Here is a 115,343-nt window from a genome sequence, read left to right as displayed (position 1 = left end):
GGGTGCGGTTCGGGGCCGGGCGGCACCGGGTGCGCGAGGGGCGTCGCGAGGGCGGCGGGCTCATCGACGGGTTTCTCATCGAGAGGCTGGCCGAGTCCGAGTACTCCGGGCCGCTGGCCGCCCTCGCCCAGGTCGTGTCGCCCGAGCCCGTGCTGGGCGAAGAGCTGCTGGGACTCGCGCGGGCCGTCGCCGACCGGTATGCGGGGAGTCTCGCCGACGTCCTCCAGCTGGCCGTGCCGCCGCGCAGTGCGCGGGCCGAGCAGCGGCCGTCACCCGCGCCGCTGGCCCCGCCTGCCGCGCCCGACGCCGGGACGTGGGCGCGGTACGAGCACGGGGCTGCCCTTCTGGAGTCACTGGCCGCCGGGGGAGCACCGAGGGCGGTGTGGAACGCGCTGCCGGGTCCGCTGTGGAGCGAGGAGCTGGCCCGGGCCGTCGCCGCGACGCTCGCCTCGGGACGCGGTGCGCTGGTCGTCGTACCGGACGGCCGGGCCGCCGCGCGGGTCGACGCCGCGCTGACGGCGCTGCTCGGCGAGGGCCGGCACGCGCTGCTCACCGCCGACGCCGGGCCCGAGAAGCGGTACGCGCAGTGGCTCGCGGTGCGGCGCGGGAGCGTGCGGGCCGTGGTCGGGACACGGGCGGCCATGTTCGCGCCCGTGCGGGATCTGGGGCTCGTCGCCATCTGGGACGACGGGGACGACAGCCACAGCGAGCCGCACGCTCCCCAGCCGCACGCGAGGGACGTACTGCTGCTGCGGGCGGCGCTGGACAAGTGCGCCTTCCTGCTCGGCGGTTGGAGCTGCACCGTCGAAGCCGCGCAGCTGGTGGAGAGCGGCTGGGCGCGGCCGCTGGTCGCCGGGCGGGAGCAGGTACGGCGGGCCGCGCCCCTGGTGCGGACCGTCGGGGACGACGACCTCGCGCGCGACGAGGCCGCCCGCGCAGCCCGGCTGCCCACCCTGGCCTGGCAGGCGGTCCGGGAGGGGCTGCGGCACGGACCGGTGCTGGTCCAGGTGCCCCGGCGGGGGTACGTGCCGCGCATGGCGTGTGCCCGGTGCCGGGCGCCCGCCCGTTGCCGGCACTGTTCCGGGCCGCTGGAGGCGCAGGACGCGGGGGCGCTGCGATGCGGCTGGTGCGGGCGCGAGGAGGCGGCCTGGCACTGCCCCGAGTGCGGCGGCTTCCGGCTGCGCGCCCAGGTGGTCGGGGCACGGCGGACCGCCGAGGAACTGGGGCGGGCCTTTCCCGCCGTACCGGTGCGTACGTCGGGGCGTGAGCATGTGCTGGACACCGTGCCGGGCACCCCCGCGCTGGTCGTGAGCACGCCGGGAGCCGAGCCGGTCGCCGAGGGCGGTTACGCGGCCGCCCTGCTGCTGGACGGCTGGGCCATGCTCGGGCGGCCCGACCTGCGGGCCGGCGAGGACGCGCTGCGCCGGTGGATCGCCGCCGGGGCGCTCGTACGGCCGCAGGGGGAGCGGGGGACCGTCGTCGTCGTGGCCGAGCCGACCCTGCGGCCCGTGCAGGCGCTGGTGCGGTGGGATCCCGTGGGGCATGCGGTGCGGGAGCTCGCGGAGCGGGCCGAACTGGGCTTCCCGCCGGTGTCCCGGATGGCGGCCGTGTCGGGCCCGGCCGAGGCTGTCGCCGAGTTCCTGCGTGCGGTCGAACTGCCTTCGGACGCCGAGGTGTTGGGACCGGTTCCGGTACCGCCCACGCTCCCCGGGCGCCAGCGCAGGCCGGGGGCGCCGCCGCCCGGTGAGCACTGGGAGCGGGCGCTGGTGCGGGTGCCGCCGGGGAGCGGGGCCGCGCTGGCCGCCGCCCTGAAGACGGCTCAGGCCGCGCGGATGGCGCGGGGCGGCGGGGAAGCGGTGCGGGTGCGGATCGATCCGCCGGACATCGGGTGACCGTGCCGACGGGGGCGCTGCGGCCCGGCATGCGGCTGCCCTCCCGGAGGTCGTCGCCCGGGAGGGCAGAGTGGCGGCGTTCGCCGTCGGGTCAGCCGTTGCGCGGGCCGGGGAAGGCCGTCGGCCTGGCGTCGTCGCGCAGCGTCGGGCTGCCCGCGGTCGGCTGGGTCGGCATGGAGCGGGCCGCGGGCACCGTCGGCACCGTGGGCAGGCCGGGCAGGCCGGCGCTCACGTTGAGCGTGCGGGTGCCGGACGGCTCTGTCGACCGCTCGGTCTCGGCCGCCGCCTGGGTCGCGGCGCGGCGGGCGCCGTAACGGCGGTGCACCGCCTGCTTGGTGACTCCGAGCGCGGAGCCCACCGCGTCCCAGGAGAAGCCGAGTGAGCGGTCGAAGTCCACGGCGGCCGTGACCAGGGTTTCGACGCTGTCCCGAAGTTCCTGGGCGAGTCGGACCGTCGGGGCGGGGGCACGTCCGTAGACGACGAAGCCCGTGGAGGGGCCGGAGCGGCGCGGGCGGTAGACGTTGCCCAACTGGGCGGTCAGCGTGCGCAGTGCGTCCACCTGCCGGCGGACCCGCTCGATGTCCCGCACCAGCAAGTGCAGGCTGGCCCGGGCCTGGGCGTCGTGGGTTGCATGGTCGGCCATGAACAAGCCTCTCGAACCGGCGTTGAAAGGAATTGGGCCGCCAAAGTGGCCCGATGTGGTCAACTCTTCCTTGACCAACGCGTTTGCGCTCCGCTGGTCACGGGGTGGGGGCGTACGGGCATATGCGTACGCCGGTCTCCCACTCACGCACCCCCTGTGTCCGGTGGGCGGAGTGGCCGGGCACCTGTGGGGCGCCGGGCGGCGGCGGGTTCCCTGTCCCGCGGCCGGCAGCTCCTGGTCGTGGACGACGTCATAGACTTGTGCGTTGCCCGTCCGACCCCGCCCGAGAGGCCCCAACCCACCCATGAAGCTCGTCTTCGCCGGTACCCCCGAGGTCGCAGTTCCCGCTCTGGACGCTCTCATCGCCTCCGGGCGGCACGAGGTGGCCGCCGTCGTCACGCGGCCCGACGCGCCGGCCGGGCGGGGGCGCAGGCTGGTCGCGTCGCCCGTGGCCGAACGGGCGGAAGAGGCCGGCATCGAGGTGCTGAAGCCGGTCAGGCCCAGGGACCCGGAGTTCCTGGAGCGCCTGAAGGCGATCGGCCCGGACTGCTGCCCCGTCGTCGCCTACGGCGCCCTGCTGCCCAAGGTGGCGCTGGACGTCCCGGCACAGGGCTGGGTCAACCTGCACTTCTCGCTGCTGCCCGCCTGGCGCGGGGCGGCCCCGGTGCAGCACTCCATCATGGCGGGCGACGAGATCACGGGCGCCTCCACCTTCCTCATCGAGGAGGGGCTCGACTCGGGTCCGGTGTACGGCACCGTCACCGAGGAGATCCGGGCCACCGACACCAGCGGGGACCTGCTCACCCGGCTCGCGTTCGCGGGCGCCGGGCTGCTCGCCGCGACCATGGACGGCATCGAGGACGGCACGCTGAAGGCCGTGCCGCAGCCGGGGGAGGGCATCACCCTCGCGCCGAAGATCACCGTCGAGGACGCGCACGTGGACTGGGCCACGCCCGCGCTGCGGGTCGACCGGGTGGTGCGCGGCTGCACGCCGGCGCCCGGCGCCTGGAGCACCTTCCGCGCCGAGCGGCTCAAGCTCATCCAGGTGACGCCGGTGCCCGAGCGCACCGACCTCGCCCCGGGGCAGCTCGCGGTCGGCAAGAACAGTGTGCACGTGGGCACCGGGTCGTACGCCGTCGAGCTGCTGTGGGTGCAGCCGCAGGGCAAGAAGCCGATGCGGGCCGCCGACTGGGCGCGCGGGGTGCGCATCGCCGAGGGCGAGCGGCTCGGGAGCTGAGGCCCGCGCACCTGAGCCGGGGCCCCGGAAGGCGGGGGTGGCGGTGTCCCGACGTACGCTGGAACCGCACCCCCTTCTTCACATCCGGAGCACCTTTTTCGTGAGCGAGCAGTCCCGGCGGCCGCACCGGCCCGCAAAGCCCTACCGTCGCCCCCAGAAGGACCCCGTCCGCATCCTCGCCTTCGAGGCGCTGCGCGCGGTGGACGAGCGGGACGCCTATGCCAACCTCGTGCTGCCGCCGCTGCTGCGCAAGGCACGGGACAAGGGCGACTTCGACGCACGGGACGCCGCCCTCGCCACCGAGCTGGTGTACGGGACACTGCGCCGGCAGGGGACGTACGACGCCGTCATCTCCGCGTGTGTGGACCGGCCGCTCAGGGAGGTCGACCCGCCGGTGCTCGACGTGCTGAGCCTCGGTGTCCACCAGCTGCTCGGTACGCGGATCCCCACGCACGCGGCCGTGTCCGCCTCCGTGGAGCTGGCGCGTGTGGTGCTCGGGGACGGGCGGGCCAAGTTCGTCAACGCCGTGCTGCGCAAGGTCGCGCAGCACGACCTCGACGGGTGGCTGGAGAAGGTCGCGCCGCCCTACGACAAGGATCCCGAGGACCACCTCGCCGTGGTGCACTCGCACCCCCGCTGGGTCGTCTCCGCGCTGTGGGACTCCCTCGGCGGCGGGCGGGCCGGGATCGAGGACCTGCTGGAGGCCGACAACGAGCGGCCCGAGGTGACCCTGGTGGCGCGGCCCGGCCGGGCCACCACCGAGGAGCTGCTGCGCGAGGACGCCGCCGTGCCGGGGCGCTGGTCGCCGTACGCCGTGCGGCTCGCCGAGGGCGGTGAGCCGGGTGCCGTCGGGGCCGTGCGCGACGGACGCGCCGGTGTGCAGGACGAGGGCAGCCAGCTGGTCGCCCTCGCGCTGGCCAACGCCCCCGTCGACGGTCCCGACGAGAAGTGGCTCGACGGCTGCGCCGGTCCCGGTGGCAAGGCCGCGCTGCTGGCCGCCCTCGCGGCCGAACGCGGGGCCACGCTGCTCGCCTCCGAGAAGCAGCCGCACCGGGCGGGTCTGGTGGCGAAGGCCCTGCACGGCAACCCGGGGCCGTACCAGGTCATCGCCGCCGACGGGACCCGGCCGCCGTGGCGGCCCGGCACCTTCGACCGTGTCCTGATGGACGTGCCGTGCACCGGGCTGGGCGCCCTGCGGCGGCGCCCCGAGGCCCGGTGGCGGCGCCGCCCCGAGGACCTGGACAACTTCGCGCCCCTCCAGCGCGCCCTGCTGCGCACCGCGCTGGACTCGGTGCGCGTCGGCGGGGTCGTCGGCTACGCCACCTGCTCGCCGCACCTCGCCGAGACCCGGGTGGTCGTCTCCGACGTGCTCAAGCAGTACCCGGAGGCCGAGCTGATCGACGCCCGGCCGCTGCTGCCCGGCGTTCCCGCGCTCGGCGAGGGGCCGGACGTGCAGCTGTGGCCGCACATGCACGGCACCGACGCGATGTACCTGGCGCTCATCCGGCGCACCGGCTGACGGCTCCGGCGGCCGCCGCCGGGAGGTGCGGTCGCCCGCCCCCGCCTACGCTCGGGATGTCCCGACACGGTGGGGTCGCCATGGTCCTCGATCTGCTGCTGATCGCCCTTGCCATCACGCTCGACCCGCTGCCGCTCACCGCGTTCGTCCTGGTGGTGGCTTCGGCGAAGGGCGTGTGGAAGGGACTCGTCTTCATCCTGAGCTGGCTGGCGTGCCTGGTCGCGGTGCTCGCCCTCGTCCTGGCCCTGACCGGTGGACACCCTCCGGCACCGAGATCGGCGCCGTCGACCGCCGCGCTCGCGGCGAAGCTGGCGATCGGGGTGGGGCTCGTCGTCTACGGCGAACACCGACGCCGTCGGATGGTCGCCGAACGCGGCCACCGGCATCCCCCGGAACCGCCGAGTCTGACGTCCGAGATCGACCGCACCACGGTGTGGACCTCGGCGGTCCTGGCCGTGCTGCTGCAACCGTGGGGAATGGTCGCCGCGGGAGCGACGACGGTCGTCTCCGCGGACCTGTCCCACTCGGTCACCTGGCTCGTCCTGTTCGGCTTCTGTCTGCTCGCCACGGCGAGTCTGCTGGCCATCGAGCTGTACGTGGTGTTCGTGCCGGAGAAGGCCAAGCCCCGGCTGCTCCGGCTGCGTGCCTGGATGAAGGGACACCAGCAGCAGGCGATCGTCGTCCTCTGTCTGGGCCTCGGGCTCTGGCTCACCGGGAAGAGCATCTACCAGCTCACCGCGTGAAACACGCTCGCCGCCGGTTGTCCACAGGCACCGGCACACGGTCCTGTAAGTGTGATGAACGGTCTCGCCTGTGGACCGGCGCGAACATCAGTGCCCCGGACATGGCAGGCTTGGGTCATGGCCGCGCAGATCAACCCCAGCATCCTGTCCGCCGACTTCGCCCGCCTCGCGGACGAGGCGAAGGCGGTCGAGGGAGCCGACTGGCTCCACGTCGACGTGATGGACAACCATTTCGTCCCCAACCTCACGCTCGGCGTGCCGGTCGTGGAGTCCCTGGCCCGTGCGACGGACACCCCGCTGGACTGCCACCTGATGATCGAGAACCCCGACCGCTGGGCGCCCCAGTACGTCGAGGCGGGTGCCTCGTCCGTGACCTTCCACGTGGAGGCGGCGGCCGCCCCCGTGCGGCTCGCCCGGGAGATCCGCGCCAAGGGTGCCCGCGCCTCCATGGCGCTGAAGCCCGCCACGCCGATCGAGCCGTACGAGGACCTCCTCCCGGAGCTCGACATGCTGCTGATCATGACGGTCGAGCCGGGCTTCGGCGGTCAGGCCTTCCTCGACATCATGCTGCCCAAGATCCGCCGCACCCGTGAGCTGATCGGCAAGCACGGCCTCCAGCTGTGGCTGCAGGTCGACGGCGGTGTGTCGGCCTCCACGATCGAGCGGTGCGCGGACGCGGGGGCCGACGTCTTCGTCGCCGGGTCGGCGGTCTACGGGGCCGCCGACCCGGCAGAGGCGGTGCGGGCGCTGCGCGCCCAGGCGGATTCCGCGACCGCCAAGGCCTCCTGGGCATGCGACCACTGAGCCACGGCTACGTGAACGGTTAAGTGCTCGGCGCCCTTCGGGGCATATCAGTTCCGCCGAATCTGCAAGGATGAACGGCGAATCCAGAGTGTGAACAGCAGTGAGGAGATCGCCGTGTCGGGTATGTCGGCGGGCCGGTCAGCCATGCGGATGGGACCCGCTGAGCTGGTGCAGGCGGCGGCCATGGCCCGCCGCTTCTACCTCGAGGGCAAGTCCAAGATCCAGATCGCGGAGGAGTTCGGCGTCAGCCGCTTCAAAGTGGCCCGGGTCCTGGAGACCGCCCTCGAACGGGATCTCGTACGCATCGAGATCCGCGTGCCGGCCGAACTGGACGCCGAGCGCTCCGACGCGCTCCGTGCCCGGTACGGCCTGAGGCACGCCGTCGTGGTCGAGTCCCCGGCCGAGGCCGAGGAGACCCCCGACCCCGAGAACCTCGGCGAGGTGGCTGCCGACCTGCTCGGCGAGCTCGTCAACGAAGGGGACGTGCTGGGGCTGGCCTGGGGCCGGTCCACCATCCACATGGCGGCGGCGCTCGACCGGCTGCCACCGTGCACGGTGGTGCAGCTGACGGGCGTGTACGACGCCGGGACGTCCGAGCGCGGCTCGGTCGAGGCGGTGCGGCGTGCGGCGCAGGTCTCGGGCGGTGACGCGCACCCCATCTACGCGCCGATGCTGCTGCCGGACGCGGCGACCGCGGCCGCGCTGCGCAACCAGACCGGGATCGCCCGGGCCTACGAGTACTTCGACAAGGTCACGGTCGCCTGCGTCTCCATCGGCTCCTGGGAGCCGGGCATCTCGACGGTGCACGACATGCTCAGCGACGAGGAGCGCGCGCACTACGCCTCGCTCGGTGTCGCCGCCGAGATGGCCGCGCACCTCTTCGACGCCGAGGGCCGCCGGGTCGGACGGGACCTGGGGGAGCGGTGCATCACGGTCAAGGCCGACCAGCTCCGCCGTATCCCCGAGGTCGTGGCGATCGCCGGCGGGCAGCGCAAGGCCTCCGCGATCGACGCGGTGCTGCGCTCCGGGCTGGTCACCAGCCTGGTGACGGACACCTCGGCCGCCGACTACCTGATGACGGCGGGACCGACGCCGAAGCCCGCGCTCAGCCGCGCGGACCCGGACGGGGTCTGACGGCGGGTCGTGGCGACGCCGTTACGGGACGGCCGTGGCAGCATCCTCGGCATGCTGCTGCGGTTCGTCCCCTCGCCGTACTCCCGGCGCGCTCCCCGCGCGCTCGCCGGGCTGCTGGTCTGTCTCTCCGTGCTGCTGCCCGTCCTGCTGACGGGCTGCTCGCCGGGCACGCGCAGCACGACGGCCTCGGGCGCCTCGGCTCCCGCGTGGGCCCGGGGCATGGGCACCGTCCAGGAGTCCCGGCTGCCGGCCGAGGCCCGGCAGACCCTCGCCCTCATCGACAAGGGCGGACCCTTCCCGTACGCCAGGGACGGTGTCGTCTTCGGGAACCTCGAGGGGCTGCTGCCCCGGCACCAGCGCGGCTACTACCACGAGTACACGGTGCGCACGCCCGGCTCGCACGACCGCGGGGCGCGGCGCATCGTCACCGGGCAGGGCGGGGAGATCTACTACACCGATGATCACTACAACTCGTTCCGGGCGGTGCTGAGATGAGCGAAGACCTGGCGGGCCGGCTCACGGTCACCCTCGACCTCGGGGGTGTCACGGACAAGGCTGGCCTGATGGACCGCACGGCCCGGGCCCTGGCCCTGCCCGACTGGTTCGGCCGCAACTGGGACGCCCTGGTGGACTCCCTCTCCGACCACACCGTCTGGCCCGAGGGCGCCGTCGAGCAGGGACTCCTGGTCGTCGTACGGGAGTGGCGGCCCTATGCCGAGGCGAACCCTGTCGAGTGGCGGACGGCGCAGGACGTGTTCGCCGAGGCGGTGGACCGCACCCCCGCGCTCGCCGTCGTCCTGGCTCTTGGAGGATCCTCCTAGCCCCCTCCCGACCAGCCTGGATGTTCTGTGGGGGCGTGACGGGCCCCCGTCATGGGACAATGAAGTACGTGCTCTTTTCCCCCTGGCGCACCCGTCGGGGGGTCACCTCTGATCGACTGGGATGTGCGGCACGTGCGTTTCCTCAATGACCTCAAGCCCGCGTACGACCTGACGTACGACGACGTGTTCATGGTGCCCAGCCGCTCCGCGGTGGGCTCGCGTCAGGGCGTGGACCTCGCCTCGCCCGACGGCACCGGCACCACCATCCCGCTCGTCGTCGCCAACATGACCGCGATCGCCGGCCGCCGCATGGCCGAGACGGTCGCCCGGCGCGGCGGCCTCGTGGTCATCCCGCAGGACATCCCGATCGACGTGGTCACCGACGTCATCACCTGGGTGAAGAGCCGCCACCTGGTGCTGGACACCCCGATCGTGCTGGCCCCGCACCAGACCGTCGCCGACGCCCTGGCCCTGCTGCCCAAGCGGGCGCACAACGCCGGTGTGGTCGTCGACGAGAACCACCGGCCCGTCGGTGTCGTCACCGACGCGGACCTGAGCGGCGTGGACCGCTTCACCCAGCTCGAAGTGGTCATGTCCAAGGACCTGCTGCTCCTCGACGCGGACATCGACCCGCACGAGGCCTTCAGCACCCTGGACGCGCACAACCGCCGCTACGCCCCGGCCGTCGACAAGGACGGCAAGCTCGCCGGCATCCTGACCCGCAAGGGCGCCCTGCGCGCCACGCTGTACTCGCCGGCCACCGACGCCGCGGGCAAGCTGCGCATCGCCGCCGCCGTCGGCATCAACGGCGACTTCGCGGCCAAGGCCAAGCAGCTGCTCGACGCGGGCGTGGACACGCTCGTCATCGACACCGCGCACGGCCACCAGGAGTCGATGATCAGCGCGATCAAGCAGGTGCGCGCCCTCGACCCGCAGGTGCCGATCGTCGCGGGCAACATCGTCTCCGCCGAGGGCGTCAGGGACCTGATCGACGCGGGCGCGGACATCATCAAGGTCGGTGTCGGCCCGGGCGCCATGTGCACCACCCGCATGATGACCGGCGTGGGCCGCCCGCAGTTCTCGGCCGTCCTGGAGTGTGCCGCCGAGGCGAAGAAGTACGGCAAGCACGTGTGGGCGGACGGCGGTGTCCGGCACCCGCGCGACGTGGCCATGGCCCTCGCGGCCGGCGCGTCCAACGTGATGGTCGGTTCCTGGTTCGCGGGCACCTACGAGTCCCCGGGCGACCTCCAGCAGGACGCGGGCGGCCGCCTGTACAAGGAGTCGTTCGGCATGGCCTCCGCGCGTGCGGTGAGCAACCGTACGTCCGAGGAGTCGTCCTACGACCGTGCCCGCAAGGCGCTGTTCGAGGAGGGCATCTCCACCTCCCGGATGTTCCTCGACCCGGGACGCCCGGGCGTCGAGGACCTGATCGACTCGATCATCGCGGGCGTCCGCTCCTCCTGCACCTACGCGGGTGCCGGCTCCCTGGAGGAGTTCGCCGAGAAGGCCATCGTCGGCATTCAGAGCGCCGCCGGCTACGCCGAGGGCAAGCCGCTGCACGCCAGCTGGAGCTGACCCCGATCCCTTCCCCGCGGCCCCCGTCGTTCCCCTCCAGGGAACGGCGGGGGCCGTCTGCGTGCCCGCGGTCAGGGGGCCGGAAGAGGGTGCGCCGTGGGGCCGGTGAGGTGCCTGTGCAACGGTCCGCAGCCCACGCGCAACGATTTGTCATACCGGCCCGATGAACGCAATGATCATGCGGGGATGCGCAAGGTTGCTGCATTACGCCCGTTAAGGCCCGCCTCATAGGGTGCTGCGCTGTACGTGGTGCGGCGGGGACCCCGCTCGGTGGGTTCCTGCCCTGCAGGCCCCTGCCGGTCCCCGCCCGTCCTGACCGGCATCGAACAAGGGAGCCAGCGCGTGCTCGACCAAGGCGCACCCCCGCAGAACCACACAACGGCCGCCCCCGCGTCCCTGGGCGTCGCCTCGCGCCTCATGCGTCGCAAGCCGGTGGAAAACCTGGTCGCGGAAGGCGGTCAGGGCGAGGGAGGGCAGCTGAGGCGCTCTCTCGGACTGTGGCAGCTGACCATGATCAGCATCGGCGCCACCCTCGGCACCGGCATCTTCGTCGTCCTCGGCGACGCCGTCCCGGAGGCCGGTCCCGCGGTCACCCTGGCCTTCGTGATCGCCGGTCTCACGGCTCTCTTCTCGGCCCTGTCGTACGCCGAACTGGCGGGCAGCATCCCGGTCGCCGGCTCCTCCTACTCGTATGCGTACGCAACGCTGGGCGAGCTGGTCGCCTGGGTCTGCGGCTGGTGCCTGGTGCTGGAGTACGGCGTGTCGGTGGCCGCCGTCGCCGTCGGCTGGGGCGAGTACCTCAACGAGCTGCTCGACGGCACCATCGGTGTCACCATCCCGGACGCCCTGTCCTCGGCCCCGGGCGAGGGCGGCATCATCAACCTGCCGGCCCTGATCGTCGTCCTCCTGGCGATGGTGTTCCTGCTCGGTGGCGCGCGTGAGTCCGCCCGCGCCAACACGATCATGGTCTGTGTGAAGATCGCCGCCCTGGTGCTGTTCTGCGCGGTCGGTTTCATGGGCTTCAAGTCCGGCAACTACCGCGACTTCATGCCGCTCGGCATGTCCGGCGTCAGCGCCGCCGGAGCCACGCTGTTCTTCTCCTACATCGGCTTCGACGCCGCCTCCACCGCCGGTGAGGAGGCGAAGAACCCCAAGCGGGACCTGCCGCGGGCGATCATGCTGTCGCTGATCATCGTGACCGCGCTGTACGTGCTCGTCGCGGGCGTCGCCGTGGGTGCCTGGAACTGGAAGAAGTTCGACGGCTCGGAGGCCACCCTCGCCGCGATCATGAACGATGTCACCGGCCAGACCTTCTGGGGCACCATGCTGGCGCTGGGTGCGGTCATCTCCATCGCGAGCGTGGTGCTCACCGTGCTCTACGGCCAGACCCGCATCCTCTTCGCGATGTCCCGGGACGGCCTGGTGCCGAAGGCGCTCGGCAAGGTCCACCCGAAGACCGGTGCTCCCCGCCTCAACACGGTGCTCGTGTCCCTCTTCTGCGGTGTGCTGGCCGCGCTCATCCCGCTGGGCAAGCTCGTCGACGCCACCAGCATCGGCACGCTGTTCGCCTTCGCCCTGGTCAACATCGCGGTCGTCGTCCTGCGCTACAAGCGGCCGGAGCTCGAGCGCACGTTCAGGGTGCCGTTCGGCCCGGTCCTGCCGGTGCTGGGCTTCCTGTTCTGTGCGTACAACATGTTCAGCCTCGACACCGTGACCTGGGTCGTCTTCGGGTGCTGGATGGCCGCCGGGCTCGTGTTCTACTTCCTGTACGGCTACCGCCGTTCCCGGCTCGCGACGCAGGAAGCTCCTGCGACACAAGAAGTGAAGTGAACCACCCCCTGTGCTGAACGATCTCGACGAACGCATCGTGCACGCCCTCGCCGAGGACGCCCGCCGTTCCTACGCGGACATCGGGCAGATGGTCGGCCTGTCCGCACCCGCCGTGAAGCGGCGCGTGGACCGGCTGCGGGCCACCGGAGCCATCACCGGATTCACCGTCCGGGTGGATCCGGCGGCGCTCGGCTGGGAGACCGAGGGCTACATCGAGATCTACTGCCGGCGCAACACCTCGCCGGAGACCATCCAGCGGGGCCTTGAGCGGTACCAGGAGGTCGTGGCCGCGTCGACCGTCACCGGCGACGCGGACGCGATCGCGCAGGTCTTCGCGTCCGACATGCGTCACTTCGAGCGGGTGCTGGAGCGGATCGCCGGCGAGCCGTTCGTCGAGCGGACCAAGTCGGTACTGGTGCTGTCGCCTTTGCTGCGCAGGTTCTCGTCGGGGGCGCCGGGGTAAGGGCGGGTTCCGGCTCGGGGCGCTTTGCCGTGCGCCGGGTGCGGGTCGGTTGTGGCTGGTCGCGCAGTTCCCCGCGGAACTGCGCGAGCAACCCCGTACGGCCTGTACTCGGCATCCGGCGAAGCGCCCCGAGCTCTATTCCGGGGTCTTCCGCGCCAGCGCGTTGTTGCCTATCGAGTTGCGCACGCTGAAGCTCACCGCGTCCGGCCGATACCGGTCGTCCGACCACTCCACCGGCCGCCCTTCGCGGGTCGTGGTGACCCGCCGCACCCGCAGCAGCGGACTCGTGCGGCGAACCCCCAGCAACTCGGAGTCCTGCGCGCCGGCGGCGACCGCGTCGATGACGTGCTCGCCGTAGGCGAAGACCAGGCCCGTGTCGTCGTAGAGCCGCTGGGTGACGGAGGGGCACTCGGGCTCGATCGGCTCGACCGCCGGTGCGATCCAGTCGGCGTACACCGTCCGCTCCAGCAACACCGGCTCGCCGTCCAGGCCGCGGACGCGCAGTACGTGCAACACCTGCGTCCCGGCGGACAGTTGGAGCCGTACCGCGTCCTCCTGCGTGGCCGGGCGGTACTCCTGCGCCACCACGTGTCCGGTGGCCTCGCGGCCCATCGCCCGCGCCCACTGGGCGAAGCTGCGCAGTTCCTCGAAGCTCTGGCTGCTGCGGCTGGCGAGGACCACGCGCCGGGCGCCCTGGCGGGAGCCGATCAGGCCCTCGGCGGTGAGGGCGGCGACGGCCTGCCGGACCGTGCCGCGCGAGACGCCGTAGTGCGTCGCGAGTTCCGCCTCCGAGGGCAGCCGGCTGCCGACCGTGTACTCCTCGCGGTCGATCGCGCGCCGCAGCTCGTCGGCGATCTCCTCGTGTCGCGCCGTCATGCTTCCCCTCTGCTCAGGTCGCTGTGCACAGCGTGACCAGCCTAATCGAGACCTGAGCGTGATCTCCAACGGTCTGGATTGTGCAGAGAACAAGGGTCCAAAGTTTCGTCACGGTTTACAGACAGGACACCTGTGGCGGGCGTACTGTGACGCAACTTGTTCATACAAGTTCTCCGCAGTTCCCAACGCACCGCCCACCCTCGTGCGCACCCCTGGAGAAACCGTGACCGTGTCCCTGCCGAGAAACGCCGTCCTCGGCGGCTCCCTCGCCGTCGTCGCCGCACTCGCGCTGAGCGCCTGCGGCGCCGCCCCCGACAACGCGTCCACCAAGACCAAGGACGGCAAGAACGCCGCCACCGCCACCTCCGCGGCCGACTTCGGAGGCCTCGACGCCCTCGTCAAGGCGGCCAAGAAGGAGGGCACGCTCCACATCATCGCGGTGCCCCGCGACTGGGCGAACTACGGCGCCATCATCGACGGCTTCCAGAAGAAGTACGGCGTCAAGATCGAGGACGAGAGCCCCGACGGCTCCAGCCAGGACGAGATCAACGCCGTGACCTCGCGCAAGGGCCAGGACCGCGCCCCCGACGTCCTCGACCTCGGCTCCTCCTTCGCTCTCAGCGCCGCCCAGCAGGGCCTGCTCGCGCCCTACAAGGTGGCCTCCTACGACCAGATCCCCGAGGGCCAGAAGGACCCGCAGGCCCGCTGGTTCAACGACTACGGCGGCTACATCTCCATCGGCTGCGACGCCAAGCGCGTGAAGGTCTGCCCGACCACGTTCAAGGACCTCCTCAAGCCGCAGTACAAGGGCCAGGTCGCGCTCAACGGCAACCCGACCAAGTCCGGCTCGGCCTTCGGCGGCGTCTACGCGGCGGCCCTCGCGAGCGGCGGCTCGTTCGACAGCATCCAGCCCGGCCTCGACTTCTTCGCCAAGCTGAAGAAGAACGGCAACTACACGCCGGTCGAGTCCACCCCGGCCACGGTCGAGAAGGGCGAGACGCCCATCAGCATCGACTGGGACTACCTGAACGCCGGCTACGCCGACGAGTTCAAGTCCAAGGGCGTCGACTGGAAGGTCGCCATCCCGGGCGACGGCCAGTACGCCCAGTACTACTCGCAGGCCATCAACAAGGACGCCCCGCACCCGGCGGCCGCCCGCCTGTGGCAGGAGTACCTGTACAGCGCCGAGGGCCAGAACCTGTGGCTCAAGGGCTACGCCCGCCCGGCGCTGATGACCGCCATGGAGAAGGCCGGCACGCTCGACAAGACCGCCGCCGCCAAGCTCCCGAAGGTCACCGGCACGCCCTCCTTCCCGACCGAGGACCAGCAGAGCAAGGCGAAGACGGTCATCGCGCAGGGCTGGGGTAAGGCCGTCTCCGGATGACCACCGCTCTCACCCGTACGGATGTGGCGCCCGTCGCTTCGGCGAAGCGGCGGCGCCGCGCCCCCGGATGGCTGGCCGTGGTGCCGCTGCTGGTGTTCACGGCGATCGCCTTCGGGCTGCCCGCCCTGGCCATCCTGGACGGCGCCTTCACGGTCAAGGACCAGACGACCGGCGCCGCCTCCTACACGGCCGAGAACCTCTCGGCCTCACTGCAGGGCCCGTACCTCACCGCCCTGGTGGGCAGCGTGAAGCTGTCGGCGGTCTCCGCCGGGCTCGGGGCGCTGCTCGGGCTGCCGCTGGCGCAGGCCGTGGTCAGCTCCCGCTCCCGCGCGCTGCGCGAGGCCGTGCTGACCGCCTCCGGTGTGCTCGCCAACTTCGGCGGCGTCCCGCTGGCCTTCGCCTTCGTCGCCACCCTCGGCAACGCCGGCGTCCTGACCGTGCACCTGGGTCTCACGGACAAGGGCTGGGACCTCTACAGCTTCTGGGGCCTGGTCCTCGTCTACCTGTACTTCCTGATCCCGCTGATGGTCCTCACCATCACCCCGGCCCTGGACGGTCTGCGCGTCCAGTGGCGGGAGGCCGCGCTGAACAACGGCGCCACGGGTGTGCAGTACTGGCGGCACGTGGCCCTGCCCGTGCTCGCGCCCTCCCTGCTCGGCGGTCTCGTGCTGCTGTTCGGCAGCGCCTTCGCCGCCTACGCCACCGCCGCCGCGATGGTGGGCAGCGCGGTCCCGCTCGTCACGCTGCAGATCGCCGACGCCCTCTCCGGCAACGTGCTGGTCGGCCAGGAGAACGTCGCCCTCGCCCTCAGCCTCGACATGGTGCTGGTGGCGGGCCTGGTCATGGCCGTGTACCTGCCCCTGCAACGACGGAGTGCCCGATGGCTCGACGCCTGACACCTTGGCGCTGGGCCGTCCTCGGCCTGGCCGCGCTGTACTTCCTGGTGCCGCTGGGCGCCTCCGTGGTCTTCACGATCGACGTGCCCGGCCACGGCGTCACCTTCGACGCCTACACGCAGATCCTGTCCAGCGACGGCTTCACCTCCAGCCTGCTGCTCTCGCTGGAGCTGGCGGTCGCGACCATCCTGGTCGTCCTGCTGCTGATGGTGCCCGCCGTGGTGGCGCTGCGGCTCGGCGCACCCCGGCTCAGGCCGGTGGTCGAAGTGGTGTGCTCGCTTCCGCTGGTGGTTCCGCCGATCGCGTTCGTCGCGGGGATCGTCACCGTGCTGAAGTGGGGCCCGGACCACCTGTCCCGGACCCCGCTGTTCGAGACGTTCGTGGCGATCCAGAACCCGACCTTCCCGGTCGTGCTGGTCCTCGCCTACGTGGTGATGGCGCTGCCGTTCGTCTACCGCGCCCTGGACGCGGGTCTGCGGGCCATCGACGTACGCACCCTCGTGGAGGCCGCCCGCAGCTGCGGCGCCTCCTGGCCGCAGGCCCTCGTACGGGCCGTGCTGCCGAACCTGCGCGGGGCGCTGCTGAACGCGGCCTTCCTCACGCTGGCGCTGGTCCTCGGCGAGTTCACCGTCGCCCGGCTGCTCGGCTACCAGCCGTTCGCCGTGTGGATCTACAACGTCGGCGGCTCGCAGGCCCAGATGTCCGTCGCCGTGTCCGTGCTCAGCCTGCTCCTCACCTGGGCCCTGCTCCTCGTGCTCGCCGGTGCCGGCGGACGCACCCGAACCGCTTCCTCCCGGGGTTGAACCATGACCGTCACCACGCTTGAGAAGGCGACCGCCGAGAAGGCCGCCACCGTCGAATTCCGGGGCCTGCGACGCGAGTTCGGGACCACCGTCGCCCTCGACGGGCTCGACCTGACCGTCCGCCCGGGCGAGTTCCTGGCCCTGCTCGGCCCCTCCGGCTGCGGCAAGACCACCGCGCTGCGCATGCTCGCCGGGTTCGAACACCCGGACTCCGGCGCCGTGCTGGTGGACGGCCAGGACGTCACCCACGTCCCGGCCCACCGCCGGGACGCCGGGATGGTCTTCCAGTCGTACAGCCTCTTCCCGCATCTGAACGCCGTCGACAACGTCGCCTTCGGGCTGCGCATGCGCAAGGTCCGTACGGCCGAACGACGGTCCCGCGCCGCCGAGTTGCTGGAGCTGGTCGGGCTCGGCGACAAGGGGCAGCGGTTCCCGCACCAGCTCTCCGGGGGGCAGCAGCAGCGCATCGCGCTCGCCCGCGCCCTCGCCCTGCGCCCGCGCGTCCTGCTGCTCGACGAGCCGCTGTCCGCGCTGGACGCCAAGGTGCGCCTGACCCTGCGCGAGGAGATCCGCCGGCTCCAGCAGGAACTCGGCATCACCACCCTCTTCGTCACCCACGACCAGGAGGAGGCCCTCTCGGTCGCCGACCGGGTCGCCGTCATGCGCGCCGGACGGCTCGAACAGTGCGCCGAACCCGCCGAGCTGTACGGCCGTCCCGCCACCGCCTTCGTCGCCGAGTTCGTCGGCACGATGAGCCGGATCCCGGGCGAGCTGAAGAACGGCACGGTCGAGGTGCTCGGGCAGCGGCTGCCGGCCGACGGCGAGGTGCCGGACGGCGCGGTCGACGTGCTGGTGCGGCCGGAGTCCGTCCAGGTGAAGGCCGACGAGCAGGGCAGCGCCCGAGTCGTCGCCACCGCCTTCCTGGGCGCCGTCGTCCGGGTCACCGTACGGCTCGCCGACGGCACCGAGGCCAAGGCCGACCTGCCCACCCACGAGGCCGCCGGACTCGGCGCCGGAGCCGCCGTCGGCGTGTCGCTGCCCGAACGCCCGGTGCTGGTGGCCGAACGTACCCAGAAGTGAGGAACGACGACAACGTGACCCCCCACAACCCCGTACTCCCGCTGCAGGCCGTCCTCTTCGACATGGACGGGACGCTCGTCGACACCGAGCGCCTGTGGTGGGAGGCGGTCGAGCAGGTCGCCGGACGCCCGCTGAGCGAGGCCGACCAGCCGGAGGTGCTCGGCCGGCCCGTCGAGCACACCGCCGCCTGGCTCGCCGCCCCCACCGGACGGACCGAGGCCGACCTCGCGGCCGAGCTGCACCGCGAGTTCGCCGCCCGCGTCCGCACCGGGATCGTGCCCCGCCCCGGCGCCCTGGACCTGCTGGACGCGCTGGCCGCCGCCGGCGTCCCGACCGCCCTGGTCACCGCGTCCCCGCGCGCGGTCGCCGACGTCGTGCTCGACGCCCTCGGCGCCGGACGGTTCGCGGTCTCCGTCACCGCCGACGACACCGACCGCACCAAGCCGGCCCCCGACCCGTACCTCGCCGCCTGCCGGGCGCTGGGCGTCGACCCGGCCTCCTGCGTGGCCGTGGAGGACACCGAGACCGGTGTGGCCTCCGCCGAGGCCGCCGGGTGCGCCGTACTCGCCGTGCCGTCCCTCGCGCCGATCGGCGCGGCGCCCGGGCGGACCGTGCGGGACAGCCTCGTCGGCGTCACGCCCGAGGTGCTGCGCCGGATGGCCGCGCCCGAACTCCGCGTCATGAGCTGGAACCTGTGGCTCGGCGGCAGCCCGGTCGACGACCACCGCGCCAAGCAGGTCAAGGCCGTCCTGGAGAGCGGTGCCGACGTCGTCGGGCTCCAGGAGACCGCCGGTACGGCCGCCCAGGAGCTGGCCGAGGCGCTCGGCTGGCATCACCACCGGGCCGGCGAGAACCTCGGCGTCATCAGCCGGCACCCGGTCACCGCCCGCTTCGGCGACCCGGAGGTCGGCTTCTACGGCGCCGCCGGCGTCCGGATCCGGGTCGCGCCCGGCCGCGAGGTCGACGTGTGGACGGCCCATCTGCACTACACGCCGTACGGTCCCTACGAGGCCGTTCTCGACGGGCTCGGCGCACCCGATCTGATCGCCCACGAGGACGTGCGGCTCGCTCAGATGCGGGACGCGCTGCACCGGATCGCCGAGTCCTCCTCCGAGGGCGTCCCGGTGGTCCTCGTCGGCGACTTCAACTGCCCCTCGCACCTGGACTGGCCGGACGTGGCCTGGCCGGTGACGCGGGCGGCGGCGGACGCGGGGTTCGCGGACTCCTACCGTGAGGTCCATCCCGACCCCGTGGCCGAGCCGGGGCACACCTGGTCGCCGATCCACCCGGTGCACGAGGACGGCAGCGGACGACCGGAGCCGCAGGACCGGATCGACTACGTCCTGCACCGCGGCGGCCTGACCGTGCGCGACGCGCGGACCCTCGTCGTCGGCACCCCGCACGCGTGGCCCGACGTCACGGGCAACGACTGGCCCTCGGACCACGCGGCCGTCGTGACCACCTTCGCACTGCCACGGAAGTGACCCGTGGTTACCGCAGGTCACCATTGCGGACCAGGTGATGATCCCGTAGGTTGTGCCCGCTCTTACTGACTGGTAACAGACAGGTACCCCATGCGCTGGCCCGTCGGCCGTCCCACCACCGTCCGTGCGAGGATCGTGGCGCTCGCTCTCGCCCCGGCCGTCGCGCTGATGGCCCTGTGGAGCTTCGCCATGGTCTCGGTCACCGCCGAACTGCGCGCGCTGATCCGGCTCCAGGGGGTGTACGAGGACTTCGGCACCCCCGTGGACACCGCGATCGGGCAGATCCAGATCGAACGCCGGATGTCCGCCGCCTACCTGGGCGCCCGCCTGGACACGGCGACGGCGGGGGACCTGCTCGGCCAGGAGCGCCGTACCGACCGGGCCGTGGACGCCATGCGGCACGCGGTCCGGGACGGCGACCGCGGGCGGCTCACCGACCGGCAGCGGCAGGCCCTGGACACCATGGTCGCCACCACCGGGAAGCTGGAGGCGCTGCGCGAGCGCGTGCTGTCCCGGAACATCACCTGGGACCGGGCGGTCGACGAGTACAGCACGCTCGTCGAGCCCGGTTTCGACGTGCAGTCGACGCTCACCGCGCTCCAGGCCGGGCAGCTCGCCCGGGAGGCCCAGGTCGTCATCGAGCTGGTGCGAGTACGGGAGTTCGTGTCCCGGGAGGACGCCCTGGTCGCCGGGGCACGGGCGGCCGGGACCCTGACCGACCGGCAGTACGACACCCTGACCGCCACCATCGAGGACCGGCGCGTCTTCGAGCGGACGTACGTACCGGACCTGCCCGCCGACTCGCGCGGCCTGTTCCAGGAGTTCCAGCGCGGTGACCTCTACCGCTCGCTGACGCAGGGCGAGGACGCGCTGCTGCGGTCCGGAGCCGCGGGAGCCGGGCAGGCCGTCGCGGGGGACACCTGGCGGACCACCTCCGACCGGGCCGTCAAGCGCTACATGCAGCTGTGCACCCGCTCCGCCGAGAACTCCGCGGTGCGCGGCCGGGCCTTCGCGTACCACGAGCTGACCAAGGCCGCCGTCGTCGGCGCGGTCGGGCTGGCCGCCGTCGCACTGTCCCTGTGGTTCGCGGTACGCGGTGCGCGGCGCATCTCGCGGCGCCTGGAGACCCTGCGGGACGCGGCCGACGTGCTGAGCACACGCCAGCTCCCGGACGTGATGCGCAGGCTGAGCGCCGGCGAGGACGTGGACGCGCTGGCCGAGGCACCGCCACTGGCCGCGGACGAGATCAGGGACGACGAGATCGGCCAGGTCGGCCGGTCCTTCAACACCGCGCGGCTCGCCGCCGTGGAGGCGGCCGTCAGGCAGGCGACCCTGCGCCGGGGTCTGTTCGCGGTGCTGCTCAACATCGCGCGCCGCAACCAGGCGCTGGTGCACCGGCAGCTGAAGCTCGTCGACACGCTGGAGCGGCGCACCGAGGACCCCGACATCCTGCGCCAGCTGTTCCGCATCGACCATCTGACGACCCGGATGCGCCGGCACGCGGAGAGCCTGATCATCCTCTCCGGCTCGGCGCCGGGCCGCCGCTGGCGCAGGCCCGTGCCGGTCGCGGACGTCGTCGCATCGGCGGTGAGCGAGATCGAGGACTACGCGCGCGTGGTGGTGCCGCCGATGCCCGAGGTCGGCGTCGCGGCGGACGCGGTCGCCGACGTCGTCCACCTCGTCGCCGAACTCCTGGAGAACGCCACGGCGTTCTCGCCGCCGCACACCCAGGTCACCCTGCGCCCCGGACGGGTCGGCAGCGGCTTCGTGCTGGAGATCGACGACCGCGGCCTCGGCCTCGACGCCGAGCAGCGCGCGGAGGCGCACCGCACCCTCACCGACGCCGACGCCTTCGACCCCACCCGGCACGACCGGCTCGGCCTGTACGTCGTCGGCCGCCTCGCCGCCCGGCACGGCATCGAGGTGAACCTGCGAGATTCGCCGTACGGCGGTACCACCGCGGTGGTGCTGCTCCCGGAGGGGGTGCTGGCGGAGGTGGAGCCGGCTGGGGCACCGTCCGCCCGGGCCGAGGGACGGGACCCGGTGGCACACCGGCTTGCCCCGGCGCAGCTGCCGAGTCCGGCCGAGCGGACCGCGCCGGTGCTGGAGCTGCCCACCAGGAGGCGAGCCGCATCTCGGCCCGCGATCGCGCCCGGATCTTCACCGCACGAGCCCCGCACGTCGGACGAGCCCCGCACGTCGGACGCGCCCGGCTCGGAGGCGGCGCCCGGCCGCGAGTCGGCACATGGCCCGGAGGCGGCGCCCGGCCGCGAGTCGGCACATGGCCTGGAGGCGGCGCCCGGCCTGGAGGCGGCGCCCGGCCTGGAGGCGGCGCCCGGCCCGGAGGCGGCGCCCGGCCCGGAGGCGGCGCCCGGCCCCGAGTCGGCACCCGGCCCGGAGCCCGCCCCCGCCCTGCCCACCCGCACCCGCCAGGCCTCCCTCGTCCGCGAGCTGCGCGACGATCCGCCGCCCCGCGACGCGGAACCCGGGCGTGAGGTCGACGCCGACGAGATGCGGGCGATCTTCGGCGCCTTCCAGCGGGGCCTGGACCGGGGCCGAAAGGGCCTGCCGGCCACCCCACACACAGACGACCCGAACACCGACGCCGACGAAGGGACGGACACCGACGATGCACGGTGACGACGAGACCCCCGAGAACCCCGCCCCGCCCGTCGGAACGCCCGGCACGGATCTCGGCTGGCTGCTGGACGACCTCGTGGATCGGACCGACCACGTCCGCCAGGCGGTGCTGCTGACGGCCGACGGCCTGGCGCTCAGCTGCTCGCAGGGCATGCGCCGGCGGGACATCGAGCACCTGGCCGCCGTCTGCTCCGGCTTCCACGGCCTCGCCCGCTCCGTGGGGGAGCGGTTCGAGGCGGGGCAGGTGCGGCAGACCATGGTCATGCTGGAGGACGCCTACCTGTTCATCACCCCGGCCGGGAACGGCAGCCGCCTGGCCGTGCTGAGCGAGGCGCGGACCGACGTGGGCCAGCTCGCCCACGAGATGGCCCTGCTCGTCCGCCGCCTCGGCCGCCATCTGGACGCCGCCACCCGCTCGGCCCCCTGATCCCGCGGTGAGCGACGAGCACTGGTACGAGGACGAGACCGGGTCGATGGTCCGTCCCTACACCGTGACCCGGGGCCGCACCCGGCCCTCGGACCGGCACACCATCGACCTGATGTCCCGGGTCACGGCCCTGGAGCCGGACGGCGCGGCGCACCCGGAACTCGACCACGCCCGCGCCGCGCTGCTCGATCTGATCCGCCGCGGCGCACGCCCGGTGGCCGAGCTGGCCGCGGACGCCGACCTGCCCCTGACCGTCGTCCGGGTCCTGCTCGGCGACCTTGCCGAGGCCGGTCTGATCCGCATCGACGAGCCCCGCCGCCTGCCGGTCAGGGGTCCGGCCGCCGATCCGGGGCTGCTGCGGGAGATCGTGGCGCGGCTGAAGGAGCTGTAGCCGCCGCGCCGGCGAGTTCGGTCAGCATCCCGGCGGTCTCCCGGTCCGCCGGCAGGAAGGCCTCCAGGCGCAGCTCGGCCACCGTGACGTCGGTCGCCGTGCCGAAGTGCGTGAGCGTGGTGATCAGCGTCAGCTCGCGGCCGTCGTCCGGACCGGGTGCCCGCAGCCGCAGCGGTACGGCGAAGCCCAGGTGGTCCGGCGACTCGCGGGGCCGCGCCGGAGCCAGTTCGGCGAGGCCGGCCGCCAGCCGCCGCAGCCGGTCGTCCGGGTTGCGCACGCTCTCGGCCCGGACCGCGTCGATGATGTGCCACGCCCACTGCTCCAGGTTGACGATGCGGGGCGCCAGGCCCTGCGGATGCAGCAGCACCCGGGGAACGCTCACCGGCGGAACGAGCAGGTGCGGGGCCACGCCGGCGATGAGCGCGTGGAAGGCCGCGTTGGCCGAGACGAGGTCGCCGTACCGGTCGACGACCACCGCCGGGTACGGCAGATGGCCCTCCAGTATCCGTTCGAGCGCGGTACGCACCGGTTCGAGCCGCGGGTCGTCCAGGCTGCTCCGCGGGTACGCCGGGGCGAAGCCGGCCGCGAGCAGCAGCTCGTTGCGTTCGCGGATCGGCACCTCGAGGGACTCGGCCAGCCGGATGATCATCGACCGGCCGGGAGCCGACCGGCCGCTCTCGATGAAGCTGACGTGCCGCTGCGTCGTTCCGGCCCGCGTGGCCAGCTCCAGCTGGCTGACCCGCCGCCGGGTGCGCCAGTCGCGCAACGCGCCGGCGAGCGGGCCTGTGGTCGTTTCACCGATCATGCCTCCTGTTTAGCCCGCCCGGCGGCGGCCGGGCGATACCCCGCGGGGAATTGCCGCCGGTACGCCCGGCGCAGCAGGGTCGTGGCCGTACACCGGACCTGCGCAACCGAGGGGAACGACCATGTCCGACACCGGCATCAGCCGACTCACCGAGAAGTACGTCGCCGTCTGGAACGAGCCCGACGCGGAGCGGCGCCGCACCGCGATCCGTGAGCTGTGGTCCGACGAGGCGGTCCATGTGCTGCAGCCGCCCAAGGAGCTGGCGGAGGCCGCCGAGGGCCTGGGCTTCGACCGGCTCGCCCTGGAGGCACGCGGGCACGGCGCGCTGGAGTTCCGGGTGACGCGGGCCCACGAGGAGTTCGTCGCGCCCGGCACCTTCGTCTTCCGCTCGCGCGGCGACGCCGACCGGCTCCACGACGTCGTGAAGTTCCACTGGGAGATGACGCCCAGGGACGGCGGCGAGCCCGCCGGGGTGGGCCTGGAGGTCCTCGTGCTCGGCCCCGACGGCCGGATCGTCGGCGACTACCAGTTCATCGAGGGGTGACCGGCGGTGATCCCTTCCACGGTACGCAGCTATCACCTCGGCGCCGGCGGCGGCCTGGACGGCCTCTCGCTGCGCACGCACGAGCCGCGCACCCCCGGACCCGGCGAGGTCGCGGTCGCCGTCCGCGCCGTCTCGCTCAGTTTCCGCGAGCTGCTGGTGCTGCGTGGGACGTACGTGCTGCCCGTGAAGCCGGACGTCGTGCCGGTCTCGGACGGGGCCGGCGAGGTCGTCGCCGTCGGGCCGGACGTCCACCGGGTGCGGCCCGGCGACCGCGTCGCCTCCACCGTGTTCCCGCACTGGCTGGACGGACCGCTGGAACCGGACCGCCTGCCGCAGCTCGGCGGCACCCTCGACGGAATGCTGACCGAGCTGGCGATCCTCCCCGAGGACGCCCTCGTCCACGTCCCCGGCCACCTCTCCTACGCCGAGGCGGCGACGCTGCCCTGCGCCGCCGTCACGGCGTGGAACGCGCTGACCGGCGACGGCCGCGGAGTGCGCAGCGGACAGACCGTGCTGACCACCGGCTCCGGCGGGGTGTCACTGTTCACGCTGCAGTTCGCGACACTCCTGGGCGCGCGGGTGATCGCCACGACCGGCAGCCCGGCCAAGAAGGCGCGACTGCGCGAACTGGGCGCCGACGAGGTCGTCGACCACCGCGAGGTCCCGGACTGGCACCGCGCCGTCCGGGAACTGACCGGCGGGCGGGGTGTCGACCGTGTCGTCGACACCGCCGGCACCCTGGACCAGTCGCTGAGGTCGATCGCCGTCGACGGGCATGTCGCCCTCGTCGGGTCCGTCTCCGGCGACTGGTCCCCGATCGACCCGCGGCTGCTGTTCCGTGCGGCCGCCACCGTCCGGGCGGTGGCCGTGGGCAGCCGCGCCCAGTTCACCGCCATGAACGACACCATCGCCGCGCACCGGCTGCGACCGGTGGTCGACCGGGTCTTCCCCTTCGAGGAGGCCGCCGAGGCCTACCGCTACTACGAGTCGGCGAGCCCCCTCGGAAAGGTGGTCATCGGCGTCGGATGACCCTCACAGCGCCGGGTTCCACGGCACGACCTCGAAGTCGCCCGTGCCCCGCTTCACCTTCTCGAAGGGCGCCGACGAGACGCACGGCGGCAGGTCCTTGGTGTCCGTGGGGCTGCCGACCCCGGCCCAGCTGTAGCCCAGTCGGTCGTGCCGGCCGAGGTCGTGGACCGTGACACCGACCCGCTTGCCCTTGGCCCCGGGCAGGTCCGAGGCCGTGATCACGCCGGAGACGACGGCGACCTTCCCGCCGGTGACCAGGCAGTCCACCTTCGCCTTGGCCCAGGCGCCGTTCCCGTGCAGGTAGTGGCTGAACTCGAACGTTCCGGTGGCCTTGCGCGGATTCATGTTGTCCTTCGGCGCCAGATGCGCGTCGAAGGAGAAGGTGATGTCGTCCCCGGCCGACCGGTACAGCTGGGCCGTGCCGGTGAGCGCGGCGGCCTCCCGCTGGGGATGATGCGCCCCGGCTCCCGAGGCCATCGCCGCGCCCGCCGTCCCGGCGGTGATCAGCAGGGCGGCGGCACAGGTGATGGCGGCGATCCTCGTACGACGCTGCATGACGGTCCTTTCCGCAGGTCAAGAGTGTGAACTGAACGCTCACCACTCTCCCGGCGACGGGCCCTCGGCACATCGCTCCGCAGGCGGCATCCCGCCTCCCCCGTCCGGCGGGGAAGCCCCACCGCGCCCTGCGCCTCCGGGCGGAGGGGAGCCCCGCCCCGGGGCGCGCAACGAATCGCCGCCCGACCCCCCTGTCACGCAACAATCCGCGCACCGGCGCGCAACGGCTCCCGCTTGTCCGGCCGAGCGCGGCGACCGTACCTTTTTTGTGGCCCCCAAACCCCCCTTTCCGGTGAGGAACCCGCATGCGCACCGCACTGCTCCAGAGCTCCGGCCGCCCCGGCTCGGTCGCCGAGAACCTCAAGGTCCTCGACGAGGCCGCGGGCCGCGCCGCCGCCGCGGGCGCCGCGCTGCTGGCCGCTCCGGAGATGTTCCTCACCGGCTACGCGATCGGCGACGCCGTCGGCCGCCTCGCCGAGCCCGCCGACGGCGACTCCGCCGACGCGATCGCCGAGATCGCCACCCGGCACGGCCTGGCCATCGCCTACGGCTATCCGGAGCGGGACGGCGAGACCGTCTACAACTCCGCCCAGCTGATCTCCGCCGACGGCACCCGGCTCGCGAACTACCGCAAGACCCATCTGTTCGGCTGCTTCGAGCGCGACCACTTCACACCGGGCGAGCAGCCGGTCGTCCAGGCCGAGCTGAACGGCCTGACCGTCGGCATGATGATCTGCTACGACGTCGAGTTCCCGGAGAACGTCCGCGCCCACGCGCTGGCCGGCACCGACCTGCTGATCGTGCCGACCGCGCAGATGCACCCCTTCCAGTTCGTCGCCGAGTCCCTCGTGCCGGTACGGGCCTGGGAGAACCAGATGTACGTCGCGTACGTCAACCGGGTCGGCCCCGAGGGCGAGTTCGAGTTCGTCGGACTGTCCGTCCTCGCGGGCCCCGACGGCATCGCCCGCACCCGCGCCGGCCGCGGCGAGGAGCTGGTGTTCGCCGACGCCGACCCCGGCTTCCTGGCCGCGTCCCGCGAGGCCAACCCGTATCTGCAGGACCGCCGCCCCGGCCTGTACGGATCCCTGGTCTGACCTCCCCCCGCCTGACCCCCGCCCTCCCCGCCCCACCCCCCGCGCAAGGAGTCCGTACCCCATGACGTCCACGGTGCCCAACGCCGTCGAGCACGCCGACGAGCAGCAGCCGCCGATCACCATGTTCGGCCCGGACTTCCCCTACGCATACGACGACTTCCTCGCCCACCCGGCGGGGCTCGGCCAGATCCCGGCGACCGAGCACGGCACCGAGGTCGCCGTCATCGGCGGCGGTCTGTCCGGCATCGTGGCCGCCTACGAGCTGATGAAGATGGGCCTCAAGCCCGTCGTCTACGAGGCCGACCAGATCGGCGGCCGGCTGCGCACCGTCGGCTTCGAGGGCTGCGACGACTCGCTGACCGCCGAGATGGGCGCGATGCGCTTCCCGCCGTCCTCCACGGCCCTCCAGCACTACATCGACATGGTGGGCCTGGAGACCACGCCCTTCCCGAACCCGCTGGCCGAGGCCACCCCGTCCACCGTCGTGGACCTCAAGGGCGAGTCGCACTACGCCGAGACCATCGACGACCTGCCCCAGGTGTACCGGGACGTCGCCGAGGCCTGGAACAAGTGCCTCGACGAGGGCGCCGACTTCTCCGACATGAACCGCGCCATGCGCGAGCGCGACGTCCCGCGCATCCGCGAGATCTGGGCGAAGCTGGTCGAGAAGCTCGACAACCAGACCTTCTACGGTTTCCTCTGCGACTCCGAGGCCTTCAAGTCCTTCCGGCACCGCGAGATCTTCGGCCAGGTCGGCTTCGGCACCGGCGGCTGGGACACCGACTTCCCGAACTCCATCCTGGAGATCCTGCGGGTCGTCTACACCGAGGCCGACGACCACCACCGCGGCATCGTCGGCGGCTCCCAGCAGCTGCCGCTGCGCATGTGGGAGCGCGAGCCCGAGAAGATCGTCCACTGGCCGTACGGCACCTCGCTGAAGTCCCTGCACATGGACGGCGAGCCGAAGCCGGCCGTGACCCGGCTGCACCGCACCGCGGGCAACCAGATCACGGTGACGGACGCCAACGGCGACATCCGCACCTACAAGGCGGCCATCTTCACCGCCCAGTCCTGGATGCTGCTGTCCAAGATCGCCTGCGACGACTCGCTCTTCCCGATCGACCACTGGACCGCGATCGAGCGCACCCACTACATGGAGTCCTCGAAGCTCTTCGTGCCCGTGGACCGGCCGTTCTGGCTGGACAAGGCCGTCGACGACAAGGGAAATCCGACCGGCCGGGACGTCATGTCGATGACGCTCACCGACCGCATGACCCGCGGTACCTACCTGCTGGACGACGGCCCGGACAAGCCCGCCGTGATCTGCCTGTCCTACACCTGGTGCGACGACAGCCTGAAGTGGCTGCCGCTGTCCGCGAACGAGCGGATGGAGGTCATGCTGAAGTCGCTCGGCGAGATCTACCCGAACGTCGACATCCGGAAGCACATCATCGGCAACCCGGTGACCGTCTCCTGGGAGAACGAGCCCTACTTCATGGGCGCGTTCAAGGCCAACCTGCCCGGGCACTACCGCTACCAGCGGCGCCTGTTCACGCACTTCATGCAGGACCGGCTGCCCGAGGACAAGCGGGGCATCTTCCTCGCCGGCGACGACATCTCCTGGACGGCCGGCTGGGCCGAGGGCGCGATCCAGACCGCGCTGAACGCGGTCTGGGGCGTCATGCACCACTTCGGCGGCGAGACCGACGCGGCCAACCCGGGCCCGGGTGACGTCTACGACGAGATCGCGCCGGTCGAGCTTCCCGAGGACTGACCGGGAGTCGGACCGAGGCGCGGGCGGCCGGACTCAGACTCCGGCCGCCCGCGCCTTCTCGAACAGTTCGGCGGCGACGTCCTTGAGCTCCTGCGCGTCCCGCGCGGTGCCCTGGAGATCGACGAGGATCTCCTCCAGACCGATCTGCGCGTGCGCCACCAGGTCCTCGACGATCTGATCGACGTCGCCCTGGAAGGGGCTGCGGTCCGCGCCCTCGTAGGCCTTGGGCAGGCGGACACAGTTCACCCGCAGCACCGTCCGGATCGGTTCCTTCCGGCCGCGCTCGGCCGCCAGGTCCTGCAACCGCCGCCACTGCCCGGCGATCTGCTCCACGCCCATGCCCACCGGAAGCCAGCCGTCGGCGTGGTCGACGAGCCGGGTCAGCGCCTTCCTGTTGCTCGCGGCCAGCAGGATGGGGATCGGCCGCGCGGGCTTGGGCCCGACCACGGCGGACTCGATCCTGGTGATACGGCCGTCGTAGCGGACCGGGTCCGGGCCCCACACCGCCCGGCACACCTCGATGATCTCGTCGAGCACCTTGCCGCGCTCCGCGATCGGCCGGACGCCGGCGGCAGCGTACTCGTCCAGCGACCAGCCGGTGCCGAAGCCCGCGATCACCCGGCCGCCGCTCGCCGCGTCCAGCGAGGCGAGGGCCTTGGCGAGCTGGAACGGGATGTGCAGCGGCGCGACCAGCACGCTGGAGCCGAGCCGGGCCCGCTCGGTGGCCGCGGCGGCCAGGGTGAGGGTGATCAGCGGGTCCGCCACGTTCCGGTACTGGTCGGGCCAGGGCAGGCCCTCGACGCCGTACAGGCCCTGGACGGCGGGCTCCGGGAAGAGGGCTCGCTCGAAGACCCACAGGCTGTCGTAACCGATCTCCTCGGCGGCGCGCGCCACGTCGGGCACGTCCTTGCCGATGGAGTACTGCCGCATCTGGGGAAGACTCAGGCCGAGCCGGGTCGCCATACCGCTGCTCCTCTGCGCTGGGTGTTGAACCGTCAACGTACGGCGATGACACAGCAGTTCCACGGGAGGCTCGCCCACCGGCCGGATCCGGCCAGGTCAGTCGGCCAGCGGAGTGAGCAGCATGCGGCCGGCGAAGCCGACCGCCGCGTCGAGGCGTTCGGTGAGCTCCCCGGCGACGTCCTCGCAGCGGCGCAGTGCCCACAGGGCCCGGGCGGCCGCCCAGGTCGCGTCCCGCGCCCGCTCCAGGCTCCAGGAGCCCAGCAGATGGGTGATCGGGTCGGCGATCTGCAGCAGGTCGGGACCCGGCATCAGATCCTCGCGGATGCGCTCCTCCAGCGAGACGAGGAGGTCGCCCACGCGCTCGAACTCGTCCTCCAGATCGGCCGGTTCGCAGCGGAGCGTACGACAGGTGTCCACCACGGCCAGCGCCAGATCGTGTCCGATGTGCGCGTTGATGCCCGCGAGCGCGAACTGCAGCGGCCGTACCCCGGGGTGGCGGCGGAACTGGAACAGGGGCCGCCAGCAGGCGGGCGGGCGGCGGTCCCGCTCCACCGCGTCGACCGCCGCCAGATACCGCTCGGCGAACCGCACGTCCAGCGCGGACGCCGCCCGCCGGTCCGCGAACTCCCCGGCGTCCAGGCGCCGGTCGACCTCCTCGGTGACGGCGAGGTAGACGCGGTTGAACACGGCGACCCCGTCCCGCTCGGGCAACTCCGCGTCGAGGACACGCATTCGCGCGATCACGGCGTCGACAGGCGTGCTGAGGTGTTCCGACTGCGCCATGGGGGAAGGGTCCCAGCCCTGCCCCGCCCCGCGCACCGACCGCCCCGAGGCTTCGCCGGAACGGGGGAACGCGGGGCGGGGCAGGAGCGGGGGCGGCACCCGCCGAAAGCGCGGGAGTGGCAGCGCACTTGGGGAGGGGAAGGGAGAGCGTGTCAGGCTTACGTACCCGGCGGCTGGCCGCGCGCCGGGCCCGGCGCAGGCGGGCCCGCAGGCGGGCGGCGATGGTCGCGGTGGCCTCGGTGGTGACCCTGGTGGGCACGGTGACCGGGATGATCTCGGCGCTGGACCACGACCGGGGCTCCGGCCGGGCCCGGCCCGAGGTGGCCCACACCCGGAGCGCCGTGCCCCGGCCCGCCCTCCCCGTGCCGTCGCCCTCCCCGTCGAGGACCACGCGGAGTCCCACGGCCGAGTCGGAGCAGCCGCAGGCGCCGGCCACCGGCCGCACCCCGACCCGTACCGAGAGAAAGCGGCGGACCGACCCCGTGACCCCCCGTCTCTACCGCCACCCCGACTCCCAGGTGCTGGACTGGGTCCGCGCCCACCCCGACGACCCGCGCACCGCCCTCATCGCGTCCCGGATCGCCGGCCGGCCGGCGGCGGTGTGGTTCGCCGAGTACAGCCCGGACACCATCGCCGCCCGGGTGCGTGCGGTCACCGCGGGCGCGGCGGCGCAGGGGCGGGTCCCGGTGCTCGTGCCGTACGCGATCCCCGACCGCGACTGCGGCGGCGCCTCCCGGGGCGGGGCGCCGGACCTCGCGGCCTACGACGCCTGGATCGACGCCTTCGCCCGGGGGCTCGGCTCCGGCGAGGTGATCGTGATCCTGGAGCCGGACTCGATCGCCCAGTCCGGCTGTCTCCCGGACGCGGAGCGGACCGCCCGCTTCGCCTCGCTGGCCCGCGCGGGCCGGGCCCTGAAGGCCGCGAACCCGCGCGCGCGGGTCTACTACGACGCCGGCCACTCCGGCTGGAACCCGCCCGCCGAGCAGGCCGCCCTCCTGAGACAGGCGGGAGCCGTCGCCTCCGACGGCATCTTCAGCAACGTCTCCAACTTCCGCACCACGACCGACGAGATCGCCTACGACCGGCGGGTCCTCGACGCCCTCGGCGGACCGGCGAGCCTCGGCGCGGTCGTCGACACCAGCCGCAACGGCAACGGGGCGCCGCCCGACGGCCAGTGGTGCGACCCGGCCGGCCGCAGGATCGGCCGGGCACCGACCCTGACCACGGGCGAGGCCCGCATCGACGCCTACCTGTGGGTGAAGCTGCCGGGGGAGTCCGACGGCTGCCGGGGCGCGGCCGGGACGTTCACGCCGTCGTACGCCTACGACTTGGCGCGCTGACCGTCCTCGTCCCCCTCGTCGTACGTGGACGTGCCCTCGTCCAGCAGTGGTTCCTGCGGCTTGAGATGGGCGGGCGCGAAAGCGCCCAGGACGTGGTAGCCGGTGATGACGACCAGCGTGCCCAGCGCGATCCCGCTCAGGGTGAAGTTCTCGCCGAACTTCATGGAGACGTTGCCGACGCCGATGATGATGCCCGCGGCCGCCGGGACCAGGTTCAGGGGATTGCGCAGGTCCACCTTGGCGTTGATCCAGATCTGCGCGCCGAGCAGGCCGATCATGCCGTACAGGATGACGGTGATGCCGCCGAGGACACCGCCCGGGATCGCGGCCACGACCGCCCCGAACTTCGGGCAGACGCCGAACAGCAGCGCGAAGCCGGCGGCGGCCCAGTAGGCGGCCGTCGAGTAGACGCGGGTCGCGGCCATGACGCCGATGTTCTCGGAGTACGTGGTGTTGGGCGGACCGCCGACCGCGGTGGACAGCATGGAGCCGACGCCGTCGGCCGAGATCGCCGTACCGAGCTGGTCGTCCAGACGGGTGCCGGTCATCTCGCCGACCGCCTTGACGTGCCCGGCGTTCTCCGCGACCAGCGCGATGACGACGGGCAGCGCGACCAGGATCGCCGACCACTGGAAGGACGGCCCGTGGAAGGCGGGCAGCCCGATCCAGTCGGCCTTGGAGACACCGGAGAGGTCGAGCCGCCAGTGGTCGGTGACCTTGCCGCTTGCGTCCACCGAGTGGATCTTCCCGAAGACCAGGTCGAAGGCCCAGGAGATGCCGTACCCGAAGACCAGGCCCAGGAAGATCGCGATACGGGACCAGAAACCACGCAGACAGACGACGGCCAGACCGGTGAAGAACATGACCAGCAGCGCCGTCCACTGGTCCTGCGGCCAGTACGTGGAGGCGGTCACCGGGGCCAGGTTGAAGCCGATCAGCATGACCACCGCGCCGGTGACGATCGGCGGCATGACCACGTGGATGATGTGCGCCCCGAAGCGCTGCACCGCGAGACCCACGAGGAACAGCGCGGCGCCGACCACGAAGACCGCGCCGGTCACCGTGGCGCTCGTACCGCCCTGCGCGCGGATGACGGCGGCCACGCCGACGAACGACAGGGAACAGCCCAGATAGCTCGGCACCCGGCCACGGGTGGCGAGCAGGAAGATCACGGTCGCCACGCCCGACATCATGATCGCCAGGTTCGGGTCGAGGCCCATGAGGACGGGTGCCACGAAGGACGCCCCGAACATCGCCACGACGTGCTGGGCGCCGAGGCCCACCGTGCGCGGCCAGGAGAGCCGTTCGTCGGGGCGTACCACCGCTCCGGGTGCGGGCGTGCGCCCGTCATCGTGCAGCTTCCAGCGCACGCCGAGGTCCATGGTGGGGTTTCGCTTTCTCTGTACGTGAAGACGGTCCGGACCATTGTCACGGGTACCTGGCCGCTCTACGCTCGCACGGTCCTACTCATGAATTATGTTCACATACCTGATCACCCTATGCGTGATGATCGGAGTGCTCGATGAGTGGAAGATCCCGTGCGACCGTGCTGCTGGCCGCCGTGGTGACCTTCGCTGCCGCGCTCGTCCCCACCGCCCACGCGGCACCCAAGGCCCCCCGGACGGCCGTCCTGGACGGCGCCCGCCTCCAGCAGGCCCGGAGCCGTGCGGACCACGATCCCCGGCTCCGGCGCGCGCTCGAGGACCTGACCGCCCGCGCGGACGCCTGGCTCGGCCAGGGCCCCTGGACGGTCGTCGACAAACCGAGGCCCGCCCCCGGCGGCGACGTCCACGAGTACCTGAGCCAGGCCCCCTACTGGTGGCCCACGACGACCCCCACCGCCGGCAACCCCTGGGGCTGCCCGTACGTCCAGCGCGACGGCCGGCGCAATCCCGAGGTGGACAGCGGCACCGACCGCCAGGACGTGGAGAAGGTCTTCGACTCCGCCTACGAGCTGTCCCTCGCCTGGTACTACACCGGCAGGCGGAGCTATGCCGAGAAGGCCGGGCAGATCCTGCGCACCTGGTTCCTCGCCCCGGCCACCCGGATGAACCCCGACCTGGACCACGCCCAGTTCATCCCGTGCAAGTACGACGGCCGGGCCATCGGCATCATCGACTTCTCGCAGTCGTACACGAGCGTGCTGGACGCCCAGGCGATCCTCGCCACCGGCGCTCCCGGCTGGAGCGCCGGGGACCGTACCGCGATGGGCAAGTGGAACACCGACTTCCTCGGCTGGCTGAAGAACAGCGACTTCGGCAGGCAGGAGGGAGCGGCCGCCAACAACCACGGCACCTTCTACGACATGCAGCTCGCCGCCCTGGCCTACGCCACCGGCGACACGGACCTGGCCCGGCGGACCGTGCTCGACGCGCGCGCCAAGCGGATCGCCCCGCAGATCGCCGCCGACGGTGGTCAGCCGCAAGAACTGGCCCGCACCCGTAGCTGGCACTACTCGGTCTTCGATCTCGTCGCCTACACCCGCCTCGCCGCCATCGGCCGGCACGTGGGCGTGAACCTCTGGTCCTATCGGGGGCCGGACGGGCAGAGCCTGTTCAAGGCGGTGGACTATCTGCTGCCGGCCGCGACCGGTGCCGCCGCCTGGCCGCACCCCGAGCTGGAGTTCTCCCGCTACGCCGCGAGCGACGTCGTCCACGCGGCGGCGGACGCCGGTGACGCGGCGGCGAAGGCGGCCGTGTCCGAACTCCAGGCACCACCCGGCGGTGACCTGTGGGCGCTGCGGCCCGCCGCCGAGCAGCTGGACTCGATAGCGGGCTGACCGGGTCCGACCGGGTCCGGCCAGGTCCCTTCCCGGCCGGGGCTCCTGAGCGGTCGCTTAGTATGTGGTGTCCCCACCGCCACGTACCGCACGCTCAGGAGCCCCTCCCGTGACCGCCGAAGCCCCGATCGCCCCCGCCGTCGCACATGGCCGGCTGATCCCCGTCACCGTCCACTTCGACGACCTGGACGCGCTGGGGCTGCTCCACAACGCCCGCTATCCGCTGATGGTGGAGCGTGCCTGGGCCGAGCTGTGGAACGAGTACGGCATCCGGTTCGACGGCGACTGGGTGGCCGCCGGTGACGCCTGCAACGCCGTCCGCGAACTGCGGATCAGCTACGAGGCGCCCGTGACCCGCCCCGGCGGCTACGCCGTCCACCTGTGGCTGGAACGGCTCGGCACCACCGGCCTGACCTACGGCTTCCGCTTCTGCTCGGCCGACGGTGCGCAGACCTACGCCCAGGGCGCCCGGGTCCTGGTCCGGCTGGACGCGACGACCCTGCGCCCCGCGCCGTGGAGCGACTCCTTCAGGGCCGTGGGTCGGGAACTGCTGCGGCCTGCGGACTGACCTGCGCGCGCCCGGCGTACCCCGCGGTGCGCAGCACTCCCGCGAACACGGCGAGCCCGCAGGCCAGCACGGTCACCACACCGAACGAGACCACCAGGCTGGTCGCCTGCGCCACCCCGCCGATCAGGCTGGGCGCGATCAGCCCCGAGGTGTAGGTGATGGTGGCCACGCCCGCTATCGCCTGGCTGGGGTTGGGGCCCGCGTGACCGGCGGCCGCGAAGCACAGCGGCACGACCACGGCGATCCCGAGCCCCATCAGTGCGAACCCGGCCATCGCCACCGCCGGATGCCCCGCGACGACGATCAGCAGGCCGCCGAGACCGGCCAGGACTCCGCCGGCCCGGACGGTGCGGACCGCTCCGAAGCGGTTCACCACCGCGTCCCCGGCGATCCTCGCCACCGCCATCGTGAGCATGAACCCCGTCGTCGACGCCGCCGCCAGACCGGCCGAGGTGTCCAGCCGGTCCCGCAGGAACACCGCCGACCAGTCCAGGCTCGCCCCCTCCGCGAACACCGCACAGAAGCCGACCGCGCCGATCAGCAGGGCCGAGCGGGGCGGCAGCGCGAACCGCGGCGGCGGCTCCTCGTCCTCGGCGGGCTGCAGGTCGAGCACCCACCCGCAGGCCAGCAGGCCGAACAGGGTGAGGACGGCGGCGGCCGACACGAAATGCAGGCGCGCGTCCGAACCCAGGTGGGCGGCGAGCGTACCGGCGGCCGAGCCGATGAGCGCGCCCGCGCTCCACATGCCGTGCAGTCCGGACATGATCGACTTCCCGAGCAGTCGCTCCACCTCGACACCCAGCGCGTTCATCGCCACGTCGGCCATGCCCGCGGTCGCCCCGTAGGCGAACATCGCCAGGCACAGCGTGTACAGGTTCGGCGCGAGGGACGGCAGCACCAGCGACAGCGTCCACAGCGTCATCAGCCCGCGCAGCGCCGTCCGGCTGCCGAAGCGGTGACTGATCCGGCCCGCCAGCGGCATCGCGCACGAGGCGCCGAACGCCGTGAACGCGAGTGCGAATCCGAGCTGTCCCGCGCTCAGTGCGGCATGCTCCTGGATCCACGGCACGCGGGTCGCGAAGGAGCCGGTCACGGCGCCGTGCACGGCGAACACGGCGGCCACGGCATACCGGGCGCGCCTGACCTCGTCTCGCGTGTGCCCCACGTCACCCATGGTCCAGCCCCTCCCCGGGAGTTCCCCACCGCTTCGTCGCGGCGTCGCCGTAAACTATCAGGGACCCTGCCTGATAGATAGCGGGTATGACAGCCGCCCGCGTCTGGGAGGATTCCGGTCATGCCCGCATCACCCAGCACCGCCCGGGCCATCAACGACCGGCTCGCCCTGCGCCTGTTGCAGCAGGAAGGCCCGCTGACGGCAGGGCAGTTGAAGCAGCTGACCGGACTGTCCCGGCCGACCGTCGCCGACCTCGTCGAACGGCTCACCGCCTCCGGTCTGATCACGGTGGTCGGCGAGTCCGGCGAGCAGCGCCGGGGCCCCAACGCGCGGCTCTACGGCATCGTCGCCGACCGCGCCCACCTGGCCGCCCTCGACGTCCGCACCGGGGGCGTCTTCGTGCTGGTCTCCGACCTCGTCGGGCGGGTACTGGCCGAGGCGGCCGTGCCGATCGGCGGGGACACCGGGACCGGGCCCGCCGTGGAGCAGGTGGTGGCGGCGGTGGAGCGCACGGCGAAGGAGGCCGGCGCGGACCGTCTGCACACCGTCGGCATCGGGGCACCCGGCCTCGTCGACCCCGCCACCGGCGACCTGCGCGACTCCGGCGGCCTGCCCGCCTGGCACCGGCGCCTGGCCGCGGCCCTGCAGGAACGGCTGCCCGATGCCCGGGTCACCGTGGAGAACGAGACCAACCTGGCCGCCCTGGCCGAGCAGCGCGAGGGCGCCGCCCGCGACCGGGACACCTTCGTCCTGCTCTGGCTGGGCCATGGCGTCGGGGCCGCGGTCGTCCTGGACGGCGTCCTCCGCCGCGGCGCCTCCGGCGGCACGGGCGAGATCGGCTTCCTGCCGGTCCCGGGGACGACCGCACTGCCCTCGGCGACGGACTGCGACGGCGGCTACCACTCGCTGGCCGGAGCGGCGGCGGTCGGCGCACTGGCCCGGGAGTACGGCCTGCCGAGGGCGGAGCCGGTGGACGGGCCCGGTGTCGCGGTCGTGGTGCGTGAAGCGGTCGCCGAGGCGACCGGACCGCCCGGCGGTGGTTCCGGCCCCGCCGACCGCTTCCTCGAGGCGCTCGCCCACCGGGTCGCCATCGGGGCCGCCTCCGTCGCCTCCATCCTCGACCCCGGGTGCGTGGTCCTGGGCGGCGAGGTCGGGCAGGCCGGGGGAGCGGTGCTCGCCGCGCGCGTGGGGGACCGGCTCCGCCGTATGTCACCGCTGGCCACCGAGGTACGGGCCGGCAGCCTCGGCGGCGCCGCGGTCCTGCGCGGTGCCCTGCTGACGGCCCGGGACCGGGCCCAGGACGAACTGTTCGCACCGGCGGAGCGCCAGGGTCTGTCCTAGAGCCGGTCGTCAGGGCACCGGCGGGGCGTTGCTCCTGCCGGGACGTCACTGTCCGAAGCGCCGGGCCAGGTACTCCTCGAACGTCCCCTTGCCCACCGCCTGCTCCGGTGCCAGATGGCCGCCCGAGCGGAAGGCGCGGTACGTCTTCCCGAACAGCGGCACGCTGAGCACCGGCCGGCGCCGCCCCGTCGCCCGGAGGCAGGCGCGGGCCAGCGAGTCGAACGTCCGCACCTCCGGCCCGCCCATGTCCGGTACCCGGCCGGCCGGTGCCGCGAGCGCCGACTCCGCCAGGCGGTCGGCCACTTCGGCCACCTCCACCGGCTGGTCAGACACCCCGGCCGGCAGCAGCACGACGGGCGACTTGGCCAGCCCCCGGACAACCGTCACCACCAGGTCGTGGAACTGCGTCGCCCGCAGCACGGTCCAGCCGAGCCCCGACTCCTCGATCCGCCGCTCCACCGCGAGCTTGGAGCGATAGTAGCCGAACGGCACCCGGTCGACGCCGACGATGGAGATGTACACCAGGTGGCCCACCCCGGCCCGCCGTGCCGCCGCGATCAGGTGGTCCGCCGCCTGCTCGTCGCCGCCGCGCGGAGAGCTCGCGCAGTGCACGACCGTCTCCACGCCGTCCAGGGCCTCGTCCAGGCCGGGCCCGCCCTCGCGCAGGTCGACGGCGTAGGGCCGGGTGTGCCGGCTGAGCACCCGCACCTCGTGCCCGTCCGCCCGCAGCCGCTCGGTGACGAGCCGTCCGAGCGTGCCGGTTCCGCCGGTCACCAGGATCGTGGTCATGCTGTTTCCGTCCCTCCGGACTCCGGGACGCCCCCGGTCGGAGCGCCCTTCGTCAACTGAGACCGCGCAGCCCCCGTAAATGTGACAAGCGCCGACGGGCCCCGGCTACGGACGGATCAGCTGCCGCCGCACATACTCCAGCTTGTCCGGGTTCATCACGGCCCACACGCCGGCGACCAGCCCGTCCACCAGCTCGAACTCGACGATCCCGACCAGTGTGCCGCCCACCCACGAGGCCACCCCGATCGCGCCGTTGACCTCCACCACCGTGTACTCCAGGCCCACGCCGAAGCGCTGCGAGGCGCCCGCCGCGAAGCGGGCGACCTTCTCCCGGCCCTCGATCGGCCGCAGGGCCGCAGTGACCTTGCCGCCTCCGTCGCTCCACCAGGTCACGTCCGCCGCGAGCAGCTTCTCCAGGCCGGTGAGGTCACCCTCCCGGGCCGCCGTGAGGAACGATGTCACCAGCTCCTCCCGGCGCTCGGGAGCGGGCTCGAAGCGGGACTCCGTCGCGGCCACCCGGCCCACCGCCCGCCGGTACAGCTGACGGCAGTTGGACTCGCTCAGGTCCAGGACGTCCGCGATCTCCCGGTGGCCGTAGCCGAACGCCTCGCGCAGCACGTACACCGCGCGCTCGGTGGGCGTCAGCCGCTCCAGCAGCACCAGCATCGCCATCGAGACCTGCTCGCGCGCCTCCGCCGACTCCAGCGGCCCGAGCGAACCGTCGGAGGTGACCACCGGCTCCGGCAGCCACTGCCCGACGTACTCCTCACGGCGCGCCCGGGCCGAGGTCAGCCGGTTCAGGCACAGGTTGGTGACGGTTCTGGCGAGCCACGCCCCGAGATGCTCGATACCCGCGCGGTCGGCGCCGCTGAGCCGCAGATACGCGTCCTGCACCGCGTCCTCCGCCTCCTGTGCGGAGCCGAGCAGGCGGTAGGCCAGGCCGAACAGCCGGGGGCGGTGGGACTCGAACTCGTCGGCGAGCAGGGGCGGCGTCGTCATGGACTCACCCTGTCAGAGGCATGGCGACCCGGCGGCGGGCAAGGGCCGTCGACACCGCCACCGGGCCCGCCCGCACCCTAAAAGGACTAGACCAGTACGGTCAATGGGTCTGGACCAAGGTCAATCCCGGCTCTCCGCAGGGCAGTTGACCAGGCCGGTCCCGGTGCGCAAGTCCGGCGACACACGCTGTGAGGGAGCCCACACCCTTCGTCTGTCTGGAAGGCGATCCGGCGTGGCACACTGGCCGTGTACCAGAAGCAGCGCACTCCGGGGTCGGTGAAAGTCCGAACCGGCGGTTACAGTCCGCGACCCGGTCGCTTCCAGCGGCCGGTTGACCAGGTGAAATTCCTGGACCGACGGTTAAAGTCCGGATGGGAGGCAGTGCGCGGCGGGCGGGCATGTTCGTGTGCGCGCCGCCGTATCTGGGCTCGTCCGTGTACGGACGGGTCCCTTTTCGGCGTCGGCTGCGCTCACGGTATTGCTCACCCGTACATTCTGTCGTCATCGACAGGCCCCGGAGTCCGTGCCCCAATGAGGCAGGAGGACCCGGGAAGTGTTCACCGGAATCGTCGAAGAGCTGGGTGAGGTCACCGCCGTCGAGAATCTCGGCGACTCCTCCCGTTTCCGGCTCCGCGGCCCCGTCGTGACCGAGGGCGCGCAGCACGGCGACTCCATCGCCGTGAACGGCGTCTGTCTCACCGTCGTGGAGCACGAGGGTGACGAGTTCACGGCCGACGTCATGGCCGAGACCCTGAAGCGTTCCAGCCTGGGCGTGCTCACCGTCGGCTCCCGGGTCAACCTCGAGCGCCCCACCGCCGTGGGCGCGCGCCTCGGCGGGCACATCGTGCAGGGCCACGTGGACGGCACCGGTCAGGTGCTGGCCCGCACGCCGTCCGAGAACTGGGAGATCGTCAGGATCTCGCTCCCCGCGGACCTCGCCCGATACGTCGTCGAGAAGGGCTCCGTCACCGTCGACGGCATCAGCCTCACCGTCGTCGAGGCGGGCCCGGACTACTTCACCGTCAGCCTCATCCCGACCACCCTCGACCTGACCACGCTCGGCCACAAGCAGCCCGGCGACCCGGTCAACCTCGAGGTGGACGTCATCGCCAAGTACGTGGAGCGGCTGCTCGCGGCCGGTCAGGGGGCCGGCAAGTGAGCTGGCTGAACTCCGAGGCGTTCACCATGTTCGGCCAGCACATCATCTGGTCCGACATGGTCGGCAACATCCTGGGCCTCATCACCCTCGCCCTCGGCTGGCGCCGGTCCCTGTGGACCTGGCCGGTGCAGTTCCTGTCCGGTCTCGTCCTCTTCGCCGCCTTCTACGGCCACCTGACCGGCAGCGCCGGCAAGCAGGCCGTCGTCATGGCCGTCGCCCTGTACGGCTGGTGGCAGTGGCGGCGCAGCAAGGGCACGGCCGAGGACGGGCAGATCGTCCCCCGCTTCGCCACCTGGCGCGAGCGCGCGGCGATGCTCGCCGCAGCCGCCGCGGGCACCGTCGCGGTGGCCCTGCTGTTCACGGCCTACCCGAAGCTCTCCTGGGACCCCTGGCCGGACGCCTACATCTTCGTCGGCACCATCGTCGCCATGTACGCCCAGGCCAAGGGCATGGTCGAGTTCTGGTTCGCCTGGCTGCTCGTCGACGTCGTCGGCGTGCCCCTCAACTTCGCCAACGGCTACGCATTCTCCGGTTTCGTCTACGTCATCTACGGCGCGCTCGTCCTGTGGGGCATGCGCGACTGGTGGCTGCGCTCCCGCCGGACCGCGCAGCCGGTCCTGGAAGGAGCACCGGCATGACTACGGCACCCGTCCTCTACAGCCCGGACGACATCGAGGACTTCACGCTCGACCCGGTCGAGCAGGCCATCGCCGACATCGCCGCCGGCCGCCCGATCGTGGTCGTCGACGACGAGGACCGCGAGAACGAGGGCGACCTCGTCGTCGCCGCCGAGAAGGTGACCCCAGAGATCGTCGCCTTCATGATGAGCGAGTGCCGGGGCCTGATCTGCGCGCCCATGGAGGGCGACGAACTCGACCGGCTGCAGCTGCCGCAGATGGTCGCGGACAACACCGAGTCGATGAAGACGGCGTTCACGGTCTCCGTCGACGCCTCCGCCGAGCACGGCGTCACCACCGGCATCTCGGCCGCCGACCGCGCCACCACGCTCCAGCTGCTGGCCGACGGCACCGCCGAGCCCACCGACTTCGTCCGCCCCGGCCACATCTTCCCGCTGCGCGCCCGGGAGGGCGGCGTCCTGGTCCGCAACGGCCACACCGAGGCCGCCGTCGACCTCGCCAGGCTCGCCGGCCTGCGGCCGGCCGGCGCCATCGTGGAGATCGCCGGCGAGGACGGCCGGATGCTGCGGCTGCCCGAGCTGATCCCGTTCGCCCGCAAGCACGGCCTGACGATCATCTCCATCGAGGACCTGATCGCCTACCGCCGGGGCAGCGAGCCCACCGTCCGCCGCGAGGCCGAGACCCGCCTGCCCACCGCGCACGGCACCTTCACCGCCTACGGCTACCGGTCCACGCTCGACGGCGTCGAGCACGTCGCCCTCGTGCACGGCGAGATCGGCGAGGGCGAGGACGTCCTGGTCCGTGTCCACTCCGAATGCCTCACCGGTGACGTCTTCGGCTCCCTGCGCTGCGACTGCGGCCCCCAGCTGGACACCGCCCTGGACCGCATCCAGGAGGAGGGCCGCGGGGTCGTCGTCTACCTGCGCGGACACGAGGGACGCGGCATCGGCCTGCTGTCCAAGCTGCGCGCCTACGAGCTTCAGGAGCAGGGCCACGACACCCTGGACGCCAACCTCGAACTCGGCCTGCCCGCCGACGCCCGCGACTACGGCGCCGGCGCGCAGATCCTCGCCGACCTCGGCGTCCGCAGCGTCCGCCTGATGACCAACAACCCCGAGAAGACCGACGCGTTGCTGCACCACGGTCTGAAGGTCACCGGCCGTGAGCCGATGCCCGTCCAGGCCGGCGAGCACAACCTCCGGTACCTGCGCACCAAGCGGGACCGGATGGGGCACGACCTGCCCTGGCTGGACACGCCCGCCGTGGCAGCCTCTGCGGCCGCATCAGCGGCCACCTGCCCCAACCAGTAAGTGAAAGCACTAAGGAGAGACGTGAGCGGCAAGGGTGCACCGGAACTGTCCGTACGCAACGTGAGTGACCTCAGGGTCGCGGTCATCGCTGCGCAGTGGCACGAGAAGGTGATGGACGGTCTGGTGGACGGCGCCCTGCGCGCCCTGCACGAGCTGGGCATCGACGAGCCGACCCTGATCCGGGTCCCCGGCACGTTCGAGCTGCCGGTCGCCGCCAAGGTCCTCGCGGGCCGGGGCTACGACGCGGTGGTCGCCCTCGGTGTCGTCATCCGCGGCGGCACCCCCCACTTCGACTACGTGTGCCAGGGCGTCACCCAGGGCCTCACCCAGGTGGCCGTCGAGACCGGCGTCCCCGTCGGCTTCGGTGTGCTCACCTGCGACACCGAGGAGCAGGCCCTGGACCGGGCCGGTATCGAGGGCTCCAACGAGGACAAGGGGCACGAGGCCGTGACGGCCGCGGTGGCGACGGCGGCCACGCTCCGCTCAGTATCTGAACCCTGGCACTAGGGAGTCCCCCGAACCGCGTAGGGTGGGGCTCACCATGTCCAAGAAGACGTTCGAGGAGCTCTTCACCGAGCTCCAGCACAAGGCCGCCCACGGCGATCCCGCCTCCTCCCGCACCGCCGAGCTGGTCGGCAAGGGCGTCCATGCCATCGGCAAGAAGGTCGTCGAGGAGGCCGCCGAGGTCTGGATGGCCGCCGAGTACGAGGGCAAGGAGGCGGCCGCCGAGGAGATCTCGCAGCTGCTGTACCACGTCCAGGTGATGATGATCGCCCGCGGGATCTCCCTCGACGACGTCTACGCCCACCTGTAAGCCGCACGCCGTAAAGAGCCCCCAGCACACTCCCCTTCACGCAAAGGAAGCCGACCTCATGCTGCGCATCGCCGTCCCCAACAAGGGTTCACTGTCCGGCCCTGCGGCGGAGATGCTTCATGAGGCCGGCTACCAGCAGCGCCGGGAGTCCAAAGAGCTGCGGATCGTGGACCCGGAGAACGAGGTCGAGTTCTTCTACCTCCGCCCCCGCGACATCGCGATCTACGTCTCCTCCGGCCGCCTCGACATCGGCATCACCGGTCGTGACCTGCTCGTCGACTCCGCCGCCGGTGCCGAGGAGATCCTGCCGCTCGGCTTCGCCCGCTCCACCTTCCGCTTCGCCGCCAAGCCCGGCACCGCGAACGGCATCGAGGACCTGAAGGGCAAGACGGTCGCCACCTCCTACGAGGGGATCGTCGCCAAGCACCTCGCCGACAGCGGCATCGAGGCCTCCGTCGTCCACCTCGACGGCGCCGTCGAGACCGCGATCGAGCTGGGCGTCGCCGAGGTCATCGCCGACGTCGTCGAGACCGGCACCTCGCTGCGCAACGCGGGCCTGGAGGTCTTCGGCGAGCCGATCATGAAGTCCGAGGCCGTCGTCATCCGCCGCACCGGCGCCGACGACGAGGATGCCGCCGAGCCCAAGGTTCAGCAGTTCCTGCGCCGCCTCCAGGGCGTCCTGGTCGCCCGGACCTACGTGATGATGGACTACGACTGCCGTGTCGAGCAGCTCGAGAAGGCCGTCGCCCTGACGCCCGGCCTGGAGTCGCCGACCGTCTCCCCGCTGCACAACGAGGGCTGGGTCGCCGTCCGCGCCATGGTCCCCGCCAAGGAGGCGCAGCGGATCATGGACGACCTGTACGAGATCGGTGCCCGGGCCATCCTGACCACGGCCATCCACGCCTGCCGCCTCTGAGGGGTACGCACCGAGATGTCCGACCCGACCTCCCTGCCCACCCTTCCCGTCACCTTCCGGCCGGGCCGCACCCGGGTGATCCTGCTCACCGCCGGCGTCGTGATCTTCCTGGTCATCTCCGGGGTCGCGATGCTGCTGGAGCAGCTCGGCCCGGGGGAGCGGCTCAGCTTCGTCATCACCGGGGCACTGATCTTCTGGGCGCTGGCCCAGCTCGCCCGGGTGAAGGTCGTCGCCGACGAGACCGGCGTCACCGTCGTCAACATCGCCAGCAAGCGGCACCTGGCCTGGGCGGAGATCCTCCAGGTGAACCTCCGTCCGGGCGACCCCTGGGTCTTCCTCAACCTCAGCGACGGCACCAGCCTGCCCGCGCTCGGCATCCAGCCGGGTATCGCCAAGCAGCACGCCATCGCCGACGCGAAGGCCCTCCGGGCGCTGGCCGAGGCCCGCTCGATGCGGGATCTGCCCTAGAGGGCCATGTCTTGATTAATCTGTTGGCGGAGGCGTTTTCGTTGCGCCTCCGCCGCTGATGTTGCCCCCTGGTCTTCAGAGGCCCCCTGCTACCCGAGGAGTGACTCCCTCCAGCGATGGACGGATCGTCCTGTAGTACCTGCGCCGCCCCCTCCCGACATACCGAGGCGGCGGCATCATGACCATCCCCCTGCTGCTCCTCGGAGCGGCGTTCCTGCTGATTCTCGCCAACGGATTCTTCGTCGCCGCCGAGTTCGGCCTGGTGACCGTCGAACGCCCGGACGCCGAGAAGGCCGCCGCCGAGGGCGACCAGCGCGCCCGTACGGTCGTGGAGTCGCTGAAGGAACTGTCCTTCCAGCTCTCCGGCACCCAGCTCGGCATCACCATCACCTCCCTCGTCGTCGGCATGCTCGCCGAACCGGCCCTGGCCCAGCTGCTGCGCGGCCCGTTCACGGCGATCGGCATCCCCGGGGGCGCCGTCTCCGGTGTCGCCGTGGTGGTCGGCATGCTGCTGGCCTCCGCGGTCCAGATGGTGATCGGGGAACTCGTGCCCAAGAACTGGGCGGTGTCCCGGCCGCTGCAGGTCGCGCGCTTCGTCGCGGCCCCCCAGTACCACTTCTCCCGTCTGTTCCGCCCGGTGATCGCCGTGCTCAACACGGTCGCCAACCGGCTGGTGCGCGCCCTCGGCGTCGAACCCGCCGAGGAACTGGCCTCCGCCCGCACCCCGGGCGAACTGGTCTCCCTGGCCCGGCACTCGGCCCAGGCCGGCGCCCTGGAACAGGACACGGCCGACCTGTTCGTGCGCACCCTGTCCCTGGGCGACCTGACCGCGCAGCACGTCATGACCCCGCGCGTGAAGGTCAGCGCCCTCCAGGACACGGCCACCGCCGAGGACGTCGTCAACCTGACCCGCGCCACCGGTCTGTCCCGCTTCCCGGTCTACGGCGAGAAGATCGACGAGATCGTCGGCATGGCCCACCTCAAGGACGCGCTGGCGGTGCCCGTGCACGACCGGCTGCGCACACCGGTCGGCCGTATCGCCCGCAAGGCGCTCCTCGTCCCCGAGACGCTGCCGGTCCAGCCCCTCCTCGCCCGGCTGCGCAGCGAGCAGCCCATCGCGGTCGTGGTGGACGAGTACGGCGGCACGGCGGGTGTGGTCACCCTGGAGGACATCGTCGAGGAACTCGTCGGCGAGGTCCGTGACGAGCACGACGCCAAGGACATGCCCGAGCTGGCACCCGCCCCGCCGGAGGACGGCAGGCCCGCCTGGGACGTCGACGGCAGCTGCCGTGTCGACATCCTGCAGCGCATAGGCCTCGACGTGCCCGAGGGGCCGTACGAGACCGTCGCCGGCCTGGTCGCCGACCTGCTCGGGCGGATCCCGGCCCCCGGCGACCGGGCGGAACTGCCCGGCTGGCGGCTGTCCGTCCGCCAGGTCGGCCACTACCGCGCCGAACGGGTCCGCCTGGTCAGGACGGTCCCGGCGGCGAACGTCATGGAGGCCGTCCGATGAGCGTCCTCCAACTGGTCTTCGCCGCGCTGCTGGTGCTCGCCAACGGCTTCTTCGTCGGCGCAGAGTTCGCGCTCGTCTCCGTGCGCCGCAGCCAGATCGAACCGCTCGGCACGGCCCGGGCCCGGCAGGTGCTGTACGGCCTGGAGCGGCTGCCGCAGATGATGGCGGCCGCGCAGTTCGGCATCACCGTCTGTTCCCTGACGCTCGGCGCGGTGGCCGAGCCGACGGTCGCGCATCTGCTGGAGCCGCTGTTCGAGGCGATCCACCTGCCGCACGGCGTGATCCACCCGCTGGGCTATGTGATCGCCCTGGCCGCAGTGGTCTTCTTCCATCTCGTGATCGGCGAGATGGTGCCGAAGAACCTGGCGATGGCGGCCCCCGAGAAGGCCGCGCTGTGGCTGAGCCCCGGTCTGGTCGCCTTCGCCCGCCTGTGCCGGCCGATCACGGTGGCTCTGGGCGCCTGCGCCCAGGCCATCCTGCGGCTCTTCCGCGTCGAGCCCAAGGACGAGGTCGAGGCCGTCGTCACCAGCGAGCAGCTGAACCGCCTGCTGGAGGACTCCGGCCAGGCGGGCCTCCTCGACCCCGAGGAGCGGGAGCGGCTGGAGGACGCCCTCGAACTGGGCTCCCGCCCGGTGACGGACGTCCTGCTCCGGCGTGAGTCCCTGGTGACGGTGGCTCCGTCGGTCACGCCGGGGGAGATCGTCGACCTGACGGCCCGCACGGGCTACTCCCGCTTCCCGGTGGCGGCCGGGACCGGTGCGTTCATGGGCTACATCCACGTCAAGGACGTCCTGGACCTGGAGGACTCCGGCCGGGCCGTCCCCCAGCACGTGTGGCGCCCCATGGCCACCCTGCGCGCGGAACTCCCTCTGGACGACGCCCTGACGGTCATGCGCCGGGCAGCCACCCACCTTGCCCAGGTGGCGGACGCCTCCGGCCGGGTCCTGGGCCTGGTGGCCCTGGAGGACGCCCTGGAACTCCTGGTGGGCGAGGTCCGCGACCCGGCCCACCGCGAGAGTCCGGAACCGAAGCTCTCCGAGCCGAGGACCAGCGGCGAGCCGGAAGGGGCACTGGCCACGTAGCGCCGTTCCCGACCGCGGGCGGGCGGGGACCGGTCGCGCAGTTCCCCGCGCCCCTGGGGAGTCGCGGTGCCGTCGGCCGCGCTACATGGCCGACGGATCGTGCGGTCCCCGTCCCGACAGGACCTCTCCGTACGCCTGCATCAGGTCCGGGAGCCGCAGCGTCGCCAGGTCGTCCCGGGACAGCGCCCCCGGATACGTCGACAGGCGCAGATCCCGGTACGCGCAGCTCTTCTCGTACAGCGTCCGCAGAAAACGGCCGTTCCCCAGCTCGTCGATCCACCCCTGATCGACCACATGCCCGGCGATGGACCGCAGCTCCTCCAACGCCTCCTCGTCCCACAGGTCCCCGTTCTCCGTCGCGAGCACCTTGCCGATCTCGGTGAGCTCCAGCGGCCGGTAGGAGGGGAAGTCCACCCGTGTGGTGAAACGGGAGGAGAGACCGGGGTTCGCGGCGAGCAGCCGGTCCATGCCCTCGGGATAGCCGGCGAGGATCACCACCAGGTGGTCCCGGTTGTCCTCGGCCCGCTTCAGCAGCACCTGCAGCGCCTCGTCGCCGTACGCGTCCCCCTTGCCGTACCCGGAGTTGGACAGCGAGTAGGCCTCGTCCACGAAGAGCACCCCGCCGATCGCGGAGTCGATCAGCTCGTTGGCCTTCACGGCCGTCTGCCCGAGATACTCGCCGACGAGATCGGCCCGCTGCGCCTCCACGAGGTGGTCGCCGCCGAGCAGACCGAGCGCGTAGAACACCCGGCCGAGGATCCGGGCGACCGTGGTCTTGCCGGTCCCCGAGGGACCCGAGAACACGAAGTGCCGTTTGGGCGGCTGCACCGGCAGTCCCTGCCCGGCCCGCAGCCGTGCCATGTTCAGCTGTGCGGACAACGCCTTGACCTGGCGCTTGACCGGTTCGAGACCCACCATGCGCTCCAGCTCAGCGAGCGCCTCCTCGAGTAACGCGGCGTCGGTCGGGCCCGCGGGCAGGGGCGAGGACGGCATCCCGCTCTTCACCCGCACCGCCGGATCGGGGACCGACGGCACCGGACCGGCCGGCAGGTCCGGGTCCGGGAATCTGAGGTCGCGGCCCTCGGTGCCGAAGAGCGGGTCGAGCGTGTCCGGGCCGTCCATCGCGTCGGCACCGGCACCGGTCAGGGTGATCGCCGCGAGGTCGGCCGGATCGTCGTACCCGTCGCCCTCGGCGATCGCGGCGAGCCGGGCCGAGGTGTCCATGAAGGCCGGGTCGACCCGGTGCACCGCGCGGTACAACGGCATGGCCGCGGCACTGCGCCCGGTCCCCTCGTGCGCCCGCGCCAGCCAGTACCGCAGCTCCTTGCGCTGCGGCTGCTCGCTGCGGCAGCGCATCAGGGCCGCCGAGAGCAGCGGCTCGGCCTGGCCGTACATCTCCAGCCGGACCCGGGCCATGCCGCCGAACAGGCCCGCCTCGATGCCGAGCAGGGGATCGTCGAGCAGCGGATCGGTGTGCCGGACCAGCTGGTCCCAGTCCTTGACGAGATAGGTGCGGCAGGCGTGCAGAAAGCGGACCTGCGGGTCGGTGTCCACCGGGGGCAGCCCGGCCAGCGCCCGGTCCAGCTCCGGGACGTGCCGCCCGTCCAGCCAGTGCGAGGCGTGCGCCAGCAGCAGATCGCGGGGGCTCTCCAGCACCGGCTGCACCCACCAGCCCAGCCAGTACCAGGAGTTGAGGGTCCGGCGGTGCCGGGCGCGCTGCTCCCCGAAGCGGTCCCGGTGCCGGAACATTCTGAGCAGCGCCGTCGTCGTGTCGACCCGCAGCGCGTGCAGCCCGAGCCAGGCGTCCGCCATCCCCGGGTCCATCCGCGCCGCGGCGCGGAACTCCTCCTCCGCCTGCGGATAGGCACCCATCGTGTAGGCGTCCACACCTCGCAGCCAGGCGAGGTCGGCCGGGGCCTCGGGGCCCTGCGTGCCGAAGTCCATCACGTCCCCCACAAACCGTGCCCCCGTTGGTTCACCGCCGGGCAGTCGCCCGACGGCCGCCGCGGTCGAACCGCCGTGCCGCGGACCGGAGTTGCAGGTGCGCGAGGCAGCCGCTCGAAGGTCGCACCGAGGGCATCGTACCCGTGGGACGACCGCGCACCGAAGGGTGCCGCACGGGCCGTTTGACGAGGTGGGAGCAGACGGGGCGCACACGAAATGGTGACCGAGGGTGAGCGGATCGGTGCGCGGGGCGCCCGGAAAACGGCCGCGGGCAGAACGAAGCCCCCGATCACGGGGGAACAACCGGGGGCTTCGCGTATGTGGGCGGCGCGGAATGACCGCACATTGAGAACGTAAGACCTGTACGGTCCCCGGGTCAAGCGCCCCCGATGCGCTCAAGGAAGTTCCCCCGCAAGGGCCTTCACAAATTCACCACACTGCGGATGATCCATCACCCTGGGTGACCGTTCGGTCCGGTTCGGCGGCTCTCGCGGGCCCCGGCACTACCGCGTATCCCTCCGGCGTCTGCCGCACCAGGAGGTCGGCATGGGGGCGCGAGGGGTCGGCGGCGAAGTGCGCGTGCTCCGCCTCGACCCACCCGGCCCAGAACTCCCGCTGCTCCTCTCCGTCCCGCAGCCGGCCCCGTGCCCAGGACTCCTCGCGGGGCAGCTCCATCCACAGCAGCCCGGCCAGATGCGGCCGCAGCGCCCGGCGGCCGGCGCCGACCCCCTCGATCACGACGACGGGAGCGGGCGGCAGCGGGAGCGGCGGGCCGAACGCGCGGGCCCGCCAGTCGTAAGGGGTGTACCGCGCGCTCTCGCCGTGGGAGAGGGGCTCGATCACCTGGGCCAGGAGCCGGCCGGTCCAGTCGAAGAGCTGCTCGTGACTGGCGATGTCGTCCAGGTGCAGCAACGGCGCCCCGCCGAGCGCGGCGGCCAGCCGCCCGGCGAAGGTGGACTTTCCGGAGCCTGCGTGCCCGTCGACGGCGATCAGCCGGACCGGCCCCACGGAGGGGGGGAGCCCGCGCAGCCGGGCGGCGAGGTCGTGAATGGTGATTCCCGAGGTGTGGTGCGGTGTGGGGGGTTTTCCGGAAACAGTCTAGTAGCGGCCCATAGCGACTGGACCAATCGGGTGGCCGAAAAAGTCACTCCTTGAACCACTGGCTGACCGCCGGTCAATCGAAAGGATTAACATTCTCGGACCGTTGACCGGTATGTGAAACCCGGCGTTCCCGGTTCACCCAATGCTGAGTAAGGTGCCTGGTGCGCAACCGGGATGCGCCGAACGGGGACGGACAGGGGGACATGGTCGCGGAGTTATTCGAAGGGCACTATGTATGGCATCCGGCGGCCGACGACCGTGTCCTGGCGAGCGTATGCGTCGATGTGCGCGCCGGTCGTTATCGATACGCGTCCGAGGCCCTCGCCGAGACGCGTTCCGACTTCGCCCTGCGCGCCCACCGCTCGCTGGTGCTGGCCTCCGAGGCGGCCGGCACCGATCTGGTGGAGCGCTGGCTCGCCGAGGAACCGACCCCGGAAGCCGCGCTGATGTGGGCCCGGGTCGCGGTGCAGCGCGCGACGCGGGCCGCCGACGCGCGTGACGAGCGGGCCGAGGCGCTGGAGCGGATCGCGCTGACCGCCTGCGACCGGGCGGCCGCCATGGCTCCCGGCGACCCCACTCCCTGGGTCGCCAAGCTGGCCATGGCCCGGCTGCACCGGCTGCGCGACCCCGCACCGCAGGGCCTGCTCACCGCCCCGCCCGGACCCTGGCGGCTGTTCGCGCACATCCTGTCCCTGGACCCGTGGCACCGCGAGGGCCACCACCGCTTCCTGTCGTGCTTCTTCACCCGCCACGGCGGCTCGGTCAACGCGGCCTGGGACGTCGCCGCCTTCCTCAGCCAGCGGGCGCCCGCCGACTCCGCCCTCCGGCTGCTGCCGCTGGTCGCCCTCGTGGAGAGCTACAACCCCACCCAGCTGCTCGCCGACCGCGTCTGGGAACAGCCCCAGTGGCGCTCCACCGCGCTGGCGATCTACCAGAACTGGCTGCCCGCGGCGGCCGGTTACCGCTTCACCCCGGTGCTCGACCTGGCCTACCTCGCGCACGCGCTGGTCATGGCCCAGCGCGAGTTCGAGGCCCGGGCGGTCTTCACCGCGATGGGGCCGTACGCCTCGCGCATGCCCTGGAGCGCCTTCGGTGACCCCGCCGAGCAGCTCTCCCGGGCCCGGCGCACCTGCGGCCTGCCCGTCCCGGGAGCCGCCTGACCCCGCACGTGCTCCGTCCCCCCACCGAGAGAAAGGCAGATCTGTGTCCGAACGGATATCGACTCCACGGGCGAAGGCTCGCGGGGGAGAGGACCCGGTCGTGATCGACGACGACGCCACCCTGCATGCGATGGGATATCCCCGGAAACTCACCCGGCGTTTCCAGGCGTTCGACAATTTCGCGATCTCCTTCACCATCATCAATATCCTCTCGGGTATTTTCTCGTCCTTCGGATACGGGATGAACGCGGGCGGACCCCGCATTCTCGTGTTCGGCTGGATCGGCGTGTCCGTCATGGTGCTGTTCATCGGCGCCGCGATGGCGGAGGTCGCCTCCGCCTATCCGACGAGCGGTGCGCTGTATTTCTCGGCGGGCAAGCTCGCCAAGCGGCACAAGGGCGCCTGGTCCTGGTTCACCGGCTGGCTGAACTTCGTGGGCCAGATCGGCGGCACCGCCGCCACCGGCTATGCGGCGGCCACCTTCGTCCAGGCCTTCATCGCCCTGCAGTGGACCTCGTACCGGCCTACCGCGCACCAGACGGTCCTGATCACGGCCGTGATCATCGTGCTGCAGGGCCTCGCCAACACCTACACCGTCCAGCTCGTCGCCGTGCTGAACCGGATTTCCGTATGGTGGCTGCTGATCGGACTCGTGGTGATCGTCAGTGCACTCATAGTGATGCCCGACCACCATCAGCCGGCGTCCTTCGTGACGCATTTCGAGAACAACACCGGCTTCACGAGCGGGCTTTACGGCGGGATGCTCGGGCTGCTGGTCACCAGCTGGACCTTCACCGGGTTCGACGGCAGCTTCCACATGTCCGAGGAAACGGTCCGCGCGACGGTGAACGCACCGCGGGGGATCACCCGCTCCATCGGCTATTCGGCGATCACCGGGCTGATCCTGATGCTTGCACTGGTCTACAGCATTAGCGACTACGGCAGGGTGGCGGGCTCCTCGGCGCCGCCCGTCCAGATTCTCATCGACGGCCTCGGCCTGGGCACCGCCAAGCTGATGCTCCTCATCGTCATCGGCGCGATGCTCTTCTGCGGCCTCGCCAACCTCACCAGCAACACCCGGCAGATCTTCGCCTTCTCCCGGGACGGCGCCATGCCCGGCTCGGGCCTGTGGCACTCGGTCTCTCCGCGCACCCGTACGCCCGTGAAGGCCGTGTGGCTCGCGGTGGCCTGCTCGCTCGCCCTGGTGGTCCCGGGCTGGTGGTCGCACACGGCGTTCACCGCGATCGTCAGCGTCAACGTGGTCGGACTCTTCCTCGCCTACGCCGTGCCGATCTTCCTGCGGCTGCGGCTCGGCGACGAGTTCCAGCCCGGCCCCTGGCACCTGGGCCGCTGGGGCAGGCCGATCGGCTGGCTCGCGGTGATCTGGATCGGGCTCAGCAGCGTCCTGTTCATGCTGCCGCAGGCCTCACCGATCACCGTCGACTCCTTCAACTACGCGCCGATCGCGCTGGCCGCCGTCCTGGTCGTGGCCACGGTGTGGTGGTTCGCCACCGCCCGCCGCCGCTTCCAGGGTCCGGTCAGCTACGGCGGCCCCGACGAGGTCGCCGCGATGGACCTCGTCTGACCCGCACCGGCCACGGCCCCGGCGCACGGCATTCCGTCCGCGCCGGGGTCGTCGTGCACCCCCCTTCGACCCACTCCAGTGGCCCAGACCAATATTGGTGGCGCGCCATGCGCGGAAGTGCTGGCAGGGGCATGCCGTCTCCTCCATAGTTGGCGCACAACCACACCGGACCAGCAACGACTCGGATACTTGGGGGTTGACCGAGCCCATGAGCAGAGCCCAGGAACCGTCCCGCCGCACCGTCCTCACCGCCGCAGTGGTCGCCGCGGTCGCCTCCGGGGCCGTGCCCGCGGCCGCCGCCACCGCGAAGGCGTCCGGCGCCGACGCGGACGACCCCGCCCAGGTGCCGGCCCGTCCCATCGACTACCACGCCTGGACGACGTACCGCGACTGGCGCCTGGGCGCCGCCGAGGGTGTCCGGGCCGTCTCCGGCCTGCGCCCCGGTGTCGAGATCGGCACCGCCGCCGGCCGCACCGACTACACCGACCCGCACACGGGCACCACCGCCGGCTGGGAGTACGCGACCTGGACCTCCCCGGTGCACCGGCTCGCCGTGCCCGCGACGGAGGTCGTCGCCTCCTGGAACGCGCACACCCCCGACGGCACCTGGCTCCAGGTCGAGCTGCGGGGCACGTACTCGGACGGCACCGACACGCCCTGGTACGTGATGGGCCGCTGGGCGTCCGGGGACCAGGACATCAAGCGGACCTCGGTGGACGGCCAGAAGGACGGCAGGAGCACGATCTGGACCGACACCTTCGCCGTCGACGACGCGAGCACCGGCCTGCGGCTGGCCTCGTACCGGCTGCGCCTGACCCTCTACCGCAGGCCGGACACCCGGCTCACGCCGACCGTCTGGCGGCTCGGCGCCATGGGCTCCGACATCCCCGACCGCTTCACCGTGCCGGCCTCCACCGCCGGGTTCGCCGGGGAACTGGGCGTCCCGCGCTACTCGCAGGAGATCCACAAGGGCCAGTACCCGGAGTACGACAACGGGGGCGAGGCCTGGTGCAGCCCCACCTCCTCGCAGATGATCGTCGAGTACTGGGGCGGCCGGCTCACCGCCGAGCAGCTGTCCTGGGTCGACCCGTCCTACGCCGACCCGCAGGTGGACCACGCGGCCCGCTCCACCTACGACTACCAGTACCAGGGCTGCGGCAACTGGCCCTTCAACGCCGCCTACGCGGCCACGTTCAAGGGCCTCCAGGGCGTGGTCACCCGGCTCGCCTCGCTGACCGAACTGGAGACGCTGATCGCGGCCGGCATCCCGGCCATAACGTCACAGTCCTTCCTGAAGACCGAGCTGACCGGCGCCGGGTACGGCACCTCGGGTCACCTGATGACCGTGATCGGCTTCACCGCGGACGGCGACGTGATCGCGGGCGACCCGGCCTCGGCCGACGACGCGGCCGTGCGGCGGGTCTACCTGCGGCGCGAGTTCGAGAACATCTGGCTGAGGACCAAGCGGTACAACGCCTCCGGCAAGGTCGTCTCCGGCACCGGCGGGGTCTGCTACCTCTACTTCCCGGCCCAGCCGAACCCGCGCCAGCGCAAGGCGCTCCAGGCGGTGGGGGTGTGCTGACCCGGACCGTGTGAGCAACGTCTCCGCCGCAAACGCCGTCGCGGGTGGCAAGGTGGACAAATAGGTGGGGGGTTCCACTCCGTTCGTCCGACCTCTGCGAGAAACCATGACCGCACAGCAGGCCACCGCCACCCGCGTCCGCACCGGCGGCCCCCGGGAAGACGGCCCGACGATCCTCGAGCACGTCATGGGCTGGGTGCTTGTCGCGGTGATCGCGATGCTGGTGACCCGGCTCGGACTGCTCTGACCCGACTCCTTACCCGGTCGGCATGTTCTGACATACTGCGGAGGTCCCGCCGACCTCCTAGACCAGGGTCGAAATTGAATATGAGTCAACAGCGTGCCGCCGTCCGTCCCCGGGCGCGCGGCACCGAGCGTTCCGTGGCGCGTCGCGCCGAACTCCTCGCCATCGGGCGGAAGCTGTTCGCCGACACGTCGTACGACGCGCTGTCCATGGACGACATCGCCCGGCAGGCACATGTCGCCAAGGGGCTGATCTACTACTACTTCCAGTCCAAGCGCGGCTACTACCTGGCGATCATCCAGGACTCCGTCGCCGACCTGGTCACCTTCGCCGCGAGCGGCCTGGAACTGCCCGCCGTGGACCGCGTCCAGCGCACCGTCGACAGCTACCTGCGCTTCGCCGAGCACCACCAGGCCGCCTACCGCACCATCGTCAGCGGCGGGGTCGGCTTCGACACCGAGGTGCACGCCATCCGGGACGGGGTGCGCGAGGCGATCATCGACACCATCGCCGAGGGCGCCTACGGGCGCAGTGACATCGCCCCGCTCGCCCGCATGGGCCTGCTCTCCTGGGTGTGCAGCGTCGAGGGGGCCACCCTCGACTGGATCGACCGCCCCGAACTCTCCCGCGACACCATGCGCGATCTGCTGGTGAAGATGCTCGGCGGATCCCTGCGCGCCGTGGCGGAACTGGATCCGTCCTACCCGGCCCCGCTCCCGGCCTGCCGCAACGCCTGACGGCGAGGAGCGGAGGCTCGTGGTCCTCCGCTCCAGCCCCCCGGCTCCGGGGCTAGTTGATCGACTTGATCAGCTCACCGTTCGTGGTGTCGCCGCTGAGTTCCCAGAAGAAGGTGCCGCCGAGGCCCTGCTGGTTCTTGTACGTCATCTTCGTGGCGATGGTCGCCGGGGTGTCGTAACTCCACCAGTTGTTGCCGCACTTGGCGTAGGCCGTGCCACCCACCGTGCCGGTGGCCGGGCACTTGGTCCTGAGCACCTTGTAGTCGTCGATGCCCTGCTCGTACGTCCCCGCCGCCGGACCCGTCGCGGTGCCGCCCGGCGCCGCCTGCGTGACCCCGGTCCAGCCGCGCCCGTAGAAGCCGATGCCGAGCAGCAGCTTGGCGGCCGGGATGCCGAGGCCCTTCAGCTTGGCGATGGTCGCCGAGGTGTGGAAGTTCGCCTTCGGGATGCCCGAGTAGGAGTTCAGCGCAGAGTGCGGGGCGGTCGGGCCGGTCGGGTCCCAGGCGCCGAAGTAGTCGTACGTCATCGGGTTGTACCAGTCGACGTACTGGGCCGCGCCCGCGTAGTTCGCCGCGTCGATCTTGCCGCCGCTGGTGGCGTCGGCGGTGATCGCCGCGGTGACCAGGCTGCCCGGGCCGAACTTCGAGCGCAGGGCGGCCATGACGTTCTTGAAGGCCTCCCGGCCGCTGGCGTCGCAGGTGTTGCCGCAGGCGTTCGGGTACTCCCAGTCGATGTCGATGCCGTCGAAGACGCCCGCCCACTTGGAGTTCTTCACCAGGTCGTAGCAGGACTGGGCGAAGGCGGCCGGGTTCCTCGCGGCCTCGCCGAAGCCGCCTGACCAGGTCCAGCCGCCGAAGGACCACAGGATCTTCAGGCCGGGGTGCTTCTTCTTCAGCTTCAGCAGCTGGTTGAAGTTGCCGCGCAGCGGCTGGTCCCAGGTGTCGGCGACGCCGTCCACGGACTCGGCGGCGGTGTAGGCGCGGTCGGTGGCCGCGTACGAGTCGCCCATGGCGCACTTGCCGCCGGTGACGTTGCCGAACGCGTAGTTGATGTGGGTCAGCCTGGCCGCGGAGCCCGAGGTCTCGATGTTCTTGACGTAGTACTTGCGGTCGTAGGTGCCCCATTCGGTGAAGTAGCCGACGACCTTGGAGCCGGCCTTCAGCTGGGGAGCGGCCGGCGCGGCCGCGGTGGCGGTGCCCGCCCCGGCCAGCAGCCCGGCTCCGAGGGCGGCGGAACAGACGGCGGCGACCAGCGCCCGCAACCCTGTGCGGGGGCGGTGGGGAGTGTGCATCGGGTGGCTCCTCGTGGGGGAGAGGGGAACGCGCGCCGATTGGCATGAACGCGGTAAAGCGTTGGTCATGCACAGTAGGAGGACTAGACCACTGCGTCAATGGTTCGGACCAATTTCAGGGGTGGGGGGAGTTCCGGCTGGATTCTTGAAGTAAGCGGTCGTTAACTGGTGACGGGAGGCCGCTGATCGGGCATACTCACGGCACAGAGCCGCTGGTCAGCCGCTTCCGAGACCCGGGAGCGGGCGCCTTCGGCGAACTGGAACGACCAGGCGGAGCCGCCCCACCCACGGCGCATCCGCCGATGTGCCCGAACAGGGAGGAGACCGACGCCATGTCCGACCGCGACCCGCAGCCGGTGGAGCGTCAACTGCCCACGGAAGAGGCGAGAGATCTGCTCGCGCTCGTCCGTGAGATCGCGCAGCGCGAGATCGCGCCGAAGGCGGCCGAGGAGGAGGACGCCGGACGCTTCCCGCGCGAGGTCTTCACCCTGCTCTCGGACTCGGGCCTGCTGGGCCTGCCGTACGACTCCGAGTACGGCGGGGGCGAGCAGCCCTACGAGGTCTACCTCCAGGTCCTGGAGGAGCTGGCCGCGGCCCGCCTCACCGTCGGCCTCGGCGTCAGCGTGCACACGCTCGCCTCCTACGCCCTCGCCGCCTACGGCACCAAGCAGCAGCAGGTCGAGCACCTGCCCGCGATGCTCGGCGGCGGCCTGCTCGGCGCCTACTGCCTCTCCGAGCCGTCCTCCGGTTCGGACGCGGCCTCACTGCGCACCAAGGCCGTCCGGGACGGCGACGGCTGGGTGATCACCGGCACCAAGGCCTGGATCACGCACGGTGGGATCGCCGACTTCTACACCGTGATGGCCCGCACCGGCGAGGACGGCTCGCGCGGGATCACGGCCTTCCTGGTGCCGGGCGACGCCGAGGGTCTGAGCGGCGCGGCGCCCGAGAAGAAGATGGGCATGAAGGGCAGCCCCACCGCCCAGGTCCACTTCGACGGCGTCCGGGTCGGTGACGACCGGCGCATCGGGGAGGAGGGCCAGGGCTTCTCGATCGCGCTGTCCGCGCTCGACTCGGGCCGGCTCGGCATCGCGGCCTGCGCCATAGGCGTGGCCCAGGCCGCGCTCGACGAGGCGGTCGGCTACGCCACCGAGCGCCGGCAGTTCGGCCGCCCCATCGCCGACTTCCAGGGGCTGCGCTTCATGATCGCCGACATGGCCACCCAGATCGAGGCCGGCCGCGCGCTGTACCTCGCGGCCGCCCGGCTGCGCGACGCGGGCAGGCCGTTCGCCAAGCAGGCGGCCATGGCCAAGCTGCACTGCACCGACACGGCGATGAAGGTCGCCACGGACGCCGTGCAGATACTCGGCGGCTACGGCTACACCGCCGACTTCCCGGCCGAGCGCTACATGCGCGAGGCCAAGGTCCTGCAGATCGTCGAGGGCACCAACCAGATCCAGCGGATGGTCATCGCCCGTCACGTGGCAGGGCCTGAGGGTCGCTGAACTGCCCCCTGCGGACCGTCGGTGCCGCCAGCCTGACCCACTCCGGGTCGTGGCGGCCCGGCAGGGTGCGGCCCCGGTCCTCCCAGGTGCGCATCAGGTCGCGGTAGATGGGCGGGTCCTGCGGCGCGGGCGGCGGCGGCACCGATTTTGCGGGGCGGGGCACGAAGATGCGGCGCTGACGCCCGGTCGCCCAGTACGTGGCGGTCATGCCTGGGGAACGCGGCGGACACCGGGCAGGTCACGGTCCGACGGAATCGAGCGCGAGTTCACGGACGTCCGGTTCCGGCTCTGGCCTCCTCCGGACATCTGACGTACCGTCAGCGGACTGTCCTCCAGGGGGTGTCCGTGGCCGACGACCGTCCCGTACCGCTCGACGAGTACCCCGTCCACCAGGTGCCGCTGTCCATGAAGCACATGGCGACCGGGGACCGGAACGCCTACGACCGCTGCATCTTCCACGTCTTCGACCACACCGGCCGTGCCCTGCTCATCCTCGGCCTCGGTGTCTACCCCAACCTGGGCGTGATCGACGCCTACGCGACCCTCCGCACCGGGGACATCCTGCACGCCGTCCGCGCCTCGGACGCGCTCGGCGAGGACCGGATGCGGCTCGCCGTCGGCCCGCTGCGCATCGAGGTCCAGGAGCCGCTGAGGCGGCTGCGTCTGGTCTGCGAGGACGACCTGTCGTACGACCTCACCTGGACCGCGGCCTTCCCGGCCCTGTGGGAACCCCACCACCTCCAGCGCCGGGGCGACCGGCTCACCCTGGAGGGGCGCAGATTCGTCCAGGCGGGCACGGTGACGGGTGTGATCCGGGCGGGCGGCACGGAGTTCGAGGTCTCCTCGGAGGGCTGGACCGGCACTCGGGACCGCAGCTGGGGCGTACGGCCGGTGCCGGGGGAGGAGAGCGGCAGGCTCGCCGAGGACCACCCGACCGAGGGCTTCCACTGGATCTGGTGCCCGGTCCGCTTCGAGGACCGCTTCCTGATGGTCATCACCCAGGAGGACGCCGACGGCCACCGCTCCCTGAACGATGCCACCCTGCTCCGCCCCGGCCACCGCGACCGCCAGCTGGGCTGGCCCCAGGCCGAGATCACCTACCGCTCCGGCACCCGTCACCCCGAGCGCGCGGTCGTCCACCTCGGCGACCCGCGCAAACCGCTGGAGCTGGAGGCGGAGATCCTGGCCTCGTCGCCGCTCGCGGTCGGCGCGGGCTATCCGCCGGCGGACGACTGGCAGCACGGAACCTGGCAGGGCCGGGGATGGACCGACCGGCGCACCTACGACATGGCGTCGCCGCACCCCCTCGCCGCCTACGGCGTCACCGACCACTCCGCCCGCTTCCGGATGGACGGACAGACGGGCTACGGCATCTTCGAGCACGGTTCGTTCGGCCGGCACGACCCGAGCGGCTTCACGGGCTTCGGCTCGGTCGCACCCTGAGGGAGGGCGAGATGGCCACGGCACCGCGTCCGCGCACCAGCACCCGCGACCCCGAGGAGCTCACCCGGCGCCTCACGGCCTGGCTCGGTACCCGGCTGCCCGGGGCCAAGGCCGTCGGAGTCACCGTCCCGGCCTCCAACGGGATGTCCAGCGAGACCCTGCTCTTCGACATCGAGCACCCCCGGCCACCCCTGCGTTCCTGCGCGTTGCGGCTCGCGGCGGACCCGGCGGCGTACACCGTCTTCCCTCAGTACGACATGGCCCGCCAGTACCGCACCCTGAAGCTCGTCGCCGACCGCACCGACGTCGCGGTGCCCCGGGTGCTCTGGCTGGAGGAGGACCCGGAGCCGCTCGGGGCGCCGTTCTTCGTCATGGAAAGGGTGGCCGGACGGGTGCCGCCGGACGTCATGCCGTACACGTACGAGGGCAGTTGGCTGCACGCGGCGAGCGACGCGGAGCGCGAGCATCTGGAGGCCGCCACCGTCGCTCTGCTCGCCCGGCTGCACGACCAGATCCCCTTGCGTGAAGCCGGGTTCCTCGCCGTGCCGGGCGAAGGCGACGCCCTGCGCCGGCATGTGACGGCCCAACGGGCCTACTACTCCTGGGTGACCGACGGGCTCGCCCGCTCACCGCTGATCGAGGCCGCGTTCGACCGGCTGGAGCAGCTGTGGCCGCGCGAGCCCGGCACACCGGTCCTCAACTGGGGCGACGCCCGGATCGGGAACGTCGTCTACGACGGCTTCGACCCCGTCGCCGTCCTCGACTGGGAGATGGCCGCCCTCGCCCCGCGCGAGGTGGACCTCGGCTGGACCGTCTACCTGCACCGCTTCTTCCACGACCTGGCGGTCGCCTCCGGACAGCGCGGACTGCCCGACTTCCTGCGCCGCGACCGCGTCGAGGCCCGCTACACCGGACTGACCGGTCACACCCCGCGGGACATGGAGTTCTACACCCTCTACGCGGCCCTGCGGCACGCGATCGTGATGCTGCGCGTCGCCTACCGCCAGGTGTACTTCAAAGAGAACGCCGTGCCGGCGGACCCGGACACGCTGATCCTGCACCACGGCAGTCTGCGCGCCATGGTGCAGGGCAGCTACTGGGACTGAGCCGGGCCGGTCCGCGGGGACTCAGGCGGCCTGGCGGCGCATCTCCGGTACGCGCATCGGGCGCGAGCCCGGGCCACCGACGTGCGAGAAGGGCTGCGTCCGCCAGTCCAGACCCTGGGGGAGCGTGAGCAGCAGGGCCATGTCCTGCTCCTGCGGCTCGAAGGACTCGTCCGCGGGGCGGGCGTCGGCCGCCGCGCGGCCCGTGCCCGCGCAGACCGTGAGCCCGAACGGGTTCCACGGCGAGGCGCACAGCGCGTGCTCCGGCAGGATCTCCTCGTCCGCCAGCAGCGCGATCGGCTGTGCGCAGTCCGGGCAGATCACCCGGTACATCTCGAAGGTGTCGTAGGCGTCGAGCTCATCGGCCTCGAGGGCGTCGGGTTCGACACCCTCCGGCTCGGGCTCGACCACCGGCTGCTGCCGCTTGGACGCGGAACGACCAGGGCGCTTGAGACTCTGCATGGGTTTCTCCCCCTAAAGGTGGGCCGTGAAGGCACTGCGGCCTCGACCACAGCAAGCACTTCCCGTCCGCTCTCGGCGGTAATCACGAGAACATCACGGAGCTGGTTCGAGCGCTGTGGCGTTCGTCACATGCCGTGCGCAGGTGCCCGCTGCGGTCCTTTTTGTGCCGGAGCGGGTGTGACCTGCGTTGCTGAGCTATCCGAGGAGATCAACGGCACTGTAGGTTTTGGCGCCATGGAGGAGCTGGACCGTCAGATCGTGCAGCTGCTCGTCAAGGACGGGCGGATGAGCTACACCGACCTGGGCAAGGCCACGGGCCTGTCCACGTCGGCGGTGCACCAGCGGGTGCGCCGGCTCGAACAGCGTGGTGTCATCCGCGGCTATGCCGCGGTGGTCGACCCTGAGGCCGTCGGGCTGCCCATGACGGCGTTCATCTCGGTGAAACCCTTCGACCCCAGCGCCCCGGACGACATCTCGGACCGCCTGGCCGGCGTCCCCGAGATCGAGGCCTGCCACAGCGTCGCCGGCGACGAGAACTACATCCTCAAGGTGCGCGTGGCCACCCCGCACGAACTGGAGGAGCTGCTCGCCCGGGTCCGCACCCTGGCCGGCGTCTCCACCCGCACCACCGTCGTGCTGTCCACCCCCTACGAAGCGCGTCCCCCGAAGATCTGAACCGCCCGCCCCGGTGCCCCCGCTCTCCTGCGTACGCGAGAGACTGTGGGGCATGAGCGAGCAGTCCGCCGACCCCAAGACCGTCCTCCTGCGCCGCGGAGAGGTCCACAGCCCCGCAGACCCCTTCGCCACCGCGATGGTGGTGGAGCGCGGCCAGGTCGCCTGGGTCGGCTCCGAGGGCGCCGCCGACGCCTTCGCCGACGGCGTGGATGAGGTGGTCGACCTCGACGGCGCCCTGGTCACCCCGGCGTTCACCGACGCCCATGTGCACACCACCGCCACGGGTCTCGCCCTGACCGGCCTGGACCTGTCCGACGCCCCGTCCCTGGAGGCGGCCCTCGCTCTCGTCCGCGACTTCGCCGCGGCCCGCCCCGACGACCGGGTCCTGCTCGGCCACGGCTGGGACGCCGCCCGCTGGCCCGGCGGCCGCCCGCCGACGCGCGCCGAGCTCGACACGGCCACCGGCGGCCGCCCTCTGTACCTCTCGCGCATCGACGTCCACTCGGCGGTCGTCACCTCGGCACTGCTCGACCTCGTGCCCGGTCCCGGCCGGGCCGACGGCCCGCTGACCGCCGACGACCACCACGCCGTGCGCGAGGCAGCCCTCGCCGCCATCACTCCCGCCCAGCGCGCCGAGGCCCAGCGCACCGCGCTCGCCCACGCCGCATCCCTCGGCATCGGCTCCGTGCACGAGTGCGGCGGCCCGAAGATCTCCTCCGAGGACGACTTCACCGACCTGCTCGCGCTCGCCGCCGAGGTGCCGGGGCCGCGCGTCATCGGCTACTGGGCGGAACAGGACGTCGACCGGGCCCGCGCGCTGGGCGCCCACGGCGCCGCGGGCGACCTCTTCGTGGACGGCGCCCTCGGCTCGCACACGGCCTGCGTGCACCAGCCCTACGCCGACGCGGCCCACACCGGCACCGCCTACCTGGACGCCGACGCCGTCGCCGCCCATGTCGTCGCCTGTACCGAGACCGGGCTCCAGGCCGGCTTCCACGCCATCGGGGACGCCGCCGTCGACGCGGTCGTGGAAGGCATGCGGGCAGCCGCCGAGAAGGTCGGCCTCGCCCGCGTCCGCGCGGCCCGGCACCGCGTCGAGCACGCCGAGATGCTCACCCCCGAGACCGTCGCCTCCTTCGCCGAGCTGGGTCTGATCGCCTCGGTCCAGCCCGCCTTCGACGCGCTCTGGGGCGGGGAGGGCGGCATGTACGCCCACCGCCTCGGCGCCGAGCGGGCCCGCACCCTCAACCCGTTCGCCGCCCTGCTGCGCGCCGGTGTGCCGCTCGCGTTCGGCTCCGACAGCCCGGTCACCCCGCTCGACCCCTGGGGCACGGTGCGTGCCGCCGCGTTCCACCGGACCCCGGAGCACCGCGTCTCCGTCCGGGCCGCGTTCACCGCGCACACGCGCGGCGGCTGGCGGGCCATCGGCCGCGACGACGCGGGCGTCCTGGTGCCCGGCGCACCCGCCGACTACGCCGTCTGGCGGACCGACGAACTGGTCGTACAGGCCCCCGACGACCGCGTGGCCCGCTGGTCCACCGACCCGCGCTCCGGCACCCCCGGCCTGCCCGACCTCACACCGGGCCGTGACCTGCCGGTCTGCCTGCGCACCGTCGTTGACGGACGGACGGTGTTCGTACGGCCGGGCGAGTGATCTCCCGGGGTGGCGCGGTGGTCATCGTTCCCGGTCGCGGCGTCGCCCGACCTGCGCATCCTCTGGGTTCACCGCGGTCGGGTGGGTATCGGTGCAGGTCAGACGGTTGTTGACAGTCGGCGGCCGAGGGCCGGTAGGTTCGGCCGAGTCCACCACCGGACGCCCGACCGGGGAGTGTTCGCGCACTCGTCGCAGCGCCGCTGGGTCAGGGACGGTGTGCCGCACCGGGGCACCGTCACTGGGAGCCAGGCTCAGCGCCCGCGCCGACGAGGGAACGTTCCGGCCGGTCGGCAAGGTGTGACCCGGGTGGGGCCCGGGCGCTCAGTAGACAACGGCTTTCGGTCGTCCCGCAGCCAGCGGGGCCCAGGTCGGCCCGAAGGGCGCCGGGCCCCCATCCGTCGCGGCACGCAGGTACCGAAAAGTATGCTCTTACCCCACTCTTGTGGAATCGACACCAGCGTACGAACGAGAGGGAACGTCATCCCAGGCCGCGGCCACTATGGTGGACGCCTGCGTACGACATGAAGGGGCAGCAGTGAACGACGGCGACGGGACCCTCGCGGCCAAGGCCCAGGGGAGGCAGTTCGGTCCGCTCGGCACGGCCTTGGTGATCATTCCGACCTACAACGAGGCGGAGAACATCAAGACCATCGTCGGCCGGGTACGCAAGGCCGTCCCCGAGGCGCACGTCCTGGTGGCGGACGACAACAGCCCCGACGGCACGGGCAAGCTGGCCGACGAGCTGGCCGCCGAGGACGACCACGTCCAGGTGCTGCACCGCAAGGGCAAGGAGGGCCTGGGGGCCGCCTACCTCGCGGGCTTCCGCTGGGGCCTGGAGCACGGCTACGGCGTGCTGGTCGAGATGGACGCCGACGGCTCCCACCAGCCCGAGGAGCTGCCCCGGCTGCTCACCGCCCTCAAGGGCGCCGACCTGGTGCTCGGCTCGCGCTGGGTGCCCGGCGGCCGGGTGGTGAACTGGCCCAAGTCCAGGGAGTTCCTCTCGCGCGGTGGCAGCACCTACTCGCGCCTCCTGCTCGACGTACCGATCCGCGACGTGACCGGCGGCTACCGCGCGTTCCGCCGCGAGACCCTCGAAGGGCTCGGGCTCGACAAGGTCGCCTCGCAGGGGTACTGCTTCCAGGTCGACCTGGCCCGGCGTGCGGTCAGGGCCGGCTACCACGTCGTCGAGGTGCCCATCACGTTCGTGGAGCGGGAACTCGGCGACTCCAAGATGAGCCGGAACATCGTCGTGGAGGCGCTGTGGCGGGTCACCGCCTGGGGCGTCGGTGAGCGCGTCGGCAAGCTCACGGGCAGGGACAAGCAGGCCTAGGGCCGCTCCGCGGCTCCACCGCTGGGGCCGGTCGTCCCCTTATCCCGCGCTGAGCCGCGCCCAGGCACACTGGGAGCATGACGACTGGCGTTTCCACCTCTCCGTCCACCGCCCGGCCCCGGCGTTCCCGGCTGCGCAGGTATCTGCCGCTGGGCGTCGCCGTGTGGCTGGTGCTGGAGATCTGGCTGCTGACGCAGGTCGCCGGTGCGGCGGGCGGTCCCACCGTGTTCCTGCTGCTGGTGGCGGGCTTCGTCGCCGGCGCCGTGGTCATCAAGCGGGCGGGGCGGCGGGCCTTCCGGAATCTCAACGAGGCGCTGCAGCGTGGCGGGTCGCCGACGCGCGGTGGCGGCAACGGCCTGATGATGCTCGGCGGCCTGCTGCTGATGATCCCTGGGCTGATCTCCGACGCGGCCGGCCTGCTCCTGCTGCTCCCGCCCGTCCAGAAGGCCGTGAGCCGCTTCGCGGAGCGTGCCCTCGACCGGAGCCTGAGCAAGGCCGCCCCGGGCACCCTGGGCGACGCCTTCCAGCAGGTCCGCATCCACCGCCCCGACGGCAAGGTCGTACAGGGTGAAGTGATCAGGGAGGACACCGGCCGGGAGCCGGGGGAGCAGTGGCCGCCCCTGACCCGCTGAGCCGGGCTCGTGACCCGCTGAGCCGGGCCCGGCCGTGCGGCGCTCCTGGGGCAGCACGAAACCGCGGGCGCCGTACGTCTTCACGTACGGCGCCCGCGGTTACTCGTGTGTCTCGCGTTACGCGCTCTTGCGGCTGTCTCGCGGGTGAACGGCGATGTTCATCGCCCCCGAGCGCAGAACCGCCAGACGCTCCTCGAGGACCTCTTCGAGCTCCTCACGGGTGCGCCGCTCCATCAACATGTCCCAATGGGTACGCGCGGGCTTGGCCTTCTTCTCCTCAGGGCCGTCGCCGTCCACCAGGAGTGCCTGGGCCCCACAGACCTTGCACTCCCACTCCGGCGGGATCTCCGCCTCGACCGAGAAGGGCATCTCGAAGCGGTGCCCCTTCTCACATGCGTACTCCACGGCCTGGCGCGGAGCCAGGTCGATACCGCGGTCCGTCTCGTAGCTGGTCACTACGAGGCGCGTACCGCGAAGAGCTCGCTCACTCATGAATCGTGCCTCCCGGGCTTGTCGCCCACAGGACAGGTGTCGCTGTCGTCGTCATCCGGTCAACGTCCGGTCGGCGGTAAAGATTCCCGTTCCGAGTCCCGTTCCGGGTCATGCGTCGCCGTCGTAGCCGCCCCTTGTTCTACCCACAGGCGCCCGGTTTGTCACATCTGCTAGCAGATGTCACCCAGCGTTTCGGCATCTTTGACGCGCAGTAACGGTACGCCTGGCAGGCCAAACGCGTACACTACCGCCCTTTCGCGTCGAGCGCTAAATCGTTCCTAGATCCTTTCCGGAACCGGGTTGCCCGCCTCGCCGATCGCCCGCCGGACCGGAACCCTCGCGAGCAGGACGAAACCGATGACGAAGAAGGCCACCAGCGAGATGATCGCGGAGCGATAGCTCCCGGTCAGCTGGTAGGTCACCCCGAACAGCAGCGGCCCGAGCCAGCTCATCCCGCGGTCGCTCATCTCGTACGCGGAGAAGTACTCGGCCTCCTTGCCCGGCGGCACCAGATGCGAGAACAGCGACCGGGACAGCGCCTGGCTGCCGCCGAGGACCAGCCCGATACCCGACGCCAGCACGAAGAACCAGACCGGCGCCCCGGCGGGCAGGAAGTAGCCGGCCCCCAGGGTGACCGTCCAGGCCACCAACGAGCCGAGGATCGTCCGCTTCGCCCCGTAGATCCGGGCCAGCCGCCCCATCGTCAGCGCCCCCGCCACAGCCAGCACCTGCACCAGCAGTACCGCACCGATGAGCGTCGACTGCCCGAGTCCCAGCTCCTCGGAGCCGTAGACCGAGGCCTGGGAGATCACCGTCTGGATGCCGTCGTTGTAGATGAGGTACGCGAGCAGGAAGCCGAGCGTCAGCGGATGCCGGCGCATGTCCCGGACGGTCGCCGTGAGCTGCCGCAGCCCGGGGGCCGTCGCACGTTCCACGCGCGCGTGCCGGTCGCGCAGCCGGCTCAGCGGTACGAGCGTGAAGACACCCCACCACAGTCCGGCCGAGGCCAGACAGATGCGGACCGCGGCCGTCTCGGAGAGGCCGAAGGAGTCGTGCGCCGAGTACAGGACGAGGTTGGCCACGAGGACCAGGGAGCCCGCCGCGTAGCCGAAGGCCCAGCCCCGGGAGGAGATCGCGTCGCGCTCCTCGGGCGGGGCGATCTGCGGCAGGTAGGAGTTGTAGAGCATCATCCCGACGGACTGTGCCGCGTTCGCCACGATGAGGAGCACCCCGCCGAGCAGATAGCGGTCGCCGTCGAGGAAGAACATGCCCGTCGTCGCCGCCGCCCCCGTGTACGCGGCTGCCCCGAGCAGCGGCTTCTTCCGGCCGGTACGGTCCGCCGCCGCGCCCACCAGGGGCATCAGGACGACGGCCACGATCACCGACAGGGACACCGAATAGGCGAAGAAGGAGCCCGCCCGGACGGGTATCCCCAGCGGATGCACATAGCCGTCGGCGTCGGCCGCCTTCTCGGCCACCGCGGTGAGGTACGGGCCGAGGAAGACAGTCAGAACGGTCGTCGAATAGACCGAGCACGCCCAGTCGTAGAAGTACCAGCCGCGCTGTTCGCGCCGCAGCCCCGCGGCCTCGTCGGCCGCCTGTGTCCGCACGGTCTCGGTGCCCACCCGTGCCCTCGCTTCCCCGCTGAAGTGCCGTGCGAAGGCGCGGCCCGGTCGTCCCGGGTCCTCAGACCCAGACGCCGCGGTCCTCCATGACCTTGCGCAACGTGTCGATGTGATCGGTCATGATGCCATCGACACCGAGCTCCAGGAGCCGGTGCATCCGCTCCGGTTCGTTGATCGTCCACACGTGAACCTGCAGCCCGAGCGCGTGGGCGGCGCGGACGAAGCGCTCGTCGACCACCGGGACGCCCGACTGGGCCTCCGGAACCTGTGCGGCGACCGCGGAACGGCGCACCGAGGCCGGCAGCCCCCAGGAGCGCAGCCGCAGACTGAGCACCCCGCGGGTGCCGAACGAGGTGGCCAGCCGCGGCCCGGCCAGCCGCTGCGCCCGCAGTACCCGCGCCTCGGAGAACGAGCCCACACAGACCCGGTCCCAGGCGTTCGTGCGCTCGATGAGCTCCAGGAAGGGGCGCAGCGCAGGCTCCGCCTTGAGGTCCACGTTCCAGCGGACCTCGGGGAAGGTCTCCAGCAGCTCCTCGAAGAGCGGCACGGGTTCCCGTCCTCCCACGCGCGCGTAGGCCACGTCCCGCCACGGCAGGTCGGCGATGCGGCCCGCGCCGTCGGTGACCCGGTCGAGCGTGCTGTCGTGGAAGGCGACGAGCTTGCCGTCCGCCGTCGTGTGGACATCGGTCTCGATGTACCGGTAGCCGAGGTCGACCGCGCGCCGGAACTGCGCCACGGTGTTCTCCAGGCCGTCGGCGGCCCCGCCGCGGTGGGCGAAGGCGATGGGGCCCGGGTGGTCGAGATAGGGGTGGCGTATCGCGGTGGTCACGGACGCAGTATCGCCCCTTCCGGTTGCCCGGTGGCAACGATTGTGCTTCGCCCCGGTGCCGAGGGGGCGGCGAAGACGCGCAGGAAGAACTGGGCGAGCGGGCCGATGGACAGTGCGTACAGGACGGTGCCGATGCCGACGGTGCCGCCGAGGGCGAAGCCGGTCGCGACGACGGTGACCTCCACGACGGTGCGGATCAGCCGGATGGAGCGGCCGGTGCGCCGGTTCAGCCCGGTCATCAGGCCGTCGCGCGGGCCCGGTCCGAAATCGGCGGAGATGTAGAGGCCGGTCGCCATGCCGTTGAGCACGACGCCCGCGAGGAGAAGGGGCACCCGGACGGCGAGGGAGTGCACGTCCGGGAGCGCGGCCAGGGTGGTGTCCATGGCGAAACCGATCACCAGGACGTTGGAGACGGTGCCGAGCCCGGGGCGCTGCCGCAGCGGGATCCACAGCAGCAGGACGGCCGCTCCCACCATCGTCAGGACCAGACCCATGCTGAGCCCGGTGAGTTCGGCGAGCCCCTGGTGCAGGACGTTCCAGGGCTCCAGCCCGAGACCCGCCTTCACCAGGAGCGCGGAACTCGCGCCGTACAGCGCGAGCCCCGCGTACAGCATGAACAGACGTCGGCCGGGACGACTGGATCCGGGACGGCCGAATCCGGGACGACCGGGGTGACCGGGGCGGCCGGGAGTGGACATGAAATACCCCCCTGGGTGGTGACAGTGGCCTGATGCATGTCACTCTGTGGCTTGGAGTGGAAACCCATCCATGGCCAATTCGGGGAAGGTGGACTGATCGTCATGACGCAGTGGACCTCAGCGGTGGGGGCCGCGCAGCTCGCCCGACTGCTCACCTCCCAGCAGGACCGCCCGGCAGGCCCCGGCACGCGCCGTCCGCCCGCCTACCGCGCCCTCGCCGACGGCATCCGGCTGCTCGTGCTCGAAGGCCGCGTGCCGGTGGCCGCCCGGCTCCCCGCGGAGCGCGAACTGGCCCTGTCCCTCTCCGTCAGCCGTACGACGGTCGCGGCCGCCTACGAGGCCCTGCGCACCGAGGGCTTCCTGGAGTCCCGGCGCGGCGCCGGCAGCTGGACCGCCGTACCGGCGGGCAGTCCGCTTCCCGCGCGCGGACTGGAACCGCTGCCCCCGGAGGCCCTCGGCTCGGTGATCGACCTGGGCTGCGCCTCGCTGCCGGCGCCGGAGCCCTGGCTCACCCGTGCGGTGCAGGGGGCGCTGGAGGAACTGCCGCCCTACGCCCACACACACGGCGACTACCCGGCCGGACTGCCGGCCCTGCGCGCGATGATCGCCGAGCGCTACACCGCACGCGGTATTCCCACCATGCCCGAGCAGATCATGGTGACGACCGGCGCGATGGGTGCCATCGACGCGATCTGTCATCTCTTCGCGGGCCGCGGCGAGCGCATCGCCGTCGAGTCGCCGTCCTATGCCAACATCCTCCAGCTGATGCGGGAGGCGGGCGCGCGACTCGTGCCCGTCGCCATGGCCGAGGGGCTGACCGGCTGGGACGTGGACCGCTGGCGTCAGGTCCTGCGCGAGGCAGCGCCCCGGCTCGCCTACGTCGTCGCCGACTTCCACAACCCGACGGGCGCGCTCGCCGACGAGGACCAGCGGCGTCGGCTGGTGGACGCGGCCCGCTCGGCCGGGACCGTGCTCGTGGCCGACGAGACGATGACCGAGCTGTGGCTCGACGAGTCGTTCGGCGAGAGCGCGATGCCGCGCCCGGTCTGCAGCTTCGACCCGGCGGGCTCGACCGTCGTCACGGTCGGCTCGGCCAGCAAGGCATTCTGGGCCGGCATGCGGATCGGCTGGGTGCGTGCCGCCCCGGACGTGATCCGCAGCCTGGTCGCGGCGCGTGCGTATGCCGACCTCGGCACGCCCGTGCTGGAACAGCTGGCCGTGAACTGGCTGTTCAGCACGGGTGGCTGGGAACAGGCCGTCGCCCTGCGGCGCAGCCAGGCGCGCGAGAACCGGGACGCTCTGGTGGCCGCCGTGCGCCGCGAACTGCCCGACTGGGAGTTCGAGATCCCCCAGGGCGGCCTGACCTTGTGGGTCCGCGCCGGCGGCCTCTCGGGCTCGCGGCTCGCCGAAGCCGGGGAGCGGGTCGGAGTCCGTGTCCCCTCCGGCCCCCGCTTCGGCGTCGACGGCGCCTTCGAGGGATACCTCCGCCTGCCGTTCACGGTCGGCGGAGCGGTCGCGGAGGAGGCGGCTGCGCGCCTCGCGGCGGCGGCACGGCTGGTGGAGGCCGGGGCGACCGGTGGCGCCGAGGCGCCGCGCACGTTCGTGGCGTAGGCGAGCCGGCCGCTCCTGGTTCGGTTGCGGGTGTGCGGTGGCTGGTCACGCAGTTCCCCGCGGCCCTGGCGAGTTGCGGCGGCGCCCGGCCGCAGCCGACGGTCGCCTACGAACTCTCGGCAGCCACTGCCTTTGCAGCCAGCGGTTCCGTCTCGGGTACGGCTTCGACAGGAGTCGTCCGCGGCGGCAGCAGATCCAGCACCGCCTGCCGGTCGGCATCGGTGGTCGCGTCGTCGTAGGGATCGGGAGTCGACGGTACCTGGAGCCGATGTACCGGCCCCGACCCCAGCCGCGCATACCCCCGCCCGGGCGGCACGTGTGCCGGCGTCGTCGTGCGCGCCCGCATCCCCAGCACCGCCTCCACCTGCTCGGGCGCCGCGGGTCCCAGCACGACACGCGCGCGCGTGTACTGGCGCACTCCCTCGCTCAACGCGTCCACGCTGTCGAACTGTTCGGCCACGACCACGGTCACGTTCGCCGCGCGGCCGTGCCGCAGCGGCATCTGGAGGAGGGACTGTGGATCCCTGCGGCCGTCCGCGGCCATGAGGTGGGTGAAGACGCTCGGCCGGTCCAGCAGGACCCACAGCGGGCGCCGGGTGTCCTCGGGCGGGGCGTCGCCCGCCTGCCGGGCCCGGTTGACGGCGATGAGCCGCCGCTCGGTCTCCTGTGCGGCCCACTCCAGGCTGGCCAGGGCCCCGGCCGGTGCGCATTCCACGGCCAGCACGCCGTCCCGTCCGATCAGACAGGCGTACTCGCCGGTGCCGCCGCCGTCGACGATCAGTACGTCGCCGTACCGGAGCGCCTGCAGGGCGATCGAGCGCAGCAGGGTCGAGGTGCCGCTGCCGGGGTGACCCATGGCCAGCAGGTGCGGCTCGGTCGAGCGGATGCCGGTGCGCCACACGACCGGCGGGACGTCGTGCTGTTCCTCTTCGTAGGAGAGGGGGAGCGTCCGCTGGACCTCGCTCGGATCGGTGAACCCGAGCACGGTCTCGCCCGGCGCGGTGACGAAGCGCTGGGCGGCGATGCCGGTGGGGAGCGGAGCGAGGACGGTCACCGTCAGCCGGTTGCCCTCCTCGTCCCACTCGAAGTGGTACTCACGGCCCCGCCCGGCCTTCGCGGTGAGCAGCTGCTCGATCCGCGCGCGGGCCGCGGCTTCGCCGTCCGGGAAGTACGCGGGGTAGCGGATCACGAGATGACCGAAGCGACCGCCGTCGTCGAACTCGTGTGTCTCGAAGGCCTTTTCCCACTCCCCGCCGTGTGCGTACAGCGGAGTCGGGTCCTCGGCGGTGGAGAAGTACGGCACGAGCGCCTCGTACAGGGACTGGAGCCGCTCGGTCTGGGACTCGTCCGGCCCTTCGGGGGCCGGCGGGGTGCGGTCGCGGCCCTGCCAGGCCGCCGCCGCCATCAGGGTGATGGCGGCGAGCAGCGGTCCGTACGGAACCATCGCCACGAACAGGACCATCGAGGCCGCCAGGAACAGCAGCGGGCCACGCTTGTCCTTGGGCGTCTCGGCCCACCTGCGCCGCCCGGCCGAGGCCAGCCGGCGCAGCCCGCGCGAGATGGTGATCAGCGGGTGGAGGACATCGGTGGCACTGTCGGCCGCCGTCCGGGCCAGCTCCCGGCTCCGGGCGATCTGCGTCCGGGCGATCTGCGCGCTGTCTTTGCTCAGAATGCGGGGGAGAGGGCGCCGGGCCACTGCTGTCTCCTGTCGGTGCGTACGGGCGGGAGGCGGGGCGTCAGAACTTGATGCCGCCGAGGAGGCTCGCCAGGCTCTCGCCGCCGGCCTTGATGCTGGGGGCGATGGCCGTGCTCGACAGGTAGAAGCCGAACAGGGCCGAGACGGCGGCGTGTGAACCCTTGAGCCCGTCCTTCCTGAAGAAGAGGAAGACGATGATGCCGAGCAGGAGCACGCCTGACAGGGAGAGGATCATTTGAGGTCTCCTGGTGTCGAGAGGGGACAGTCACCATGAGTACTTCCAGGATCACAGGATGTATCTATACGATAAAAGGTGCAACCGGGTGAAATTCGGTAGATTTCCCCCGTCCAGCGGAGCCGTCGTGGGCCGGTTGAGCAGGGCGCTTGCGTCCGGCGGGGTCTGCAGTGATCTTTACCTCGGGCACTTCGGGTCATGTGAGGCGCGAGCCAGTACCCTTGCGATTCACCTGAACGGTTGTAAGAGAGGCGGTCCGGCCGATGAGTGAAGCCCCCGACCCCGAGGTCGTGGAGCTGGCGACCAAGATCTTCGATCTGGCCCGGCAGGGGCAGGCCGAGGAGCTGGTGGCGTACGTCGACAAGGGTGTTCCGGCCAACCTCACCAACGACCGCGGCGACTCCCTCGTGATGCTCGCCGCCTATCACGGTCACGCCGACGCGGTGCGCGCCCTGCTCGCCCGGGGTGCGGACGTGAACCGGATCAACGACCGAGGCCAGACCCCGCTCGCGGGGGCCGTCTTCAAGGGTGAGACGGAAGTGATCAAGGCCCTCCTGGAGGGTGGCGCCGATCCCGCCGCGGGTACTCCCTCGGCCGTGGAAACGGCACGCATGTTCGGTAAGGCGGAACTCCTGGAACTGTTCGGCGCACACTGATGCGGATGTCCTGACCAGGTACGACACACATAACGGGGGAGGCGGTACGGGGCCGCCGGAAATACGGTCGCGGCAGCACACACCGCGGGTCATCATGACGACGTGATTCACGGACGCGATGGCTGGGCAGGTGTTGCCGCACCGCGCGGGCCGTGATGCGGTCCGCATGGGCCACCTACGAGAGGCAGAGAGAAATGGTCTACAGCAAGCAAGAGACGGCGGGCGCTCCGACGTTGTGTCACGCGGCCAGGTAGTGCGTGTTTCCCGGTTGCGTCGACGCTTGATGTGAGGCTGTTTCCCATGTTCGATCCGGTCATAGCGCCCAGCGGTACGCTGCTCGGCCTGCTCCAGCGCGGCCGTGGCGACGGCACGCTGCACGCGCTCACCGCCCCGCGAGCCGAGGCGCTCGCGGCCCTGAACCACTGTGTGCTGCGAGACCCCCGCCACGACTGGCAGGTGGAGAACCGCTCGCTCTACTACGCCCGGCTCTACCTCGACCTGAACGGCGAGCTGGACGCCATCGAGGCGCACCTCTTCGACCCCGAGGACGTCCTCGACACCGACGAGTCCCGCACCGGCCTGGCCCTGGCGGTCCTCGGGCACCTCGCCTCCTACGGCAGGCGGGACGCGCTCGAACTGCTGCGCAGGTACGCCGCCCACGGGTCCAGTTGGGCCTGGGCCCTGGACGAGCTGGCCCTCAGGGACGACGACGCGGGCCTGCGCGCCCTCGCCGCCCCGGTGCTGGCCCGCTTCCCCGCCGACTCCGAGGGCGAGGCCGAGCTGGCCGCCGCCGTGCGCGACGCCTTCGAGCCGAGGCCCTGGCGGCTGTGGGCCGAGGATCCGCGCGAGTCGATCGCCACGCGTGTGCGTGCCGCCCAGGAGGCCGGCTGTTTCGACCGCTGGCAGCGCCAGATGCGGCCCACCGGGCCACGCCCCGGATGGAGCGTGCGAGCCGTCTTCGAGTGGGCCCAGCAGGGCATCGAGCGCGGCGCCGCACTGCATGTCCCGGCCGCCCGCTGCCTGGTCGCCGTGGCCGGCCCCGAGGACCGGCCGGAGATCCTCCAGGCCGCGAGAAACGGCATCGACGGCGCCCGCTGCACGGCGCTGCGCTACCTGGCCGACAGCAACGACCCCGACGCCCTCGACCTGATCGAGGCCGCCGTCGCCGACGGGACGACGGTCGTCGTGGAGGCCGCCGTCGACGCCTTCGAACGGATGCGCAGCATCGCCGCCGTGGACCGTGCGCGCCGCTGGGCCCAGCGCCCCGACGCCCTCGGCGCCGCCGCGGGACGCATGCTCGCCTGCCGCGGCGGAGCCCAGGACAGCGACCTCGTCCTCGGCGCCCTGCGCGAGGCCGTACGGGGCGAGGGCCCCGACGCGCCCACCCTGTGGACCCTGGTAGACGGCGCCGGCCGCCTCGGCATCGCCTGCGCGGCCCCCGTCCTGCGCCATGTCTACCGCGAGACGGCCTCCTCCCATCTCCGCGGCCGCGCCGCCCGCGCCCTGGCCGCCACCGATCCCTCCTTCGCCACCGGATTCGCCGTCGAATGCCTGTGGGACTGTGAGGAGACCACGCGGGAGATCGCCGCCCGGCACGCCGAGACCGGCGACGCCCGGGTCGTCGAACGACTCCGCCGCCTCGCCGCCGACCCGGCCGAGGAGGACGAGGTACAGACAGCGGTCCGCAGCCGCTTCGGACCGGACGCACCGGCCATGTGACCTCGCCGGGCACCGTCACACGCATACGGGACGGGCGGGAGACCGCCCGTCGGGTGAACACCGGGTGACCCGCGGGTCAGGCGGACATGGCGGCCGGCTGGCCCGCTCGGGTGTGCAGTCCAACGCTCATGGGACGTTCCCCGTCCGGAAAGATCGACGTTGACGCCGCCACGTCCGGCGCGGCGACAACACCCGTATGCGTGTCGTCATAGTGACCGAATCCTTTCCCCCCGATGTGAACGGCGTCGCCCACTGCGCGCTCCAGACCGCTCGGCACCTCGTGGATCGCGGCCACCACCCGCTCGTCGTCGCGCCGGCCACCGCACCTGGCACCAAGGCCGACGTCCTCGAGGCTCCGTGCCCCGTCGTCCGTGTCCCCTCCCTCCCCCTTCCCGGCTACCCCCAGGTCCGCGTCGCCCTCCCCAGCCGGCGCCTCGCCGCGGCGTTCACGGAACACCGCCCCGATGTGGTCCACCTGGCCAGTCCCTTCGTCCTCGGCGTCCGTGGCATGGCCGCCGCCGCCCGCTTCGGCATCCCCGCCGTGGCCGTCTACCAGACCGACCTGGCCGGATACGCGCGCACCTACATGGGCGCGGGCGAGGCGGCCGCCTGGCGCCGGATCCGCTCCGTGCACTCCGCCGCCGACCGCACCCTCGCCCCGTCCAGCGCCGCCCTGCACGACCTGGAGACACACGGCGTACCGCGGGTACGGCTGTGGCCGCGCGGTGTCGACACCGTCCGTTTTCGGCCAGAGCACCGCGACGAGGCACTGCGCCGCGAACTGGCCCCGAACGGCGAGCTGATCGTCGGCTACGTCGGTCGGCTCGCCCCCGAGAAGCAGATCGAACTCCTGGCCGGTGTCTGCGGCCTCGAAGGCGTCCGAGTCGTGATCGTCGGCGACGGCCCCAGCCGGGCCCACCTGGACGAGGCCCTGCCCGGCGCGGTCTTCCTGGGCCGCCGCACCGGCGACGAACTCGCCCGGATCTTCGCCTCGCTGGACCTGTTCGTGCACACCGGCCCCTTCGAGACCTTCTGCCAGACCGTCCAGGAGGCCATGGCCAGCGGCGTTCCGGTGGTCGCACCCGCCGCGGGCGGGCCGCTGGACCTGGTCGCCCACGGCCGCACCGGACTGCTCGTCCCGCCGCGTGACGCGAACGCCGTCACGGAGGCCGTACGCACCCTGACCGCGGATCCGAACCTGCTGGCCGCGTACGGCGCCGCCGGGCGGGCCATGGTCGAGGGCCGCACCTGGGCCGCCGTCGGCGACCGCCTGATCGCGCACTACGAAGCCGTGCTCGCCGCGCGCCAGAAGACGGTGGTGACGGTATGACCGGCTCACCCCTGCGCATCGTCCGGCTGGCCAACTTCGTCACCCCGGCCTCCGGCGGCCTGCGCACGGCCCTGCACGAACTGGGCAAGGGCTTCCGGGCCGCGGGCCACGAGCCGGTGCTCATCGTGCCGGGCGAGCGGCACACCGACCGCGACACGGAGCAGGGCCGGGTCATCACCCTGCCCGGACCGGTGCTGCCCGGCACCGGCGGTTACCGCGTCCTGACCGACAAGCGGCGCGTGGCCGCCGTCCTGGAGGACCTGGCCCCGGACCGTCTGGAGGTCTCCGACCGCACCACCCTGCGGTGGACCGGCCGCTGGGCGCGCCGCGCGCGCGTGCCCGCCGTGATGGTCTCCCACGAGACCGCCGACGGCGTGCTGCGCACCTGGGGCCTGTCCGAGAAGCTCGCCGCGCGGACGGCGGACTCCCTCAACACCCGCACCGCGCACGTCTACTCACGGATCGTGTGCACCACGGAGTTCGCCGAGCGCGAGTTCGTACGGATCGGCGCGCGCAACGTCGTACGCGCCCCCCTCGGCGTCGACCTGATGGAACGCCACCCCGCGCTGCGGGACCCGGCGCTGCGCGCGCTGCACGCGCGCGGGAACGAGGCACTGCTCGTGATGTGCTCCCGGCTGTCCGTGGAGAAGCGGCCCGGCACCGCCCTGGACGCCCTGGAGGCACTGCTGCGCCGCGGCAGGCGGGCGGTGCTCGTGGTGGCCGGGGACGGCCCGCTGCGGGCCCGGCTCGAGCAGCGCGCGCGGGAGCGCGGGCTGCCGGTGAAGTTCCTGGGGTACGTCGCCGACCGGGCCGCCCTCGGGGCGCTCCAGGCGTCCGCCGACGTGTGCCTGGCACCCGGACCCGCCGAGACCTTCGGGCTGGCCGCCCTGGAGGCGCTGGCGTGCGGGACACCCGTGGTGGCCAGCGCCTCGTCGGCGCTGCCCGAGGTGATCGGGGCCGCGGGAGCCGCTGCCGCCGACCGCGCGGACGCGTTCGCGGACGCCGTGGAACTGCTCCTGTCGCGCACCGAGCCCGAGCGGCGGGAGGCGGCACGCGCGCGTGCGGAGTGCTTCGGCTGGGGAACGGCGGTGGAGGCGTTCCTCGCGGCGCACGACGCGGAGGTACTGAAGCGCGCCGACGCCCCGGCCCGGCCCGGTGCCCGGGAGGGCGTGGCATGAGATCCGTCCGCTTCGTGGCCCTCGGCGACTCGCTCACCGAGGGCGTCGGCGACCCGGCCGGGGACGGCTGGCGGGGCTGGGCGGCGCTGCTGGCCGACGGTCTCGCCGAGGACGCCGGACAGGTGGAGTTCACGAACCTCGCCGTCAGCGGGGCGCAGACACGGGACGTGCTCGAACGGCAGACCCCGGCCGGTCTCGAACTGCGCCCCGACGTGGTGTCCGTGGTCATCGGCGTCAACGACACGCTGCGCCACACCTTCGACATCCACGCCGTGGCCGACCGGCTCGACCAGGTGTACGCGGCCTTCACCGCCCAGGGCGCCACGCTCCTCACCGCCTGTCTGCCCGATCCGGGCGCGATGCTCGGCCTCCCGGGCGCCCTCGCCCGCCCGCTGGCCCGCCGGCAGCGGGCGGTCAACGCGGTCGTCCACGAGCTGTCCGACCGGTACGGGGCCGTCCACCTGCACGCCGCGGAGGGCACCTGGCTCACCGACCGCGCCCTGTGGAGCGCGGACCGGCTGCACCCGGGCGAGCGCGGGCACCGGCAGCTCGCCGTGCACTTCCACCGCCTGCTCACCGTGGCGGGCCGGGCCGGCGGCGCGCCGCCGTCGCCCGTACCGGAGTTCCCCGCCCCGACCCGCTCGGCGAGCCTGCTGTGGCTCGCCACCGCCGGCACCGCCTGGGTGATCCGGCGCTGCAACGATCTGCTGCCGCAGCTGCTGCGGCTGGCCGCCGACGAAGTGCGCCACCGCGCGCGGGGCACCAGCGCCCGCCTGGACCTGCACGCCTCCGCCGCCGTGTCCGAGGCGCTGGCCGCGCTGACGAGGACGGAGCAGCCGGACACCGGCGGTGCCGACGCCGAGGCTCAGCGGCGCCGCACCGCCACGAACCGCACCGTGGTGCCCGGGACCGCCTGCGCGGCCGCCGGGAGATCGGCGCCGCGGACCACCGCGATCACCGGATAGCCCCCGGTGGTCGGATGGTCGGCCAGGAACACCACCGGACGGCCGTCCGGTGGTACCTGGACCGCGCCGAGCACCATCCCCTCACTGGGGAGTTCGCCGGTCCGGGCCCGCTCCAGGGCGGGCCCCTCGGTGCGCAGACCGATCCGGTTGCTCGCCGAGGACACCCGGTACGCGCGCGTGGTCAGCTCCCGGACCGCGCGCGCGGTGAACCAGTCGTCGCGCGGGCCCGGAGTCACCCGGAGCACGAGTTCGGCCGGCGGACGCGGCTGCGGGACGGCGTCCACGCGCGCGGGAGGGCCGGCCGGGGTGCCCAGCGGCAGCACCCTGCCGTCCGTGAGCGGTGCGGGGCCGAGGCCGGACAGCAGGTCGGTGGCACGGCTGCCGAGGACCGGCTCCACCGCGATGCCCCCGGACACGGCCACATAGGCGCGGACACCGGCCACCGCCGCCCCCACCTCCAGCAGCGCACCGGCGGGCACGGTGACCGGGGCGCCCCAGGCCGCCGGGCGGCCGCCCACGGTGACCGGGCAGGGCGCGCCCCCGATCGCCACGGTCACCGTCGAACGGGGGCGCAGGGCACAGCCGTCGAGGGTGGTCTCCAGGACGGCCGCGTCCGGCGGATTGCCGGCCAGCCGGTTGACGAGGGCCGCCGCCCGCGGGTCGAGCGCTCCGGAGCGGGGCACGCCGAGGTGCGCGTACCCGGGCCGCCCGCGGTCCTGCACGGTGGTCAGCGCCCCGGCCCGCACGACGACGAGAGCACGGTCGGTCATACGGCCCCCATGGGCGCGAGGCTGTCGCGGGGACGGCCGGTCACGCCTCACCCACCGGTACGAAGCGCACGCGCGCGCCCGGTGAGAGCAGCGCGGCCGGTACGCGCGCGTGGTCCCACAGCACCGCCTCCGCCGTGCCGATCAGCTGCCAGCCGCCCGGCGAGGAACGCGGGTACACGCCCGTGTACGGCCCCGCCAGCGCCACGGCACCTACCGGTACCGCCGTGCGCGGGGTGGCCCGGCGCGGGACGTCGTAGCGGGCGGGCAGCCCGGTGAGATAGCCGAAGCCGGGTGCGAACCCGCAGAAGGCCACGGTGAACTCGGTGCCGGCGTGGATCCGGGCCACCTCGTGCTCGGACACCTTCCAGTGCGCGGCGACCTCGGCGAGGTCCGGACCGTCGTACCGCACGGGCAGCTCGATCAGCTCCCGTGCGCGCGGGGGAGCGGGAGGTATCTCGGAGGAGGTCAGTTCGGATGCCCAACGGACCGGGTCGGCCAGGCCGTCGAGCAGGACCGTACGGGCCGCCGGGACGATCTCCCGGACGGTCAGCGAACCCTCCGCGCGCCGCCGCAGCAGCTCCGCGTGCAGGGCCTGTGCCTGCTCGCCCGAGGCGACCTCCACCAGCAGGGCGTCGTCACCGACGGGAAAGGCCCTCATGCGAAGGCCTCCACCCGCACGCCTGCCGCCCCCAGCCGCTCGCGCACCCGGCGGGCCAGCTCGACCGCACCGGGCGTATCGCCGTGCAGGCACAGCGAGCGGGCGCGTACCCGGATGTGCGCGCCGGAGTGCGCCGCCACCGTGCCTGAGCGCGCGAGGCTCACCGAGCGCTCCACCACGGCGTCCGGATCGGTCACCACGGCGCCGTCCCGGTCGCGCGGCACCAGCGTGCCCTCGTCGGTGTAGGCGCGGTCGGCGAACGCCTCCGTGACGGCCGGCAGCCCCGCCCCGGCGGCCAGCTCCAGGACCCGCGAGCCGGGCAGCCCGAGCACCGGCAGCGAACCGTCTGCCAGGAGGACGCCGTCGACCACGGCCGCGGCCTGCTCCTCGTCGTGCACGACCCGGTTGTAGAGCGCGCCGTGCGGCTTGACGTACGCCACGCGCGCGCCCGCGGCCCGCGCGAACACCTCCAGGGCACCGATCTGATAGGCCACTTCGGCCGCCAGCTCGGCGGGCGGCACGTCCATCGCGCGCCGCCCGAACCCGGCGAGGTCCCGGTAGGAGACCTGCGCGCCGATCGTCACCCCGCGCTCGGCGGCCAGCTCGCACACCCGGCGCATGGTGGCCGCGTCGCCGGCGTGGAACCCGCAGGCCACGTTGGCGCTGGTGACGACGGACAGCAACTGTTCGTCGTCGGTCAGCCGCCAGCGGCCGAAGCCCTCGCCGAGGTCGGCGTTCAGATCGATCGCGGTCATGGTCTTCCGTGTCTCCGGTTCTCGTGTCGGGTACTGCTCGCCGGCCTCGGCCGGCTCGCCGGTGTCAGTCGACGCCCACCACGCGGTACTGCTCGTCGCGGGCGTCGGTCAGGAACATCCGGCCCGGTGCGTGGGTGATGGCGAACGGCGGTCGCGAGGCCATCACGGCCGCCTGCGGGGTCACGCCGCAGGCCCAGAACACCGGGATGTCGTCGGGAGCGGCGTCCACCGGGTCGCCGAAGTCGGGCCGGCCGAGGTCCGCGATGCCGAGAGCCGCGGGATCGCCGCAGTGCACGGGGCCGCCGTGCACGGCCGGCAGCAGGCCGCTCTCCCGGATCGCGGTGCGCAGGTGCTCGGGCGGCACCGGGCGCATGGACACCACCATCGGGCCGCGCAGCCGGCCCGCCGGGCGGCACTGCCTGCCGGTCACGTACATCGGCACGTTGCGGCCCTGGTCGACGTGCCGGATCGGGACACCCGCACGGGCCAGCGCCCACTCGAAGGTGAAGCTGCAGCCGAGCAGGAACGACACCAGGTCGTCCCGCCAGCGCGCGCGCACGTCCGTAGGCTCCTCGACCAGCTCGCCGTCCTGCCACACCCGGTAGCGCGGCAGGTCGGTGCGCAGGTCCGCGCCCTCCGCGAGGACGGTGGTGGTGGCGCCCGCGTCCGTGACGTCCAGCACCGGACACGGCTTCGGGTTGCGCTGGCAGAACAGCAGCATGTCGTAGGCCCAGTCGGCCGGCACCGAGATCAGGTTCGCCTGTGTGCTGCCTGCCGCGACACCGGCCGTGGGGCCCGCCAGGCCCTCCCGGAAGCGGGCCCGCGCCGTTTTCGCGCTCCACGCGTGCGCGTGCGCGTCGACGAGGGTCACGGGCCGGTCCTCGGTACGGTTCACCCGCGTCACGCCAGCTCCTTCCCGCGCGTCTCCGGCAGCCCGAGCAGCGCAACCGCCGCGAGGCCGTAGCCGATCGCGCCGAAGACCAGCGCACCGCCCACGCCCCAGCTGTCGGCCAGGAAGCCCACCAGGGTCGGGAACACCGCGCCCACCGCGCGGCCCGCGTTGTACGTGAAGCCCTGCCCGGTGCCGCGCACCGCCGTCGGGTACAGCTCGCTCAGGTAGGAGCCGAAGCCGCTGAAGATCGCCGACATGCAGAAGCCGAGCGGGAAACCGAGCACCAGCAGCAGGGTGTCGGCGCCGTGCGGGATGTTCGCGTACGCGAGGATGCACACGGCCGAGAGCAGGGCGAACAGCCAGATGTTGCGGCGCCGGCCGAGCCGGTCGGTGAGGTGGCCGCCGGTCAGGTAGCCGAGGAAGGCGCCCGAGATCAGGAAGGTCAGATAGCCGCCGGTGCCGACGACGGACAGGCCGCGTTCGGTCTTCAGGTACGTCGGCACCCAGGTCGCCAGCGTGTAGTAGCCGCCCTGCACGCCGGTGGACAGCAGGCCGGCGAAGACCGTGGTGCGCAGCAGACCGGGCTCGCCGTCCCTGCCGGGCCGGAAGATCGCCGCGAACGAGCCGCTCCGGGGGCTCTGTTCACGGGCCGCCGTCGCCTCGGGCGCGTCGTGCACCCGCCGGCGCAGCCACACCACGAGCAGCGCGGGCAGCGCCCCGGTCCAGAACATGACGCGCCAGGCCAGATCGTCGCCGGCGAAGGAGAACACCAGCGTGTAGACGATCGCCGCCAGCGCCCAGCCGACCGCCCAGGAACTCTGGACCGCGCCGAGGGTACGGCCCCGGTGCTTCGCGCTCGCGTACTCGGCGACCAGGATCGCCCCGACCGCCCACTCGCCCCCGAAGCCGAGCCCCTGCAGGGCCCGGAAGACGAGCAGCGTTTCGTAGTCGGGCGCGAAACCGCAGGCCACGGTGAAGACCGCGTACGTGATCACGGTGATCATCAGGGCCCGGACGCGGCCCACGCGGTCCGCGATCACGCCCGCCACGGCACCGCCGATCGCGGAGACCACCAGCGTGACGGTGGTGAACAGGGCGGTCTGGCCGCTGTCCAGGCCGAAGTACGCGGCGAGCGCCACCATGCTCAGCGGCAGCGTGAAGTAGTCGTATGAATCCAGGGCATATCCGCCGAAAGCTCCGGCGAAGGCGCGCCGGCCGTTCGGGCCGAGGGCGTGCAGCCAGCCGAACGCGCCGTCCTCGGCGGCGCGTTCACCCTGTTCCGGTCGTGCGCCCGCGGTCACCGGCCGGGGCGGAGGGGTCGTGCTCATGGGCACCTCGCAGAGAAGGGACGGAGGGTGCGGGAACTGAGCAGTGCCGTGCGGAAGCTGTGCCGTGCTGAAGCTGTTGCGTGCGGAGCACCGTAGAGGATCGTTCAACGATCCTTCAATACCTACGTTGTCTCGTTCCGGGGTCTGCGATTGAATTCCGGGCATGGCAGAGCAGCTGACGGGACTGGCCGACGACCGTGCCCTCCTGGGGCGCACCAGCACCGCCGAACGGGTCTCCGACATCCTCCGGAGCCGGATCGCCGAGGGCTATTTCCCGCCGGGCACCCGCCTGTCCGAGGACGCCATCGGCGGCGCGCTGGGGGTCTCCCGCAACACCCTGCGCGAGGCGTTCCGGCTGCTCACCCATGAGCGTCTGCTCGTCCACGAACTCAACCGCGGGGTCTTCGTCCGGGTCCTGACCGTGGAGGACGTCGAGGACATCTACCGCACCCGGGCCCTCGTCGAGTGCGCGGTCGTCCGGGGCCTCGGCGAGCCGCCGTACCCGCTCGACGGCCTGGCCGCCGCCGTCACCGAGGGGCAGCTGGCGACCCACGAGAATGACTGGAAAGCGCTGGGTACGGCCAACATCCACTTCCACCGGGAACTGGTCGCCCTCGCCGGCAGCGAACGCACCGACGAGCTGATGCGCAGTGTCTTCGCCGAGCTGCGGCTCGCCTTCCACGTCGTGGACGACCCGCGTCGGCTGCACGAGCCCTACCTCGCCCGCAACCGGCAGATCCTGCAGGCGCTGCAGGACGGGGACCGGCGCGGCGCGGAGCGGCTGCTGGAGACCTACCTCACGGACTCGCTGGAGCGGGTCGTCGAGGTGTACCTGCGGCGGGTCGGCGAGGACGGCACCGGCGCCTCCTGAGCGGCGAAGCGCACCGGCGCCTCTTCAGCGTCCGTGACGGCCGTCGTTTCTGCGCCGTTTTAGTCGTTGTCAGACCGAGGACCTAGTCTGTGCACCGTGACTTCGCCTGCATCGACGGACAGCGTTCCGGCCCAGCTCAGCGCGGGACCGCGCCCGGCACCGGGCCCGGCCGCCGACGAGGGGCTGGCCCGTCGGCTGCGCGCGCTCGCCTGCACCGCGCCGCTGCACGACCTCGACGCACGCAAGGCCAATCTGGCCGGCGAGTACTCGGTGTACGGCATGGCCGAGGTGGCCCTGTCCGCCATCGACCTGGTCACGCTGAACATGGACTTCGACACGGGCGCCGACCACGAGCAGATCGTCGCCCGGCTCGTCCCGCGCATCGCGGCCCAGGCCCCGGACCGCCCCGTGGCCGAGCACGAGCGCGTGGCCCGCTGGGTCCTGGAGAACCTGATCAACGTCGGCAGCGTGGACCGCGGCTTCCGCGCGGTGTACGGCACCTTCGCGCCGGACGGCACCTATGTCCGCCGTGACTACGACTTCAAGCTGATCGAGGAGGTCCCCGGCCCCGGCGGCACGGTCTACCTCCGTACGACGGACGAGGCGGTCAACGTCCTGGTCGGCGCCCTGGACACCGATGTCACCAGCGCGCAGATCGCCGCCGAGGTCAAGCTGGAGGTGCTGATCAACCGCGGCCGCCTCGCCGACGCCCAGCTCGCCGCCGAGCAGGCCCGCTACCGCACCGTGCAGTACTCGGAGACCCTGCGCCGTGCTCTGGAGGCCACCCGGCGCAACGTCCGCGCGGTCGACTGGCTGGGCGCCGTGCCCGACATGATCGCCGAGGCCCTGGACCACGTGGCCGACCGGTACCGCCACGAGAACGCGATCCTCACCAACATCCGCAAGGCCCGCGACGAGACCGAGGAGTCCGAGCACAAGCGGCGCGCCGCCGAGCTGGTGGACATCGTCAAGGACTGCATCCGGCGGCACACCCAGCTCCAGTCGCGCCTGCTGGAGGCCGGCCCCCTGTTCCGCGCCGAACAGGACCGCCAGGCCTTCGCCACACCCGCGGCGACCTCCGGGACGGACCTGTACGGCCACGTCGTCGCGCCCGTGCTGCCGCTGCCCCTGGAGCAGGCGATCCGGGTCACGGACGCGTTCTTCGCCAACGGCACGGGGTTGCGTACGCCGGTGTCGGTGCGGGTCACCGACCTCGTCGACATACTGCTGACGCCACCGGTGGAGCGGGAGCACCTCGGAGCGGAGATGCCCGAGCCCGACCTGATCGCGACGCCGGACGACAGCCGGTTCAGCGAGGAACAGCTGGCCGCGGCGACGGAGTTGCTGGACCTGCCCGCCGATGCGCCGCGGAGACTGTCCGGGCTGCTGGCGGAGGCCAGGGACTCCGGAGGGTTCGATCTGGCGTACCTGGTCGCCCTGCTGGCCGTCCACGCGGCCAGTCCCGCCGTGGGTACGGCGTATCGCCAGGGCGAGGAGAAGCTGTTGTTCGCCGTGGACGACGGGACCGAGCTGGACGATCCGGACTTCGGCGGAGCCGATCTGATCGTCGGGACCGCCCTGCTCGACGCGGCCGGGATGGCGGCGGATCGGACGGAAGCGGCGTGATGACCCTGCCGGTGGGCGAGCGCGGGTCCGTCGTCGCCGGCGCCGGCGGCGGCGACGACGCTGGTCGCGCTCCGCGGCGGAGCCGCACGCAGCCCCGTACCCCTCGGGGGGTTGCACCCTCCCTCAGTTCCCAGAGCAAGGAGTTGTGTCCGTGAGCGAGCACGTCGAGTGGAGTGAGGCGGAGAGCCCCGCCGCGCCGGCGACCACCGCCGTCACCCCCGCCGACGCCGCCGACGCGGCGCGGCTCGTCGCCTTCGGGCTGCAGCCCAAGCTGCAGCCGGCACGTGACCAGGAGTACACGGAGCTGCTGCGCCGCCACCGTGACGACCCGGCGTTCGCGCGGCTCGCGGACGCCGTCGCCGCCGGTCTCGGGCTCGTCGTGCTGGAGGTGTCCCCGCGCGCGGGGATGGCCGTGACGGCCGCCGAGGACTCGGTGTTCGCCGTCCGCATGGGCGACTACGCGCGTCGCACCGCCGCCGACTCCGGGGACCGGTTCCTGCACGGACTGGCCCATCTCGCCGTGGCCGCGCTGGCGTTCCCGCGCCCGGAGGACCTCGCCGACGACTCCTACATCGGCCGGGTCACCGTCAACGGTGTCGACGCCTTCGTACGGCAGGCGTGCCGCCGGCTCGAGGAGCGCGCCGAGGAACAGGGCGACAACACCGACCCGGCGACCGACGCGCCCGGGCTGGAGGCCGCCTGGCGGATCTGGGCCAGACGCAGCGCGACCGGCGCCACCAAGGACGCCCGCAGGCTCGCCGGTTCCACCACGGGCATCGTCGGCAAGGCGGCCGCCTTCCTCACCGACTCGGGCTTCCTGCAGCGCACCGGTGACGACCACGGCGGCACCTACCGCACCACGGCCCGCTACCAGCTTCAGGTCCGCGACATGGCCGGCAGCGCCGCGATGGCCGAACTGCTGGAGCTGGGCGTCGTCCCGGTCACCGACGGCACGGCCACCCTGCTGCCCGCCGACGACACCGACGATCTGGACCTGGTGGCCGACGCCGGGCTGCCGTTCCACGCGCCTTCGCACCGCTGACAAACCTCCCTGATCTGCCAGAAGACTGACGAGAGTCCGCCATGTACGAGCTGTCCCGGGTCCGCCTCTACTCCATCGGGCCGGCCGGTGCGCGCTACGCCGACACCGTGCTCGACCTGCGGGGCGTGGGCGAGCCCGTGCCCGACCCCGCGCCCATGCAGGCGGAGTTCTTCGAGGAGGAGCCGGCCGGACCGCCGCGCCGCCCCGCGCCCGCGGGCGTGCTGTTCCTGGAGAACGGCGGCGGCAAGTCCGTGCTGCTCAAGCTGATCTTCTCGGTGATGCTGCCCGGACACCGCAACACCCTCGGCGGCGCCAGCTCCGGCGTGCTGCGCAAGTTCCTGCTCGCCGACGACTGCGGACACGTGGCGCTGGAGTGGCAGCACGTGCTGACCGGCGAGTGCGTGGTCGTCGGCAAGGTCAGCGAGTGGCGCGGACGCCAGGTCTCCAACGATCCGCGGAAGTTCGCCGAGGCCTGGTACTCCTTCCGGCCCGGCCCCGGCCTGAGCCTGGACAACCTGCCCGTCGCCGAGTCCACCGCCGTACGGCCGCCCGTCGAGGGCGCCTCGGGCGCCCAGGGCCGCCGCCGCACCATGAAGGGCTTCCGCGACGCCCTCACCGAGGCCGGCAAGGCCTACCCGCATCTGGAGGTGCACTGGGAGGAGATCCACGACCGCTGGATCGAGCACCTCGGCGACCTCGGCCTCGACCCCGAACTCTTCCGCTACCAGCGGGAGATGAACGCCGACGAGGGCGAGGCGGCCGGCCTCTTCGCGGTGAAGAAGGACTCCGACTTCACCGACCTGCTGCTGCGCGCGGTCACCGACACCCGCGACACCGACGGCCTCGCCGATCTCGTCAGCGGCTTCGGCAACAAGCTGGGCCGGCGCGCCGAGCTGATCGCCGAACGGGACTTCACGGCCGGCTCCGTGGACCTGCTCGGGCGGATCGTCGAGGCGGCCGAGGCACGCTCACGCGCGCGTGACATCCACGCCGGCGCCGAGCGCCGCACCCGCACACTGGCCCGGCGCCTTTCCGCGCGGGCCCTGCGGGAACGGGTGCGGGCGGCCGACCTCGCGCAGCGCGTCACGGCCGCCGCCTACGCCGTCACGCACTCCGAGGGCGGCCGGGAGCGCAGCGCGCTGGTCGCCGCCGAACTCGCCTTCCGGCACGCCTCCCTGGCGCTCGCCGCCGCCGAGAAGTCCGCCGCCGCGCAGAAGCGCGAGCTGGCCGACGCGCGCACGCTGCACTCCGCCTGGCAGGCCGCCGAGGCCGTGTTGCGGCACCGCGCCGCCGCCGACCGCGTCGCGCGCGTGTCCGCCGCGATCCAGGAGGCCGAGCGGGACGCGGCGCCCGCGCTCGCCGCCCGGGCCAAGGCCGCAGTGGACCTCGTACGGGCCCTGCACGCGGCCGCCGAGAGCGCCGAGGCCCTCGCCAACGAGGAGGAGGAGCGCTCCGCCGCGCTCCAGGAGGTCAGCGACTCCGCCTACCGGGACTCCACCTCCGCCGCCACCGAAGCACAGCGCGCCCGCAGTGAGGCCGGGCACCTGCGCCAGCGTCTCGCCGAGGTCGAGCAGGAGACGGCCGAGGCGGTCCGCGCGGGCTGGCTCGACGACAGCACACCGGACGCCGACCCGGCCCGTGCCGCCCTCGCCGCGAGCGACGCCGAGAAGACCGCCGTGGCCGCCTGGGACACGGCCCGCGAGGCCGCCCGCAAGGCGACCGAGCACGCCCGCGAGGCGGCCTCCGCCGAGTCCCGCGCGGAGCTGACCGCGGCCCGCGCGGCGGACGCGGCGACGGCGGCCGAGCGGAGCCACGAGGCCGAGCGGCGCCTCGCCGAGGCGCTCGCCGCCGAGGAACGGCTCGCGGAGCTGCTGAGCCTGCCGGGCGCAGCCGGGACGGCGCGGGCCGCGGTGCCCGGCCCCAGGTCGGGAGCGGCCGACGGCTCGCCCGCGCGCGGGGGCGACGCGTCCGAGGACTCGCCCTCCCTCGCCGAGAACCCGCTCAGCCCGGAGGAACTCGACCGCTTCGCGGACGAGTTGCGCGGGCTTCTCGACGACGCCGTGACGACCGCCGAACGGCACCTCTTCGAACTGCGTACCGCCGCGGCCGACGACGCCCGCATCCTCGGGGCCCTCGGCGACGGCGGACTGCTGCCGCCCGGCCCGGACGTGCTGGCCACCGTGGAGTTCCTCGGCGAGCACGGCATCCCCGCGCTGCCCGGCTGGCGCTACCTCGCGCAGGCCGTCGACCCCGCCGACCACGCGCGCGTGCTCGCCGCCCGCCCCGAACTGGTCGACGGCGTCATCATCACCGACCCGGACACGCACGCGCGTGCCCGTGAGGCGCTCAGCGACGCCGCCCTGCTGCCGCGCTCCGCCGTGGCCGTCGGCACGGCCGCCGCCCTGCTCGCCCCGACCCCGGCGCCCGACGCCACCCCGGGTGACGTCTTCCTGGTGCCGCCGAACCCGGCCATGCACGACGAGCACGCGGCCGACGAGGAGCGGCAGGCGCTGCGCGCGCGGGCCACCGAGCGCGACGAGGAGATCCGCTCCCTCGCCGCCCGCCTCGGCAAGGACCGCGAACTGGCCGCGCGGCTCGCGTCCTGGCGCACCGGCTGCCCGGCCGGACGCCTCACCGAACTCGCCGAGGCCGCCGGGGAGGCGCGCGCGTTCGCGGAGGAGGCCGAGGCCGAGCTGGCCGAGGCGCGCACGGCACGCGCGGAGACCGACGAGGCCGCCGCCGAGGCCACGCAGGTCCGTGACGAGCGGCAGGAGGCCGCACAGAAGGCCCGCCGTGCCGCGGACGCCCTCGCCGGACTCGCCTACCGGCTGCGCGAGCGCGCCGGCTGGCAGGTCAAGCTCCGTGAACTCGCCGACGAGGCCGCCGAGTCGGAGGCCCGCGCCCAGACCTGCCTGGAACGCGCCCGCGCCGCCGACGAGGACCGCCGCGCCGCCCAGCGCGCCGCTGACGACACCCGCCGCACCGCGCGTGCCCTGCGCGCCGAGCGCTCCGAGATCGCCGGCGCCCCCGACGACGTACCGGTGGCGGACGAGGACGCTCCGAAGACGTCCCTGCCCGCCCTGCGCGAGGCCTACCGGGCCGCCTCCCAGCTCTACGAGAAGGTCGGCGTCGGCGCCGACCTGCGTGCCGAGCAGGCCCGCGCGGAGAGCGACGAGAGCGCCTCCCTCGCCGAACTGGACCGGCTCAGCAACAAGGTCCGCATGCGCGCCGAACAGCTGCTCCAGTCGCCCGACGGCTCCGACGGCCCCTCCCGGCAGGCCGCCGCCGCACGTGCCGAGGAGCTGGTGCAGCTTCTGGAGACCCGGATGTCGACCGCGAGCGAACAGCTCGGCCGGCTGCGCGGAGAGGCGGAACGGCACGCCCCCGAGGACGGCGAGGCGCACACCGACCTGGCCGAGGAACTCGTCCCCCGCGACGCCGAGCACGCCCAGTCTCTCCTGCGCACCGCCACGGCCGAACTCGCCACCCGCACCGAGGCGCTGGCCGAGGCCCGGGAGGCCCACGCCGAGCTGCTCGACGCCCACCGGGCCGCCGAGGACGCCGCCGGCGGCTTCGACGAGATCGCCGCGATGCTCCGCGATCTGCTGCGCGAGCACACCCCCGAGGAGGACCAGGAGGAGCCGGAGCCGTACCCCGGCACCCTGGAGGAGGCCCGGCACTCGGCCGCCGAGGCCCGCCGCTCGCTGCGCGGCTGCTCCGCCGACCTGTCCGGCGCCGAGTCGGCCGTGCGCGAGGCGAGCGACGTGCTCGTCCGGCACGCCAACTCCACGCGCTACGAACAGGTCCGGACCCCGGCACGGCAGCAGATCCGTGAGCTGCCCGCCTCCGCGCTGCCCGAGCACGCCCAGCGGTGGGCGGAGGCGTTCGCGCCTCGACTTCGTGTCCTCACCGACGAGCTGGCGCAGCTGGAGCGCAACCGGGACTCGATCGTGGACCGGCTCAGGGGCCTGGTCGAGTCGGCCCTGGCCACCCTGCGCTCCGCCCAGCGGCTCTCCCGTCTCCCGGAGGGGCTCGGCGAGTGGTCCGGGCAGGAGTTCCTGCGCATTCGCTTCGAGGAGCCCGACCAGGCCACGCTCACCGAGCGGCTCGGCGAGGTCATCGACGAGGCCACGCGCGCGGCCGTCAAGAAGAACTCCGACCTGCGCCGGGACGGCATGTCCCTGCTGCTGCGCGGAGTCGCGGCAGCGCTGCAGCCGAAGGGCGTGGCCGTCGAGATCCTCAAGCCCGACGCCGTGCTGCGCGCCGAGCGCGTGCCCGTCGGGCAGATGGGCGACGTGTTCTCGGGTGGTCAGCTGCTGACGGCCGCCATCGCCCTGTACTGCACGATGGCGGCCCTGCGGTCGAACGACCGGGGCCGTGACAAGCACCGGCACGCCGGCACGCTGTTCCTGGACAACCCCATCGGCCGCGCCAACGCGACGTACCTGCTGGAGCTGCAGCGGGCCGTCTCGGACGCGCTGGGCGTCCAGCTGCTGTACACCACCGGCCTGTTCGACACGACCGCGCTGGCCGAGTTCCCGCTGGTCATCCGGCTGCGCAACGACGCCGACCTGAGGGCGGGCCTGAAGTACATCAGCGTGGAAGAACACCTCCGGCCCGGACTGCCGCAGCAGCCCCAGGCCGGCGAGGCGGTGCACAGCGAGATCACGGCGACGCGGATGTTCAAGAAGCCGGCGGCCGCAACGCCCTGAGGGGTGCGGCGGCGGGTGCCGGCCGCCCGCAGGTCAGGAGTGCGACAGCTGCCCGGATCCGCCCTGCCGGCGTATCCGCTCCTGCTCCCGCAGGGCGGCCCGCTCCTGACGCCGACGGGCCCGGCGCTCGCGGCGCAGCGTCCGGGCCGTGCTGCTCGGCTCGGAGACCACGCCGTTGCGCTGGTTCCACACCTGGCGGGTCACCCACACGTCGACCACGGCCCACGTGGCCACCACCGTGCTGGCCACGCTGCTGACGACCATCGGGAACGCCAGCCAGGACCCGGCCAGCGTGCACAGGAACGCCACCATGGCCTGGATCAGCGTCGCCGCGATGATCAGGACCGCCCGCACCGCCGCCGTACGCACCGGGTCGGGCATCCGGCGCCGGCGGGCCGGCTCCTCGATCCACAACAGCCGTTGATACGGCTGCTCCTCCCCGTCGGTGGACTCTCCGTCGCCCCCGAGCGCCGGAATGCCGCGATCCGGCGCCTCGTTCCCCCGCCGCGTCGCCGAGCGCACCGCCACGCTCTCCTCGGACGCCCCGCGCCGCTCCGCCGTGCCCATCACCGTGTCACTCCCCACCGCCGGCAGACCGCTCACCCGATGTCCGTGGACACCGACTCCCCAGTGACTGCCCGGCTTGCGCTGTTTTACGCCGCCGGGGTGCGGGATGCGGCTCCTGTGGCCGATTCCGCCCCCATTTCCCGTAGAGAAAGACGAACAACCACCCTCGAAGATTCCCTACTTGCGAAAAATTCCGGCCAACTGACTGTCCGTTCAGCTTCGGCCCGTACCGTCGCGGGCACCCACATCCCGGGTGCAATCTCCCGCAATGCCCGGACAACTCGCCATGTCTCGCCGCCGGTGCGGAAGTTCATCCTCCGGACATGTCTTCGAGTTATCTGTGGGGCGGTAGTAGGCTCGCGCACGTTTGCTGACGGACATGTACCCCCGACCGGCGGGGGTCGAGCTGGGGGAGGCCATGCGCTTTCGCGGGAAGTCGATCCGCCGGAAGATCGTGGCGCTGCTTCTCGTGCCGCTGGTGTCCCTGACTGCCGTCTGGGGCTTCGCCACGGTGCTCACGGGGCGTGAGGTCACCCGGCTCTTCCATGTGTCCGACATCGTCCAGAAGGTCGCCTATCCCACCGAGGACACCGTCCGCGGCCTGCAGCAGGAACGTCGTCAGACCCTCGTCTACCTCGCCGACCCGCGCGCGGCCGACGCCCTTGCGGCACTGCACCGCACCCGCACCGCCACCGACCGGGCCGTCGCCGACATCCGCAGGAACGCCGAGGACCACAACGTCCGCGACGCCATGGACGCGGCCGACGACGAGCGCCTCACCACCGTCCTGGACGCCTTCGACAGCCTCGACTCCCTGCGCCGCAGCGTGGAGCAGCGCACGGTCGACCGCGCCCAGGCGCTCGACCGCTACAACCGGCTCGTCGACCCCTGCTACACCCTGCTGGACGCCCTCGACGGCATCGACGACGTCGACATGGACAAGCAGGCCCGGGCCCTCGTCAACGTGAACCGCGCCCGCGAACTGCTCTCCCGCGAGGACGCCCTGCTCGGCTCGGCACTCGTCGTCGGCACGCTCTCCCACGACGAGACCCGCGACATCTCCGACCTCGTCGCCCAGCGCACCCTCCTGTACGACATCAGCCTGCCGCTGCTGCCCGCCTCGGAGCGCGAACGGTACGAACGCTTCTGGAAGAACGCCACCACCGCCCCGCTGCGCGTGGCCGAACAGACCGCCATCGGCACCGATTCCGGAGCCCCGCGCGGTGTCACGGCCCAGAGCTGGGACTCGACGGCGGCGAGCGTGCTCGACGAACTCGGAACCCTGGACGACCAGGTCGGCGACCGCTTCCAGGACCGCACGGAGCCCGTGGCCATGAACGTGATCGTGCAGGCCGCCGTAGCCGGTGTCCTCGGCCTTCTCGCCGTCCTGGTCTCCGTCGTCCTGTCCGTGCGCGTCGGCCGCAGTCTCATCCGCGACCTGCGGCAGCTGCGCCTGGAGGCGCACGAGGCGTCCGGTGTGCGGCTGCCCAGCGTGATGCGCAGACTCTCCGTCGGGGAACAGGTCGACATCGAGACCGAGGTGCCCCGGCTGGAGTACGACAAGAACGAGATCGGAGAGGTCGGCCAGGCCCTCAACACCCTCCAGCGCGCAGCCGTCGAGGCCGCCGTCAAACAGGCCGAACTGCGGGCCGGCGTCTCCGAGGTCTTCGTCAACCTCGCCCGCCGCAGCCAGGTCCTCCTGCACAAGCAGCTCACCCTGCTCGACACCATGGAGCGCAGGACCGAGGACACCGACGAACTCGCCGACCTGTTCCGACTGGACCACCTCACCACCCGTATGCGCCGGCACGCCGAGGGACTGGTGATCCTCTCCGGCGCCGCGCCGTCGCGGCAGTGGCGCCGCCCGGTGCAGCTGATGGACATCGTCCGGGCAGCCGTCGCCGAGGTCGAGGACTACGAGCGCATCGAGGTACGGCGCCTGGCACGGGTCGCGGTCACCGGTCCGGCCGTCGCCGACGTCACTCACCTCGTGGCCGAACTCCTGGAGAACGCCACGGTCTTCTCGCCGCCGCACACGGCCGTCCAGGTCCTCGGCGAGCGGGTCGCCAACGGCTTCACCCTGGAGATCCACGACCGCGGACTCGGCATGACGGCCGAGGCGCTGCTCGACGCCAACCTCCGGCTCGCCGAGACCCCCGAGTTCGAACTCTCGGACACGGACCGGCTCGGCCTGTTCGTGGTCAGCCGTCTCGCCCAGCGCCAGAACGTCCGCGTCTCCCTGCAGCCGTCGCCCTACGGCGGCACCACCGCCGTCGTGTTCGTCCCCGACGCGCTGCTGACCGACGACGTCCCGGACACCAACGGCATCGGCTTCCGCCTCGACCGCCCCTCGAAGGAGGCCGAGCCGGCGGCGAGCCTCACCCCCGCCCGGTCGCAGGCCCCGGTGCAGCTGCCCGGCCTGCCGACCTCCCTGCTCGACGGTCCGGTCGAGCTGGAGGCTCCCGTGGACCTGGACGCCGTCGACGACTTCCCGGGTGCCCTGACCGACGAGGAGAGCGAGCGCGGCGGCCTGTTCCGTCCCCGGCGCTCCCGCGGCCGCGCCGGGGACGAGGCGGCCTCCCGGCTGATCGAGCCCCATCAGCCCGCCTCCCCGCGCGTCGACGACACCCCGGCCGGCGACCGCTCCGGCGGACCCGTGCCGCTGCCCCGGCGCCAGGCGCCGAAGCTGGTCAGCTCGCACGGCAGGCCCGTGACCGAGCAGCGGTCCCGCCGCGGCGAACCGGACGAGCAGCCGGCGGCCGGGCCGCGCCACCCCGACACCGGGGGACCGGCTCCCCTGCCCGCCCGCCGCCGCGGTGAGGCGGCCCGGCGCACCGGACTCGCCGACCACGTCGACGAGCGCACGGCCACCGCGTCCGGCGGCGGGAACCAGACCTCCGAAGCACCGCCGCTGCCCAGACGGACCCGGCCCGCGGCGGCCGCTTCCGGCGGCGGCCAGGACGACGGCGTCCCGCCCGCCGGTGGCACGGCCTCCGGGCCGCTGCCCCGGCGGGTACGACAGGCCAACCTGGCCCCGCAGCTGAAGCAGGAGGCCGAACGGCTCCCGGAACGCGCAGCGCAGCCCGCCGACCGCGACGCCGACGAGGTCCGCAGCCGGATGGCCTCGCTCCAGCGGGGCTGGCAGCGTGGCCGTGAGGAGAACGCCGCGGGCGACGCCCGGAACGGCACAGCACAAGGAACGACTAAGGGGGACGGTCGATGACCGCACCGAAGGCCACCGGCCACACGGAGACCAACAAGGGCGAGCTGAACTGGCTCCTGGACGAGCTCGTCGACCGGGTCGCCAGCATCCGCAAGGCCGTCGTGCTCTCCGGCGACGGTCTGCCCACGGGTGTGTCCAAGGACCTGACCAGGGAGGACAGCGAGCACCTGGCCGCGGTCGCGTCCGGCTTCCACAGCCTCGCCAAGGGCGTGGGCCGGCACTTCGAGGCGGGCAGCGTGCGGCAGACCGTGGTCGAGCTCGACGATGCTTTCCTGTTCGTCACCGCCGCCGGGGACGGCAGCTGCCTCGCGGTCCTCTCGGACGCCGACTCCGACGTCGGGCAGGTCGCCTACGAGATGACGCTGCTGGTCAAGCGGGTCGGTGTGCATCTGGGCGCCGCTCCGCGCACCGATCTGCCCGCAGGCGGGTAGTGGGATGACATGAGCGTAGACGGTCAGGGTAGAAGTCACTGGTTCGACGACGAGGCCGGACCGGTCGTCCGTCCGTACGCCATGACGCGCGGCCGCACCACCAGTGTGGCCCAGCACCGCCTCGATCTGATCGCGGTGGTCGTCACCGAAACCGACGCCGGGGACCCGGAGACGGACCCGACGCTCTCCCCGGAGCACGTGGAGATCGTCGGGCTCTGCCGTACGGCACCGCAGTCGCTCGCGGAACTCGCCGCGGAGCTCGACCTTCCCATCGGGGTGGTGCGCGTCCTCATCGGTGACCTCGTGCACGCGGAATTCGTCCATGTGACGCGGCCGGTGCCCCCGGCGGAGCTGCCGGACGAGAGTATTCTGCGCGACGTGATCAACGGCCTCCGGGCGCTGTGACCGGCGCGGAAGCGGAGTAGCGACGTGACTGGCTGGCAGTTCTGGGTCGACCGAGGCGGCACCTTCACCGACATCGTCGCGCGTCGCCCGGACGGCCGCCTGCTCACACACAAACTGCTCTCCGACAACCCCGCCCGGTACGCGGACGCGGCCGTCGCCGGCGTGCGGGAACTGCTCGACGGGGCCCCGCAGCCCATCGACGCCGTCCGCATGGGCACCACGGTCGCCACCAACGCCCTGCTGGAACGCAAGGGCGAGCGCACCCTCCTGGTGATCACCCGCGGCTTCCGCGACGCCCTGCGCATCGCCTACCAGAACCGCCCGAGCATCTTCGCCCGCCGCATCGAACTGCCCGAGCTGCTCTACGAACGCGTGATCGAGACCGACGAGCGCATCGCCGCCGACGGCACCGTCCTGCGAGCTCCCGACCTCGACGCCCTCGCGGGCCCTCTCCGGCAGGCGTACGACGACGGGATCCGCGCGGTAGCCGTCGTCTGCCTCCACAGCCACCTCCACCCCGCCCACGAACATGCCATCGGCGACCTCGCCGCCGGCACCGGCTTCCCGCAGATCTCGCTGTCCAGTGAGACCAGCCCCCTCATGAAGCTCGTCCCGCGCGGGGACACCGCCGTCGTCGACGCCTACCTTTCGCCCGTGCTGCACCGCTACGTCCGGCACGTCGCCGACGAACTCCGCGGTGTGCGGCTGATGTTCATGCAGTCCAACGGCGGGCTCACCGAGGCGGGGCAGTTCCGGGGCAAGGACGCCATCCTCTCCGGGCCGGCCGGCGGCATCGTCGGCATGGCCCGCATGTCGCAGCGCGCCGGATTCGACCGCGTCATCGGCTTCGACATGGGCGGCACCTCCACCGACGTCTCGCACTTCGCCGGCGAGTACGAGCGCGTCTTCACCACCCAGATCGCGGGCGTCCGGCTGCGCGCCCCCATGCTGGACATCCACACCGTCGCCGCGGGCGGCGGCTCCGTCCTCCACTTCGACGGCTCCCGCTACCGCGTCGGCCCCGACTCGGCGGGCGCCGACCCCGGCCCCGCCTGCTACCGCGCCGGCGGCCCGCTCACCGTCACCGACGCCAACCTGGTGCTCGGCCGTATCCAACCCGCCCACTTCCCCACGGTGTTCGGCCCGGACGGCGACCAGCCGCTGGACGCGGCCCTGGTCCGCGAACGCTTCACCGCCCTCGCACGCGAGATCCGCGAGCGGACCGGCGACGACCGCACCCCCGAACAGGTGGCCGAGGGCTACCTGCGGATCGCCGTCTCCAACATCGCCAACGCCGTGAAGCGGATCTCCGTCCAGAAGGGCCATGACGTCACCCGCTACGCCCTCACCACCTTCGGTGGCGCGGGCGGCCAGCACGCGTGCAGCGTCGCGGACTCGCTCGGCATCGGCACCGTCCTCGTGCCGCCCATGGCCGGTCTCCTCTCCGCCCTGGGCATCGGCCTCGCCGACACCACGGCCATGCGCGAACAGTCCGTCGAGGCGCCCCTGGAGGCCGCATCGATGCCCGGCATCCGCAAGACGGCCGACGACCTGGAGGCCGCCGCGCGCGCCGAACTCCTCGCCGAGGACGTCCCGGAGGACCGGGTGGAGATCACCCGCCGCGCCCAGCTGCGCTACGACGGCACGGACACCACCCTCACCGTCGAGCTCACCGAGCCCGACACCATGCGGCACGCCTTCGAAGAACGTCATCGCGCCACGTACTCCTTCGCCCTCGACCGCCCGATCGTCGTCGAAGCCCTCTCCGTCGAAGCCACCGGCATCACCGCACCCCCCGATCTCTCCGCCCTCGCCCCGTACGAAGGCCACCCCGCCGCCCCCGAGACCGCCCGCCTCCACACCGGCGGCGTCTGGCGCGACGTACCCCTCCACCGCCGGGAGGCCCTTCCGCCCGGCGAGACCGTCACCGGACCCGCGGTCATCACCGAGGCCGGCGCCACGACCGTCGTCGACGACGGCTGGCAGGCCGCCGCGACCGACGACGGGCATCTGCTCATGGAACGCGTGGCGATTACGCAGAGTTCCGACCTCGACACAAAAGCCGACCCGGTTCTGCTCGAGGTCTTCAACAACCTCTTCATGTCGATCGCCGAACAGATGGGCGCCCGGCTGGAGTCCACGGCCCAGTCCGTCAACATCAAGGAGCGTCTGGACTTCTCCTGCGCCCTGTTCGACCCGGACGGAAACCTGGTGGCCAACGCGCCCCACATCCCCGTCCACCTGGGCTCCATGGGCACCAGCGTCAAAGAGGTCATCCGGCGCCGCGGCACGTCGATGCGACCCGGCGACACCTACGCCGTCAACGACCCGTACCACGGCGGCACCCACCTGCCCGACGTCACCGTGATCACCCCGGTCTTCGACACCGACTCCGCGACGGACACGGAGCGTGAGCCGAAGATCCTCTTCCACGTCGCCTCCCGCGGCCACCACGCCGAGATCGGCGGCATCGCCCCCGGCTCCATGCCCGCCCACAGCAGGACCATCGAGGAGGAGGGCGTCCTCTTCGACAACTGGCTGCTCGCCGAGAACGGCCGCTTCCGCGAGGAGGAGACCCACCGCCTGCTCACCGAGGCGCCCCACCCCTCCCGCAACGTCCGCACCAACCTCGCCGACCTGCGCGCCCAGATCGCCGCCAACCGCAAGGGCGTCGACGAAGTCCGCCGCATGATCGAGGAGTTCGGTCTCGACGTCGTACAGGCCTACATGCGGCACGTCCAGGACAACGCGGAGGAGGCGGTCCGCCGGGTCATCGACGCCCTGGCCGACGGGGAGTACGCCTACGAGACGGACTCCGGCGCCGTCATCCGCGTCAGCGTGCGCGTCGACCGTGCGCAGCGCCGCGCAACCATCGACTTCACCGGCACCTCCGCACAGCTCGACACCAACTTCAACGCCCCCTTCTCGGTGGTCAACGCGGCCGTCCTGTACGTCTTCCGCACGCTGGTCGCCGACGACATCCCGCTCAACGACGGCTGTCTGCGTCCCCTGGACATCGTCGTACCGCCCGGCTCGATGCTCGCCCCCGAGCCGCCCGCCGCCGTCGTCGCGGGCAACGTCGAGACCTCCCAGGCCATCACCGGCGCCCTGTACGCCGCGCTGGGTGTCCAGGCCGAGGGCTCCGGGACCATGAACAACGTGACCTTCGGCAACGACCGCCACCAGTACTACGAGACGGTCGCCTCCGGATCCGGAGCCGGCGAAGGCTTCCCCGGCGCCGACGTCGTACAGACACACATGACCAACTCGCGGCTCACCGACCCCGAAGTGCTGGAGTGGCGGCTGCCCGTCAGGCTCGAGGAGTTCGCCGTCCGTCGGGGGAGCGGCGGCGCCGGACGCCGGCGCGGCGGGGACGGTGCGGTGCGCCGCATCCGCTTCCTCGAACCCATGACCGTCTCCACGCTCTCCCAGCACCGCCGCGTGCCGCCGTACGGCATGGCCGGCGGCGAGCCCGGCGCGCTCGGCGCCAACCGGGTGGAGCGGGCCGACGGCACGGTCACCGAACTCGGCGGAAGCGGATCGGCCGACGTCGGTCCCGGCGACGTACTCGTCATCGAAACCCCCGGTGGCGGTGGCTACGGCCGACCGTCGCCCGACCACCATCAAGCAGGAGAAGAGATCGATGATCCTCGGGCGTACTGAACGCGGCATGCCCCCGGTCGAGCCCGTCACGCTCAAGATCCTGGTGGCCGGCGGCTTCGGCGTGGGCAAGACGACCCTCGTCGGCGCGGTCAGCGAGATCAGGCCGCTGCGCACCGAGGAGTCGCTGACCGAGGCAGGACGCCCGGTCGACGACACCAGCGGCGTGGAGGGCAAGCACACCACCACCGTGGCCATGGACTTCGGCCGCATCACCCTGCGCGAGGACCTCGTGCTGTACCTGTTCGGAACGCCCGGGCAGGAACGGTTCTGGTTCATGTGGGACGAGTTGTCCGAGGGCTCGCTCGGCGCCGTGGTCCTCGCCGACACGCGCCGCCTGGAGGACTGCTTCGCCGCCGTCGACTACTTCGAGCGGCGCGGCATACCCTTCGTCGTCGGCGTCAACTGCTTCGAGGGGGCGGCCCGTTACCCCGCCGACGCCGTCCGCCAGGCCCTCGACCTGGACGGCGACGTGCCGGTCCTGCTGACCGACGCCCGCGACCGGGAGTCGGTGAAGGAGGTCCTCATCGGCGTCGTCCAGCATGCGATGGAGTACGCGGCCGAACACCGCCAGGCCCTCACCACCTGATCCACGGCACGGCCCGTACCCCCGCCGACAGGGGTACGGGCCGTGGTCCATGGGCGGGGCCGCACGCGCGTGTGGCGCGCGACTCCTAGGCTTCGTCGTCCGCCAGCCAGCCGAGGCTCTTCTCCACCGCCTTGCGCCAGTTGCGGTACTCGCGGTCACGCGCCGACGCCTCCATCGCCGGCGTCCACTCCGCGTCCTTCTGCCAGTGCGACTTCAGCTCGTCCAGGTCGTTCCAGACGCCCGTCGCCAGGCCGGCCGCGTAGGCGGCGCCCAGGCAGGTGGTCTCGGAGACCCGGGGCCGGATCACCGGCACGCCGAGCACGTCCGCCTGGTGCTGCATGAGCAGGTTGTTCTTCGTCATGCCGCCGTCGACCTTCAGGGTCGTGATCCGCACCCCGGAGTCCTGGTACATGGCGTCCACGACCTCCCGCGTCTGCCAGCTCGTCGCCTCCAGCACCGCGCGCGCCAGGTGGGCCTTGGTGACGTACCGGGTCAGCCCGGTGACGACCCCGCGCGCGTCGGAGCGCCAGTAGGGAGCGAACAGGCCCGAGAAGGCGGGCACGATGTAGGCGCCGCCGTTGTCCTCGACGCTCGCCGCCAGGGTCTCGATCTCGTCGGCGCTCCGGATGATGCCGAGCTGGTCGCGGAACCACTGGACCAGCGCACCCGTTATCGCTATGGACCCCTCCAGGCAGTACACCGGCGCCTCACCGCCGATCTTGTAGCCCATCGTCGTCAGCAGTCCGCTCTTGGACGGCACCGGCCGGTCACCGGTGTTGAGCAGCAGGAAGCTGCCGGTGCCGTACGTGTTCTTCGCGGTGCCGACGTCGTAGCAGGCCTGCCCGAACACGGCGGCCTGCTGGTCGCCCAGCGCCGAGGCCACGGGCACACCGGCCAGCTGACCGACGGCGGTGCCGTACACCTCTGCGGACGACCTGATCTCGGGCAGGACCGCCTCGGGCACGTTCATCGCGGAGAGGATGGCGGGATCCCACTGGAGAGTCTCGAGGTTCATCAGCATGGTGCGGCCGGCGTTCGTGACATCGGTGACGTGCCGGCCGCCGTCCGTGCCGCCGGTGAGGTTCCAGATCAGCCAGGAGTCGATGGTGCCGAAGGCGATCTCGCCGCGCTCGGCGCGATCCCTGAGGCCAGGCACGTTGTCCAGCAGCCAGGCGGCCTTGGGCCCGGAGAAGTAGCTGGCCAACGGCAGTCCGGTCTGCTCGCGGAACCGGTCCTGGCCGTCGGCGCCGCCCAGTTCGTTGCACAGCGCCGCGGTACGGGTGTCCTGCCAGACGATCGCGTTGTGCACGGGCTTGCCCGTGGCGCGGTCCCACAGGACCGTGGTCTCCCGCTGGTTCGTGATGCCGAGGGCGCTCAACTGGTCGGCGCGCAGCCCTGCCTTGGCGAGCGCCCCCGCCACCACGGCCTGCACCTTGGACCAGATCTCGGTGGCGTCGTGCTCCACCCAGCCCGGCTTGGGGAAGATCTGGCGGTGCTCGCGCTGGTCCACGGCGACGATCGCACCGCCGTGGTCGAAGATGATGCAGCGGCTGGACGTGGTGCCCTGGTCGATGGCGGCGACGTACTTCTCGGCGGAATCCGTCATGGCTGTCCCTGGGTCGCTGGGTCGGGTCGCTGGGTCAGAAGGCCACGTTGTAGACGAGGCCCGCGAGTGCCCCGCCGATCAGCGGGCCGACGACCGGGATCCAGGCGTAACCCCAGTCGGACGTGCCCTTGTTCGGGATCGGCAGGAAGGTGTGCATGATGCGCGGGCCCAGGTCACGTGCCGGATTGATGGCGTATCCGGTCGGCCCGCCGAGGGAGAGCCCGATACCCACTACGAGCAGCGAGACGATCAGGACCGTGACGCCGGACTCGCCGAGCCCCTTCGTCAGCCCGAAGGCGAGGATCGGCAGCACGAGGGCCATCGTCGCGATGATCTCGGTGATGAGGTTGGCGACCGGGTTCCGGATCTCCGGGATGGTCGAGAAGATGCCGAGAGTCGCCACCGGCCCGTCGGCGCTGCCCTCGGCCGTGCCCTCCCGGTGGACGTTGGCCTGGAACTGCGCGAGATACACCAGGTAGGCGAGGACGGCGCCCAGCATCGCGCCGACGATCTGGCCGAGCAGGTAGATCCAGACCTTGCCCCACTTGCCCGTGTCCACGGCGATGCCGATGGTGACCGCGGGATTGAGCTGGCCGCCGGAGAGGGGAGCGGCGGTGTACGCGCCCGCGAGCACGCCGAATCCCCAGCCGAACGCGATGACGACCCAGCCGGACGCGCGGGCCTTGGAGTGTCTGAGAGTGACGGCGGCACAGACACCGGCACCGAACAGGATCAGGATCGCGGTGCCGATGACTTCGCCGATGAAAATGTCTCCGTTGCTCATGGCGGCTCCCTAGGCGCCGGTCCGGGGCGAGCGCCCCGGCCCTCCGTGCAGGAACGGTTCCTTTGGCGACTTCAGCCGAAGGCAGGGAGGGCCCCGTGCCCCGCCCGGCGTCCGTGACGAGCGTGCTTTCGCAGCCGGATCGCCTCTGGGGACGGGCCACAGAGCAGCACAAGGCCCGTGGCGCAGTGCCTGATTACGCGGAGAATGTACGGCGGTGTCGGCTGACACCCGGAAGTGTTCACCGGCACCACGGGACCGTCAAGGTTGCTGACGGCAACGGTGACAGCGGTTACCCGGGAACGGCGGCCGACCGCTTCCTTCCCGCAGGCGGACACTCAACGGTCGTATACAGCCGGTCCGTTCATCCGAGGGGCTCGACCGCCGCGTACCCCGCCTGGGCCGGGGTCGCCCCCGTGCCGCGCCGGATCTCGTGTCCGGGCAGCCCCGCGCGCGCGAGCACCCAGCTGGTGCCGCGCAGGGCCTTCGCCGCCTTCTTCAGCGGGGCGAGATGGGCGGCGGCCTGCCGGTGGTCGGACACGCTGCCGGGCAGGCACACGACGGTCGCGAGTGACAGCGTGACGGGACGCCCGCCCGCCGACCAGGGGGCGTCGAGTACTTCGGCGATCAGCGGGTCGAGCACCTCCTCCTCGGCCAGCAGCAGGAAGTCGTCGCCGCCGATGTGACCCACGCGCGCGTGCCGTGCCGCCGCCTGCTCCAGCGCCCGGCCCACCGAGCGGATCAGCTCGTCGCCCGCCGCGAACCCGGCACCGTCGTTGACCTGTTTGAAGTGATCGATGTCCAGCCAGCTGAGCGCGAACGCCCGCCCGTCGCCGATCCGCCGGTCCACCTCACTCGTGATCGCGTCCGAACCGGGCAGCCGGGTCAGCGGATTGAGCCCCGCCGCCTCCTCCACCCGGGTCTCGGCCAGTGCCCGTACGAGGTCCGCCAGCCGTACGACGCCCACGCACCGGCCGCGGTGGTCGACGACCGCCACGTCGTCCGAGGTGCGGTCGCGGCCGCCGATGGCCACCACGTCCAGCACCTCCCAGGCCGTGGCGTCGACACCCACCGTGCGCGGCGCGTCGCTCAGCTTGAAGGCAGGCCGGTCCGCGTACAGGGCGTGCCCGTACCGGCCGGACATCGACAGCAGGAAGCGGGACCGGTGCACCGACCGGACCGGCACCCCGGCCTGGTCCACGAGCAGCACCCCGGAGACCTCCGATGAGCCGGTCAGCAGCGCCCGTACCTGCCCGGCCGAGGCGGTGACCGGCAGCACCGCGGCGGGCCGTACGAACTCCCGTACCGACGGCCCGGGCCGGGGCATGGCCAGGGCGCCGGGGGAGCGGGGCGGAACGTATACGTCCGCCGCAGGGATCCGGGCCGGCGGCGCGAACAGCGCGCCCTGGGCGAGCTGGGCACCTGCCGCCAGCGCGGCCGCGCACTGCAGCTCGGTCTCCACGGCCTCCACCGCCACGAGCGCGCCCAGTTGCTCGCACAGCGTCCGCATCGCCCGCACCATGGCCGGCCGGGAGAGCAGAGAGCCGTCGAGCTTGATCAGGTCGGGGGAGAGGTCGGTGAGCAGCCGCAACGGCACGTCCCCGTCCCCGATGCCGTCCGCGCTGATCCGGAAACCCTGCTCGCGCAGCGAGGCCACCGCCTCCAGCAGCGCCCGCTGCGGCACGTGCGTGTACGGCGGCACGATGTCGAGGGTCACCTCCCAGGGCATTCGCCCCACCGCGCGAACGGCGTCGTGCAGCGGGGTGAGGCCGCCGAGGTCGGCGAGCGTGGCCGCGAACACGTTGACGTGCAGCGGCAGCAGCGTCTCCTTGCGTGTTGCCGCCCGAAGCGCCAACGCGGCCAGCCTGCCGTCGAGTTCGGCGTCGCGACGAGCCTCGGCCAGGAGGTCGCCGGTCTCCGGGCGTGCGAGTATCTCCAGTGCGGCGACCGCGCCCGTCCTCAGGTTGACCACTGGCTGGAAGGCGAAGCGGAGAGTATCCGTCCAGGAGTGCACGGGAGCATGATTGCGCTGCCCGCCTACCCCCAGGGGCAGTTCATGAGACGTTCACGCAGGATTCCGGGGTGATCACACAGCGTGGCCGGCCTCATGCGTCTCTCCCGTTGCACGACGCCCGGGCGGGGCACCGCTCACCGCACCACGACCACCGACGATCCGTGCCCGAACAGACCCTGGTTCGCCGTGATCCCGACGCGCGCCCCGGCGATCTGCCGGTCGCCTGCCGCCTCCCTCAACTGCCAGGTCACCTCGCAGACCTGGGCGATGGCCTGGGCCGGTACCGCCTCGCCGAAGGAGGCCAGCCCGCCACTGGTGTTGACGGGTATCCGGCCGCCCGGGGCCGTCGCGCCCTCCCTCAGGAGTTTCGCGCCCTCCCCCTCGCCGCACAGTCCCAGATCCTCGTACCACTGCAGTTCCAGCGCGGTCGACAGGTCGTACACCTCCGCCAGGGACAGGTCCTCGGGGCCGATGCCCGCCTCCTCGTAGGCGGTTCGGGCGATGGACGCCCGGAAGGTCTCGTCCGGTGCCGGCACCGCGACGGCGGAGTCCGTGGCGATGTCCGGCAGGTCCAGCACCGTGTTCGGGAACCGCGGGGTCACCGTCGACACGGCCCGGATCCGCACCGGCCGCGCCGCACCGTGCCGGCGCGCGAAGTCCAGGCTGGACAGCACCAGCGCGGCGCCGCCGTCGGAGGTCGCGCAGATGTCGAGCAGCCGCAGCGGATCGGCCACCACGGCGGAGGCGGCCACCTCCTCGGCGGTGACCCGCTTGCGGTAGCGCGCGTACGGGTTGAGCGCGCCCAGAGTCGCGTTCTTCACCTTGACCAGCGCGAAGTCCTCCGGGGTGTCACCGTGCACCGCCATCCGCCGGCGTGCGTACAACCCGAAGTACGTCGGGTTGGTCGCGCCCAGCAGGCGGAAGCGCAGCCAGTCCGGATCGTCGGGACGGTCCCCGCCCGCCGGCCGGAAGAACCCCTTGGGCGCGGCGTCCGCCCCCACCACGAGCACGACGTCCGCGAGCCCGGCGAGGATCTGTGCCCGCGCGGTCGCGATCGCCTGCGCGCCGGAGGCACACGCCGCGTACACACTGGCGACCCGGGCTCCCTGCCAGCCCAGGGCCTTGGCGAACGTCGCCCCCGCCACATAGCCCGGATATCCGCCACGCACCGTGTCCGCGCCCACGACCGAGCCGACATCCGGCCAGTCGAGGCCGGCGTCGGCGAGGGCTGCCCGGGCCGCCGCCGTGCCGTACTCGACGAAGCTGCGCCCCCACTTGCCCCAGGGGTGCATGCCCACTCCGAGCACCGCCACGTCCGCCGTCATGCCGTCACTCCCGTCGGCCGCCACTGCCAGATCGTCCAGGTCGTCTCCGTGTCCTCGCCGAGCACCCCGGGGACGACCTCGACCTCCATGCCCACCGTCAGATCGGCGACGGTGACCCCGGGAACCGCCTGCCCCAGCACCACGATCCGTTCGGATTCCAGCTCCACCGCGATCAACGCGTACAGCTCCCATGGAAGTTCCGGATTGCTCACATAGGGTGACGGAGGGCGGTAGCGGCTGTCCGTGTAGGACCAGATATGACCCGTTCGTGACAGCGGGACCTCCTCGAGGGCGGTGCCGCCCGCGCAGTGCGGATTGCGGCAGTGGACGTCCTCGCGCGGAAAGAAGACCGAGGCACAGGACGTGCAACGGGTGCCCAGCAGCCGGAATTCGTCCCCCTCGCCGGTGAACCAGTCGGAGACCGCGGGTGTGCGTGTGCGCGTCAATGTTCCTCCCGGCAGAGTTATCTGACGATGCGTCAGAAGTTTGCCACGGGTATCCGGAAATGAGCAGGCGTCCCGGCGAACCGGGCGGCCCCTTCCGGCGTCGTGGTATCTGGAGGGGCGGCCGGGGCCGACGGGGGTGGTTCCGGACGCCCCTCCGGATCCAGCTGCGGCACTGCTCGCCATTGGCGGAACACGTGCTTCCTCCGATCGGATACAGTCCGCGCGTGTCCGAACTTCAGCACTCGACTGCCAACTTCGCGCCGGACTCCCACTGTTCGAGCTGCGGAGCGCCCTACGGAGAGGGCGTCTCCGGTTGGCCGCGCACCTGTCCGTCCTGCGGGACCGTCGCCTATCGCAATCCCCTGCCGGTCGCGATCGCGCTCCAGCCCGTGTACGACACCAGGGGCACCGCCCTGGTCGTCATCACCCGCACCATCGCCCCCGCGCGCGGAGGCACGGCGCTGCCCGGCGGCTACATCGACGACCGGGAGGACTGGAGGCACGCCGTCGTCCGCGAGCTCAAGGAGGAGACGGGCATCGACGCGGCCGTCCGCGAGGTGCGCCTCGTGGACGCCATGAGCTCGCCCGACGGGCATCTGCTGCTGTTCGGACTCCTCCCCGAACGCCCCGCCGAAGGACTGCCGCCCTCCGGCGCCACGGACGAGACCGAGGGCTGGCACCTGCTGCGCAGGCCCGCGGAACTCGCCTTCCCGCTGCACACCGTGGCCGCGCGGGCGTGGTTCGAGGGCCGCTACATCTGAGCGGACCGCTCAGCCGAGCCCCCGGATGCGCACCGGGCGGGACGGCTCACCGGCTCCGCTCTCCCGCTCCCGGGTGACGACCACCCGCCGGCCCTGCCAGCGGGCGGAGTACCGCTCCATCTCCGGCTCGTCCCATCCGTCGCCCGGGTCCGGTACGACCAGCCCGCCCCCGGTGCGTCCCCGGGCGGGCGCCCAGACCTCCAGTTCGAGCCCGCCGTCCTCGCCGCGCACAGGAACGACCGCACCAGCGCGCGCGAGCACCGGTATCCGTGACAGCGGCGCGTCGACCAGAACCTGTGCAGGCCCCTCGTACGCCTCCTCCGTCACCGTGTCGTACCAGCGGCCCCGCGGCAGCTGCACCGCACGCCGGTCCGCCCCCGGGTCCAGCACGGGCGCCACCAGAAGGCCGTCGCCCAGCAGGAACGTGTCCTCGCAGTCGCGCAGCGCACGGTCCTCCGGCGCGCCCCACCACAGCGGCCGCACATAGGGCGCGCCGGTGCGCCGGGCCAGGTGGGCCAGCGTCATGAAGTACGGCAGCAGACGCCGGCGTTCGAGCAGCGCCGCACGCGCGTGCTCCAGCACCTCGGGGCCGAACTCCCAGGGCTCCCTGCGCCCCGCCCGCAGACTCGCGTGCGTGCGGAACAGCGGCAGGTACGCGCCGAGCTGGAACCACCGCAGATACAGCTCGGGCGACGGAGACCCGTCGAAGCCGCCGATGTCCGGCCCCGAGTACGGCACGCCGCACAGGCCGAGCCCCAGCACCAGCGACAGGGAGGCCCGCAGCCCCGGCCAGCCCGTCGCCACGTCTCCCGACCACGTACCCCCGTAGCGGTGCATACCCGCCCAGCCGGACCGTGAGAACAGGAACGGCCGCTGCCGGGGCGACAGTTCGCGCAGTGCCTCGTAGCCCGCTCTGGCCATGCACAGCGCGTACACGTTGTGGGCCTCGCGGTGGTCGCCACCGCGCCCCTCCAGGGCGTGCCGGGCCGAACGGGGCAGCGTCGGCTCACCGAAGGCGTTGAACGAGGTCGGCTCGTTCATGTCGTGCCAGAACCCCGCGAAGCCCTGTCCCAGCCGCTCCTCGTAGAGCCCGCCCCACCACTTGCGCACGCGCGCGTGTGTGAAGTCCGGGAAGACCGACTCGCCGGCCCACACCTCGCCTCGCACCGTCCGCCCCGCGGCGTCCCGCACGAACGCGTCCATCGCCGTCCCACTGTCGTAGACGGCGTTGCCCGGTGCGGCCTTCACCGCCGGGTCGACGATCGAAACCAGCCGGATCCCGTCCCGGCGCAGCTCCTCGGCGAGCCCCGGAAGCTTCGGGAAACGCTCCTCGTCCACGGTGAACACCTGGTGGTCCGCGTAGTGGTCGATGTCCAGGTGCACGGCGTCCAGCGGCAGACCGCGCTCCTGGTAGCCCGCGACGATCCGGCGCACCTCCTGCTCGCTGCCGAACCCCCAGCGCGCGTGATGATGGCCGAGCGCCCACGCGGGCGGCAGCGCCGGCGCCCCGGTCAGCGAGGCCCAGGTGTGCAGCACGCGCGCGGGGGTGCCCACCATGACCCAGCCACGCAGCGGACCGCCGTCCATCCGCAGCTCACAGCGGCCCGCGCGGTCGTGTCCGGAACCCGCCCCCTCCTCGCCCTCCCGCAAGGTCACCGTGCCGTCCCACGAGGTGTCGTGGAAGACCAGGTGGGCCGCGGCGTCGGCCACCACGAGCTGCACCGGCATGGTCAGGTACAGCGGATCGTCCCCGGGGCCGAACGCCCGCCCCGGGTCGGTGTTCCACAACCGGTACGTGCCGTCCCGCAGCCGCGGACCCGCGGCGCGACCGCCCAGACCGAAGAAGCGGGCGTCCGCGGCCACCTCGGACCGCTGCATCCACCGAGCCGTACCCCCGGCGACCGGCTCCCACCAGCGCGGCGGCATGTCCCGCCGCAGCACCACGCCCCCGGGCGTGCACACCTCCAGCGCGCCGTGCCGGGAGACGACGACCGTCACCCGCTCGGCCACCACCCGCCAGCCGCCGTCCTTGTCCGGTTCCAGCACCACCCGCGGATCCGGCTCCGGACAGGACCCGGCGAGCGCGTACGACGGTTCCGGCCCCGCCCCGTCCCAGCCCCAGAAGACGGCCCCGTTCACCGCGACGGTGATCCGCAGCTCGGACCGGCCGAACCGGATCAGACCGCCCCCGGGCCCCGGCTCCACGCCCTGCATCTGCCCCGGCACCCGCGCGCGCTCGGCGCCGCGCGGCGGCAGCCCCGCGGCGTCGATGCGCCTCCTGCGCCACGCGGCGCGCACGGTACGCAACCCCTGAGCCGCCCTCCCCGAACCGACCACACTCACCGAACGCACCAGGTCACGACCGTCCATGCTGCTCACCCTGCCACTGACCGCCCCACGCGCGCGTGTCGTTCAACTGCCGTTCACCCGTGCCGGGACCACATCTTCACGACACGGACTATGTGGGGCGCACCCTGGTGTAGAAGTCGATCACATGGCATCGTCCCTGTCAGCCGCGTCACGCGCACACCCCAGCTCGTGCGCGGACCGACGCACACGACGCGCACAGCCCGGGAGCAGCCCCATGTCGACAGCGAACCCCCAGCCGCTCTGGCAGCCCGATCCCGAGCGGATCGCCCAGGCACGCATCACCGAGTTCCAGGCATGGGCCGCCGAGCACCACGGTGCCCCGGCCGAAGGAGGCTACCCGGCACTGCACCGGTGGTCCGTCGAAGAGCTGGACACCTTCTGGAAAGCCGTGACGCAGTGGTTCGGCGTCCGGTTCTCGACCCCCTACGCGCGCGTGCTCGGCGACCGCGCGATGCCGGGCGCCGAGTGGTTCCCCGGAGCCGCCCTCAACTACGCCGAGCACGCCCTGCGCGCGGCCGCCGACCGACCGGACGAGCCCGCCCTCCTGTACGTCGACGAGACCCATGAACCGCTCCCGGTGACCTGGTCCGAGCTGCGCCGCCAGGTGGGCTCCCTCGCCGCCGAACTCCGCGGCCTCGGCGTCCGCCCCGGCGACCGCGTCAGCGGCTACCTCCCGAACATCCCCCAGGCCGTCGTCGCGCTCCTCGCCACGGCCGCCGTGGGCGGCGTATGGACCTCCTGCGCCCCCGACTTCGGCGCCCGCAGCGTCCTCGACCGCTTCCAGCAGGTCGAACCCGTCGTACTGTTCACCGTCGACGGCTACCGCTACGGCGGCAAGGAACACGACCGCCGCGAGATCGTCGCCGAACTGCGCCGCGAGCTGCCCACGCTGCGTGCCGTCGTCCACATCCCGCTCCTCGGCACCCAGGCACCCGACGGCGCCCTGGAATGGTCGGCGCTGACGGCCGCCGACACCGAACCCGTCTTCGAGCAGGTCCCGTTCGACCACCCCCTGTGGGTCCTGTACTCCTCCGGTACGACCGGCCTGCCCAAGGCCATCGTCCAGTCCCAGGGCGGCATCCTCGTCGAGCACCTCAAGCAGCTCGGCCTGCACTGCGACCTCGGTCCCGAGGATCGTTTCTTCTGGTACACGTCGACCGGCTGGATGATGTGGAACTTCCTCGTCTCCGGCCTGCTCACCGGAACGACGATCGTCCTGTACGACGGCAGCCCCGGCTACCCGGACACCGGCGCCCAGTGGCGCATCGCCGAACGCACAGGAGCCACCCTCTACGGCACCTCGGCCGCCTACGTCATGGCCTGCCGCAAGGCGGACGTGCACCCCTCCCGCGACTTCGACCTCTCCCGGGTGAAGTGCGTCGCCACCACCGGCTCCCCGCTGCCGCCCGACGGGTTCCGCTGGCTGCACGACGAGGTCCGCGAGGACCTGTGGATCGCCTCCGTCAGCGGCGGCACCGACGTCTGCTCCTGCTTCGCCGGAGCCGTACCGACCCTGCCGGTGTACCTCGGCGAACTCCAGGCGCCCGGCCTCGGCACCGATCTGCAGTCCTGGGACCCGAGCGGCAAGCCCCTCGTCGACGAGGTGGGCGAGCTGGTCGTCACCAACCCCATGCCCTCGATGCCCATCCACTTCTGGAACGACCCCGACGGCAGCCGCTACCACGACAGCTACTTCGACACCTACCCGGGCGTCTGGCGCCACGGCGACTGGATCACCCTGACCTCACGCGGCTCCGTGATCATCCACGGCCGCTCCGACTCCACCCTCAACCGGCAGGGCGTCCGCATGGGCTCTGCCGACATCTACGAGGTGGTCGAGCGCCTGCCCGAGATCAAGGAGTCCCTCGTCATCGGCATCGAGCAGCCCGACGGGGGCTACTGGATGCCCCTGTTCGTGCACCTGGTGCCCGGCGCCGTCCTGGACGAGGCACTCCTGAACCGCGTCAAGCAGGCCATCCGCGAACAGCTCTCACCACGCCACGTGCCCGACGAGATCATCGAGGTCCCGGGCGTCCCGCACACCCTTACCGGCAAGCGCATCGAGGTCCCGGTCAAGCGTCTCCTCCAGGGCACACCCCTGGAGAAGGCCGTCAACCCCGGCTCCATCGACAACCTCGGCCTGCTGGGCTTCTACGAGGAACTCGCCCGCAAGCGCGCCTGACCCGCCGGCACCCCGCCGTCCCCCACCGGCCTCGGACTCGCCGAACACGGCAACGAAGTCCGAGGCCGGCCACGCGCCATCGCCCTGACCTGCGCAATCCGGCGACGCCCGGTCCACGACCGCCTCCGGACGAGCCCGTTGTCAGTGCTGCCGATTACTGTGAGTGAGCATTGATCGACCGCGCATTGGGGGAAACATGGCGCACACCGACCACCGGACCATGCGACGCGTCCTGCGCCGCGAAATCGCCGGCACCATCGGCCTGCTCACCGACGACCACGACTTCCGGGCCATGCGGCGCTACCGCAGCTTCGCCTTCGACGATCACACCGTCTACCTCCAGCAGGTGGAAGCGCTCCTCAAGAGCCGCGCGGCACAGGGCAGCCACACCACGCTGGCCCTCTTCGACCCCGAGGAGTACGCCGAATTCTGCGCCGCCACCGGCCTCGATCCGGAAGCCCCGGCCAGCCGCACCCGCTTCACCGCCGAACTCGCGGCCACCGGCCCGACCGTCCCCTACGACGGCAGCCCCCTCGCCACCCTCCTGCCCGCCCTCGTCGACGAGGCCGTACGGCAGGCCACCTGGGAGTACGCCACCACCCTCCTGACCCGCCTCGGCCCCTGCCGCACCTGCGGCGAGGACATCGGCCGCGCCGCCTTCACCCGCGCCTCCGACCTCCTCGCCCGCATCCTCGACACCGCCCCGCCCGGCGACCGGCACCTCGTCTGCAGCGTCTCCGGACCACCGGAAACACTCGTCTCCGTCCTCCACGCCGACGAGACCGGCGACGGCACCACCGAACTCGACGAGGCCGAAGCCCTCGAATTCACCAGCGTCCTCGCCCTGGGCCTCGCCACCAGCAGCCCCGGTGGACTCGTCATGCGCATCACCGCCGCCGGCTCCGCCGACCGTGTCTACGGCTGGCGAATCCGCGGCGCCGGACTCGAACCCCTCACCGCGTCCGAGGTCTTCGACGCCTACTGCACCGATGCCGAATCCGGAGACCTCATCTCGCCCGAGCCAGGCGTCGACTACTGCACACCGCCCCACCTCGGAGGGGAGAGCACGGCACAGGGGCACCGCCACTGAACGCGCCAGGGGCGCCCCACCCCAAGGCGGGACGCCCCTGAACCCGGCAGAACGAGTAGCCGGCCGGACTACTCGCCGGACAGCACCGCCTGAGCCGCGCTGCGCGCCTCGTCGGCGCTGTCCGACGCACGGGCCGCCGCGGCGGCCCGCTCGCACTGGGCCAGCGTGTACTTCGACAGCGTCGCCCGGACATAAGGAATCGACGCCGCACCCATGGACAGAGAGGTGACACCCAGACCCGTCAGCACACAGGCCAGCAGCGGATCGGACGCGGCCTCACCACACACACCACAGCTCTTGCCCTCGGCCTTGGCCGCCTCGGCGGACAGCGCGACCAGGTCGAGCAGCGCTGGCTGCCACGGGTCCTGGAGCCGCGACACCGCACCCACCTGCCGGTCCGCCGCGAAGGTGTACTGAGCGAGGTCGTTGGTCCCCAGCGACAGGAACTCGACCTCCTGCAGGATCGAACGCGCCCGCAGCGCGGCCGACGGGATCTCCACCATCGCGCCGAACTTGGCCCGCAGCCCCGCCTCACGACAGGCGTCCGCGAACGCCTTGGCGTCCGCACGGTCCGCCACCATGGGCGCCATGACCTCGAGGTAGACAGGCAGCCCCTCAGCGGCCTTCGCCAGCGCGGTCAGCTGCGTACGCAGGATCTCGGGGTGGTCCAGCAGCGTCCGCAGACCCCGCACACCCAGCGCCGGGTTCGGCTCGTCGGCGGGCGTAAGGAAGTCCAGCGGCTTGTCGGCGCCCGCGTCCAGCACGCGCACGACCACACGGCCCTCGGGGAACGCCTCCAGCACCTGCCGGTAGGCCTCCACCTGCTTCTGCTCGGACGGCGCGTTCTTGCTGTCGTCCAGGAACAGGAACTCGGTACGGAACAGACCGACACCCTCGGCTCCGGCCTCCACGGCCGCCGGCACGTCCGCCGGTCCGCCCACGTTGGCCAGCAGCGGCATCTTGTGCCCGTCGGCCGTGGCACCCGGGCCGGTCGAAGCGGCCAGGGCGGCCTTGCGCTCGGCAGCCGCGGCCTCCAGCTGTGCCTTCTTCTCCTCGCTCGGGTTCACGAAGATGTCCCCGGTGCTGCCGTCGACCGCGATCACCGTGCCCTCGGCCAGCTCACCGGCACCGGGCAGGGCCACGACGGCCGGCACCCCGAGCGCCCGCGCCAGGATTGCACTGTGACTGGTCGGGCCGCCCTCCTCTGTCACGAAGCCGAGCACCAGAGTCGGGTCCAGCAGCGCGGTGTCGGCCGGAGCCAGATCGCGCGCCACCAGTACATAGGGCTCGTCACTGTCCGGGACACCCGGCATGGGAACGCCCAGCAGCCGCGCGACGATACGATTCCGCACGTCGTCGAGGTCGGCCACGCGGCCGGCGAGGTACTCCCCGGCACCGGCCAGCAGCTCGCGGTACGCCGCGAAAGCGTCGTACACCGCACGCTCCGCCGTGCTGCCGACGGCGATCCGCCGGTCCACGTCCGCCATCAGCTCGGGGTCCTGCGCCATCATGGCCTGCGCCTCGAGCACGGCCTGGGCCTCGCCCCCCGCCAGATTGCCGCGCGCCATCAGATCTGCCGCCACGGCGTCCACGGCCTGGCGCGCCCGCCCTTGTTCGCGCTCCGCCTCCTCCGCCGGGATCTGCTTGGCAGGCGGCTCGAGCACCGCCGTTCCCATGTGCCGAACCTCGCCGATCGCCACACCGTGGCTCACGCCGACGCCTCGCAGCGTTGTCTCCATCTCACCCGTCTCCGATAGTGCGGCGGGTCCCGCCGCCGCGGTGGTTGTCAGGTACGCCGTCCTGCGACGGCACTGTCGTCAGTTCCAGGAGAAGAGGCTGTCGCCGGCCTTCACGTCGCCGCTGTCACGGAGGTCGGCAAGGGACTCGGCGTTGGCCTCCAGCGCCACGACGGGGCATACCGGCGACTTGCCGGCCGCCTCGACCGTGGCCGGGTTCCAGCGCACGATGCTCTGACCACGCGTCACGGTGTCGCCCTTGTTGACGAGCAGCTCGAAGCCCTCGCCGTTGAGCTGGACGGTGTCGATACCGAGGTGGGTGAGCACGCCGTGCCCGTTCGCGTCGACCACCACGAAGGCGTGCGGGTGAAGGGAGACGATGACCCCGTCCACCGGCGCCACGGCCTCGGAGGGCTCACGCACGGGATCGATCGCAGTACCCGGGCCGACCATGGCCCCGGAGAAGACCGGATCCGGCACGGCGGCCAGGCCGATGGCGAGTCCGGCAAGAGGGGACGTCACGGTGGTCATGGGAAGCCTCCCAGAAGTGGAGCTGCGTGCGGGCCGTCACTGGCTGTCCCGGACGGCACTGAGCAGCAGCGTATGTCAGATGAAGTGGCGGTTCCGCATGGAAGCTATCAGGTAGTGGTCTAGACCACCAGCCTTGTCGATTTGCACGTGCTTCCGGCGCCCGTGTACAGTCGTACTCCTGCTTGAGGGAGAGCGACGCGAAAGCGGCTCCGTTAAGCAGCACCCAAACTCGTCAGATCCTCTCCCGGGATCACCTTCTGCATGTCTGCAGGACGGTGGTCAGGGAGGCGGAAAAACCCTGATAGAGTTTGAAACGCCGAAGGGAAGCCCGGAGGAAAGCCCGAGAGGGTGAGTACAAAGGAAGCGACCGTTCCTTGAGAACTCAACAGCGTGCCAAAAATCAACGCCAGA

General features: G+C 72.4%; 102 protein-coding genes and 1 riboswitch (1 of these 103 running past the window's edge). Of the genes, 66 read left to right on the top strand and 36 right to left on the bottom strand.

What is annotated here, in order from left to right:
- Positions 1–1,892 carry the 3' portion of a primosomal protein N' gene (locus tag FB157_RS18480; RefSeq protein ID WP_145881088.1) on the top strand. It extends 256 nt beyond the left edge of the window, so 1,892 of the gene's 2,148 nt are visible here — the last part of the coding sequence; its start codon lies off the left edge, out of view; it ends in the stop codon at positions 1,890–1,892.
- 91 nt (positions 1,893–1,983) lie between these two features.
- On the opposite strand, the gene FB157_RS18475 is transcribed toward FB157_RS18480, so the two are convergent.
- The gene (locus tag FB157_RS18475; protein ID WP_145881086.1) at positions 1,984–2,535 is read right to left on the bottom strand and encodes a hypothetical protein; all 552 of its coding nucleotides are present in this window, start codon (positions 2,533–2,535) and stop codon (positions 1,984–1,986) included.
- A 304-nt stretch (positions 2,536–2,839) separates the two neighbouring features.
- Between FB157_RS18475 and fmt the strand changes: the two genes are divergently transcribed.
- The 10 genes from fmt (at position 2,840) to FB157_RS18425 (ending at position 12,661) form a co-directional block, all read left to right on the top strand.
- Complete coding sequence (gene fmt, locus FB157_RS18470) at positions 2,840–3,772, top strand: methionyl-tRNA formyltransferase (RefSeq protein WP_145881084.1); 933 nt, start codon at positions 2,840–2,842, stop codon at positions 3,770–3,772.
- A 100-nt stretch (positions 3,773–3,872) separates the two neighbouring features.
- Positions 3,873–5,291: an RsmB/NOP family class I SAM-dependent RNA methyltransferase gene (locus tag FB157_RS18465; RefSeq protein ID WP_145881082.1), complete on the top strand. Its 1,419-nt coding sequence runs from the start codon at positions 3,873–3,875 to the stop codon at positions 5,289–5,291.
- Positions 5,292–5,371: 80 nt separating this feature from the next.
- Entirely contained in the window at positions 5,372–6,034 is a 663-nt protein-coding gene (locus FB157_RS18460; RefSeq protein ID WP_145881349.1) for a GAP family protein, read from the top strand.
- A gap of 117 nt (positions 6,035–6,151) precedes the next feature.
- Positions 6,152–6,838, top strand: coding sequence for a ribulose-phosphate 3-epimerase (gene rpe / locus FB157_RS18455; protein WP_145881080.1), 687 nt, complete (start codon positions 6,152–6,154; stop codon positions 6,836–6,838).
- Positions 6,839–6,928: 90 nt separating this feature from the next.
- Positions 6,929–7,972, top strand: a complete 1,044-nt coding sequence (locus tag FB157_RS18450) for a sugar-binding transcriptional regulator (protein WP_145881078.1) — start codon at positions 6,929–6,931, stop codon at positions 7,970–7,972.
- A gap of 51 nt (positions 7,973–8,023) precedes the next feature.
- Positions 8,024–8,467 (top strand): ribonuclease domain-containing protein, encoded by a 444-nt coding sequence (locus tag FB157_RS18445; protein ID WP_145881076.1) that lies wholly within the window; start codon positions 8,024–8,026, stop codon positions 8,465–8,467.
- A complete protein-coding gene (locus FB157_RS18440; RefSeq protein WP_145881074.1) occupies positions 8,464–8,793 on the top strand; it encodes a barstar family protein in 330 nt (109 codons plus the stop codon). Before FB157_RS18445 ends, FB157_RS18440 begins: the two co-directional genes overlap by 4 nt.
- A gap of 132 nt (positions 8,794–8,925) precedes the next feature.
- Positions 8,926–10,368: a GuaB1 family IMP dehydrogenase-related protein gene (locus FB157_RS18435; protein ID WP_186581561.1), complete on the top strand. Its 1,443-nt coding sequence runs from the start codon at positions 8,926–8,928 to the stop codon at positions 10,366–10,368.
- Positions 10,369–10,710: 342 nt separating this feature from the next.
- Positions 10,711–12,198: an amino acid permease gene (locus FB157_RS18430; RefSeq protein WP_145881070.1), complete on the top strand. Its 1,488-nt coding sequence runs from the start codon at positions 10,711–10,713 to the stop codon at positions 12,196–12,198.
- Between the two features lie 10 nt (positions 12,199–12,208).
- Positions 12,209–12,661: an Lrp/AsnC family transcriptional regulator gene (locus FB157_RS18425; RefSeq protein WP_030343799.1), complete on the top strand. Its 453-nt coding sequence runs from the start codon at positions 12,209–12,211 to the stop codon at positions 12,659–12,661.
- A gap of 135 nt (positions 12,662–12,796) precedes the next feature.
- Here the strand turns inward: FB157_RS18425 and FB157_RS18420 are convergent, their stop codons facing one another.
- On the bottom strand, positions 12,797–13,537 hold the full coding sequence (locus FB157_RS18420) for a GntR family transcriptional regulator (RefSeq protein WP_145881068.1): 741 nt from the start codon (positions 13,535–13,537) through the stop codon (positions 12,797–12,799).
- A 223-nt stretch (positions 13,538–13,760) separates the two neighbouring features.
- Here FB157_RS18420 and FB157_RS18415 point away from each other — a divergent pair, with 223 nt between their 5' ends.
- The 8 genes from FB157_RS18415 (at position 13,761) to FB157_RS18380 (ending at position 22,642) form a co-directional block, all read left to right on the top strand.
- The gene (locus FB157_RS18415) at positions 13,761–14,921 is read left to right on the top strand and encodes an ABC transporter substrate-binding protein (RefSeq protein WP_145881066.1); all 1,161 of its coding nucleotides are present in this window, start codon (positions 13,761–13,763) and stop codon (positions 14,919–14,921) included.
- The gene (locus FB157_RS18410) at positions 14,918–15,817 is read left to right on the top strand and encodes an ABC transporter permease subunit (RefSeq protein WP_145881064.1); all 900 of its coding nucleotides are present in this window, start codon (positions 14,918–14,920) and stop codon (positions 15,815–15,817) included. Before FB157_RS18415 ends, FB157_RS18410 begins: the two co-directional genes overlap by 4 nt.
- Complete coding sequence (locus tag FB157_RS18405; protein ID WP_145881062.1) at positions 15,802–16,620, top strand: ABC transporter permease; 819 nt, start codon at positions 15,802–15,804, stop codon at positions 16,618–16,620. The genes FB157_RS18410 and FB157_RS18405 overlap by 16 nt, the downstream gene beginning before the upstream one ends.
- 3 nt (positions 16,621–16,623) lie before the next feature.
- The gene (locus FB157_RS18400) at positions 16,624–17,700 is read left to right on the top strand and encodes an ABC transporter ATP-binding protein (RefSeq protein WP_145881060.1); all 1,077 of its coding nucleotides are present in this window, start codon (positions 16,624–16,626) and stop codon (positions 17,698–17,700) included.
- Between the two features lie 14 nt (positions 17,701–17,714).
- Positions 17,715–19,184: an HAD-IA family hydrolase gene (locus FB157_RS18395; protein ID WP_145881059.1), complete on the top strand. Its 1,470-nt coding sequence runs from the start codon at positions 17,715–17,717 to the stop codon at positions 19,182–19,184.
- A 90-nt stretch (positions 19,185–19,274) separates the two neighbouring features.
- On the top strand, positions 19,275–21,824 hold the full coding sequence (locus FB157_RS18390; protein WP_145881057.1) for a nitrate- and nitrite sensing domain-containing protein: 2,550 nt from the start codon (positions 19,275–19,277) through the stop codon (positions 21,822–21,824).
- Positions 21,814–22,251 (top strand): roadblock/LC7 domain-containing protein, encoded by a 438-nt coding sequence (locus FB157_RS18385; RefSeq protein WP_145881055.1) that lies wholly within the window; start codon positions 21,814–21,816, stop codon positions 22,249–22,251. Before FB157_RS18390 ends, FB157_RS18385 begins: the two co-directional genes overlap by 11 nt.
- 7 nt (positions 22,252–22,258) lie before the next feature.
- A complete protein-coding gene (locus tag FB157_RS18380) occupies positions 22,259–22,642 on the top strand; it encodes a DUF742 domain-containing protein (protein ID WP_261386367.1) in 384 nt (127 codons plus the stop codon).
- On the opposite strand, the gene FB157_RS18375 is transcribed toward FB157_RS18380, so the two are convergent.
- A complete protein-coding gene (locus FB157_RS18375) occupies positions 22,578–23,447 on the bottom strand; it encodes a helix-turn-helix domain-containing protein (RefSeq protein WP_145881053.1) in 870 nt (289 codons plus the stop codon). The genes FB157_RS18380 and FB157_RS18375 overlap by 65 nt on opposite strands.
- 121 nt (positions 23,448–23,568) lie before the next feature.
- Here FB157_RS18375 and FB157_RS18370 point away from each other — a divergent pair, with 121 nt between their 5' ends.
- Both FB157_RS18370 and FB157_RS18365 read left to right on the top strand, forming a co-directional pair.
- Positions 23,569–23,991, top strand: a complete 423-nt coding sequence (locus tag FB157_RS18370) for a hypothetical protein (protein ID WP_145881051.1) — start codon at positions 23,569–23,571, stop codon at positions 23,989–23,991.
- Positions 23,992–23,997: 6 nt separating this feature from the next.
- Positions 23,998–25,020, top strand: coding sequence for an NAD(P)-dependent alcohol dehydrogenase (locus tag FB157_RS18365; protein ID WP_261386366.1), 1,023 nt, complete (start codon positions 23,998–24,000; stop codon positions 25,018–25,020).
- Positions 25,021–25,023: 3 nt separating this feature from the next.
- On the opposite strand, the gene FB157_RS18360 is transcribed toward FB157_RS18365, so the two are convergent.
- A complete protein-coding gene (locus FB157_RS18360) occupies positions 25,024–25,575 on the bottom strand; it encodes a Repetin (protein ID WP_145881049.1) in 552 nt (183 codons plus the stop codon).
- A gap of 305 nt (positions 25,576–25,880) precedes the next feature.
- Between FB157_RS18360 and FB157_RS18355 the strand changes: the two genes are divergently transcribed.
- Together FB157_RS18355 and FB157_RS18350 are read left to right on the top strand one after the other, a co-directional pair.
- Positions 25,881–26,669, top strand: coding sequence for a carbon-nitrogen hydrolase family protein (locus FB157_RS18355; protein WP_145881047.1), 789 nt, complete (start codon positions 25,881–25,883; stop codon positions 26,667–26,669).
- A gap of 61 nt (positions 26,670–26,730) precedes the next feature.
- A complete protein-coding gene (locus FB157_RS18350) occupies positions 26,731–28,443 on the top strand; it encodes an NAD(P)/FAD-dependent oxidoreductase (RefSeq protein ID WP_145881046.1) in 1,713 nt (570 codons plus the stop codon).
- A gap of 33 nt (positions 28,444–28,476) precedes the next feature.
- On the opposite strand, the gene FB157_RS18345 is transcribed toward FB157_RS18350, so the two are convergent.
- A complete protein-coding gene (locus FB157_RS18345; protein WP_145881044.1) occupies positions 28,477–29,406 on the bottom strand; it encodes an LLM class F420-dependent oxidoreductase in 930 nt (309 codons plus the stop codon).
- 96 nt (positions 29,407–29,502) lie between these two features.
- Positions 29,503–30,189, bottom strand: coding sequence for a DUF5995 family protein (locus FB157_RS18340; protein ID WP_145881042.1), 687 nt, complete (start codon positions 30,187–30,189; stop codon positions 29,503–29,505).
- A gap of 221 nt (positions 30,190–30,410) precedes the next feature.
- Here FB157_RS18340 and FB157_RS18335 point away from each other — a divergent pair, with 221 nt between their 5' ends.
- Positions 30,411–31,529: a glycoside hydrolase family 6 protein gene (locus FB157_RS18335; RefSeq protein WP_145881344.1), complete on the top strand. Its 1,119-nt coding sequence runs from the start codon at positions 30,411–30,413 to the stop codon at positions 31,527–31,529.
- Here the strand turns inward: FB157_RS18335 and FB157_RS18330 are convergent.
- Entirely contained in the window at positions 31,511–32,911 is a 1,401-nt protein-coding gene (locus FB157_RS18330; protein WP_145881040.1) for a uracil-xanthine permease family protein, read from the bottom strand. The genes FB157_RS18335 and FB157_RS18330 overlap by 19 nt on opposite strands.
- 140 nt (positions 32,912–33,051) lie before the next feature.
- On the opposite strand from FB157_RS18330, the gene FB157_RS18325 reads away from it, so the two are divergent.
- Together FB157_RS18325 and FB157_RS18320 are read left to right on the top strand one after the other, a co-directional pair.
- On the top strand, positions 33,052–34,308 hold the full coding sequence (locus FB157_RS18325; RefSeq protein WP_145881038.1) for an alginate lyase family protein: 1,257 nt from the start codon (positions 33,052–33,054) through the stop codon (positions 34,306–34,308).
- Between the two features lie 109 nt (positions 34,309–34,417).
- Positions 34,418–34,876, top strand: coding sequence for a thioesterase family protein (locus FB157_RS18320; RefSeq protein WP_145881036.1), 459 nt, complete (start codon positions 34,418–34,420; stop codon positions 34,874–34,876).
- On the opposite strand, the gene FB157_RS18315 is transcribed toward FB157_RS18320, so the two are convergent.
- Positions 34,836–36,050, bottom strand: coding sequence for an MFS transporter (locus tag FB157_RS18315; RefSeq protein ID WP_145881034.1), 1,215 nt, complete (start codon positions 36,048–36,050; stop codon positions 34,836–34,838). The two genes, FB157_RS18320 and FB157_RS18315, sit on opposite strands and share 41 nt — an antisense overlap.
- A gap of 120 nt (positions 36,051–36,170) precedes the next feature.
- Here FB157_RS18315 and FB157_RS18310 point away from each other — a divergent pair, with 120 nt between their 5' ends.
- Entirely contained in the window at positions 36,171–37,391 is a 1,221-nt protein-coding gene (locus tag FB157_RS18310; RefSeq protein ID WP_145881032.1) for an ROK family transcriptional regulator, read from the top strand.
- Positions 37,392–37,436: 45 nt separating this feature from the next.
- On the opposite strand, the gene FB157_RS18305 is transcribed toward FB157_RS18310, so the two are convergent.
- The gene (locus FB157_RS18305) at positions 37,437–38,180 is read right to left on the bottom strand and encodes an SDR family oxidoreductase (RefSeq protein ID WP_145881030.1); all 744 of its coding nucleotides are present in this window, start codon (positions 38,178–38,180) and stop codon (positions 37,437–37,439) included.
- 105 nt (positions 38,181–38,285) lie between these two features.
- Entirely contained in the window at positions 38,286–39,179 is an 894-nt protein-coding gene (locus FB157_RS18300; protein WP_145881028.1) for an RNA polymerase sigma-70 factor, read from the bottom strand.
- A gap of 258 nt (positions 39,180–39,437) precedes the next feature.
- Positions 39,438–39,568: riboswitch (FMN riboswitch) on the top strand.
- A gap of 164 nt (positions 39,569–39,732) precedes the next feature.
- Here FB157_RS18300 and FB157_RS18295 point away from each other — a divergent pair.
- The 9 genes from FB157_RS18295 to FB157_RS18255 all read left to right on the top strand — a co-directional run bounded on the left by FB157_RS18295 (position 39,733) and on the right by FB157_RS18255 (position 47,079).
- Positions 39,733–40,338, top strand: a complete 606-nt coding sequence (locus FB157_RS18295; RefSeq protein ID WP_145881026.1) for a riboflavin synthase — start codon at positions 39,733–39,735, stop codon at positions 40,336–40,338.
- On the top strand, positions 40,335–40,976 hold the full coding sequence (locus FB157_RS18290) for a nicotinamide mononucleotide transporter family protein (protein WP_145881024.1): 642 nt from the start codon (positions 40,335–40,337) through the stop codon (positions 40,974–40,976). Before FB157_RS18295 ends, FB157_RS18290 begins: the two co-directional genes overlap by 4 nt.
- Complete coding sequence (locus tag FB157_RS18285; RefSeq protein WP_145881022.1) at positions 40,973–42,286, top strand: bifunctional 3,4-dihydroxy-2-butanone-4-phosphate synthase/GTP cyclohydrolase II; 1,314 nt, start codon at positions 40,973–40,975, stop codon at positions 42,284–42,286. Before FB157_RS18290 ends, FB157_RS18285 begins: the two co-directional genes overlap by 4 nt.
- Positions 42,287–42,307: 21 nt before the next feature.
- Positions 42,308–42,793, top strand: coding sequence for a 6,7-dimethyl-8-ribityllumazine synthase (gene ribH, locus FB157_RS18280; protein ID WP_094221666.1), 486 nt, complete (start codon positions 42,308–42,310; stop codon positions 42,791–42,793).
- 34 nt (positions 42,794–42,827) lie between these two features.
- The gene (locus tag FB157_RS18275) at positions 42,828–43,100 is read left to right on the top strand and encodes a phosphoribosyl-ATP diphosphatase (RefSeq protein ID WP_145881020.1); all 273 of its coding nucleotides are present in this window, start codon (positions 42,828–42,830) and stop codon (positions 43,098–43,100) included.
- A 58-nt stretch (positions 43,101–43,158) separates the two neighbouring features.
- Positions 43,159–44,016, top strand: a complete 858-nt coding sequence (gene hisG / locus FB157_RS18270; RefSeq protein WP_145881018.1) for an ATP phosphoribosyltransferase — start codon at positions 43,159–43,161, stop codon at positions 44,014–44,016.
- A gap of 15 nt (positions 44,017–44,031) precedes the next feature.
- Complete coding sequence (locus FB157_RS18265) at positions 44,032–44,484, top strand: PH domain-containing protein (protein ID WP_145881016.1); 453 nt, start codon at positions 44,032–44,034, stop codon at positions 44,482–44,484.
- A 178-nt stretch (positions 44,485–44,662) separates the two neighbouring features.
- Positions 44,663–45,997 carry a hemolysin family protein gene (locus FB157_RS18260; RefSeq protein WP_145881014.1) on the top strand — a complete coding sequence of 445 codons (1,335 nt, stop codon included), beginning with the start codon at positions 44,663–44,665 and terminating at the stop codon, positions 45,995–45,997.
- Positions 45,994–47,079 (top strand): hemolysin family protein, encoded by a 1,086-nt coding sequence (locus FB157_RS18255; protein WP_145881012.1) that lies wholly within the window; start codon positions 45,994–45,996, stop codon positions 47,077–47,079. The genes FB157_RS18260 and FB157_RS18255 overlap by 4 nt, the downstream gene beginning before the upstream one ends.
- Before the next feature lie 81 nt (positions 47,080–47,160).
- Here FB157_RS18255 and FB157_RS18250 read toward each other — a convergent pair whose 3' ends face one another.
- Both FB157_RS18250 and FB157_RS18245 read right to left on the bottom strand, forming a co-directional pair.
- Positions 47,161–49,023 carry an AAA family ATPase gene (locus FB157_RS18250; protein ID WP_145881010.1) on the bottom strand — a complete coding sequence of 621 codons (1,863 nt, stop codon included), beginning with the start codon at positions 49,021–49,023 and terminating at the stop codon, positions 47,161–47,163.
- Positions 49,024–49,452: 429 nt separating this feature from the next.
- Positions 49,453–50,073, bottom strand: a complete 621-nt coding sequence (locus tag FB157_RS18245; protein ID WP_145881008.1) for a uridine kinase — start codon at positions 50,071–50,073, stop codon at positions 49,453–49,455.
- Positions 50,074–50,327: 254 nt separating this feature from the next.
- Between FB157_RS18245 and FB157_RS18240 the strand changes: the two genes are divergently transcribed.
- From FB157_RS18240 to FB157_RS18220, 5 genes are all read left to right on the top strand, one after another.
- Complete coding sequence (locus tag FB157_RS18240; RefSeq protein WP_145881342.1) at positions 50,328–51,284, top strand: hypothetical protein; 957 nt, start codon at positions 50,328–50,330, stop codon at positions 51,282–51,284.
- 43 nt (positions 51,285–51,327) lie between these two features.
- On the top strand, positions 51,328–52,869 hold the full coding sequence (locus tag FB157_RS18235; protein ID WP_145881005.1) for an amino acid permease: 1,542 nt from the start codon (positions 51,328–51,330) through the stop codon (positions 52,867–52,869).
- Between the two features lie 208 nt (positions 52,870–53,077).
- Positions 53,078–54,451 carry a peptidase C39 family protein gene (locus tag FB157_RS18230; protein ID WP_145881003.1) on the top strand — a complete coding sequence of 458 codons (1,374 nt, stop codon included), beginning with the start codon at positions 53,078–53,080 and terminating at the stop codon, positions 54,449–54,451.
- A gap of 106 nt (positions 54,452–54,557) precedes the next feature.
- Entirely contained in the window at positions 54,558–54,698 is a 141-nt protein-coding gene (locus tag FB157_RS18225) for an SCO1431 family membrane protein (protein ID WP_145881001.1), read from the top strand.
- Between the two features lie 74 nt (positions 54,699–54,772).
- On the top strand, positions 54,773–55,432 hold the full coding sequence (locus FB157_RS18220) for a TetR/AcrR family transcriptional regulator (protein WP_145880999.1): 660 nt from the start codon (positions 54,773–54,775) through the stop codon (positions 55,430–55,432).
- A 52-nt stretch (positions 55,433–55,484) separates the two neighbouring features.
- Here FB157_RS18220 and FB157_RS18215 read toward each other — a convergent pair whose 3' ends face one another.
- Positions 55,485–56,723, bottom strand: coding sequence for a glycoside hydrolase family 18 protein (locus FB157_RS18215; RefSeq protein WP_145880997.1), 1,239 nt, complete (start codon positions 56,721–56,723; stop codon positions 55,485–55,487).
- Positions 56,724–57,055: 332 nt separating this feature from the next.
- Here FB157_RS18215 and FB157_RS18210 point away from each other — a divergent pair, with 332 nt between their 5' ends.
- On the top strand, positions 57,056–58,228 hold the full coding sequence (locus tag FB157_RS18210) for an acyl-CoA dehydrogenase family protein (protein ID WP_145880995.1): 1,173 nt from the start codon (positions 57,056–57,058) through the stop codon (positions 58,226–58,228).
- Here FB157_RS18210 and FB157_RS18205 read toward each other — a convergent pair.
- Positions 58,191–58,436 (bottom strand): hypothetical protein, encoded by a 246-nt coding sequence (locus tag FB157_RS18205; RefSeq protein ID WP_186581560.1) that lies wholly within the window; start codon positions 58,434–58,436, stop codon positions 58,191–58,193. The genes FB157_RS18210 and FB157_RS18205 overlap by 38 nt on opposite strands.
- Before the next feature lie 137 nt (positions 58,437–58,573).
- On the opposite strand from FB157_RS18205, the gene FB157_RS18200 reads away from it, so the two are divergent.
- Together FB157_RS18200 and FB157_RS18195 are read left to right on the top strand one after the other, a co-directional pair.
- Entirely contained in the window at positions 58,574–59,671 is a 1,098-nt protein-coding gene (locus FB157_RS18200) for a hypothetical protein (protein ID WP_145880993.1), read from the top strand.
- 11 nt (positions 59,672–59,682) lie between these two features.
- On the top strand, positions 59,683–60,777 hold the full coding sequence (locus tag FB157_RS18195; RefSeq protein ID WP_145880991.1) for a phosphotransferase family protein: 1,095 nt from the start codon (positions 59,683–59,685) through the stop codon (positions 60,775–60,777).
- A 21-nt stretch (positions 60,778–60,798) separates the two neighbouring features.
- Here FB157_RS18195 and FB157_RS18190 read toward each other — a convergent pair whose 3' ends face one another.
- Positions 60,799–61,236, bottom strand: coding sequence for a hypothetical protein (locus FB157_RS18190; RefSeq protein ID WP_145880989.1), 438 nt, complete (start codon positions 61,234–61,236; stop codon positions 60,799–60,801).
- Between the two features lie 234 nt (positions 61,237–61,470).
- On the opposite strand from FB157_RS18190, the gene FB157_RS18185 reads away from it, so the two are divergent.
- The 4 genes from FB157_RS18185 (at position 61,471) to fxsA (ending at position 65,527) form a co-directional block, all read left to right on the top strand.
- Positions 61,471–61,911, top strand: coding sequence for an Lrp/AsnC family transcriptional regulator (locus tag FB157_RS18185; protein WP_094220813.1), 441 nt, complete (start codon positions 61,471–61,473; stop codon positions 61,909–61,911).
- A 52-nt stretch (positions 61,912–61,963) separates the two neighbouring features.
- Positions 61,964–63,565: an amidohydrolase gene (locus tag FB157_RS18180; protein WP_145880987.1), complete on the top strand. Its 1,602-nt coding sequence runs from the start codon at positions 61,964–61,966 to the stop codon at positions 63,563–63,565.
- Between the two features lie 535 nt (positions 63,566–64,100).
- Complete coding sequence (locus tag FB157_RS18175) at positions 64,101–64,895, top strand: polyprenol monophosphomannose synthase (protein WP_145880986.1); 795 nt, start codon at positions 64,101–64,103, stop codon at positions 64,893–64,895.
- A 77-nt stretch (positions 64,896–64,972) separates the two neighbouring features.
- Entirely contained in the window at positions 64,973–65,527 is a 555-nt protein-coding gene (gene fxsA, locus FB157_RS18170) for an FxsA family membrane protein (protein ID WP_145880984.1), read from the top strand.
- Between the two features lie 117 nt (positions 65,528–65,644).
- Here fxsA and FB157_RS18165 read toward each other — a convergent pair whose 3' ends face one another.
- The 4 genes from FB157_RS18165 to FB157_RS18150 form a co-directional block, all read right to left on the bottom strand.
- A complete protein-coding gene (locus FB157_RS18165; protein ID WP_003977404.1) occupies positions 65,645–66,019 on the bottom strand; it encodes an RNA polymerase-binding protein RbpA in 375 nt (124 codons plus the stop codon).
- 278 nt (positions 66,020–66,297) lie between these two features.
- Positions 66,298–67,644 (bottom strand): MFS transporter, encoded by a 1,347-nt coding sequence (locus FB157_RS18160; protein ID WP_145880982.1) that lies wholly within the window; start codon positions 67,642–67,644, stop codon positions 66,298–66,300.
- 61 nt (positions 67,645–67,705) lie between these two features.
- Positions 67,706–68,473: a glycerophosphodiester phosphodiesterase gene (locus FB157_RS18155; protein WP_145880980.1), complete on the bottom strand. Its 768-nt coding sequence runs from the start codon at positions 68,471–68,473 to the stop codon at positions 67,706–67,708.
- A complete protein-coding gene (locus tag FB157_RS18150; protein ID WP_145880978.1) occupies positions 68,470–69,171 on the bottom strand; it encodes a YitT family protein in 702 nt (233 codons plus the stop codon). Before FB157_RS18150 ends, FB157_RS18155 begins: the two co-directional genes overlap by 4 nt.
- Before the next feature lie 102 nt (positions 69,172–69,273).
- On the opposite strand from FB157_RS18150, the gene FB157_RS18145 reads away from it, so the two are divergent.
- Positions 69,274–70,782: a PLP-dependent aminotransferase family protein gene (locus FB157_RS18145; protein WP_145880976.1), complete on the top strand. Its 1,509-nt coding sequence runs from the start codon at positions 69,274–69,276 to the stop codon at positions 70,780–70,782.
- A 106-nt stretch (positions 70,783–70,888) separates the two neighbouring features.
- Here FB157_RS18145 and FB157_RS18140 read toward each other — a convergent pair whose 3' ends face one another.
- Positions 70,889–72,478 (bottom strand): hypothetical protein, encoded by a 1,590-nt coding sequence (locus tag FB157_RS18140; protein WP_145880974.1) that lies wholly within the window; start codon positions 72,476–72,478, stop codon positions 70,889–70,891.
- Between the two features lie 40 nt (positions 72,479–72,518).
- Positions 72,519–72,713, bottom strand: a complete 195-nt coding sequence (locus FB157_RS18135; RefSeq protein WP_094220804.1) for a hypothetical protein — start codon at positions 72,711–72,713, stop codon at positions 72,519–72,521.
- 263 nt (positions 72,714–72,976) lie between these two features.
- Between FB157_RS18135 and FB157_RS18130 the strand changes: the two genes are divergently transcribed.
- From FB157_RS18130 to FB157_RS18105, 5 genes are all read left to right on the top strand, one after another.
- Positions 72,977–73,369, top strand: coding sequence for an ankyrin repeat domain-containing protein (locus FB157_RS18130; protein ID WP_145880972.1), 393 nt, complete (start codon positions 72,977–72,979; stop codon positions 73,367–73,369).
- A 300-nt stretch (positions 73,370–73,669) separates the two neighbouring features.
- Complete coding sequence (locus FB157_RS18120; protein ID WP_145880970.1) at positions 73,670–75,088, top strand: HEAT repeat domain-containing protein; 1,419 nt, start codon at positions 73,670–73,672, stop codon at positions 75,086–75,088.
- Positions 75,089–75,284: 196 nt separating this feature from the next.
- Positions 75,285–76,418, top strand: coding sequence for a glycosyltransferase family 1 protein (locus FB157_RS18115; RefSeq protein ID WP_145880968.1), 1,134 nt, complete (start codon positions 75,285–75,287; stop codon positions 76,416–76,418).
- Positions 76,415–77,596 (top strand): glycosyltransferase, encoded by a 1,182-nt coding sequence (locus tag FB157_RS18110; protein ID WP_145880967.1) that lies wholly within the window; start codon positions 76,415–76,417, stop codon positions 77,594–77,596. The genes FB157_RS18115 and FB157_RS18110 overlap by 4 nt, the downstream gene beginning before the upstream one ends.
- Positions 77,593–78,561 (top strand): SGNH/GDSL hydrolase family protein, encoded by a 969-nt coding sequence (locus FB157_RS18105; RefSeq protein ID WP_145880965.1) that lies wholly within the window; start codon positions 77,593–77,595, stop codon positions 78,559–78,561. The genes FB157_RS18110 and FB157_RS18105 overlap by 4 nt, the downstream gene beginning before the upstream one ends.
- On the opposite strand, the gene FB157_RS18100 is transcribed toward FB157_RS18105, so the two are convergent.
- The 5 genes from FB157_RS18100 to FB157_RS18080 form a co-directional block, all read right to left on the bottom strand.
- On the bottom strand, positions 78,462–79,331 hold the full coding sequence (locus tag FB157_RS18100; RefSeq protein WP_145880963.1) for a biotin-dependent carboxyltransferase family protein: 870 nt from the start codon (positions 79,329–79,331) through the stop codon (positions 78,462–78,464). The two genes, FB157_RS18105 and FB157_RS18100, sit on opposite strands and share 100 nt — an antisense overlap.
- 40 nt (positions 79,332–79,371) lie before the next feature.
- Positions 79,372–79,989, bottom strand: a complete 618-nt coding sequence (locus tag FB157_RS18095; protein ID WP_145880961.1) for an allophanate hydrolase subunit 1 — start codon at positions 79,987–79,989, stop codon at positions 79,372–79,374.
- Positions 79,986–80,744, bottom strand: coding sequence for a LamB/YcsF family protein (locus FB157_RS18090; protein WP_145880959.1), 759 nt, complete (start codon positions 80,742–80,744; stop codon positions 79,986–79,988). The genes FB157_RS18095 and FB157_RS18090 overlap by 4 nt, the downstream gene beginning before the upstream one ends.
- 64 nt (positions 80,745–80,808) lie before the next feature.
- The gene (locus FB157_RS18085) at positions 80,809–81,639 is read right to left on the bottom strand and encodes a putative hydro-lyase (RefSeq protein ID WP_145881338.1); all 831 of its coding nucleotides are present in this window, start codon (positions 81,637–81,639) and stop codon (positions 80,809–80,811) included.
- Between the two features lie 5 nt (positions 81,640–81,644).
- On the bottom strand, positions 81,645–82,964 hold the full coding sequence (locus FB157_RS18080; protein WP_145880957.1) for an MFS transporter: 1,320 nt from the start codon (positions 82,962–82,964) through the stop codon (positions 81,645–81,647).
- Between the two features lie 163 nt (positions 82,965–83,127).
- On the opposite strand from FB157_RS18080, the gene FB157_RS18075 reads away from it, so the two are divergent.
- The 4 genes from FB157_RS18075 to FB157_RS18060 all read left to right on the top strand — a co-directional run bounded on the left by FB157_RS18075 (position 83,128) and on the right by FB157_RS18060 (position 91,215).
- Positions 83,128–83,835 (top strand): GntR family transcriptional regulator, encoded by a 708-nt coding sequence (locus FB157_RS18075; protein WP_145880955.1) that lies wholly within the window; start codon positions 83,128–83,130, stop codon positions 83,833–83,835.
- 96 nt (positions 83,836–83,931) lie between these two features.
- Positions 83,932–85,461: a hypothetical protein gene (locus FB157_RS18070; protein ID WP_145880953.1), complete on the top strand. Its 1,530-nt coding sequence runs from the start codon at positions 83,932–83,934 to the stop codon at positions 85,459–85,461.
- 151 nt (positions 85,462–85,612) lie between these two features.
- The gene (locus FB157_RS18065) at positions 85,613–86,503 is read left to right on the top strand and encodes a hypothetical protein (protein WP_145880951.1); all 891 of its coding nucleotides are present in this window, start codon (positions 85,613–85,615) and stop codon (positions 86,501–86,503) included.
- A 41-nt stretch (positions 86,504–86,544) separates the two neighbouring features.
- Complete coding sequence (locus FB157_RS18060; protein WP_145880949.1) at positions 86,545–91,215, top strand: hypothetical protein; 4,671 nt, start codon at positions 86,545–86,547, stop codon at positions 91,213–91,215.
- Between the two features lie 33 nt (positions 91,216–91,248).
- Here FB157_RS18060 and FB157_RS18055 read toward each other — a convergent pair whose 3' ends face one another.
- The gene (locus FB157_RS18055) at positions 91,249–91,782 is read right to left on the bottom strand and encodes a hypothetical protein (protein WP_145881336.1); all 534 of its coding nucleotides are present in this window, start codon (positions 91,780–91,782) and stop codon (positions 91,249–91,251) included.
- A gap of 418 nt (positions 91,783–92,200) precedes the next feature.
- On the opposite strand from FB157_RS18055, the gene FB157_RS18050 reads away from it, so the two are divergent.
- From FB157_RS18050 to FB157_RS18030, 5 genes are read left to right on the top strand one after another with little or no spacing between them, the layout of a single operon-like run.
- Positions 92,201–95,005, top strand: coding sequence for a nitrate- and nitrite sensing domain-containing protein (locus tag FB157_RS18050; protein ID WP_145881334.1), 2,805 nt, complete (start codon positions 92,201–92,203; stop codon positions 95,003–95,005).
- Positions 95,002–95,436, top strand: a complete 435-nt coding sequence (locus FB157_RS18045; protein WP_094220789.1) for a roadblock/LC7 domain-containing protein — start codon at positions 95,002–95,004, stop codon at positions 95,434–95,436. The genes FB157_RS18050 and FB157_RS18045 overlap by 4 nt, the downstream gene beginning before the upstream one ends.
- Before the next feature lie 9 nt (positions 95,437–95,445).
- Positions 95,446–95,841, top strand: a complete 396-nt coding sequence (locus FB157_RS18040; protein WP_145880947.1) for a DUF742 domain-containing protein — start codon at positions 95,446–95,448, stop codon at positions 95,839–95,841.
- 24 nt (positions 95,842–95,865) lie between these two features.
- Positions 95,866–99,504 carry a hydantoinase B/oxoprolinase family protein gene (locus FB157_RS18035; RefSeq protein ID WP_145880946.1) on the top strand — a complete coding sequence of 1,213 codons (3,639 nt, stop codon included), beginning with the start codon at positions 95,866–95,868 and terminating at the stop codon, positions 99,502–99,504.
- Complete coding sequence (locus tag FB157_RS18030; protein WP_145880944.1) at positions 99,485–100,090, top strand: ATP/GTP-binding protein; 606 nt, start codon at positions 99,485–99,487, stop codon at positions 100,088–100,090. Before FB157_RS18035 ends, FB157_RS18030 begins: the two co-directional genes overlap by 20 nt.
- An 85-nt stretch (positions 100,091–100,175) precedes the next feature.
- Here the strand turns inward: FB157_RS18030 and glpK are convergent, their stop codons facing one another.
- The 5 genes from glpK to FB157_RS18005 form a co-directional block, all read right to left on the bottom strand.
- Entirely contained in the window at positions 100,176–101,696 is a 1,521-nt protein-coding gene (gene glpK, locus FB157_RS18025; protein ID WP_145880942.1) for a glycerol kinase GlpK, read from the bottom strand.
- Positions 101,697–101,730: 34 nt separating this feature from the next.
- A complete protein-coding gene (locus FB157_RS18020) occupies positions 101,731–102,480 on the bottom strand; it encodes an MIP/aquaporin family protein (RefSeq protein WP_145880940.1) in 750 nt (249 codons plus the stop codon).
- A gap of 361 nt (positions 102,481–102,841) precedes the next feature.
- A complete protein-coding gene (locus tag FB157_RS18015) occupies positions 102,842–104,491 on the bottom strand; it encodes a GGDEF domain-containing protein (protein WP_145880938.1) in 1,650 nt (549 codons plus the stop codon).
- A 134-nt stretch (positions 104,492–104,625) separates the two neighbouring features.
- Positions 104,626–105,816, bottom strand: coding sequence for a lipid-transfer protein (locus FB157_RS18010; RefSeq protein ID WP_145880936.1), 1,191 nt, complete (start codon positions 105,814–105,816; stop codon positions 104,626–104,628).
- Positions 105,813–106,262, bottom strand: coding sequence for a Zn-ribbon domain-containing OB-fold protein (locus FB157_RS18005; RefSeq protein ID WP_145880934.1), 450 nt, complete (start codon positions 106,260–106,262; stop codon positions 105,813–105,815). Before FB157_RS18005 ends, FB157_RS18010 begins: the two co-directional genes overlap by 4 nt.
- Before the next feature lie 224 nt (positions 106,263–106,486).
- Here FB157_RS18005 and FB157_RS18000 point away from each other — a divergent pair, with 224 nt between their 5' ends.
- The gene (locus FB157_RS18000) at positions 106,487–107,023 is read left to right on the top strand and encodes an NUDIX domain-containing protein (RefSeq protein ID WP_145880932.1); all 537 of its coding nucleotides are present in this window, start codon (positions 106,487–106,489) and stop codon (positions 107,021–107,023) included.
- A 9-nt stretch (positions 107,024–107,032) separates the two neighbouring features.
- On the opposite strand, the gene FB157_RS17995 is transcribed toward FB157_RS18000, so the two are convergent.
- Positions 107,033–109,393: a glycoside hydrolase family 31 protein gene (locus FB157_RS17995; RefSeq protein WP_145880930.1), complete on the bottom strand. Its 2,361-nt coding sequence runs from the start codon at positions 109,391–109,393 to the stop codon at positions 107,033–107,035.
- A 214-nt stretch (positions 109,394–109,607) separates the two neighbouring features.
- Here FB157_RS17995 and FB157_RS17990 point away from each other — a divergent pair, with 214 nt between their 5' ends.
- Both FB157_RS17990 and FB157_RS17985 read left to right on the top strand, forming a co-directional pair.
- Positions 109,608–111,575 carry an acetoacetate--CoA ligase gene (locus FB157_RS17990; protein ID WP_145880928.1) on the top strand — a complete coding sequence of 656 codons (1,968 nt, stop codon included), beginning with the start codon at positions 109,608–109,610 and terminating at the stop codon, positions 111,573–111,575.
- A gap of 196 nt (positions 111,576–111,771) precedes the next feature.
- The gene (locus tag FB157_RS17985) at positions 111,772–112,665 is read left to right on the top strand and encodes a hypothetical protein (RefSeq protein WP_145880926.1); all 894 of its coding nucleotides are present in this window, start codon (positions 111,772–111,774) and stop codon (positions 112,663–112,665) included.
- Positions 112,666–112,733: 68 nt separating this feature from the next.
- Here the strand turns inward: FB157_RS17985 and ptsP are convergent, their stop codons facing one another.
- The 3 genes from ptsP to FB157_RS47950 form a co-directional block, all read right to left on the bottom strand.
- Positions 112,734–114,404 carry a phosphoenolpyruvate--protein phosphotransferase gene (gene ptsP / locus FB157_RS17980; protein WP_145880924.1) on the bottom strand — a complete coding sequence of 557 codons (1,671 nt, stop codon included), beginning with the start codon at positions 114,402–114,404 and terminating at the stop codon, positions 112,734–112,736.
- A 78-nt stretch (positions 114,405–114,482) separates the two neighbouring features.
- Entirely contained in the window at positions 114,483–114,932 is a 450-nt protein-coding gene (locus FB157_RS17975; RefSeq protein ID WP_145880922.1) for a PTS glucose transporter subunit IIA, read from the bottom strand.
- Between the two features lie 212 nt (positions 114,933–115,144).
- On the bottom strand, positions 115,145–115,343 hold a 199-nt coding region (locus FB157_RS47950), incomplete at its 5' end, for a hypothetical protein (RefSeq protein ID WP_222440944.1).

It is taken from the genome of Streptomyces sp. BK340, assembly GCF_007827595.1.
Taxonomy (GTDB): domain Bacteria; phylum Actinomycetota; class Actinomycetes; order Streptomycetales; family Streptomycetaceae; genus Streptomyces.
Note: the sequence above shows the minus strand (reverse complement) of the source record. Positions and strands in the feature narration are given on the sequence as shown.

Bases quoted from the DNA above. Each gene is read 5' to 3' on its own strand.
- FB157_RS18475 (WP_145881086.1), bottom strand. From the start codon at position 2,535: ATGGCCGACCATGCAACCCACGACGCCCAGGCCCGGGCCAGCCTGCAC.
- fmt (WP_145881084.1), top strand. From the start codon at position 2,840: ATGAAGCTCGTCTTCGCCGGTACCCCCGAGGTCGCAGTTCCCGCTCTG.
- FB157_RS18460 (WP_145881349.1), top strand. From the start codon at position 5,372: ATGGTCCTCGATCTGCTGCTGATCGCCCTTGCCATCACGCTCGACCCG.
- rpe (WP_145881080.1), top strand. From the start codon at position 6,152: ATGGCCGCGCAGATCAACCCCAGCATCCTGTCCGCCGACTTCGCCCGC.
- FB157_RS18445 (WP_145881076.1), top strand. From the start codon at position 8,024: ATGCTGCTGCGGTTCGTCCCCTCGCCGTACTCCCGGCGCGCTCCCCGC.
- FB157_RS18440 (WP_145881074.1), top strand. From the start codon at position 8,464: ATGAGCGAAGACCTGGCGGGCCGGCTCACGGTCACCCTCGACCTCGGG.
- FB157_RS18420 (WP_145881068.1), bottom strand. From the start codon at position 13,537: ATGACGGCGCGACACGAGGAGATCGCCGACGAGCTGCGGCGCGCGATC.
- FB157_RS18410 (WP_145881064.1), top strand. From the start codon at position 14,918: ATGACCACCGCTCTCACCCGTACGGATGTGGCGCCCGTCGCTTCGGCG.
- FB157_RS18405 (WP_145881062.1), top strand. From the start codon at position 15,802: ATGGCTCGACGCCTGACACCTTGGCGCTGGGCCGTCCTCGGCCTGGCC.
- FB157_RS18400 (WP_145881060.1), top strand. From the start codon at position 16,624: ATGACCGTCACCACGCTTGAGAAGGCGACCGCCGAGAAGGCCGCCACC.
- FB157_RS18390 (WP_145881057.1), top strand. From the start codon at position 19,275: ATGCGCTGGCCCGTCGGCCGTCCCACCACCGTCCGTGCGAGGATCGTG.
- FB157_RS18385 (WP_145881055.1), top strand. From the start codon at position 21,814: ATGCACGGTGACGACGAGACCCCCGAGAACCCCGCCCCGCCCGTCGGA.
- FB157_RS18375 (WP_145881053.1), bottom strand. From the start codon at position 23,447: ATGATCGGTGAAACGACCACAGGCCCGCTCGCCGGCGCGTTGCGCGAC.
- FB157_RS18370 (WP_145881051.1), top strand. From the start codon at position 23,569: ATGTCCGACACCGGCATCAGCCGACTCACCGAGAAGTACGTCGCCGTC.
- FB157_RS18360 (WP_145881049.1), bottom strand. From the start codon at position 25,575: ATGCAGCGTCGTACGAGGATCGCCGCCATCACCTGTGCCGCCGCCCTG.
- FB157_RS18355 (WP_145881047.1), top strand. From the start codon at position 25,881: ATGCGCACCGCACTGCTCCAGAGCTCCGGCCGCCCCGGCTCGGTCGCC.
- FB157_RS18350 (WP_145881046.1), top strand. From the start codon at position 26,731: ATGACGTCCACGGTGCCCAACGCCGTCGAGCACGCCGACGAGCAGCAG.
- FB157_RS18345 (WP_145881044.1), bottom strand. From the start codon at position 29,406: ATGGCGACCCGGCTCGGCCTGAGTCTTCCCCAGATGCGGCAGTACTCC.
- FB157_RS18340 (WP_145881042.1), bottom strand. From the start codon at position 30,189: ATGGCGCAGTCGGAACACCTCAGCACGCCTGTCGACGCCGTGATCGCG.
- FB157_RS18335 (WP_145881344.1), top strand. From the start codon at position 30,411: ATGGTCGCGGTGGCCTCGGTGGTGACCCTGGTGGGCACGGTGACCGGG.
- FB157_RS18330 (WP_145881040.1), bottom strand. From the start codon at position 32,911: ATGGACCTCGGCGTGCGCTGGAAGCTGCACGATGACGGGCGCACGCCC.
- FB157_RS18325 (WP_145881038.1), top strand. From the start codon at position 33,052: ATGAGTGGAAGATCCCGTGCGACCGTGCTGCTGGCCGCCGTGGTGACC.
- FB157_RS18315 (WP_145881034.1), bottom strand. From the start codon at position 36,050: ATGGGTGACGTGGGGCACACGCGAGACGAGGTCAGGCGCGCCCGGTAT.
- FB157_RS18310 (WP_145881032.1), top strand. From the start codon at position 36,171: ATGCCCGCATCACCCAGCACCGCCCGGGCCATCAACGACCGGCTCGCC.
- FB157_RS18305 (WP_145881030.1), bottom strand. From the start codon at position 38,180: ATGACCACGATCCTGGTGACCGGCGGAACCGGCACGCTCGGACGGCTC.
- FB157_RS18300 (WP_145881028.1), bottom strand. From the start codon at position 39,179: ATGACGACGCCGCCCCTGCTCGCCGACGAGTTCGAGTCCCACCGCCCC.
- FB157_RS18285 (WP_145881022.1), top strand. From the start codon at position 40,973: ATGACTACGGCACCCGTCCTCTACAGCCCGGACGACATCGAGGACTTC.
- FB157_RS18275 (WP_145881020.1), top strand. From the start codon at position 42,828: ATGTCCAAGAAGACGTTCGAGGAGCTCTTCACCGAGCTCCAGCACAAG.
- hisG (WP_145881018.1), top strand. From the start codon at position 43,159: ATGCTGCGCATCGCCGTCCCCAACAAGGGTTCACTGTCCGGCCCTGCG.
- FB157_RS18265 (WP_145881016.1), top strand. From the start codon at position 44,032: ATGTCCGACCCGACCTCCCTGCCCACCCTTCCCGTCACCTTCCGGCCG.
- FB157_RS18260 (WP_145881014.1), top strand. From the start codon at position 44,663: ATGACCATCCCCCTGCTGCTCCTCGGAGCGGCGTTCCTGCTGATTCTC.
- FB157_RS18255 (WP_145881012.1), top strand. From the start codon at position 45,994: ATGAGCGTCCTCCAACTGGTCTTCGCCGCGCTGCTGGTGCTCGCCAAC.
- FB157_RS18250 (WP_145881010.1), bottom strand. From the start codon at position 49,023: ATGGACTTCGGCACGCAGGGCCCCGAGGCCCCGGCCGACCTCGCCTGG.
- FB157_RS18240 (WP_145881342.1), top strand. From the start codon at position 50,328: ATGGTCGCGGAGTTATTCGAAGGGCACTATGTATGGCATCCGGCGGCC.
- FB157_RS18230 (WP_145881003.1), top strand. From the start codon at position 53,078: ATGAGCAGAGCCCAGGAACCGTCCCGCCGCACCGTCCTCACCGCCGCA.
- FB157_RS18225 (WP_145881001.1), top strand. From the start codon at position 54,558: ATGACCGCACAGCAGGCCACCGCCACCCGCGTCCGCACCGGCGGCCCC.
- FB157_RS18215 (WP_145880997.1), bottom strand. From the start codon at position 56,723: ATGCACACTCCCCACCGCCCCCGCACAGGGTTGCGGGCGCTGGTCGCC.
- FB157_RS18210 (WP_145880995.1), top strand. From the start codon at position 57,056: ATGTCCGACCGCGACCCGCAGCCGGTGGAGCGTCAACTGCCCACGGAA.
- FB157_RS18205 (WP_186581560.1), bottom strand. From the start codon at position 58,436: ATGACCGCCACGTACTGGGCGACCGGGCGTCAGCGCCGCATCTTCGTG.
- FB157_RS18195 (WP_145880991.1), top strand. From the start codon at position 59,683: ATGGCCACGGCACCGCGTCCGCGCACCAGCACCCGCGACCCCGAGGAG.
- FB157_RS18190 (WP_145880989.1), bottom strand. From the start codon at position 61,236: ATGCAGAGTCTCAAGCGCCCTGGTCGTTCCGCGTCCAAGCGGCAGCAG.
- FB157_RS18185 (WP_094220813.1), top strand. From the start codon at position 61,471: ATGGAGGAGCTGGACCGTCAGATCGTGCAGCTGCTCGTCAAGGACGGG.
- FB157_RS18180 (WP_145880987.1), top strand. From the start codon at position 61,964: ATGAGCGAGCAGTCCGCCGACCCCAAGACCGTCCTCCTGCGCCGCGGA.
- fxsA (WP_145880984.1), top strand. From the start codon at position 64,973: ATGACGACTGGCGTTTCCACCTCTCCGTCCACCGCCCGGCCCCGGCGT.
- FB157_RS18165 (WP_003977404.1), bottom strand. From the start codon at position 66,019: ATGAGTGAGCGAGCTCTTCGCGGTACGCGCCTCGTAGTGACCAGCTAC.
- FB157_RS18150 (WP_145880978.1), bottom strand. From the start codon at position 69,171: ATGTCCACTCCCGGCCGCCCCGGTCACCCCGGTCGTCCCGGATTCGGC.
- FB157_RS18145 (WP_145880976.1), top strand. From the start codon at position 69,274: ATGACGCAGTGGACCTCAGCGGTGGGGGCCGCGCAGCTCGCCCGACTG.
- FB157_RS18135 (WP_094220804.1), bottom strand. From the start codon at position 72,713: ATGATCCTCTCCCTGTCAGGCGTGCTCCTGCTCGGCATCATCGTCTTC.
- FB157_RS18130 (WP_145880972.1), top strand. From the start codon at position 72,977: ATGAGTGAAGCCCCCGACCCCGAGGTCGTGGAGCTGGCGACCAAGATC.
- FB157_RS18120 (WP_145880970.1), top strand. From the start codon at position 73,670: ATGTTCGATCCGGTCATAGCGCCCAGCGGTACGCTGCTCGGCCTGCTC.
- FB157_RS18115 (WP_145880968.1), top strand. From the start codon at position 75,285: ATGCGTGTCGTCATAGTGACCGAATCCTTTCCCCCCGATGTGAACGGC.
- FB157_RS18110 (WP_145880967.1), top strand. From the start codon at position 76,415: ATGACCGGCTCACCCCTGCGCATCGTCCGGCTGGCCAACTTCGTCACC.
- FB157_RS18105 (WP_145880965.1), top strand. From the start codon at position 77,593: ATGAGATCCGTCCGCTTCGTGGCCCTCGGCGACTCGCTCACCGAGGGC.
- FB157_RS18100 (WP_145880963.1), bottom strand. From the start codon at position 79,331: ATGACCGACCGTGCTCTCGTCGTCGTGCGGGCCGGGGCGCTGACCACC.
- FB157_RS18095 (WP_145880961.1), bottom strand. From the start codon at position 79,989: ATGAGGGCCTTTCCCGTCGGTGACGACGCCCTGCTGGTGGAGGTCGCC.
- FB157_RS18090 (WP_145880959.1), bottom strand. From the start codon at position 80,744: ATGACCGCGATCGATCTGAACGCCGACCTCGGCGAGGGCTTCGGCCGC.
- FB157_RS18080 (WP_145880957.1), bottom strand. From the start codon at position 82,964: ATGAGCACGACCCCTCCGCCCCGGCCGGTGACCGCGGGCGCACGACCG.
- FB157_RS18075 (WP_145880955.1), top strand. From the start codon at position 83,128: ATGGCAGAGCAGCTGACGGGACTGGCCGACGACCGTGCCCTCCTGGGG.
- FB157_RS18060 (WP_145880949.1), top strand. From the start codon at position 86,545: ATGTACGAGCTGTCCCGGGTCCGCCTCTACTCCATCGGGCCGGCCGGT.
- FB157_RS18055 (WP_145881336.1), bottom strand. From the start codon at position 91,782: ATGGGCACGGCGGAGCGGCGCGGGGCGTCCGAGGAGAGCGTGGCGGTG.
- FB157_RS18050 (WP_145881334.1), top strand. From the start codon at position 92,201: ATGCGCTTTCGCGGGAAGTCGATCCGCCGGAAGATCGTGGCGCTGCTT.
- FB157_RS18045 (WP_094220789.1), top strand. From the start codon at position 95,002: ATGACCGCACCGAAGGCCACCGGCCACACGGAGACCAACAAGGGCGAG.
- FB157_RS18040 (WP_145880947.1), top strand. From the start codon at position 95,446: ATGAGCGTAGACGGTCAGGGTAGAAGTCACTGGTTCGACGACGAGGCC.
- FB157_RS18030 (WP_145880944.1), top strand. From the start codon at position 99,485: ATGATCCTCGGGCGTACTGAACGCGGCATGCCCCCGGTCGAGCCCGTC.
- glpK (WP_145880942.1), bottom strand. From the start codon at position 101,696: ATGACGGATTCCGCCGAGAAGTACGTCGCCGCCATCGACCAGGGCACC.
- FB157_RS18020 (WP_145880940.1), bottom strand. From the start codon at position 102,480: ATGAGCAACGGAGACATTTTCATCGGCGAAGTCATCGGCACCGCGATC.
- FB157_RS18010 (WP_145880936.1), bottom strand. From the start codon at position 105,816: ATGACGGCGGACGTGGCGGTGCTCGGAGTGGGCATGCACCCCTGGGGC.
- FB157_RS17995 (WP_145880930.1), bottom strand. From the start codon at position 109,393: ATGGACGGTCGTGACCTGGTGCGTTCGGTGAGTGTGGTCGGTTCGGGG.
- FB157_RS17990 (WP_145880928.1), top strand. From the start codon at position 109,608: ATGTCGACAGCGAACCCCCAGCCGCTCTGGCAGCCCGATCCCGAGCGG.
- FB157_RS17985 (WP_145880926.1), top strand. From the start codon at position 111,772: ATGGCGCACACCGACCACCGGACCATGCGACGCGTCCTGCGCCGCGAA.
- ptsP (WP_145880924.1), bottom strand. From the start codon at position 114,404: ATGGAGACAACGCTGCGAGGCGTCGGCGTGAGCCACGGTGTGGCGATC.
- FB157_RS17975 (WP_145880922.1), bottom strand. From the start codon at position 114,932: ATGACCACCGTGACGTCCCCTCTTGCCGGACTCGCCATCGGCCTGGCC.